This window comes from Maribellus maritimus, assembly GCF_022267315.1.
GTDB lineage: Bacteria > Bacteroidota > Bacteroidia > Bacteroidales > Prolixibacteraceae > Draconibacterium > Draconibacterium maritimum.
Genome location: NZ_JAIKLE010000020.1, coordinates 1 through 115,343, shown reverse-complemented (window position 1 = coordinate 115,343; position 115,343 = coordinate 1). Strand labels below are relative to the sequence as shown.

102 protein-coding genes (1 of these 102 running past the window's edge) are annotated in these 115,343 nt (G+C 37.0%); 81 read left to right on the top strand and 21 right to left on the bottom strand.

The features are described 5' to 3' along the window. Together K5G00_RS17790 and K5G00_RS17785 are read left to right on the top strand one after the other, a co-directional pair. A protein-coding gene (locus K5G00_RS17790; protein ID WP_238767535.1) for a hypothetical protein crosses the window boundary here: on the top strand, positions 1 to 242 show its 3' portion. It extends 925 nt beyond the left edge of the window; the window shows 242 of its 1,167 coding nt (coding positions 926–1,167); the start codon falls outside the window, past its left edge; the stop codon is at positions 240 to 242. A 153-nt stretch (positions 243 to 395) separates the two neighbouring features. Next, positions 396 to 1,802, top strand: a complete 1,407-nt coding sequence (locus tag K5G00_RS17785) for a type III PLP-dependent enzyme domain-containing protein (RefSeq protein ID WP_238767534.1) — start codon at positions 396 to 398, stop codon at positions 1,800 to 1,802. A gap of 96 nt (positions 1,803 to 1,898) precedes the next feature. Here the strand turns inward: K5G00_RS17785 and K5G00_RS17780 are convergent, their stop codons facing one another. Beyond that, a complete protein-coding gene (locus K5G00_RS17780; protein ID WP_238767533.1) occupies positions 1,899 to 2,240 on the bottom strand; it encodes a single-stranded DNA-binding protein in 342 nt (113 codons plus the stop codon). A 516-nt stretch (positions 2,241 to 2,756) separates the two neighbouring features. On the opposite strand from K5G00_RS17780, the gene K5G00_RS17775 reads away from it, so the two are divergent. From K5G00_RS17775 to K5G00_RS17730, 10 genes are all read left to right on the top strand, one after another. Further along, positions 2,757 to 3,512, top strand: a complete 756-nt coding sequence (locus K5G00_RS17775; protein WP_238767532.1) for a hypothetical protein — start codon at positions 2,757 to 2,759, stop codon at positions 3,510 to 3,512. Further along, positions 3,509 to 6,289, top strand: coding sequence for a TonB-dependent receptor domain-containing protein (locus K5G00_RS17770; RefSeq protein WP_238767531.1), 2,781 nt, complete (start codon positions 3,509 to 3,511; stop codon positions 6,287 to 6,289). The genes K5G00_RS17775 and K5G00_RS17770 overlap by 4 nt, the downstream gene beginning before the upstream one ends. Next, positions 6,276 to 7,466: a DUF4249 domain-containing protein gene (locus K5G00_RS17765; protein WP_238767530.1), complete on the top strand. Its 1,191-nt coding sequence runs from the start codon at positions 6,276 to 6,278 to the stop codon at positions 7,464 to 7,466. The genes K5G00_RS17770 and K5G00_RS17765 overlap by 14 nt, the downstream gene beginning before the upstream one ends. A gap of 10 nt (positions 7,467 to 7,476) precedes the next feature. Next, positions 7,477 to 9,792, top strand: coding sequence for a carboxypeptidase-like regulatory domain-containing protein (locus K5G00_RS17760; protein ID WP_238767529.1), 2,316 nt, complete (start codon positions 7,477 to 7,479; stop codon positions 9,790 to 9,792). Between the two features lie 354 nt (positions 9,793 to 10,146). Beyond that, positions 10,147 to 10,503, top strand: a complete 357-nt coding sequence (locus tag K5G00_RS17755) for a hypothetical protein (protein WP_238767528.1) — start codon at positions 10,147 to 10,149, stop codon at positions 10,501 to 10,503. Between the two features lie 95 nt (positions 10,504 to 10,598). Beyond that, positions 10,599 to 12,938, top strand: coding sequence for a GH92 family glycosyl hydrolase (locus K5G00_RS17750; protein ID WP_238767527.1), 2,340 nt, complete (start codon positions 10,599 to 10,601; stop codon positions 12,936 to 12,938). Between the two features lie 170 nt (positions 12,939 to 13,108). Continuing rightward, positions 13,109 to 14,554 carry a Na+/H+ antiporter NhaC gene (nhaC, locus tag K5G00_RS17745; protein ID WP_238767526.1) on the top strand — a complete coding sequence of 482 codons (1,446 nt, stop codon included), beginning with the start codon at positions 13,109 to 13,111 and terminating at the stop codon, positions 14,552 to 14,554. Then, complete coding sequence (locus tag K5G00_RS17740; protein ID WP_238767525.1) at positions 14,547 to 15,737, top strand: trans-sulfuration enzyme family protein; 1,191 nt, start codon at positions 14,547 to 14,549, stop codon at positions 15,735 to 15,737. Before nhaC ends, K5G00_RS17740 begins: the two co-directional genes overlap by 8 nt. A 5-nt stretch (positions 15,738 to 15,742) precedes the next feature. Next, positions 15,743 to 16,363 carry an NUDIX hydrolase gene (locus K5G00_RS17735; RefSeq protein WP_238767524.1) on the top strand — a complete coding sequence of 207 codons (621 nt, stop codon included), beginning with the start codon at positions 15,743 to 15,745 and terminating at the stop codon, positions 16,361 to 16,363. A gap of 120 nt (positions 16,364 to 16,483) precedes the next feature. Beyond that, positions 16,484 to 16,852, top strand: coding sequence for a hypothetical protein (locus K5G00_RS17730; protein ID WP_238767523.1), 369 nt, complete (start codon positions 16,484 to 16,486; stop codon positions 16,850 to 16,852). A gap of 41 nt (positions 16,853 to 16,893) precedes the next feature. Here the strand turns inward: K5G00_RS17730 and K5G00_RS17725 are convergent, their stop codons facing one another. Continuing rightward, positions 16,894 to 18,000: a glycoside hydrolase family 88/105 protein gene (locus tag K5G00_RS17725; RefSeq protein ID WP_238767522.1), complete on the bottom strand. Its 1,107-nt coding sequence runs from the start codon at positions 17,998 to 18,000 to the stop codon at positions 16,894 to 16,896. 442 nt (positions 18,001 to 18,442) lie between these two features. Between K5G00_RS17725 and hisG the strand changes: the two genes are divergently transcribed. From hisG to ccsA, 20 genes are all read left to right on the top strand, one after another. Beyond that, on the top strand, positions 18,443 to 19,303 hold the full coding sequence (gene hisG / locus K5G00_RS17720) for an ATP phosphoribosyltransferase (RefSeq protein ID WP_238767521.1): 861 nt from the start codon (positions 18,443 to 18,445) through the stop codon (positions 19,301 to 19,303). 75 nt (positions 19,304 to 19,378) lie between these two features. Further along, positions 19,379 to 20,665 carry a histidinol dehydrogenase gene (gene hisD / locus K5G00_RS17715; protein ID WP_238767520.1) on the top strand — a complete coding sequence of 429 codons (1,287 nt, stop codon included), beginning with the start codon at positions 19,379 to 19,381 and terminating at the stop codon, positions 20,663 to 20,665. A gap of 166 nt (positions 20,666 to 20,831) precedes the next feature. Next, a complete protein-coding gene (hisC, locus tag K5G00_RS17710; protein ID WP_238767519.1) occupies positions 20,832 to 21,863 on the top strand; it encodes a histidinol-phosphate transaminase in 1,032 nt (343 codons plus the stop codon). Between the two features lie 23 nt (positions 21,864 to 21,886). Next, complete coding sequence (hisB, locus tag K5G00_RS17705) at positions 21,887 to 23,008, top strand: bifunctional histidinol-phosphatase/imidazoleglycerol-phosphate dehydratase HisB (RefSeq protein ID WP_238767518.1); 1,122 nt, start codon at positions 21,887 to 21,889, stop codon at positions 23,006 to 23,008. Between the two features lie 62 nt (positions 23,009 to 23,070). Next, on the top strand, positions 23,071 to 23,460 hold the full coding sequence (locus K5G00_RS17700) for a hypothetical protein (RefSeq protein ID WP_238767517.1): 390 nt from the start codon (positions 23,071 to 23,073) through the stop codon (positions 23,458 to 23,460). 62 nt (positions 23,461 to 23,522) lie between these two features. Next, positions 23,523 to 24,407: a formyltetrahydrofolate deformylase gene (gene purU, locus K5G00_RS17695; RefSeq protein ID WP_238767516.1), complete on the top strand. Its 885-nt coding sequence runs from the start codon at positions 23,523 to 23,525 to the stop codon at positions 24,405 to 24,407. A gap of 18 nt (positions 24,408 to 24,425) precedes the next feature. Beyond that, positions 24,426 to 26,258 carry a hypothetical protein gene (locus K5G00_RS17690; protein WP_238767515.1) on the top strand — a complete coding sequence of 611 codons (1,833 nt, stop codon included), beginning with the start codon at positions 24,426 to 24,428 and terminating at the stop codon, positions 26,256 to 26,258. Between the two features lie 5 nt (positions 26,259 to 26,263). Beyond that, complete coding sequence (locus tag K5G00_RS17685) at positions 26,264 to 26,809, top strand: TlpA family protein disulfide reductase (protein ID WP_238767514.1); 546 nt, start codon at positions 26,264 to 26,266, stop codon at positions 26,807 to 26,809. Between the two features lie 20 nt (positions 26,810 to 26,829). After that, complete coding sequence (locus tag K5G00_RS17680; RefSeq protein WP_238767513.1) at positions 26,830 to 27,264, top strand: VOC family protein; 435 nt, start codon at positions 26,830 to 26,832, stop codon at positions 27,262 to 27,264. A 34-nt stretch (positions 27,265 to 27,298) separates the two neighbouring features. Beyond that, complete coding sequence (hisH, locus tag K5G00_RS17675; RefSeq protein WP_238767512.1) at positions 27,299 to 27,898, top strand: imidazole glycerol phosphate synthase subunit HisH; 600 nt, start codon at positions 27,299 to 27,301, stop codon at positions 27,896 to 27,898. 14 nt (positions 27,899 to 27,912) lie between these two features. Next, the gene (gene argB / locus K5G00_RS17670) at positions 27,913 to 28,680 is read left to right on the top strand and encodes an acetylglutamate kinase (RefSeq protein WP_238767511.1); all 768 of its coding nucleotides are present in this window, start codon (positions 27,913 to 27,915) and stop codon (positions 28,678 to 28,680) included. 218 nt (positions 28,681 to 28,898) lie between these two features. Next, on the top strand, positions 28,899 to 29,600 hold the full coding sequence (locus K5G00_RS17665; protein WP_238767510.1) for a Crp/Fnr family transcriptional regulator: 702 nt from the start codon (positions 28,899 to 28,901) through the stop codon (positions 29,598 to 29,600). Between the two features lie 148 nt (positions 29,601 to 29,748). Further along, positions 29,749 to 30,855 carry a collagen-like protein gene (locus K5G00_RS17660; RefSeq protein ID WP_238767509.1) on the top strand — a complete coding sequence of 369 codons (1,107 nt, stop codon included), beginning with the start codon at positions 29,749 to 29,751 and terminating at the stop codon, positions 30,853 to 30,855. Between the two features lie 65 nt (positions 30,856 to 30,920). Beyond that, on the top strand, positions 30,921 to 31,307 hold the full coding sequence (locus tag K5G00_RS17655; RefSeq protein WP_238767508.1) for a hypothetical protein: 387 nt from the start codon (positions 30,921 to 30,923) through the stop codon (positions 31,305 to 31,307). Between the two features lie 20 nt (positions 31,308 to 31,327). Next, positions 31,328 to 32,230, top strand: coding sequence for a DUF5777 family beta-barrel protein (locus K5G00_RS17650; RefSeq protein ID WP_238767507.1), 903 nt, complete (start codon positions 31,328 to 31,330; stop codon positions 32,228 to 32,230). A 180-nt stretch (positions 32,231 to 32,410) separates the two neighbouring features. Further along, positions 32,411 to 33,340, top strand: coding sequence for a cytochrome c3 family protein (locus K5G00_RS17645; RefSeq protein ID WP_238767506.1), 930 nt, complete (start codon positions 32,411 to 32,413; stop codon positions 33,338 to 33,340). Positions 33,341 to 33,345: 5 nt separating this feature from the next. Beyond that, the gene (locus K5G00_RS17640) at positions 33,346 to 33,963 is read left to right on the top strand and encodes a cytochrome b/b6 domain-containing protein (protein ID WP_238767505.1); all 618 of its coding nucleotides are present in this window, start codon (positions 33,346 to 33,348) and stop codon (positions 33,961 to 33,963) included. 306 nt (positions 33,964 to 34,269) lie between these two features. Beyond that, entirely contained in the window at positions 34,270 to 35,772 is a 1,503-nt protein-coding gene (locus tag K5G00_RS17635) for a NapC/NirT family cytochrome c (protein ID WP_238767504.1), read from the top strand. Between the two features lie 83 nt (positions 35,773 to 35,855). Further along, positions 35,856 to 36,347 carry a cytochrome c family protein gene (locus K5G00_RS17630; protein ID WP_238767503.1) on the top strand — a complete coding sequence of 164 codons (492 nt, stop codon included), beginning with the start codon at positions 35,856 to 35,858 and terminating at the stop codon, positions 36,345 to 36,347. Positions 36,348 to 36,553: 206 nt separating this feature from the next. After that, positions 36,554 to 39,634 carry a cytochrome c biogenesis protein gene (gene ccsA / locus K5G00_RS17625; protein ID WP_238767502.1) on the top strand — a complete coding sequence of 1,027 codons (3,081 nt, stop codon included), beginning with the start codon at positions 36,554 to 36,556 and terminating at the stop codon, positions 39,632 to 39,634. Positions 39,635 to 39,689: 55 nt separating this feature from the next. On the opposite strand, the gene K5G00_RS17620 is transcribed toward ccsA, so the two are convergent. Further along, a complete protein-coding gene (locus K5G00_RS17620) occupies positions 39,690 to 43,055 on the bottom strand; it encodes a PAS domain S-box protein (RefSeq protein WP_238767501.1) in 3,366 nt (1,121 codons plus the stop codon). A gap of 426 nt (positions 43,056 to 43,481) precedes the next feature. On the opposite strand from K5G00_RS17620, the gene K5G00_RS17615 reads away from it, so the two are divergent. Beyond that, positions 43,482 to 43,685 carry a hypothetical protein gene (locus K5G00_RS17615; protein ID WP_238767500.1) on the top strand — a complete coding sequence of 68 codons (204 nt, stop codon included), beginning with the start codon at positions 43,482 to 43,484 and terminating at the stop codon, positions 43,683 to 43,685. A 63-nt stretch (positions 43,686 to 43,748) separates the two neighbouring features. Here the strand turns inward: K5G00_RS17615 and K5G00_RS17610 are convergent, their stop codons facing one another. The 15 genes from K5G00_RS17610 to K5G00_RS17540 form a co-directional block, all read right to left on the bottom strand. Beyond that, on the bottom strand, positions 43,749 to 44,306 hold the full coding sequence (locus K5G00_RS17610) for an FMN-binding protein (protein WP_238767499.1): 558 nt from the start codon (positions 44,304 to 44,306) through the stop codon (positions 43,749 to 43,751). 8 nt (positions 44,307 to 44,314) lie between these two features. Then, complete coding sequence (locus K5G00_RS17605) at positions 44,315 to 45,505, bottom strand: hypothetical protein (protein ID WP_238767498.1); 1,191 nt, start codon at positions 45,503 to 45,505, stop codon at positions 44,315 to 44,317. 107 nt (positions 45,506 to 45,612) lie between these two features. Next, positions 45,613 to 46,209, bottom strand: coding sequence for a response regulator transcription factor (locus tag K5G00_RS17600; RefSeq protein WP_238767497.1), 597 nt, complete (start codon positions 46,207 to 46,209; stop codon positions 45,613 to 45,615). Next, positions 46,206 to 46,877 carry a hemerythrin domain-containing protein gene (locus K5G00_RS17595; RefSeq protein ID WP_238767496.1) on the bottom strand — a complete coding sequence of 224 codons (672 nt, stop codon included), beginning with the start codon at positions 46,875 to 46,877 and terminating at the stop codon, positions 46,206 to 46,208. The genes K5G00_RS17600 and K5G00_RS17595 overlap by 4 nt, the downstream gene beginning before the upstream one ends. 150 nt (positions 46,878 to 47,027) lie before the next feature. Then, positions 47,028 to 47,822: a cation transporter gene (locus K5G00_RS17590; RefSeq protein WP_238767495.1), complete on the bottom strand. Its 795-nt coding sequence runs from the start codon at positions 47,820 to 47,822 to the stop codon at positions 47,028 to 47,030. Positions 47,823 to 48,181: 359 nt separating this feature from the next. Then, on the bottom strand, positions 48,182 to 48,967 hold the full coding sequence (gene arsM, locus K5G00_RS17585) for an arsenite methyltransferase (RefSeq protein ID WP_238767494.1): 786 nt from the start codon (positions 48,965 to 48,967) through the stop codon (positions 48,182 to 48,184). A 67-nt stretch (positions 48,968 to 49,034) separates the two neighbouring features. Further along, entirely contained in the window at positions 49,035 to 49,460 is a 426-nt protein-coding gene (locus K5G00_RS17580) for an arsenate reductase ArsC (RefSeq protein WP_238767493.1), read from the bottom strand. Between the two features lie 2 nt (positions 49,461 to 49,462). After that, on the bottom strand, positions 49,463 to 49,795 hold the full coding sequence (locus K5G00_RS17575) for an ArsR/SmtB family transcription factor (protein WP_158872418.1): 333 nt from the start codon (positions 49,793 to 49,795) through the stop codon (positions 49,463 to 49,465). Positions 49,796 to 49,875: 80 nt separating this feature from the next. After that, a complete protein-coding gene (locus K5G00_RS17570) occupies positions 49,876 to 50,337 on the bottom strand; it encodes a thioredoxin family protein (protein ID WP_238767492.1) in 462 nt (153 codons plus the stop codon). Positions 50,338 to 50,385: 48 nt separating this feature from the next. Next, positions 50,386 to 50,760 carry a putative zinc-binding protein gene (locus tag K5G00_RS17565; protein WP_238767491.1) on the bottom strand — a complete coding sequence of 125 codons (375 nt, stop codon included), beginning with the start codon at positions 50,758 to 50,760 and terminating at the stop codon, positions 50,386 to 50,388. 15 nt (positions 50,761 to 50,775) lie between these two features. Further along, positions 50,776 to 51,786: a permease gene (locus tag K5G00_RS17560; RefSeq protein WP_238767490.1), complete on the bottom strand. Its 1,011-nt coding sequence runs from the start codon at positions 51,784 to 51,786 to the stop codon at positions 50,776 to 50,778. 19 nt (positions 51,787 to 51,805) lie between these two features. Next, the gene (locus tag K5G00_RS17555) at positions 51,806 to 52,516 is read right to left on the bottom strand and encodes an aromatic aminobenezylarsenical efflux permease ArsG family transporter (protein WP_238767489.1); all 711 of its coding nucleotides are present in this window, start codon (positions 52,514 to 52,516) and stop codon (positions 51,806 to 51,808) included. 9 nt (positions 52,517 to 52,525) lie between these two features. Continuing rightward, positions 52,526 to 52,933: a nitrophenyl compound nitroreductase subunit ArsF family protein gene (locus tag K5G00_RS17550; RefSeq protein WP_238767488.1), complete on the bottom strand. Its 408-nt coding sequence runs from the start codon at positions 52,931 to 52,933 to the stop codon at positions 52,526 to 52,528. Between the two features lie 11 nt (positions 52,934 to 52,944). Then, the gene (locus K5G00_RS17545; RefSeq protein ID WP_238767487.1) at positions 52,945 to 53,181 is read right to left on the bottom strand and encodes a thioredoxin family protein; all 237 of its coding nucleotides are present in this window, start codon (positions 53,179 to 53,181) and stop codon (positions 52,945 to 52,947) included. A 52-nt stretch (positions 53,182 to 53,233) separates the two neighbouring features. After that, entirely contained in the window at positions 53,234 to 53,530 is a 297-nt protein-coding gene (locus K5G00_RS17540; RefSeq protein WP_238767486.1) for an ArsR/SmtB family transcription factor, read from the bottom strand. Positions 53,531 to 53,624: 94 nt separating this feature from the next. On the opposite strand from K5G00_RS17540, the gene K5G00_RS17535 reads away from it, so the two are divergent. From K5G00_RS17535 to K5G00_RS17490, 10 genes are all read left to right on the top strand, one after another. Next, entirely contained in the window at positions 53,625 to 54,671 is a 1,047-nt protein-coding gene (locus K5G00_RS17535; RefSeq protein ID WP_238767485.1) for a M20 family metallo-hydrolase, read from the top strand. A 24-nt stretch (positions 54,672 to 54,695) separates the two neighbouring features. After that, positions 54,696 to 54,938, top strand: a complete 243-nt coding sequence (locus K5G00_RS17530) for a VF530 family protein (protein WP_238767484.1) — start codon at positions 54,696 to 54,698, stop codon at positions 54,936 to 54,938. A gap of 138 nt (positions 54,939 to 55,076) precedes the next feature. Then, complete coding sequence (locus K5G00_RS17525) at positions 55,077 to 55,805, top strand: hypothetical protein (protein ID WP_238767483.1); 729 nt, start codon at positions 55,077 to 55,079, stop codon at positions 55,803 to 55,805. Between the two features lie 180 nt (positions 55,806 to 55,985). Beyond that, positions 55,986 to 57,116, top strand: a complete 1,131-nt coding sequence (locus K5G00_RS17520; RefSeq protein ID WP_238767482.1) for a Re/Si-specific NAD(P)(+) transhydrogenase subunit alpha — start codon at positions 55,986 to 55,988, stop codon at positions 57,114 to 57,116. A gap of 8 nt (positions 57,117 to 57,124) precedes the next feature. Further along, positions 57,125 to 57,439 carry an NAD(P) transhydrogenase subunit alpha gene (locus K5G00_RS17515; RefSeq protein ID WP_158862495.1) on the top strand — a complete coding sequence of 105 codons (315 nt, stop codon included), beginning with the start codon at positions 57,125 to 57,127 and terminating at the stop codon, positions 57,437 to 57,439. 6 nt (positions 57,440 to 57,445) lie between these two features. Beyond that, complete coding sequence (locus tag K5G00_RS17510) at positions 57,446 to 58,885, top strand: NAD(P)(+) transhydrogenase (Re/Si-specific) subunit beta (RefSeq protein WP_238767481.1); 1,440 nt, start codon at positions 57,446 to 57,448, stop codon at positions 58,883 to 58,885. Between the two features lie 100 nt (positions 58,886 to 58,985). Then, a complete protein-coding gene (locus K5G00_RS17505; protein ID WP_238767480.1) occupies positions 58,986 to 59,978 on the top strand; it encodes a metallophosphoesterase family protein in 993 nt (330 codons plus the stop codon). A gap of 19 nt (positions 59,979 to 59,997) precedes the next feature. Beyond that, on the top strand, positions 59,998 to 60,444 hold the full coding sequence (locus tag K5G00_RS17500; protein WP_238767479.1) for a hypothetical protein: 447 nt from the start codon (positions 59,998 to 60,000) through the stop codon (positions 60,442 to 60,444). A 94-nt stretch (positions 60,445 to 60,538) separates the two neighbouring features. Then, positions 60,539 to 60,829 carry a VOC family protein gene (locus K5G00_RS17495; RefSeq protein ID WP_238767478.1) on the top strand — a complete coding sequence of 97 codons (291 nt, stop codon included), beginning with the start codon at positions 60,539 to 60,541 and terminating at the stop codon, positions 60,827 to 60,829. A 146-nt stretch (positions 60,830 to 60,975) separates the two neighbouring features. Next, positions 60,976 to 62,100: a PAS domain-containing sensor histidine kinase gene (locus tag K5G00_RS17490; protein WP_238767477.1), complete on the top strand. Its 1,125-nt coding sequence runs from the start codon at positions 60,976 to 60,978 to the stop codon at positions 62,098 to 62,100. 36 nt (positions 62,101 to 62,136) lie between these two features. Here the strand turns inward: K5G00_RS17490 and K5G00_RS17485 are convergent, their stop codons facing one another. Continuing rightward, a complete protein-coding gene (locus K5G00_RS17485) occupies positions 62,137 to 64,134 on the bottom strand; it encodes a DUF3078 domain-containing protein (protein ID WP_238767476.1) in 1,998 nt (665 codons plus the stop codon). Between the two features lie 145 nt (positions 64,135 to 64,279). On the opposite strand from K5G00_RS17485, the gene K5G00_RS17480 reads away from it, so the two are divergent. Next, positions 64,280 to 64,792, top strand: coding sequence for a DUF3124 domain-containing protein (locus K5G00_RS17480; protein WP_238767475.1), 513 nt, complete (start codon positions 64,280 to 64,282; stop codon positions 64,790 to 64,792). Here K5G00_RS17480 and K5G00_RS17475 read toward each other — a convergent pair. Next, on the bottom strand, positions 64,789 to 65,259 hold the full coding sequence (locus K5G00_RS17475) for a CYTH domain-containing protein (RefSeq protein ID WP_238767474.1): 471 nt from the start codon (positions 65,257 to 65,259) through the stop codon (positions 64,789 to 64,791). The genes K5G00_RS17480 and K5G00_RS17475 overlap by 4 nt on opposite strands. 174 nt (positions 65,260 to 65,433) lie before the next feature. On the opposite strand from K5G00_RS17475, the gene K5G00_RS17470 reads away from it, so the two are divergent. The 19 genes from K5G00_RS17470 to K5G00_RS17380 all read left to right on the top strand — a co-directional run bounded on the left by K5G00_RS17470 (position 65,434) and on the right by K5G00_RS17380 (position 90,761). Then, positions 65,434 to 65,988: an HD domain-containing protein gene (locus K5G00_RS17470; RefSeq protein ID WP_238767473.1), complete on the top strand. Its 555-nt coding sequence runs from the start codon at positions 65,434 to 65,436 to the stop codon at positions 65,986 to 65,988. Between the two features lie 129 nt (positions 65,989 to 66,117). Continuing rightward, positions 66,118 to 66,711: an RNA polymerase sigma-70 factor gene (locus K5G00_RS17465; protein ID WP_238767472.1), complete on the top strand. Its 594-nt coding sequence runs from the start codon at positions 66,118 to 66,120 to the stop codon at positions 66,709 to 66,711. Positions 66,712 to 66,985: 274 nt separating this feature from the next. Beyond that, entirely contained in the window at positions 66,986 to 67,765 is a 780-nt protein-coding gene (locus K5G00_RS17460) for a FecR family protein (RefSeq protein ID WP_238767471.1), read from the top strand. A 139-nt stretch (positions 67,766 to 67,904) separates the two neighbouring features. After that, positions 67,905 to 71,354: a TonB-dependent receptor gene (locus K5G00_RS17455; protein ID WP_238767470.1), complete on the top strand. Its 3,450-nt coding sequence runs from the start codon at positions 67,905 to 67,907 to the stop codon at positions 71,352 to 71,354. A 30-nt stretch (positions 71,355 to 71,384) separates the two neighbouring features. Continuing rightward, positions 71,385 to 73,247, top strand: coding sequence for a RagB/SusD family nutrient uptake outer membrane protein (locus tag K5G00_RS17450; RefSeq protein ID WP_238767469.1), 1,863 nt, complete (start codon positions 71,385 to 71,387; stop codon positions 73,245 to 73,247). 158 nt (positions 73,248 to 73,405) lie between these two features. Continuing rightward, a complete protein-coding gene (locus tag K5G00_RS17445; RefSeq protein ID WP_238767468.1) occupies positions 73,406 to 74,593 on the top strand; it encodes an MFS transporter in 1,188 nt (395 codons plus the stop codon). A 427-nt stretch (positions 74,594 to 75,020) separates the two neighbouring features. Continuing rightward, positions 75,021 to 76,658 (top strand): peptidylprolyl isomerase, encoded by a 1,638-nt coding sequence (locus tag K5G00_RS17440; protein WP_238767467.1) that lies wholly within the window; start codon positions 75,021 to 75,023, stop codon positions 76,656 to 76,658. Positions 76,659 to 76,712: 54 nt separating this feature from the next. After that, positions 76,713 to 77,078 carry a hypothetical protein gene (locus K5G00_RS17435; RefSeq protein WP_238767466.1) on the top strand — a complete coding sequence of 122 codons (366 nt, stop codon included), beginning with the start codon at positions 76,713 to 76,715 and terminating at the stop codon, positions 77,076 to 77,078. Positions 77,079 to 77,337: 259 nt separating this feature from the next. Next, on the top strand, positions 77,338 to 77,775 hold the full coding sequence (locus K5G00_RS17430) for an Hsp20/alpha crystallin family protein (RefSeq protein ID WP_238767465.1): 438 nt from the start codon (positions 77,338 to 77,340) through the stop codon (positions 77,773 to 77,775). 409 nt (positions 77,776 to 78,184) lie between these two features. Next, positions 78,185 to 79,180 (top strand): AAA family ATPase, encoded by a 996-nt coding sequence (locus K5G00_RS17425; protein WP_238767464.1) that lies wholly within the window; start codon positions 78,185 to 78,187, stop codon positions 79,178 to 79,180. Between the two features lie 133 nt (positions 79,181 to 79,313). Beyond that, complete coding sequence (locus K5G00_RS17420) at positions 79,314 to 80,195, top strand: DUF58 domain-containing protein (RefSeq protein ID WP_238767463.1); 882 nt, start codon at positions 79,314 to 79,316, stop codon at positions 80,193 to 80,195. 4 nt (positions 80,196 to 80,199) lie between these two features. Continuing rightward, positions 80,200 to 81,201 (top strand): BatD family protein, encoded by a 1,002-nt coding sequence (locus K5G00_RS17415; protein ID WP_238767462.1) that lies wholly within the window; start codon positions 80,200 to 80,202, stop codon positions 81,199 to 81,201. A gap of 6 nt (positions 81,202 to 81,207) precedes the next feature. Beyond that, entirely contained in the window at positions 81,208 to 82,203 is a 996-nt protein-coding gene (locus tag K5G00_RS17410; protein WP_238767461.1) for a vWA domain-containing protein, read from the top strand. 11 nt (positions 82,204 to 82,214) lie between these two features. Next, on the top strand, positions 82,215 to 83,252 hold the full coding sequence (locus K5G00_RS17405) for a vWA domain-containing protein (protein ID WP_238767460.1): 1,038 nt from the start codon (positions 82,215 to 82,217) through the stop codon (positions 83,250 to 83,252). Positions 83,253 to 83,259: 7 nt separating this feature from the next. After that, a complete protein-coding gene (locus tag K5G00_RS17400; protein ID WP_238767459.1) occupies positions 83,260 to 84,069 on the top strand; it encodes a tetratricopeptide repeat protein in 810 nt (269 codons plus the stop codon). A 72-nt stretch (positions 84,070 to 84,141) separates the two neighbouring features. Then, positions 84,142 to 85,968 (top strand): BatD family protein, encoded by a 1,827-nt coding sequence (locus tag K5G00_RS17395; RefSeq protein ID WP_238767458.1) that lies wholly within the window; start codon positions 84,142 to 84,144, stop codon positions 85,966 to 85,968. A gap of 5 nt (positions 85,969 to 85,973) precedes the next feature. Continuing rightward, positions 85,974 to 86,732: a tetratricopeptide repeat protein gene (locus tag K5G00_RS17390; protein ID WP_238767457.1), complete on the top strand. Its 759-nt coding sequence runs from the start codon at positions 85,974 to 85,976 to the stop codon at positions 86,730 to 86,732. Between the two features lie 90 nt (positions 86,733 to 86,822). Continuing rightward, on the top strand, positions 86,823 to 87,569 hold the full coding sequence (locus K5G00_RS17385) for an NYN domain-containing protein (RefSeq protein ID WP_238767456.1): 747 nt from the start codon (positions 86,823 to 86,825) through the stop codon (positions 87,567 to 87,569). Between the two features lie 51 nt (positions 87,570 to 87,620). After that, positions 87,621 to 90,761, top strand: a complete 3,141-nt coding sequence (locus tag K5G00_RS17380) for a WD40/YVTN/BNR-like repeat-containing protein (RefSeq protein ID WP_238767455.1) — start codon at positions 87,621 to 87,623, stop codon at positions 90,759 to 90,761. Between the two features lie 91 nt (positions 90,762 to 90,852). Here K5G00_RS17380 and K5G00_RS17375 read toward each other — a convergent pair whose 3' ends face one another. Then, on the bottom strand, positions 90,853 to 93,798 hold the full coding sequence (locus tag K5G00_RS17375) for a DEAD/DEAH box helicase (protein ID WP_238767454.1): 2,946 nt from the start codon (positions 93,796 to 93,798) through the stop codon (positions 90,853 to 90,855). A gap of 220 nt (positions 93,799 to 94,018) precedes the next feature. Between K5G00_RS17375 and K5G00_RS17370 the strand changes: the two genes are divergently transcribed. The 18 genes from K5G00_RS17370 to K5G00_RS17285 form a co-directional block, all read left to right on the top strand. Further along, complete coding sequence (locus K5G00_RS17370; RefSeq protein ID WP_238767453.1) at positions 94,019 to 94,669, top strand: carbohydrate-binding family 9-like protein; 651 nt, start codon at positions 94,019 to 94,021, stop codon at positions 94,667 to 94,669. 133 nt (positions 94,670 to 94,802) lie between these two features. Further along, positions 94,803 to 95,594: a DUF1295 domain-containing protein gene (locus tag K5G00_RS17365; protein WP_238767452.1), complete on the top strand. Its 792-nt coding sequence runs from the start codon at positions 94,803 to 94,805 to the stop codon at positions 95,592 to 95,594. Between the two features lie 94 nt (positions 95,595 to 95,688). After that, positions 95,689 to 96,534, top strand: coding sequence for a phytoene/squalene synthase family protein (locus K5G00_RS17360; protein WP_238767451.1), 846 nt, complete (start codon positions 95,689 to 95,691; stop codon positions 96,532 to 96,534). Further along, the gene (gene idi / locus K5G00_RS17355; RefSeq protein WP_238767450.1) at positions 96,531 to 97,076 is read left to right on the top strand and encodes an isopentenyl-diphosphate Delta-isomerase; all 546 of its coding nucleotides are present in this window, start codon (positions 96,531 to 96,533) and stop codon (positions 97,074 to 97,076) included. Before K5G00_RS17360 ends, idi begins: the two co-directional genes overlap by 4 nt. Then, positions 97,073 to 97,555, top strand: coding sequence for a sterol desaturase family protein (locus tag K5G00_RS17350; protein WP_238767449.1), 483 nt, complete (start codon positions 97,073 to 97,075; stop codon positions 97,553 to 97,555). The genes idi and K5G00_RS17350 overlap by 4 nt, the downstream gene beginning before the upstream one ends. Beyond that, on the top strand, positions 97,555 to 98,241 hold the full coding sequence (locus K5G00_RS17345; protein ID WP_238767448.1) for a lycopene cyclase domain-containing protein: 687 nt from the start codon (positions 97,555 to 97,557) through the stop codon (positions 98,239 to 98,241). The genes K5G00_RS17350 and K5G00_RS17345 overlap by 1 nt, the downstream gene beginning before the upstream one ends. Before the next feature lie 58 nt (positions 98,242 to 98,299). Next, complete coding sequence (locus K5G00_RS17340) at positions 98,300 to 98,908, top strand: carotenoid biosynthesis protein (RefSeq protein WP_238767447.1); 609 nt, start codon at positions 98,300 to 98,302, stop codon at positions 98,906 to 98,908. Between the two features lie 5 nt (positions 98,909 to 98,913). Further along, positions 98,914 to 99,531: a 1-acyl-sn-glycerol-3-phosphate acyltransferase gene (locus tag K5G00_RS17335; protein ID WP_238767446.1), complete on the top strand. Its 618-nt coding sequence runs from the start codon at positions 98,914 to 98,916 to the stop codon at positions 99,529 to 99,531. Continuing rightward, positions 99,531 to 100,625, top strand: coding sequence for a glycosyltransferase (locus tag K5G00_RS17330; RefSeq protein ID WP_238767445.1), 1,095 nt, complete (start codon positions 99,531 to 99,533; stop codon positions 100,623 to 100,625). The genes K5G00_RS17335 and K5G00_RS17330 overlap by 1 nt, the downstream gene beginning before the upstream one ends. After that, positions 100,598 to 101,338 carry a hypothetical protein gene (locus tag K5G00_RS17325; RefSeq protein WP_238767444.1) on the top strand — a complete coding sequence of 247 codons (741 nt, stop codon included), beginning with the start codon at positions 100,598 to 100,600 and terminating at the stop codon, positions 101,336 to 101,338. The genes K5G00_RS17330 and K5G00_RS17325 overlap by 28 nt, the downstream gene beginning before the upstream one ends. Beyond that, positions 101,331 to 102,812 (top strand): phytoene desaturase family protein, encoded by a 1,482-nt coding sequence (locus tag K5G00_RS17320; protein WP_238767443.1) that lies wholly within the window; start codon positions 101,331 to 101,333, stop codon positions 102,810 to 102,812. Before K5G00_RS17325 ends, K5G00_RS17320 begins: the two co-directional genes overlap by 8 nt. Before the next feature lie 62 nt (positions 102,813 to 102,874). Continuing rightward, positions 102,875 to 105,634: a phosphoenolpyruvate carboxylase gene (locus tag K5G00_RS17315; RefSeq protein ID WP_238767442.1), complete on the top strand. Its 2,760-nt coding sequence runs from the start codon at positions 102,875 to 102,877 to the stop codon at positions 105,632 to 105,634. Between the two features lie 113 nt (positions 105,635 to 105,747). Further along, positions 105,748 to 107,214 carry a Gfo/Idh/MocA family protein gene (locus K5G00_RS17310; RefSeq protein ID WP_238767441.1) on the top strand — a complete coding sequence of 489 codons (1,467 nt, stop codon included), beginning with the start codon at positions 105,748 to 105,750 and terminating at the stop codon, positions 107,212 to 107,214. A 152-nt stretch (positions 107,215 to 107,366) separates the two neighbouring features. After that, positions 107,367 to 107,957, top strand: a complete 591-nt coding sequence (locus tag K5G00_RS17305; RefSeq protein ID WP_238767440.1) for an RNA polymerase sigma-70 factor — start codon at positions 107,367 to 107,369, stop codon at positions 107,955 to 107,957. Between the two features lie 58 nt (positions 107,958 to 108,015). Further along, positions 108,016 to 109,140, top strand: coding sequence for a FecR family protein (locus K5G00_RS17300; RefSeq protein WP_238767439.1), 1,125 nt, complete (start codon positions 108,016 to 108,018; stop codon positions 109,138 to 109,140). 187 nt (positions 109,141 to 109,327) lie between these two features. Next, complete coding sequence (locus tag K5G00_RS17295) at positions 109,328 to 112,630, top strand: TonB-dependent receptor (RefSeq protein ID WP_238767438.1); 3,303 nt, start codon at positions 109,328 to 109,330, stop codon at positions 112,628 to 112,630. Between the two features lie 10 nt (positions 112,631 to 112,640). After that, positions 112,641 to 114,269: a RagB/SusD family nutrient uptake outer membrane protein gene (locus K5G00_RS17290; RefSeq protein WP_238767437.1), complete on the top strand. Its 1,629-nt coding sequence runs from the start codon at positions 112,641 to 112,643 to the stop codon at positions 114,267 to 114,269. A 111-nt stretch (positions 114,270 to 114,380) separates the two neighbouring features. After that, positions 114,381 to 115,343, top strand: a 963-nt coding sequence (locus tag K5G00_RS17285; RefSeq protein ID WP_238767436.1) for a sulfatase-like hydrolase/transferase, incomplete at its 3' end; no start/stop codon positions are given.

Below are 115,343 nucleotides of genomic sequence, written 5' to 3'. Positions count from 1 at the left end.
CACTGGCCAAATACAATATTTTTGCACAGATGTCCTATCCGATAACTCCGTTATTTTCTGCCAATTTATCGGGAATGCTAAATCCTTCTGACGGGTCTTCTTATATTAGTCCTTCGTTAACTTATTCCCTGGCAAACAATTGGGAGTTTATGCTAACAAGTCAGTTATTTACAGGCGATTCTGACACTGAATACGGCGATTACGGAAAATTTATTTTTGCCCGGTTAAAGTGGGCTTTTTAACTCAATTTCCTTTTTTGAAACTTCTGCCTGTGCAAAAAACAAAAAATATGTTCTTTCATTCAATTTCGGCATCCTATTGTTTTACTTTTTAAAAAAAAGATCATTAATTTGAACCCAACAAAATAAAAAATAATTTATGCGGGTTTTTGAATAATGAAGAATACGTACAATGATTTAATTGAGCAATCCTACTACTTCCCACAGGAAGGCTTTGACCTTCAGGATGGCTATCTGACTTTTTATGGTGTTTCGCTAAAGTATCTAATCCAGAAATATGGTACTCCGTTCAGGCTGATGTATCTGCCGCGTATCGGGGATCAGATAAAAAAGGCCAGGAACCTGTTCCGAAGGGCGATAAAGGCTGAAAACTACCAGGGAACATACAATTATTGTTACTGTACCAAAACCTGTCACTTCCACCATGTAATAAGTAAAGCGCTGCAATACGATGTCAATCTTGAAACCTCATCGTCGTTTGATATTGATTTAATTATTAATCTTTTTAAAAAAGGTGAGCTCGAAAATACGGTAAAACTGGTTCATAACGGTTATAAAACCGATGAATACATCCGCAAAATAATATCCCTGCAGGATATGGGTTTTTCCGATTCGACAATCATTCTCGACAATAAAAACGAGCTAAAGAAAATTCTTTCGATGGCAGGAAAGAAAAAAATCAAAATCGGAATCCGTAAAGCCATCGATGAAGAGCCACAAAGCGCTTATTATACATCGCGACTTGGAATAAGAGCATCCGATATTCTTGAATTTTACCGGAACCAGATAAAAGACAAGGAAAATGTAGAATTAACCATGCTCCATTTTTTTGTTGATTCAGGAATTAAAGACACACTATATTATTGGGGCGAATTCCAGAAGTCGATGAAAACCTATATTGAGTTAAAAAAAGAATGTCCCACATTGGTCAACATCAATTTAGGTGGTGGTTTCCCTATCCGTAATCACCTGGGGTTTGAATACGATTACGAATATATGATTCGTGAAATAGTTAAAAACATAAAGGAAATGTGTAATAATGAAGGCATCAAAGAGCCCGACATTTACACCGAATTTGGGAAATATACTGTTGGTGAAAGTGGTGCTACTATTTTTTCTGTATTGGAACAAAAGCAGCAGAACGACGCTGAACTTTGGTACATTATCGATAACAGTTTGATGAATACTATTCCGGATGCATGGTCAATTTTTGAAAAATTTATTTTACTCCCTGTTAACAAATGGGACAATGAATACACCCGCGTAAACATCGGCGGAATTAGTTGCGATCACTCTGATTATTATAACTCCGAAGATTTAAATCAGCAAATCATGCTGCCCCGGTATTCCGGGCGCGAAAAGGAACCGCTGTATCTTGGATTTTTTCACACGGGTGCTTACCAGGATTCCATAAGCGGTTACGGGGGAATAAAACACTGTTTAATTCCGTCGCCGCAACACGTGATTATCGATCGGGATGAAACCGGTAATTTTGTTGATTACGTATACCGAACAGAACAAACAGTGGATGACATGTTTAATATTTTGGGCTATAATCCATAGTTTTAAAGATAGACTTCTGAAAGAAATAACAAGGCCGGTTGGGAAGATCCAACCGGCCTTCTGTTTGAAGATAAAAAGTTTTAAGGGGGTAGAATACTAAGCTTTGTTTTTGTCGAGCAACAATATCGAGTTTACCAGCACTTCTGTAACATATTGCTTCTCTCCGTTTTTATTGTCATACGAACGGTTGGTAAGTTTCCCCTCAATCGCGATTTCCGAACCTTTTTTCACATAGTTTTCAACGATGTCGGCTTGTTTACCCCATGCGACCAACCTGTGCCAGGTAGTTTCCGATTGTTTGGTTCCGTTTTGGTCCCGATAAATTTCGTTGGTTGCTATAGAAAAATTAGCAACTGTTTTTCCGCTGTCCAACTTTCTTACTTTGGGATCGTCCCCCAGATTACCGATAAGCCTGACGCTGTTTCTTAAGACGTTCATGATTTTAAATTTTAAATGTTATTAAAAACGAAATTGTAGTTCAAAGCTAAAATGGCCTCGTAAGATTATCCGGAATTTAAATGTTTGTATTCGACAATAAACGTTTGCAAGCGGTTACAAACGAATATAACTCTACAAATAAGCTAATTAACTCAAAAAATAATCAAAAAAATATTGAGAATCTCGCGGCCAACCAAAAAAATACGACAGTCGTTTACCGCGTATATTGTGCGGCTTAAAAAAATTAAAGTCTGATTGATTATACCTTTCCCCTGAATGTAAAGAGAAACATGAATGAAATAATAGAGCACAAAAAAAATTATCAAATATCCGGTTCTTCATGCAACAAAAAGGAGTTACAAATAATTTATTACTAAATTAAAACAGAGGGAGTTCTATAAAAACATTAGCCTTTGGGGTTGTTGTTCTTTCAAAATATATTCACTATCTTGAATCTGGTAAACGATAATTATAAGCTCAAACTATTATTCGGTTAATCTTAAAACAATAATAAAATTGCTAAACATTAAGCATATTAACCCCGGAAGGCCCAATTTTATCCTTTTATTATTTTTAACGATACTTCCGTTTGGGTATCTGTCTTCTCAAAATGTGGGCTCTCCTGTTTCTTCTGACAACGTAAGATTGGAACTTGACAAACTTCTTGGAGCTGACCAAAGGCTTATCAGCGGTGATTTTTATGATGGAGCTCCGTTAGGTTCAGTTAACGGGCACCCCTACTTTTTTGATGAGATGTGGAACGAGGGAAGTGTAGTAATCGGAAGTATAAAATACGAAGACCTAATTCTAAAATTTGATATTGCTGCAAATAGTGTGGTTCTTAAAACATATGCATTGAAAGACAATGTAATTCAGCTCTGTTTAAAGAAAGAAAAAATCAGTGAATTCACTATGAACAAAGTAAAATTCACCAGATTTCCGGATAAGGGTATCAATAACAAAATCATTTTCGCACAGTTATGCGAAGAAGGAAGTGTTGATTTTCTGCTTGTAAGAAGTAAAGAGTTGGTTCTTTCCGAGGGAGGTACTACCGACTTCAAATACAAAGAGTACTATCACAACTACCTTAGATATAACGGACAGATATTAAAATTCAAAAGCAAAAAAACACTCTTTAATTTATTCCCTGAATATAAAACCGAGTTGAAAAGATACCTATCTCAACATAATCTTTCTACCAAAAGGAAAGAAACAACCAACAGGGCAAAACTGGTAAATTACTGTAACTCATTGTTAAGTAGCCCTAAATGAAAAAAATCTTTACAATATCATCGATTTTTATTATTCTGAATTTAAGCATTCATGCCCAGGAATTTCGTCCTGTTTATATAAATAAAAGTTTTAAGGACACAAAATTTGAAGAGTTTGTCAAAACGATTAAGCAACAATATGGGATAGAAATATTTTATAAACCCCAATGGATTGAAAACCTAAGAATAAATACTACCTCCGACTCATTAACCCTGTCAGCAATCCTTTCCTCAGCGTTAAAACCATCGGGTATTAATTTCATTCGGAGAGGAGAAAAACAATTTTTTCTAACAGGAACAAGTGATTTAACTGGCAGCAGCTTAAAAAAAAATAAAGAAAAAATACCTGCAGAGGATGATAACAATGACAAATCCGTTGCGGAGAAGTATTTTAAAAAATCGTCCTATGAAAAAACGATAAGTAAAGTAATAATCGGCAACCGTAAAAAAGGCCCGGGCTCAACGCTGAGTGTTCTCTCTGGGCGGATTTCGTCTCGAAAATCAGGAGAACCGGTAATAGGAGCCACAGTAATCGTTGATGGTACAACTACCGGAGCAATCACCGATGGCAGCGGTTCTTATTCCTTTTCTGTAGAAACTGGTTCAAACTTTAAACTCAACGTATCCTGTATGGGTATGGTTTCAGCATCCTTTTATATTGAAATGCTGAGCTCCGGAATATTTAATATTGAAATGACTGAAAAGCTCATAGACATTCAGGAAGTTGTAGTCAAATCCGACAAACACGATAACATACAGGGATTACAAATGGGATTCCAACGGGTTGATATGAAAGAAATTAAATCAATACCGGTAGTACTGGGAGAAAGAGACATCCTGAAAATTGCCAATATGATGCCCGGAGTTCAAACCGTCGGTGAAGGTTCAGTTGGTTTTAATGTAAGGGGTTCTTCCGCAGATCAAAACCTTTTTCTGATTAATGAAGTGCCAGTGCTCAACACAGGACATTTGTTTGGATTCTTTTCGGCTTTCAACCCCGATATGATTAGCGATTTCAATCTATATAAAAGTAATTTTCCTGTTGAATACGGTGGCAGGCTGGCTTCTGTTTTTGAGATATCAACAAGAAAAGGCAACAAAAAGGAATTTGGTGCGCGTGGAGGCATTGGCCCGGTAACAGGCACTTTACTTATTGAAACACCTATCGTAAAAGACAAGGCTTCGGTAATTGTGGGGGGCAGAACAACCTACTCTGACTGGATATTAAAAAAGATTGACGACCCTGATATCAGCAATAGTGATGCCAGCTTCTACGACCTTATGGCAGGAGTACATGTTCTGAACAATGAGCGCTCATCGTTGCAGCTTTTTTCCTACTACAGCAGAGACAAATTTACGCTGGCTCAAACCAATGATTACGAATATGAAAACCTTGGAGCATCTCTTATTTACGACAGAAATCTGAACAATAAATGGAAAGTAAAAATCGCTGCGGTATTTAGCGATTATACGAATTATCACACCAACAGGGAGCAGGCATCCACGGCATTTGAACGCCGATTTGATGTAAAGTCGCAGGAACTTAAGTTTAACTTTTCAGGTTACCACTGGTTAAAACACAGGTTTGATTTTGGGGCCAACGCAATTCTCCATAATCTGGACCAGGGCAGCTATGCTCCATTTGGAGAAGAATCACTTTTTGCAACAAACGATTTTGGGAAAGAGAATGGACTTGAATATGCTTTTTTTGCATCAGATGAGTATTCTGTCACCGATAAGTTTACTATTTATCTGGGATTAAGGTACAGTCTGTTTAACTACCTTGGCCCTAACACGATATACAGTTATGCAGAAAACCAACCCTTTGAAAAAGAAAATATTGTCGATACTTTAACCTACAGCAGTGGAAAAAGCATCGGTAAATATTCCGGTCCTGAATACCGAATCTCCTTTAATTATGAGCTGAACAGCGATATGTCGCTTAAATTCAGTTACAACAGGATGCGACAGTATCTTTTTATGCTGTCAAATACAGTTTCCATTGCACCTACCGACAGATGGAAATTAACTGATCCCTATATAAAACCACCAGTCTCTGATCAGGTAAGCCTCGGACTTTATAAAAACTTCAACAATGCTTCTCTTGAAACTTCTGCTGAAATCTATTCAAAAAAAGGATATAATATCGTTGAATATAAAGATGGAGCTGACCTGACAAGCAGTCCTGATTTTGAAACGCTTGTTCTGCAGGGAGAACAGGATTCGTACGGTGCTGAATTTATGATAAAAAGAAATTCCGGCCGGTTCACGGGATGGATAAGCTATACGTGGTCGCGCACGAAAATCAAAATAGACGGTAATGAAACCTGGCAAAAAATAAACAATGGTATTACCTATCCGGCGAACTATGACAAACCCCATTCATTCAATTTTGTCGGCAATATAAAAATCTCGCGAAGGCTAAACTTTGCATCTAATATCGTATTTAATTCAGGGAGGCCAGTTACCTACCCAACAGGAATTTTCTATGTTGGCGGGAACCAGGTTATCAGCTACTCCAACAGAAACGAGTACCGTATCCCTGACTATTTCAGAATAGATCTTTCAGTGAATGTGGAGGGAAACCTCCTGAAAAAAAAGTTTGCTCACAGTTCCTGGGCTTTCTCTGTCTATAATTTAACCGGGAGAAAAAATGCTTACTCTGTTTACTTTAAAAATGAAAACGGAAAGATTAAGGGCTATAAACAATCAATTTACGGAGTTCCCATTTTTACGGTTAGTTATAATTTTAAATTAGGTAATTATGCTGTTAAATAGAAAAATATTGGGGGCCATACTAGTATTACCCTTGCTTCAGTCTTGTATTGAACCTTTCACACCAAAAACGGTAAAATATGATTACAGCATTTTTGTTGAAGCTTTGGTTACTGATGAAGCCGGGATACTTCCGGAAGTAAGAATCTCAACAACAATTCCCCTGACAAACTCCGAAGAAAATTCGATTCCTGAAGAACCGGGGCCCGTAAATAATGCAGAGATACTTCTTCTGTGCGACGACGGATCGGAATATACTTATGATTCGCCGGAAAGCTTTGCCTCAAAATCCATATATACCTTATCAGATTCCAATTTTAGAGCAGAACCGGGAAAATCATATAAGATTGTTATCCACCTTGACGGAGAAGTACTCGAGTCTGACTATGAAATTCTTAGAGAATCATCTCCCATTGATAGCCTGGGTTATACAGTAAAAACTGAAAAACTTGAAGAAGACGGGGAAACTGCACAGGGATATCAGTTTCAGGTAAATAACCACAATGACACCCCCGGGCCTTCCTACTACAGATGGATTCCAGACGCAACTTATTCCTATACCGTTCCCTACATAAGCACTTACCGGTGGAACGCTGTCATACAAAGATTAATTCCATATACGTCTGACGGAGCAAGAGAGTGCTGGAAAAACAAAAATATTAATGGAATTTATGTTGCTTCTACGGAAGGGCTATCTGAGAATTCGATCATCGGGGCTCCTCTCAATTTTGAGTCACAATATGGAGATGAACTTGCCGCCCTTTACAGTCTTCATGTAAGACAATTTGTGATTTCCGGGGAAAATTACAAGTTCTGGAATGAAATAAACAAAATGGTTTACGAAACTGGTGGTTTATTTGAAAGACAACCCTATAAAATTACAGGTAATATAACGTGTACCAGTAATCCTGATCTTGGTGTGACAGGAATTTTCGAGGTAGCAGGAGTAAGTGAATACAGGGAATTCTTTGCAACCCCGGCTGAGTTCCCTGTAAGCGGTACCACATGTGATCTTATCGAGGTGGATGTTCTTGATTATCCACTGAGTAAATTGCCCGACGGGGTTTATATTATTTATTATGAAGATACGAACCAAAAAATGACCTCATTCTCCGGTTGTTTTGAATGTAATGAACGGGGTGGCTCAAGTGTAAAGCCGGCATTCTGGGAAGACAATTAATAAGCTATTAATGAAAAAAAATATATTCATAATCATATCTTCGTTTCTGCTTATTCTTTTTAACCAGGTTACAAATGCTCAAATCCTACTTAAGGAAACTGCCTGGCTACAAACCAATAGAGACATTTATCTTTCCGGGGAAGACCTGTATTTTAAAGTCAACCTGTTGGAAAATGATACCTACCATCCATCAGCATTAAGCAAAAACATCAGATTAGAACTTACAGACGTAACTGGAAATAGTATTATCAGAAAAAACTTTGAGCTTGAAAATTCAGAAATCTTTGATAAATTTTTATTACCGGGAAATATAAAAACAGGGAAATATTATTTGAGAGCCTATTCAAACTGGATGAGAAATTTTTCGGAGGATGGTTTCTCGGAACTGGAACTCAGGGTACTAAACGTTAAAGATGCTAATCAAGACTCACTTCTGTTAAAAAACAACAGTGTAAACATCAGAATTTTTCCATATTCTAATCCGGATGATATACAACAGCCAAAATGTAGTATTTTTTCATCGAATAAGTATGGTAAAGGAATGGAAAGTGAAGGTTTTATTTTAAGTGGACAGGGCGACACCGTGCTTACGTTCCACAGCAACAAAACCGGTTGGGCTTCCTCATATTACAAAGCGGCAGACAAATCCAAATATCAGGTTTTTGTAAAAGGGTTTCAAAAAGATAACGTCAGTTTTGAGGTAAATACAATTCATAACCCAGATGATCAAATCAGCTCCTCTGTCATTAAAGAAAATGAGAATCTGAGTGTTAACATCAAGGGAGTTCATACCGGCAATAATTATAAGCTACTTCTTCACAGAACATATTCCTGGTCGTGGTTCCATACCACTGTTGCTGAAAATAATTCCATCATTTTTCATATTCCTTTAAAAGACATCCCCGTGGGTCTGTCACAAATAACTGTTCTAGATGAAGAAAACAAAATTATCTTCAAACAGTTATGGTCTGACTATGGAGAAAACGTTTCAGACATAAAAATTGAAATGGACACTTCAAACATTACAACAGACTCTTACACTGATTTGAACTACTATTCAGAGAGGACTTCTTTTAATATGAACAATCCAGAAAGCCTGCAAATCTTAGCAGGTAGATTTTTCCCGGAAAGTAAAATGCAACTATATTTACCAGGACTACCCGGCTGGTTAGCAAATTATAAAATTCCTTCAGACAAAAACGGGTTTGACGGATGGATAAATGCCAACTTGTACCCGGATGAAATCGTAAATTCTTTTTTCATTTCCGACAAAAAATTTCCAACATTACCTAATTTAAAAAACACACCTCATTTTATTCGCCACTATCCTGAAACAAGAGGAGGTATCCTCAGCGGAAGGATATACAATAAAATAACTGGCCAAGCCGTGTCAAATGTAAACATTGCCTTAACGGTTTTGAATGATAATGGCTTTTATGCCACAAAAACAGATCCAGGCGGCAAGTTCGTGTTTACTTTTCCCAGCCAAAACTTTTCAAAAGACTATGTCCTGAATTATATAGACAAATACGATTCACTTTGGCAACTTGATATAATACCGGATTATGAAGCATCAAAACCCAAAAAGCTTAGCAAAGTTGCGTTTACAGCTAAAGAACTTGAATTCCTTAAATCACAAATCCTGACCGTTCAGCTGCGTAACCTTTATTTCACCAATACAGAAAACACGAGTGCTATTAAAAACGACACGACTAAAACAGAAGAAATGTTTTATGGTAAACCGGAAATTAAAGTTGAAGTTTCTGATTACATCCATCTTGCAAATGCCAGGGAATTAATTTTTGAAGTGGTTCCTTTTGTAGCCGTTCGCCGACAAAACGAAAAGGATGTTCTTGTTGTAGCCGGCGACAATCTGTTTTCCAGTAAGTATCCAACTCTTATTTTATTTGATGGTATTCCTATTTATGATTATCAGAAACTACTGGAACTTCCAACTGAAAGAATCAAAACTATTGAAGCCAAAACCAATTTTTATATTCATGAGAATGCTATTTTCGAGGGAATAATTAACATCCGTTCGGTAAAAAATGATTTAGGCGGATTGAATTTTCCGAAAACTGCCATCCTGTCGACAATCCATCTCCCGGACAAAGCAAATAATCAATCGGTAAAAGCTCAAAAATCAGAATTAGAGGGACTACCTAACCTTGATGATATTCTTGTATGGAAAGACCTGAAAAAAGCGCCGAAGGAAAAGGAGAATATTTACTTTAACAGCAACCCGGGAAAATATAGTCTTTTGATATATGGCTACAGTAAGGACGGCAAATGGAACTCAGGCAGCCTTATTCTAAATATACGATAAGCCAATAATATTTGTAATCAGTCAGAATTTAAACGGCTATGTTCTGTTTCAAACGATTACAAACGGATATATTTTTGTATATTAGAAACTTAATCAAGCGACTTTGAAATAAAATTGAGGTCTTCAGAAGCAAATCTGAGCCAAAATAAACAGAGTTTGGCAAATTTGATTTAGGAGAAAAACAAAGTACTACGGATGGAAAAGAATTTGGAATTAAACATTACCTGATTTTTGAAATGAAATTTGAATGAATTTCAAAAATTGCCATTCGGCATCAGCAATATAGCGGAATGTTGTATTTGAATTTGACACCGGGAGAAAAACGAAACCGATACCGAAACAAAAAAAAAAGTTATGGAAGAGCGAAAATGTTTTGAATGCGGTGAACCTTTACGAGGCCGCGCCGATCAGAAATTTTGTAACGACCTGTGCCGAAATGCATACAACAACAAAAAGTTAGGGAAATCTTCCAAATACATTCGAAAAATTAACCGCATTTTACGAACCAACCATTCCATTCTAAAAGATCTGAATACGGAAAACAAAACCACTATTCCGTCAAAAAAACTTGAAAAGGAAAACTTCAATTTCAACTACCACACACATTATTACAAAACGCGCAACGGAAAGGTCTATTTTTTTTGTTACGATCAGGGATACCTAAAACTGGACAGTAATCGATATCTTTTGGTAAAAAAAGAAGATATCTGAAAAAACTTAAACACTTTATAATAAATCCTTTGTTTCATAACCTTCCTCTATTATTTTTACGCTGAAATCGTAAAACATAAACCAACTTTTTTAAAATGTACAAGTCAATCTTTCTCAATTATAAAAAAAATGTATTTTTTCTCTTTTTTTCCATTTCAGTAATTTTTAGTCAGGCGCAGAAAAAACCCGTAGATCTGGTCTATCCGCATCTCGATGCTGCCAACTCACGTTGGTTCTTCTTTTCTTCGGCCTGTCGTCCTTTCGGATTGGTAAACTTAAGTCCCGACAACGAACTGGGCGGTGCCTGGGGAAGCGGATACCGTTATAATACAAATGAAATCAAGGGATTTAGTCACGTTCATGCCTGGCAGCTCTCGGCTGTTTCTGTATTGCCGGTAAACGGCACAGCGCAAGATTTAAAAAATGACTATTTTTCTGCTTTTTCTCATGAAAAAGAAGTGGTTGCACCAGGCTATCATAAAGTTGAACTCGACAGATATCGAATCAAAGCGGAGCTCACATCAACCACTCGGGTTGGATTTCATAAATACACTTTTGAAAATCACGATCAAAAAGGAATTATTATAAAACTTACCGGTCCGAACGGCCCGTGTGATTTAACCGAAGGAAAAATTGAAAAAGTAAACAATCGTGAATTTTCGGGTTATGTGGTGAATGACGCTACCCGCCGGAGACCCAACCCTACTCCTGTTTTCTTTTATATCGAGTTGGACACCAAGGTAAAAAACCTGATTACCTGGGATGGTACCAATATAAATGAAAACAGCAAAGGAGTTGAAGGAGCAGCAACAGGCGCTTTACTTACTTTTGAAAACAAAACAAACAGGCCTGTTTTAATGAAAGTTGGAATCTCGTATACCAGTGCCGAAGAAGCCAAAAAAAATATTCAGGCTGAGTTAAAACACTGGGATTTTGAGCAGGTTGTTGCAGAATCAAAAGAAGAATGGAATAGCCGGCTGAGTAAGATAGAAGTAAGCGGTGGAACCCAAAACGATAGAGTAAGATTTTACACCGATTTGTGGCATGGATTACAAGGCCGGCGTATTATCAGCGATGCCAGCGGCACTTACTCTGACTTTACTGGTCCGGAAAGAAAAATCAAGCAAATTCCACGTGATAAAAACGGAACACCAAAATTTAACCATCATAACTTTGATGGGTTTTGGGGAGCACAATGGACAATAAATACACTTTGGCCGTTGGTTTACCCCAAAGTTGCCGCCGATTTCTGCAACTCAATGTTGTTGTATTACAACGATGGTGGATTAATCCCACGTGGTCCATCCGGTGGAAACTATACCTATGTAATGGTTGGTGCATCTACAACGCCATTTGTTGTAAGTACATGGATGAAAGGAATTCACGATTTTGACATCAATCTGGCTTACGAAGGATTGAAAAAAAATCATATGCCAGGAGGAATTATGGGAAAAGCCGGTTATGAACATAATACATCGGAAGGCGGTGGAATCGAAGAATACATAGAGAAAGGTTATGTTCCCTTTCCACGCAAACCTCACATTGAGGGTTTTCATAAGGACGGAGCCGGCATGACAATGGAATATGCTTTTCAGGACTGGACCCTGGCACAACTGGCAAAAAAGTTGGGGAAAACAGAAGATTACAAAACTTTTTTAAAACGCTCAGGCAACTGGAAAAATTTATTTGATACAAGTTACGGTTTTATTCGCCCTAAAGGTATTGACGGAAGCTGGAAGACACCTTACGACCCTTATCAGTATCAAAACGACGGATTTGTAGAATCGAACGCTGCCCAGATGACCTGGTATGTACCACAGGATTATAATGGGCTGGCCGAACTGATGGGAGGAGAAGAAGCAATGGCAAATAAACTGAACAACGAATTTACAATCGCTCAGGCGCATGGGTTTACTTCGGGAAAAAAACACGCTGACGAAACGCAGGAACAGGCCCGGCGTATTCCGATAAATTATGGTAACCAGCCATCAATGCAAACTGCTTTTATTTTTAATACAATCGGCGCTCCCTGGCTTACTCAAAAATGGAGTCGTGCAGTAATCGATTCTGTTTACACTGGCGTTTCGCCATTTGTTGGCTACAACGGCGATGAAGACCAGGGATTAATGGGCACACTTGCCGTTTTGATGAAAATTGGATTGTTTCAACTTGATGGCGGTACAACTGAAGATCCGGTTTATTTAATTGGAAGCCCTGTTTTTGACGAAATAAATATTTCACTCGACAATCAGTATCACCAGGGAAAAAACTTCAAAATATCAACCGAAAACAATAGCAAGGAAAATATTTATGTGCAGTCAGTTACATTAAACGGAAAACAAATGAATCGTATGTATCTTCTCCACAGTGAAATTACCAAAGGAGGGGAACTTCATCTGCTAATGGGACCGGAGCCTAACAAAGAGTTGAAGTAACATATTTGCTCTTTATTACATCCCGTTGTACCTTTTTTAAAAAAAATCAGGAGTGTACTAAACCCATTATTAATTTATAGATTCCTTTTTGTAATTTTTTATCCTTTTCCAGAAGAATATCTTTTTGAGTCAGTTATTTTAGCACAACCATATAATTTTGAAACCAGCAAATGAATAAAATCAGGGAGCAAAAAATAACTTTTTTTCAATCGTTACTGCCTGTAGCCTTTCTTTTTCTGCTGATTATTTACGGACTTATTTTGCGACCTGTATTTTTAAAACAGGAAGCGCTCCCACTTGAAATTGTTTTTTTAAGTGCTTCAATTTTCGCAGTAACACAGCTCCGGTTTCTTGGCTTTGCATGGGAAGAAATTCAAACAAGTATTATTCAAAAACTAACCAAAGCCCTTCCCACCCTTTTTATTTTATTTGCAATCGGGCTGATTATTGGCAGTTGGATTGTTTGCGGCACCATTCCTATGCTTGTGTATTACGGAATCAAAATCATCAACATCCGTTACATTTACGTTTTGGCGTTTCTTGTGCCGGTAATTTTCTCAACCGTTACCGGAACATCGTGGGGTTCCATTGGCACCATTGGAGTGGTCGTAATGGGGATTGCCCTGACCGTAAATGCACATTTGGGAATTACCGCCGGAGCCATCATCGGCGGAGCATACTTTGGCGATAAAATGTCACCTCTTTCCGATACGACCAATATTGCAGCTTTAGCCGTTGAAGTAAAACTCTACGACCACATTCATTCCATGATGTTTACAACCTTCCCTTCAGCCATTATTGCAATCTCAAGCTTTTTTGTAATGGGATTTATTTTCCCGGCGGAGAATCTTTCGGGGACTACCGAACAAGTTGAAGTTACTTTAAATTCCATTGCGTCTATGTTCAGTTTTTCATGGCTCCTGCTAATTCCGCCAGTTATCATTTTATATGGGTCAGTCCGCAAAAAACCAACAATTCCGGTTTTGCTAACATCAACGGTAACAGCGGTGATCCTCGCATTTATCTTTCAAAATTTTCGTTTTTCAGACGTGATTCAGGTTATTTACAAAGGTTTTGATACAAAAATGGCTTTCTGGGTAATTAATGTTCCGGAAAACATCAATCAGCTTTTTAACCGCGGGGGTTTATATGAACTTAGTGAGCCGATAATTATTTCGATACTGGTTTTTCTATACATCGGAACCATCGATAAAATAAATGCTATGACAACCATAGTGGAACGGATTTTTCGTTTTGCAAAAAAAAGAAGTACAGTGATTGTCACTTCCCTCCTTTCATCAGCAATCACAAATGCAATGACCTCCAACCAGTATGCAACCAGTTTTGTTGTTGGCGATGCATTTATAAGCAAATACGACCGTTTAAAAATCCCACGGAAAGTTTTGTCAAGGTCGCTCGAAGATTATGGCACTATGATAGAAAGCCTTGTTCCGTGGACCACCACTTCTGTTTTTATTGTTGCCACACTTGGAATATCATACGCCGAATACTGGCACTGGCAAATACTTTCGCTGACAAATATTATTGTTGCGCCCGTTTTGGCATTGGCTGGTATTGGATGCTTTTACCATAAAAAGAAAACTAAAAATGAATAAAAATTGGAAGCCGGAGACCATGATCTCGCATTTTGCCGAAGACCGACAAAAATATGAAGGAGCTGTTGTTCCCCCCATTTTTCAAAATACCCTTTTTACATTCGAAAACTGGGAAGCTATAGATGCAGCTTTTGATGACCGCATCAATACCGCCATTTATTCACGGGGCAAAAATCCGGGAGTAGATATTGTAGAAAAAAAATTGGCCCAATTTGCCGGAGGCGAAAAAGCACGTCTTTTTGCTTCGGGGATGGCAGCAATTACCGCCGCGGTTATGCATTGTATTAGTGCCGGCGATCATATCATTGCCATTAAAAATATTTATGGGCCTGCCAACAATTTAATTTCAGTTTATTTAAAAAAGAAAATGGGGGTTGAAACCACTTTTGTTTCGGGTAATGATGTCGAAGAATTCAGAAATGCCATAAAACCGAATACAAAACTGATTTACCTGGAAAGTCCCTCTTCTGCAATTTTCAGCATTCAGGATATAAAAAGTATTTGTATTCTGGCTAAATCAAGGGATATTAAAACAATTATCGACAACACCTGGGCAAGCCCTGTCTTTCAGAAACCGCTCGAAATGGGTGTCGATTTGGAAATTCACTCCTGCTCAAAATATATTGGCGGACATTCCGATGTTGTTGCCGGGTTGATAGTTGGCAGCGCCAAAGAAATAGATAGTATTATTGTAAATGAATTTGAATTACTGGGTGGGAAAATTGCCCCGATAGAGGCGTGGCTGCTTATGCGCAGCTTGCGGACACTCCCCTTACGAATGAAAGCACACCAGGAAAATGCCATAAAAGTTGCTGAATTTCTGGAAACACACGCCAAAGTAGCTGTGGTAAATTATCCGGGATTACAAAGTTTTCCGCAACACCAATTAGCAAAAAAACAAATGTCAGGCTATAGCGGACTGATGTCTTTCAAACTAAAAACCTCTGATTTATTGCAGATAAAAACCTTTTTCAACAGCCTGCAGATTTTTAAAATTGGTGTTAGCTGGGGAGGCCACGAGAGTTTGATTTATGCCCCGGCCATCAGTTACCTCAAAGAACTAAGTCCTGAACAATTCGACAGGCTTGGAATTTCGCTGGGCGATATGCGCATATCTGTCGGATTGGAAAATGCAGATGATCTTATCGAGGATTTAAGTCTGGCACTAAACACTATAAAATAACAGGAATGAATTCTTTCTATTTTGAAAAAATAAAACGCGTACAAACACTGGCTGAGATTGGCCTTGAATTTTCAGAAAATACTTTTGACCGGGAACGCTATGAAGAACTCAGACTGATCAGTCTGGAAATGCTCGAAAAAATGACAGACACACCAATCGAAAAAATTATTCCGGTAATTGAAGAAAAAGACGGTTACAAAACTCCAAAGATTGATGTCAGAGCTGTTGTTTTTAATGAGACCGGTAAGATTTTACTGGTTCAGGAAAAAGCTGACAACTGCTGGGCCATGCCAGGTGGATGGTCTGATATAAGTTACAGCCCAAAAGAAGTAGCTGAAAAGGAGTGTATGGAAGAGGCCGGATTAGCTGTAAAAGCGACGAGGTTACTTGCCGTAATCGACAAACAAAAACAAGGAATGCCTCCCGCTTTTGAATATGTTTATAAAATATTTCTTCTGTGCGAAAAGCTTGGCGATAATATTTCAACGGGTTCCGAGACACAGGATGTGGGATGGTTTGCAGAAAACGAACTCCCTGAACTTTCAAATCCGCGAAATAATATCACCATTTTAAAAATGATGTTTGAATTCTACAAAGGAGAAAGAATCGAAGCATACTTCGACTAAGCATTTGAAACACAACGATTACATTTCAGCTAATTTTTTCAAATCGTTTTAAAATAAAAATACTTATTCCTATCTTCAAACCATTAAGTTAAATTTAATTTCAAACTAAACTATTAAAACATGAAAAAGTTACTCATTTTCACACTACTTGTTGCATTTGCTGCGACACTAAATGCGGCTACACAAACCAGGAAAAAAGACATTCTTGGAAAATGGAAATATGAAGTTGCCTCAGCACCATACGGATACGAAAAAGGAACACTTGTTTTCTCTGAAAAAGAAGGAGAGTTGGCCGGAGAAGTACAATTTATTGATGGTTCGAAAGCCCAAATGACAAAAATTTCTTTTGAAGACGAAACATTAAAATGCGGACTTTATGTAGAAGGTGGTTACATTGGAATCGAAGCCAAAATCGACGGTAAAAATATGGCTGGCTCTGTCGATACTCCCGATGGAAAAATTGATTTAAAGGCTGAAAAAACAGAATAGAAAAAAGGCTCCGAGTCGGAGCCTTTTTTTATAAAATTACTCTATGGTTTTAATTTGAGAACCTCGCTCCCTGCAAGTAAAAACGCCCCGGTTCCGTATACTTCCCAACTATCGGCAGTAAAATTTTTACGTGGGTCGGCACCAATAGGCTGCACCCAACCCACATGTCCGTCAGGTTGAATCAAAGAATTCATTCCAACCCATGCCTTTTCAACTGCCGGTAAATATTTTTCTTTGTCCAGAATACCATTATTAATTCCCCAGGCAAGTGCATAGGTATAAAAACCTGAGCCACTGGCTTCGCCTCCGGGATAAGCATCCGGATCCAATAAACTGGCTCTCCACAAACCATCTTCTTGTTGAATTGAAACAATTTTTGCCGCCATTTCTTGGTAATTCTGAATATAGAAATCACGGGTTGGATAATCTTTTGGCAATTCCTGAAGTACTCGAACCAAACCTCCCATTACCCATCCGTTTCCACGCGACCAGAATATTTTCTCTCCATTACTTTCTTTTATCACCTCAATTCCTGGTTCGTCCCACTTGTAACGAATATCGCGGGCATACAAATGCTCCTCTTTGTCGTACAACAAATCGTAACACTCCTTAAAAAGCTTATCATTAAGTTTCAAATATTTATCATCATTTAAAGTCTCTCCCAGTTTTACAAAAGCAGCAGGACCCATAAAAAGTGCATCGCACCACCACCATGTACATTTCCTGATATCTTTTGTTTCGTAGGGTGTAGCCATAAACTCATCCATGGTTTCAACAAAAGGCTGAATCATTTTTCTGTCTCCGGAAACCCGGTACATGTCAATGTAAGTTTGACAAATAGCGTGGTCGTCTGCATGATGAAGCCGTGGTCCCGGTTTCCATTCGTTTGCCTCTCCCATTTCTACCATGGCCTTCCATATCTTTTTGGAGCCGGTTGTTTCGTACGCAGCAAAAACACCCGCATAAAATGCTCCGTTAGTCCAGTCATACAATTCATGTTTTGGATTTTTTAATTGCCAACTGAGTGCTTTTTTCATCGTTTTCTTTATGTACGAATCCTTAAAAAGCTTCTCATTACCTTCCTTTTGAGCAAATGCGGTTCCTGTTAAAATACAGAAAAAAAGTAGAGTTGTAATCAGTTTATTCATGTGAGTAATAATTAGTTTTAAATGTTGATTTATAATTTATTTTAATATTCTATACTGATTATAAACATTTTACAGGTGGTCAAAATGCACCTTAATTAACATTCTGACAAATGTATGCAATCGATTGCATTTTTCAAAATAAAAAAGAACGTAAACTTTATCTTATGAAATAAAATAAAAATCGGTGTGCTTTGGCGAAATTCAAATTAATCCTTATACTTGCAGCAAACAAAAATGATTATGTACACAAGATTCGGACATCACCGCCATCATGGGATTAACCAATCATCGGGTAGGCTGTAATTGTATTGTCCAATCTTAATTAAAGATATTTTACGGAAAGGCTTGCCAGGAAAGGCAAGCCTTTTTTATTTTCGGAGCCTCTGCAACCTCCTCAAAAGGAGAAACTTTTTGAAAAAACAAATTATTAGAAAATATAAAAATGGAAAACAGACTTAAAATTGCGATTCAAACAAAAGGAAGGTTAAACGAAGACTCGATGCAACTCATCAAAGAAACCGGGGTTTCGCTATCGATGGGAAGACGGACTTTGGTTGCTTCAGCCAAAAATTTCCCAATGGATGCCTTGTTTCTTCGCGACGATGACATTCCGCAAACCGTTGCCGATGGCGTTGCCGACATTGGTGTTGTGGGCGAAAACGAAATGCTCGAAAAAGAAGAAGACGTAGTTATTGTAAAACGCTTAGGTTTTAGCAAATGCCGCCTTTCTCTGGCCATTCCTAAATCGTTGGAATATACTGGACCTGAATTTTTCAACGGAAAAAAAATTGCTACCTCCTACCCCGTTATTTTGAAAAAATGGTTAACAGAAAACAATATCCAGGCTGACATTCACGTAATTACAGGTTCTGTTGAAATCGCCCCGGGAATTGGGCTAGCCGATGCAATTTTTGATATTGTAAGCTCAGGGTCAACACTTATCAGCAACCGTTTAAAAGAAGTGGAAGTAGTTATTCACTCGGAAGCTGTTCTGATTGCAACTCCAAATCTGGCAAAAGAAAAACAGGAAATTCTGGATGAATTTATCTTTCGCATGGAATCAGTTCAGCGTGCTGTTGGAAAAAAATATATTTTACTAAACTCGCCAAACAATAAAATTCAGGAAATTGCTGCACTTTTACCCGGCATGAAAAGCCCAACTGTTGTACCTTTGGCACAAGAAGGTTGGAGTTCGATGCATTCGGTAATTGCCGAAGATGATTTTTGGGAAATTATTGGAAAACTAAAAAAAGCCGGTGCAGAAGGAATTTTAGTGGTCCCGATTGAAAAAATGATTTTTTAAGAAGTTGAAAGACTCGAATCAGTCAATGTTACAAAGTATGGCTGTTTTTCATTTACATCAACAAAGACAAAACTTATGAAAACATTCATAAATCCGGATAAAAAAGACTGGCCCGAGATTTTGAAACGTCCGCTTATCGATGTTTCAGAACTTTACTCCAGGGTTCAGTCGGTTTTAAACGAAATAAAAAGCCGCGGTGATGAAGCACTTCGTGAATTCACCCAAAAATTTGACGGGGTGCAATTGGAATCATTTTCGGTTTCAGACGAAGAGATAAATGAAGCAGAACAACTGGTTGATATGGAACTAAAATCAGCCATCCAACTTGCTTCTGAAAATATATCGGGATTTCATGCGGCACAAAAAACCGAGTTAAAAAAACACGAAATAACTCCGGGTGTTACCTGCTGGCAAAAAGCAGTTGCCATCGAAAAAGTTGGATTGTACATTCCCGGTGGTACAGCGCCACTTTTTTCAACGGTTTTAATGTTAGCACTTCCGGCGCAGATTGCAGGGTGCCAAGAAATTGTTTTATGCTCTCCACCCAACAAAGAAGGAAAAATCCACCCGGCAATTTTGTATGCCGCCAAAGTTTCGGGTGTAACAAAAATTTTTAAATTGGGAGGTGTTCAGGCAATTGGGGCCATGGCTTACGGTTCTGAAAACGTTCCGAAAACCTACAAAATTTTTGGTCCTGGAAATCAATACGTAATGGCAGCCAAACAATTGGTTAGCATGAACAATGTTTCCATCGATATGCCAGCCGGCCCCTCGGAAGTTTTGGTTGTTGCCGATGAAACTGCAAATCCGGCTTTTGTTGCTTCCGATTTGTTATCGCAAGCAGAGCACGGTGTTGACAGCCAGGTGATTCTGGTTGCAAATTCAGAAGATTTAGTAACAAAAATTCAGGCAGAAATTCAAAAACAACTGGATAAATTACCACGAAAACAGTTTGCAGCAAAAGCGCTGGATAACAGCATGGCAATTGTAATAACCGACAAAAACGCGCAAGTCGATTTAATCAACGAATATGCACCGGAACACTTAATTATTTGCACAGCCGATTATATTGAAATGGCTGAAAAAATAAGTAATGCAGGTTCTGTTTTTCTGGGAAATCTTACACCTGAGAGTGCCGGAGATTATGCTTCGGGAACAAACCACACCTTGCCAACAAATGGCTGGGCGCGCTCCCACAGTGGTGTAAATCTCGACAGTTTTTTAAAAAAAATAACGTTTCAGGAAATTTCCGAAGAAGGGTTAAAAAATATTGGTCCGGCGATTCAAAAAATGGCGGCAGAAGAAGAACTTGAAGCGCACAAAAATGCGGTAACTTTACGATTAAAAAACTTAAACGGCTAAGGTTTCTTAGAACAAAAAATTGATAGTCAAAATAAGATGCTGAAATAAATTAGCACAACGACAGTTAATAAAGAACGTCATTCTGAACTGTTTCAAAAACTTTAAAAAACATAAACCAAAAATGCCAAAACAATGACTTAGTGGAGGCAAAACCAATAAATGAAAGATGGATTTAAGTAAATTACTTCGAAAAAATATAGCCGAATTAAAACCTTATTCGTCAGCAAGAGACGAATATGCCGGCGAAGCCATGGTTTTTCTCGACGCAAACGAAAACCCTTTTAACGAGCCATACAATCGTTATCCGGATCCCTTGCAAAGAGAGCTTAAACAAAAAATTTCAAAAATTAAGGACATAACTCCTGAAAATATTTTTTTAGGAAACGGAAGCGACGAACCTATCGATTTATTAATTCGCGCTTTTTGCGAGCCGGGAACCGATAATATTATAACTTTCAATCCAACTTACGGAATGTACGAGGTAGCAGCCGGCGTAAACAATGTAGAAGTAAAAAAAGTGTCGCTGACGGAGGATTTTGAAATCGATGTTGACGCGCTTCTCGAAACTGTAAATCCGAATACAAAACTGATTTTCCTTTGCTCCCCCAATAACCCGACAGGAAACAGTCTTGACGCAGAAAAAATTCAAAAGGTTATCGACGAATTTGACGGAATTGTGGTTCTGGATGAAGCGTACATTGATTTCGCTCCGGGAAAATCCTTTTTTCCAAAACTCAACGAAAATGCCAACCTCGTCATTTTGCAGACTTTTTCAAAAGCATGGGGAATGGCAGGAATTCGTTTGGGAATGGCCTTTGCGTCTGTTGAAATAGTGAGTATTCTGAATAAAATAAAATATCCGTACAACCTCAATATTCTAACGCAAACAAAAGCCTTGGAGCTGGTTGAAAAAAAGGAAGAAGTAAAAAAATGGGTAAAACTATTAATTGCCGAACGTGCTAAAATGGCTGATTTACTAAAGGGCTTCCCATTTGTAGTTCAGGTACATCCATCCGATGCAAATTTTCTGTTAATTAAAATGCACGATGCCAAAGGAATATATCACTATCTTGTTGAACGAGGGATAATCGTTAGAAACCGGTCGAATGTGCATCTATGTGATGATAGTTTACGAATTACAATTGGTTCCTCTTCAGAAAATGAAACTTTGTTAACAGCGTTTAAAGAATTAGTATAATTTGAAAAAGAGATAAAATCAGCATGAAAAAAGTACTTTTTATAGATCGTGACGGAACACTAAATTTTGAAACAGAAGACGAACAAATTGATTCGTTTTCGAAATTGGGATTTTTGCCCGGAGTTTTTCGGAATATGCATTTTATTCGTGAAAATCTCGACTACGATTTGGTGATGGTGACCAATCAGGATGGCTTGGGAACCGACTCTTTTCCTGAAGATACATTCTGGCCGGTGCATAATTTTATTCTGAAGGCTTTTGAAGGAGAAGGTGTTGTTTTTGATGATATTTGCATCGACAGAAGTTTTCCGCACGAGAATTTAAGTACACGAAAACCCGGCACCGGGATGCTGACAAAATACATGGAAGGCAATTATGATTTAGCCAACAGTTTTGTAATTGGCGACCGCTTGACCGACATCCAACTGGCAAAAAACCTGGGTGCCAAAGGAATTCTCATCAACGACGGTTCATTATCTGAAGAATTGGAAAAACAAGAATTGACCAATACTTGTGTATTAATCTCTGACGACTGGGATGATATTTACGCTTGTGTTGCCGCTCCTCAAAGAACAGCAACAGTAAAACGTACAACCAAAGAAACCGACGTTTTTGTTGAATTAAATCTTGATGGTTCGGGTGTTTCTAATATTTCAACAGGACTAAACTTTTTTGATCACATGCTGAATCAAATCGGACGGCACTCAGGCGCAGACCTGACGATTCAGGTAAAAGGCGATTTGGAAGTAGATGAACACCACACAATTGAAGACACAGGTTTGGCTTTGGGAGAAGCTTTTAAAAAAGCAATCGGCAACAAATTAGGCATGGAACGTTACGGTTTCTGTTTGCCAATGGATGATTGTCTGGCAATGGCAGCAATTGATTTTGGCGGCCGCCCCTGGTTAATTTGGGACACGGAATTCAAACGTGAAAAAGTAGGCGATATGCCCACTGAAATGTTTATGCACTTTTTCAAATCATTTTCCGATGCATCGCTTGCAAATTTGAATATAAAAGCGGAGGGAACAAATGAGCATCACAAAATTGAAGCTATTTTTAAGGCAGTGGCAAAAGCCATAAAAATGGCCATAAAACGAGATATTTTTAATTTTGAACTTCCTTCTACAAAAGGTGCATTATAATTTATTCCAACTGGAAAAAATTTGAAGAAAATGAATATGAATGCTATTTTAAATAAATAAAAATGGAAATACTTATTGGATTAGTAGCACTTATTGTCGCCATTTTAACATTCAAATTCAGTTTCTTCAGAAAACCGAAAGATGAACTGGAGCATTTAAAAATACAATTTAAAGCAACTCAGAATTTATCAAATAAGATACAGAATGAATTAACAATTTATATTAGCAAAAATAATGCGTCAAATGAAATTATATTTGGCGACATTACTTGTAGTAGATATTTATCGAAGATGAAAGAATCATCTGAAAAAAACTTGTCTGATAAATTATTTGACAACTTTGATGAACTAAAACTGACAAAACCAACCATCTTATCTATGACCAAAAGCCTCGAAGAACAATTTAATGCATTGCTGCAAGTTCAAACATTTATAGAATTAAAAAAAGATTAGAAATAATAAGACCGCGCTTCCACGGCCAAAAGCCCCTTATTGGGGTTTGGGGGCTTTCAGTTATGAAAACCATAAAACCACTTCGCGAGAAAAAAAACACAGCCATTCTGCTGATTCACTGTCCGGATAAACAGGGTATTCTGGCCACCGTTACCGAATTCCTGAATAAAAACCACGGGAATATTCTTTACCTCGACCAGCACGTTGATCGACAGGAAAAAATATTTTACATGCGGGTGGAATGGGAACTTGAAAATTTTGCCATCCCAAAAGAAAAAATCGGCGAATATTTCGACACTCTGATTGGAAAGCCACTTGAAATGTACTGGCGTTTGTATTTTGCTGATGAGATTCCACGAATGGCACTGTTTGTTTCAAAAATGCCCCATTGCCTTTTTGATATTCTGGCACGTTACACGGCAGGAGAATGGGATGTTGAAATTCCAATCATAATCAGCAATCATGAAACATTAAAACCTGTTGCTGAACGCTTTGGGATAGATTTTTACCATTTTCCTATTACAAAAGAAAACAAAGACGAACAGGAAAAAACAGAGCTTGAATTGCTAAAAAAACACAATATCGATTTTGTTGTTCTGGCGCGTTATATGCAAATTCTTTCTCCCGCGTTTGTTAAAAAATATCCGAATAAAATAATCAATATCCATCATTCCTTTTTACCTGCTTTTGCAGGAGCTAAACCTTATCATGCAGCACACCAGAGAGGGGTGAAAATTATTGGTGCGACCAGTCATTATGTTACTTCCGATTTGGATGCCGGCCCGATTATCGAACAGGATGTCACTCGCTGCAGCCATGTTGATACCATTCAAAAATTAATCCGGAAAGGTCGCGATTTAGAAAAAATTGTACTTTCGCAAGCAGTATATAAACATTTGCAACGAAAAATTCTTGTGTATAAAAACCGTACCGTTGTATTTAATTGATATGATATTTTTGTTTCGATGGAAAATATAATGAGTTTATACAGTTTTTTAGAAGATCACTCTTTAAAGGAGACATTCTTTCTTCTATTATTGACTGTTTTATCTCAAATTATAATTTTTAGTCTAAAGCGAAAAATAAGCAAAATCAGATTTTTAAAAAGCCTTTTTCTCACTTTAGTTCTTGTTTTTATTTATACCCAAATATTCACAAACATTAATCTTTTAACTCACATTATCTATTGGATATTTGTACTAAACATTAGTATTTCATTCTATTTTCCATTAATACATGAATTAGTTCTAACTAATATTATTGCAACACAGATAAAAGGAAAAAGGGGCAAGGAAATTTTTATACTCTATTATGTTTTTTATTTACCTGAGTCTTTCAAATACATTGATTGGGTATTCAGAACTCTTTTTTTATCCACTTCTGGAAAAATAATCTTCATAAAAAGGCTGGAAAGGAGTCTAGAACAATATGATTATAGACTATTAAGATTAAACAAATTAGCACTAAAATTAAATTTAACTGAAACAGAAAAAGACTATATTCTTCAAAACATCAGTCGGCATAATCTGAGTTTGGGAAACATAAAAAATGCTGAAAAATATGCTAACAAGATTCTAAGTAACTCCACAAAGAGTCATCTCCTTTCATTTGTTTATTATCAACAAGGAAAATTCAAAAAAGCAAGAGAAATTAATCATGAAATTATTTACAATTCAGAAGGAGAAAAAAATGAACTTTTTTTTACTGCATTAAATAATCATGCAGTCTTTGAAAGAAATTTCAACAATCCTATAACGGCAAAAAACTTTTATGAAAAAAATATTCAAAATGTCAAAAAATTAAAAAAGGAAATAACACACGTTGCTTTCCAGAATTTGATCGACATCTACCTCTTGGAAAATAACAAAAATGCATATAGTCTCTTTTCTGAATACAAGGAATCTTTCAAAAATGAATCTACAACCGATAAAATTAAAATCTTTGACTATGAAATAACTTATTATAGGCAATCCAATCAAATTGAAAAAATCCCTTCAATTCTAAAAGATTTCGAACTACATCATTTAACGAAAACGGATGATTTAGAATACTTTATAGGCATATCCCATCTATTAAAAATTGCAATAATCAACAATATTGATTATCTAGATTACTTCATTAAAATCATAGATAACATTTTTGAAATAATAAGAAATAATTCCAGAATTGAGGCTCTCTTTTTTTTCATGGACTTTTTTGATTTATTGAAAAGTATTAGAAATCAAATTCCCAAAATTTATCTTCAAAGTTTATCCATTATTTCTTCCTTCATTAACTCTGAAAAAATAACTCTTATCAATTATTTTGAAAAAATCCCAGTTGAATGTATTAATCATCGATGTTTTAATCTTCGAAAATTAGGAGAAGTTGAAAGAATTGATTACTCCTTAAGACAATTAGATCTTCAAGGGGTAGAGAATAAAATACAAAGGCTCGAAGAGGCATTACAAATATATGAAGAATATAAAAATGAATTGGAGGCAATTTTTACTCTTTTTGAATCATTAAATAATTTAATTGAATTTCAGACTCATTTTTCACAAAAAAACTTTTCATCGCTAATTCAAATACAGAAAAGAAACTACGATGCAGCCAAAATTATCATTGCCAAATTAGAAAATTCGCCCCACAAATTTCGATTTGAATTAGAATTATCATATTATGCGTTTATCTTTAAAGAGATAGATTTTTCACATCAACTATATGAAAACTTTATTAAAAGTAAAATTAGTATCAACCACTTTGAGAAGCCATTGCAAGATTATTACTATTTTTTAAAAAGAAATTTTAATCATTAAGTCTCATGAAGAAATATTTATTATTTGTCTACATCATTTTAGGTCTATCAGCAAATGCACAAATTACCAGTATTCCTCAAAAAGAAATTCCTGAAGATTACGGGTATATTGTAAAAATCGGGCAACAAATGCCTGAAATTGAATTTCAGCTAACCGATGGCAGTAGTGTAAAAACATCCGATTTAAAAGGCAAAGTTATTATGCTTCAGTTTACGGCCAGTTGGTGTGTTGTTTGCCGAAGAGAAATGCCGCATATCGAAAGTAAAATCTGGCAAAAACATAAAAACAACGAAAATTTTGCACTCTATGGAATTGACATGGACGAGCCATTGGAGAAAGTTAAACAATTTGAGAAAGACATTAAAATTACCTATCCGCTTGCCTTAGATCCGGGCGCTGAAATTTTTTACAAATTTGCCGCTCAGGGTGCCGGAGTCACACGAAATGTAATCATCGATAAAACTGGTAAAATTGTTTACATGACACGGCTTTACAAAGAAGATGAATTTAACGAGATGGTGGAAGTAATTGATTTATTATTAAAGAGCTAAGTCATAATAAAAAACACCTCGTGGAACCAATAATCGACCACATCACTGTAACTGTAAAAGATTTAAAAGTAGCAGAACCTTTTTATGACAAGTTTCTGCCTGTTTTAGGATTTAACCTGAGGCACAAACACAAAGGAACAGTTGCTGCACACGAATTTGATGTTGTTGAATACGGGCATTCCCGATTGCTGTTTGCAATTGTCTCGCCGAGAAATATTTTTAAAAACGAAACCATTCACCGAAGGAAACCAGGTTCGTTGCATCATTTGGCTTTTAAAGCCAAATCACGCGAAGAAGTGGACAACCTTTATTTGAAAATAAAAGAAACCGGAGCAAATATAGTTGATGAACCCAAATTTTACCCTCAGCATGGTAAAAGTTACTATGCACTTTTCTTTAAAGACTTGGAGGGGATAAAATACGAAATCGTATACGAAGAAGGGCGAGTTATATAACTTGTAGGAAAAACAACGCAGAAATTAAGGAACAATGAACATCGTAATAATAAAATACAACGCAGGAAACATTGAATCGGTAAATAACGCGCTGAATCGCTTGAATGTAAATGCTGAAATCACTGCTGAGCCGGAAAAAATCAGAAATGCCGACAAAGTTATTTTCCCAGGAGTTGGCGAGGCCAGTACAACCATGAATTATCTAAAAAAGCGGGGGCTTGACAAACTGATTGTTTCGCTAAAACAACCCGTTTTGGGAATCTGTTTAGGCTTGCAACTGATGTGCTCACATTCCGAAGAAAACGATGTAGAATGCCTGGGAATTTTTGAAGAAAAAGTAAAACGTTTTATTCCCAATCCCGGTGAAGAATTTATTACAAAAGTTCCGCACATGGGATGGAATTCAATTTCAAACCTTAAGAGTTCACTTTTTACGAATGATACTGAAAACCAATATGTGTATTTTGTCCACTCGTATTATGCGAGCATTGGCGAACACACTGCAGCAACATGTAACTACATTGTTCCTTTTAGCGCTGCACTTCAAAAAAATAATTTTTATGCCACCCAGTTTCACCCGGAAAAAAGTGGAACAATTGGAGCAAAAATTCTGGAAAACTTTTTAAAAATTTAATCGTAAATTTCGGCATGGATAGACTCACAATCATAAAAGTTGGTGGAAAGGTTGTAGAAGAACCCGAAACGTTAAGTGCATTACTCGACCAATTTTGTAGCATCTCGGGAAACAAAATCTTGGTTCACGGAGGAGGACGCTCGGCTACACAAATAGCGGCCAAACTAGGTATTGAAACTAAAATGGTGGACGGTAGGAGAATTACCGACAAAGAAACGCTGGAAGTTGTAACAATGGTATACGGCGGACTGGTAAACAAAAAAATCGTGGCCGGGTTACAGGCTCGTGGTTGTAACGCTATCGGATTAACCGGTGCCGATTTAGACTTAATCCATGCTCACAAAAGGCCGGTAAAAGACATCGACTATGGCTTTGTCGGCGATGTAGATGACGTAAATTCAGACGAACTCCGGCTTCTGATAAACGAGAATGTTACACCTGTTGTTGCCCCGTTAACTCACGACGGGAAAGGAAATTTGCTTAACACAAATGCAGATACAATCGCTTCGGAGATTGCTATGGAGTTTGCCCGTTATTATTCGGTTTATCTCTTTTATTGTTTTGAAAAAAAAGGAGTTTTACTCGATGCAAAAAATGAAAACAGCATTATTTACGATTTAGATTATAACCTCTTCAAAAAATGCCAATCAGAGGGGATAATAAAAGAAGGAATGATACCTAAACTTGACAACGGATTTAGAGCAAAAAAAAGTGGAGTAAAGGAAGTTTTAATCACAAATCACGAAAATATTTCAAGCGGAAGAGGAACAAGGCTTATTTAAACTAACAAACTTCTCATTTGTTAATTTCATAAAATAATCTCACAAAATATAAAAACATATGTTCATTTTTATTGAAAAAATGAACTAATATTGAAAATATTAGTTTAAATTGTTAGTTTAGGGCAAGAAAAATTCAATTTAGCTTGAATTTTCAAAAATACTAGACCGTTTATATTGAGGAGGTTATTGTGGCGAAAATTTTAGAAGAAAAATGTGAAATGTGCTCAAAACTAAAATCCGGATGTTGCAAGGGATGTTTTGAGGAAGATGATAAGAGTATTTTTGTCGGTTTGACAGACAAAGAATTGGACTTTTTAACTGATGGCAAACAACAAATAAGATACAACCCAGGAGAAACAATTGTAAAACAAAATACAACATCAACTTTTGTAGTTTGTGTCCGCGAAGGTTTAGCAAAGTTGTATGTGGAAGGAATCAAAGGGAAAAACTCGATTGTTCGTTTAATTTCAAAACATGATTTTGTCACAGGAGGAGGATTATTTAACGGAAACATTCAAAAATTTACCATCTCAGCAGTTACGCCAGTTGTTTGTTGTCTTATAGATTCTTCAAAGCTTGTAAAGCTATTTGGAGAGAACAACCAATTTGCAGTGGAAATGCTGCGATTCCATATCAAACAAAATAATTACCTGCTAAATAAATTGGTAAACCAAACTCAAAAATATATGCCCGGTCGTGTGGCAGATACCTTGTTATATTTAAAAAACGAAGTATTTGGAGATAGTACGTTCTCCATACCTTTAACACGACAGGAATTAGCAGAAATGTCGAATATGACCAAGGAAAGCTTTGTTCGTATTTTACAGGAATTTAAGAGCTCCGAATTTATAAAAACAAACGGGAATGAATTCCAAATATTAAACGAAAGTGCGTTATTATCTGTAAGCAAAAACGGATAGTTGATATTTATCAATCTGCATTTCATTTTATATCAACAACCTCAATTTGATATATCACCACCAAGCGTGTAAAACAGATTCAATTCTAAAGTATTTTTACTACCAAAATATTGTGAAAATTGAATTTTAATATCAAATCTATCTAATTATGAAATGCTCATCAACTTTAAAACTTATTCTGTTTGGCTTTATTTGTGCTTTTTTAGCTTCCTCGTGTGTTAAAGAAGGCCCAATGGGACCTGCTGGTGCAGACGGACAGGACGGAGCCGACGGCAGTGATGGCCGTGACGGAGTTGACGGAAATGTTACTTGTTTGGTCTGCCACGCAAGTGAAAACATGGAATTAAAAAAAGGAGAATTTGCAATGTCGGCACATAGTGTTGGTGCAATTGCAGTTGATTATGCCGGCGGTCGGGCAAGTTGTGCGCCTTGTCATTCACACGAACAATTTGTACAAACCATGACTGTTGGTTTTGTTGCTGGTGATATCACAAACCCAAGTGCCTGGCAATGCAGCACATGTCACGGCTTACATAAAACATTCGAAGGCATCGACTATGCTTTAAGATCATCTGATCCGATTGTCGCAAACTTTGATAATGAGGTAACAATGGATTTGAATGGTAACAGCAATTTGTGCGCCGTTTGCCACCAATCAAGAACAGCACCACCGGTTGATGAAGATCAGTATGACCGAAATGGAGCTCTGGTAGATGCAGCTGATAATGGATTATATGCCATAACCAGCACCCATTACGGACCTCATCACGGAGCACAATCAAATGTAGTTTATGGAACAGGCTTTGCTGAAATAGAAGGTGATGTCGCATATCCGGATGCAGGAACAGCTAAACACCTGGCACAGGCTTCTTGTACAGGATGCCACATGGCGGAATTCGATATGGCTGAAGCCCAAGGAGGCCACAGTTTCATTCCAAGTCTGACAGCTTGTAATGATTGCCATGGCACCAACCTTGATGATTTCAATTATGGTGGAGTAAGAACTGAAATTGAAAATCTGTTGGAAGAAATAAGAGACCAGCTTATTGCCCTTGACGTTGTAGAATATGTAGAAGCAGATGAAGCTTATGAACCCAAAACAGGTGCATATCCGATAATCCAGGTGGAAGCTTTTTTTAATTGGATTGGTTTGGAAGAAGACCGCAGCATGGGTGCGCACAATCCACAATATGTAAAAGCATTGCTGCTAAATACCAAACAAGCACTTGAAGAAGAATTACTGGCTCATGAATAAAAACCTGATAATATACAAAAAAAGACTTCTTTTTTTCAGAAGTCTTTTTTTTAAAAATTGACAAAATGAAATCATTAAAATATTTATTCACAATTGTTTTAATTGCTTTATTCTTTGTTGGATGTAAATATGATTTTATTGTTCCAGAAGAAGTTCCGGTAATAGATCCGGATGATCCGGATGCTGAGGAAATTTCATTTTCAGCAGATATAATCCCAATTTTTGAAAGCAAATGCGTTGCCTGTCACACAACAGGGAAGCAACTTCCCGATTTATCAGCAGCAAACGCTTTTTCTTCGCTGAACAGCACAAGGTATATCAACTCTACACCGGAAGAAAGTCTGATTTATACAAGACCAAATCCTGACAACACTGATTCTCATCCAAAATACTCAGAAACCGAGGCTGTTTATGTCTTAGGTTGGATTCAGCAGGGAGCAAAGAATAACTAATAAATTATAGAACAAGAATTATGAAAAAACATATATTGCTTCTTTTTATTTTAGGAATTGTTATTAGCAATTCTTTTGCACAGGAGGAAGAAAAAGATCAGCCGGTAACCAATCCTTTTGAAAGCGGAGTTCTAATTGACGCACAAACAACAGTAATTCCTGATGCCAGAACACTGGAATTTATCATCCAACACAAATTTGGCAGCATGGACAACGGAACCTCCGATTTATGGGGAATTTATGCACCCGGAGCAAATGTAAGATTAGCTTTAAATTATATTCCTGTTAAGAATTTGCAAATTGGAATCGGGCAAACAAAGAAAAACATGTATACCGATTTTAATGCCAAATGGACCATTTTCAAACAAACAGAAAAAAATACAATACCCGTGTCCGTTGCATTATATGGATCGGCAGCAATCGACGGCAGGGACGTAAATACTTTGGAAACAGGACAAGTTGTTTCCTCTAAAGGAGAAACACAACCAAAGTCAATCAAATTTGATGACCGGCTTTCGTATTATTCACAGCTTATAATTGGTCGCAAATTTAACGATTGGCTGTCAATCCAGGCAGGAGCAAGTTTCACTCATTATAATATGTCAGGATGGGATTATAACCACGATATAATCGGAGCTCACTTGAACGGAAGAATAAAATTCTCACCACAGGGGTCATTGATTTTCACCTATGATCATCCTTTAAAAATTAAGGATATCTCAGAACAATGGACGTGGGATACACATCCTAAGCCAAACCTTGCATTTGGTGTTGAAATCTTCACATTTACACATGCCTTTCAGATATATGTAGGAACTGCGGATGGAATTATCCCTCAAGATATCATGATGTATAATCAAAAGGACTGGAAAGATAAAGGGCTTGCCATTGGTTTTACCATTACGCGGTTATGGATGTTCTAAAAAAATAATTATAGCAAAATAATTTTGTTGAAGGATGGTAATATCAAATAAATGATATTACCATTTTTTAAAAAGCACGAAAAAGAAATTTTTATTAAATCTAACGAAATAAGACATATAGAACGATTACACAAAACCGTTATCAAAAACGAAAAAAACAATCAATTTAAATATATACCGATGAATAATCGTCTTTTTTTATTTATTATTTTGTATTGTGCATCATTATCTTTAAAGGCACAATATTATGATGATCCTGAAAATCATCAGTGTTTGAAATGTCATTCTAATCAAACCTACAGTTTTCACAACGACCTAATGGATACTGAGGAAAAAAGGTTAATGAACCCCTATTACATATTAGACACGATTGCTCTAAAAAACGGAGTTCACAGTGTTTTTGATTGTACTGACTGTCACTCCTATGAGTACACCAGCTATCCTCATCCTGCGAATGTAAAACTTGAACCCTTAGCTACCTGCCTCGACTGCCACGGAGGAGATGAATCATTTGCCACTTACCAATTTGAAAGAATACAGGAAGAGTTTCAAAAAAGTGTACATTATCAGGTATACGGCGACAATTTCACCTGCTCAAAATGTCACAGCCAGCATACTTACGCAACAACGGCACGTACCAGCAGCAGCGTGTTGGAAATAGTGGAATACAGCAATAACATGTGTTTATCGTGCCACAACGACATGAAAAAATACTCACTGGTAGCAGGACACGAAAATCCCGAGATTGTGGATATCCACAATTGGTTACCTAATCAGGAGCTACATTTTCAACATGTCAGGTGTATAGAATGTCATACTCAGGTAGCCGACAGTTTAATGGTTTCCCATAATATTCTTGAAAAAGAACTCGCGGTTCGCAAGTGTGCTGAATGTCATTCTGCTAATTCAAAACTAAAGGCATCTCTTTACAAATATCAGAATCTTCAGCAAAGAGCAGAAGACGGTGGGGTGTTAGGTGTTTTATCTAACGATTCATATGTAATTGGTACCCATCAGCTTCCGCTACTTAAAGTTTTAAGTATTATTATCTTTCTTGCAGCAATGGCGGGAATTATCACTCACTTAATTTTCAGGATATTAAAAAAATAATTGATATGGAATCAGACAAAAAAATATATTTCTATCCAAAATGGTTAAGAATCTGGCATGGTATTAATGCAATTGGAATAATTCTTCTGATTTTTTCAGGGATCTCAATGAATTCAGGAGTTGAGAATAATTTTATCGGCTTTAACGCAATTGTAAATATCCACAACTATGCCGGTGTAATCGTTTCAATAAACTACTTGTTGTTTTTATTGGGAAATTTGTTTACCAACAACAAAAAGTCTTACATTGTAAAACCCAAAGGTTTTCTTAAAAGGCCTATGAAACAGGCATATTATTATGCATGGGGAATGTTCCATGGAATGAAAGCTCCCTACCCTCTTTCAGAAAAAAGAAAATTTAATCCGCTTCAAAAATATTCATATATTATTGTAATGTACATGGCTGTTCCTTTGGTAATCGTCAGTGGTTTTGCACTGTTATATCCGGAAACGATTATCGACAGAGTATACAATATCAGTGGTGTATTTTTAACGGCCATCCTGCATTCTGCCATGGGATTTTTTATTTCTATCTTTCTTATCATCCATTTATATGTTGCGTCAATTGGCAAAAATCCAATAGAAAATTTCAAAAGTATTGTTAGTGGATGGCACCATGTATAAAATAGAAAAATAGCGTTCTTTCAGATAAGGATTTAAAATAGTAACACCATTTGTTACTCTGGACACTTTTTTCAGGGAAAAACAGAAATGTAAAAAAGAAAAACAAATACAAAACAGATCAAGTTCAGAAGTCTTGATAAATAAGAAAAACACAAATAATTGCGAACAAAAGAAATAAAACATAATCTCATAATAATCAACCATATATAGAAATTATATAAATAAAGGACAACTGTTGAAATATTAGGTATTTTTCACCAAATTGCATTTCGCAAACCAATTGTAAACGACTAAAAAACAGATACTATGAAACTACCATCGTCTGTAAAAAACTGGCTCTCGATAACAGGTGCACTTTTAGCACTATTTAACCTCGCCTCCATACTGTCGTTAACAATTCTCAATTATTTTTTTGGGTTTGGAGGATCTTATATAGGGCTATTTATATTTATCGTCCTGCCCGGATTTATGGTAATTGGACTGATTTTGATCCCGGTTGGAATGAGAATCAACCGCAACAAGGCAAAAAGAGCAAAACGCCAGGGAAAAGTTCTGAGTTGGCCAATAATTGATTTTAATAATACTGCAACCAGAAATGCATCAATAATTTTTGTAATCGGCAGTGTATTCTTATTAATAATTTCTTCTATAGGAAGTTATGAAGCATTTCATTACACGGAATCGGTTGAATTTTGTGGAAAACTTTGCCATCAGGTTATGGAACCAGAGTATACAACCTACCATGGTTCCTCACACGAACGGGTTGCATGCGTTGAGTGCCACGTTGGTTCAGGTGCCAGTTGGTATGTAAAAAGTAAATTATCAGGTTTATACCAGGTTTATTCTGTTTTGGCAAAAAAATATCCACAACCTATTCCTACTCCAATTGCGAATTTAAGACCTGCCCAAGAAACATGTGAGCAGTGCCATTGGCCAGATAAATTTTACGACAGAAAATTAAGAATCAAGCATTCTTTCCTTTCCGATGAAGAGAACACAGAAAGAATAATAAAACTGCAAATCAAAACCAGCAATAAAATAGTTGGCGGAATTATTGAAAAAGGTATTCACCAACACATCAGTCCTGATGTAAAAATTGAATATAAAACATCAACCGACAATCGACAGATCATTCCCTGGGTAAGGTACACAAATCTGAAAACAGGAGAAACAGAGATTTATACAGATGCTGAAAATATGCTCTCCAAGGCACAATTAGACTCACTTGAAACACGGTCAATGGATTGTTTGGACTGCCACAACCGTCCATCACATAATTATAATGCGCCGCAAAATTTTATTGATGAATCTTTGGCCGAAGGAAAGATATCGAAAACTTTACCCAGTATCAAATTGGTTGCAATGCTGGCACTAAACCAGGAATATCCTGATAAAGACAGTGCCTTTGAAGCCATTGAAGCGCAGGTTACCGAATGGTACGAATCGAGTTACCCTGAGGTTTTTGAAAACAGAAAGGCTGATATTAATAATGCGGTTGCTGAAATTCAAAACGGATATGCAAATAACATCTTCCCTTTTATGAAGGTCAATTGGAAAGAATATCCAAACAACATCGGGCACATGGAATCAGACGGATGTTACCGTTGTCATAACGACAGACATGCGAATGAATCGGGAAAAGTAATTTCAAAAGACTGTAACCTGTGTCATAATATTTTAGCGCAAGGAACAAAAGACAGTATGCAATACGCAAATTCTTTTACACCTCTGGTCTTTGAGCACCCGGCTGACATTGGAGATGCCTGGGAGACAGAGCTGTGTACAATGTGTCACACAGCACTCTACTAGATAAAATTGAAAAATTATTTATATTTAAAACAAACTTGGAACGCAATTTGAAAAAGTAATATTAATCTTTAAAGAATATCATTATGAAGTACAAAAAATTGATGTTTTTACTGGGACTGGCGATTTTCTTTAGCTCAGCGGCAATGGCTCAGAACTATAAGTACATTGGTGCTGCAAAATGTAAGATGTGTCACAACAAACCAGATAAAGGAGAGCAATTCAACAAATGGGAAGCCGGACCTCATGCTAAAGCCATGGAAACTTTAAAAGGTGACGAAAAAAATGATCCGAAATGTTTAAAATGCCATTCAACTGCTGCAAGCGTGGATAAAAGCCTGGTTGCGACAATTAAAGTTGATGAAGGCGTATCATGCGAATCGTGTCACGGACCGGGCAGTATATATAAATCGGCTGCTATCATGAAAAATCAAAAGCTCGCTTTATCAAAAGGAATGATTATGCCAACTGAAGAAGTTTGCATTCAATGCCACAATGACGAAAGCCCAACTTTTAAAGGCTTTAATTACGATGAGTATGTAGCCAAGATTGCTCATGACGATCCTACAACAAATTAATTCCTATTTCCAATAAATCAGAGAATAAAAAATTCCTTTGTTGGTTCAACAAAGGAATTTTTTTGGACTGTACATTCGTCACAAGCATATTCTTTTCTCATTTCATATTACTAAAATGTTTAAATAAGTTCCATCAAATAATTTTTGAAAAAGACCAAAAAATCTGATATTCGCTAAATCTTAATTACAAAATACGTCAGGAAATTATGAAGAAATTTGTTTCATTCCTTTTTTCAATGCTATTTACAGGCATTCTAATTGTAATTTTTGCTGTTGCAATTGCTTACGCCACTTTTGTGGAAAATGACTTTGGTACAATTACAGCCAAAATTTTAATATACAATTCCAAATGGTTCGAGGTGTTGCTTATTATACTCTGCATAAATATTATAGGTAGCGCTTTTAAATACAAACTTTTTAGCAAAAAGAAGTGGACCATTTTATTATTTCATATCGCTTTTGTTGTCATCATCATTGGCGCAGCAATAACGCGTTATCATGGCTTTGAAGGCATGATGCATATAAGGGAAGCAAGCTCATCCAATACAATAATTTCAGACTTTGCAGTAATTAAAATCCTGGCTACCAATGGCAATCAAGTTGCTGAGACAGAAAAAGAAGTTAAGTTTTCGCCTTACACGGCAAACCGGTTTTCTGAAACAATAGAAATCGGTGGAAAAAAAATAAACGTTAAAAATTTGCTTTATGTGACATCGGCGATGGAAACAGTGGTAATCGATCCCAGCGGAGGACCTGTTGTATCCGTTATGGCAGTTGGAGAAGGAATGCAACGAACCGATTTTAATTTACAAGAAGGAAATACTAAAGTACTAAATGGAAATAAGATAGGTTTTAACACCCCGGGGCCTGATGTTAATGTCAACTTCAAAATAAAAGACGGCAAGCTGTTTCTCTTGTCAACTGACTCTGTTTCAGTCTCTCAAATGATGCAAACGGATTCAGAAAATCACGCCGCAGGAGAAGAAATAGAGATCAGCACTCAAAATGCCTACTCTGCCGGAAATCTGACATTTGCTGTCAAACAATTTCTAATGAACGGTAAAACTCAATTGGTTTATTCTCAACCTCAGCAAGGGATTCCGGTTACAGATGCGTTGCAAATACAAGTTACTGCAGGAGGTGTTTCCAAAGACCTGATAGTGTATGGTAAAAAAGGAGAAGTTGGCGAGCTGTATTCAACAAACATCAACGGAATTGATATTTCAGTTTCGTATGGCTCCAAAATAATTGAAATACCATTCTCAATTTATCTTGAAGACTTTCAATTGGAGAGATATCCTGGCTCAAACAGCCCGTCTTCCTATGCAAGTGAGGTGGTTTTAAAAGACGGAAGTTTCGAAATGCCTTTCCGTATTTATATGAATAATATTCTAAAATACAATGGATACCGATTTTTCCAGTCATCATACGATACGGATGAAAAAGGAACAGTACTTTCCGTTAACCACGATGCTTTAGGCACGGGAGTAACCTACTTGGGATATCTGATAATGGCATTGGGTATGGTTTTAACATTACTTAATAAAAACAGCCGGTTTAAGACGCTGGTCCAAACATCTGCAAAATTGAGAGAAGAAAGAAAAAAATTGTTTGCCATTCTTATTTTGGGATTTGTTTTTGCATTTAACACAAATGCACAGTCAGTCGCAAACAGAGAGCTAAACGATGAACACGTATCAGCATTTGCCGAACTTGTTGTTCAAAGCCGTCAGGGGCGTGTGGAGCCCGTTTCTACACTGGCTTCTGAAATCTTGCGTAAAGTAGCTAAAAAGAACAGCTGGGAAGGAATGTCGCCAACTGAAGTTTTTCTGGATATGCAGGCAAATCCGGAAAAATGGAAATCAGAACCTGTTATAAAAGTTGCAAACCCTGAATTAAGAAGAATGTTAGGTGCAACAGGTAAATATGTTTCGTTTAATATGATTGTTGCTCCACGCGAAATGGGCGGCTATAAACTCAGTTCGATGGTTTCTGCTGCTTATGCCAAAAGCAGCAACCAACGCAACAAACTTGATAAAGAAGTTATGAATGTTGACGAACGGGTAAATATATTAATGGGAGTTTTCAGCGGTGATTTCCTTAACATTTTCCCGGTTCCCGGTCATGACAACCACAAATGGGTTTCGCTCAACCATTTAGATGAGATGACAGAAAAAGATGCTTCATTTGCTCAAAATACCATTTCTGCCTATTTGGGTGCAGTAAAACGTTCCGACTGGGCTACCGCAAATCAACTGTTAGAAAATCTAAAAAATAACCAGCAGCAATTTGGCTCGCACATATTACCGGCAAAAACAAAAATAAACCTGGAAATCTTATACAACAACCTTAATATTTTTGGGAAACTATCCAAGATATTTATGTTTACCGGACTGATACTGCTTATTCTCCAGTTGATAACCTTGTTTAACCCAAAAATTAAGTTCAAAAGCCTGAGACGAATAGCCGTTGTTTTTATTCTCCTCTTATTTCTGGCAGAAACTGCCGGTTTGGGAATTCGCTGGTATATTTCGGGCCATGCACCATGGAGCAACGGTTATGAATCAATGATTTTTATTAGCTGGGCCACGTGTCTTGGCGGATTGATTTTTGCAAATCGTTCTGAAATTACACTATCGCTGACAACAGTCCTTTCAGGTTTGGCGCTGATGGTTGCCGGGATGAGCTGGATGAGCCCGGAAATCACAAATCTTGTTCCGGTTCTTAAATCTTATTGGCTGATTGTTCATGTAGCAATAATTACATCCAGTTATGGTTTTCTCGGAATAGGAGCTTTGCTCGGATTATTAAACCTCATCCTTATGATTTTTAGAAACAAAAACAATCTGGCAAGGATAAATTTCACCATTAGAGAATTAGTAAATATTATACAAATTACTTTAATGATAGGCCTTTTATTACTTACAGTCGGTTCTTTTTTAGGTGGTGTTTGGGCAAACGAATCCTGGGGAAGATACTGGGGATGGGATCCTAAAGAAACGTGGGCTTTGGTCACAGTTTTGGTTTATACTTTTATTGGCCACATGCACAGAATACCCGGATTTAAAGGAAATTTTACGATGAGCGCCGCAGCCTTACTCGGGATTAGTTCGGTACTGATGACCTATTTTGGTGTCAATTATTATCTATCAGGACTACATTCTTACGCACAAGGTGAAGCCGCTCCGATTCCGGCAGGTGTTTACGTTGCTGTTGCCATTGTATTTGTAATTATTGTAGCTGCTTATTTTTCCGAAAAAACATCAGAACAACAGACTAAAAATTAACAAAGTATAGAATAACCAACAGAAACCGGAGACGCAGAAAACGCTTCCGGTTTTTTTAGCCAAAAAATTTACTAATAACTTTAAAAAGATTTTCCTTTTTTATAGGTTTGGTAACATAAGCATCACAACCGGCATCCAGGGCTTTTTCTTCATCGCCAGCCAATGCAAACGCGGTTTGCGCCACAATTATAATATTACTGTTAATTGATTTGATTCTTTTTGTGGCTTCGTAGCCATCCATTAAAGGCATCTTAATATCCATTAAAATCAAATCAATATCCTTGTTACTTTTGCAAATCTCAACCGCTTCAATCCCGTTTGACGCAAAAAGAAGATTTTTACATCGGGCTCTGAATAAAGTTTCCATGTACATTTTTCCTATCCTGTCGTCTTCAACAACAAGTATATTTATATCCTTCATTCCATCCATTACATCCTTATTTTTGAAATCTGGCTTCTGCTTTTCTACCGTTACTTTCTCAGATCTTTGAAGAGGAAAAGATACATAAAACTTACTTCCTTTTCCTAGATTTGACGTTAATTTTATTCTTCCCTTTAACATTTCGACATAGGCTTTCGTTATCGATAGTCCAAGTCCGGCACCTTCATATGGTTTTGTTGTGCTTAAATCTGCCTGTACAAAACGATCAAAAATAGTTTTTTGGTACTCTTTTCCAATACCAATACCTGTGTCCTCAACCAAAAATCCGATGATTCCATCCTTAACCTCAAAGCCATATTCCACCCTTCCTTTGTCGGTGTATTTAATAGCATTCTTTATGAGATTGGTTAAAACGGCTATCAGTTTCTCCCTGTCTGTCTTATAGTTGAAACCTGTCAGGCTGTTGTCTTTTTTATAAATAAGTTCAAGCCCCTTTCTCTCTGTTTCCGGCTTAAAGAAATAGTATAAGTATTCCAGTTGTTCGTTGACATTTATTTTGGATAACTTTACATCAATCATCCCCGCTTCAATCTTCGAAATATCTATCAAATCATTGATGGTACTCAACATTCGGTGTCCGCTGCTTTCAATTATCTGCACAAATTGTTGCCTTTCATGAAAGGGCAGTGTGGGCGTCTTTAATAAATCAGCAAATCCAAGAATACCATTCATAGGAGTTCTTATTTCATGACTCATGTTGGCAAGGAATGCTGACTTTAAACGATCGCTTTCTTCAGCTTTTTCCTTAGCCAAAACCAGTGCTCCAACCATTTTCTTTCGTTCTGTTATATCGGTATGTATTCCAATCATTCTTAAGGCGGCTCCACTATGCTCTCTGGAGATTACTTTCCCCCGATCTAGAATCCACTTATAACTGCCGTCCTTACATCGTAACCGGTGTTCATTGACATATTCCCTGGCGCCTCCATCCAAATGACTTTTTAAATCTTCAAGTGCTTTTTCCAGGTCTTCGGGGTGGACTCTTTTTTCCCATTCCTCAAAATTATTCTCAATCTCCGAGGGTTTGTATCCAAGCATCACTTTCCATTGGTCGGAAAAAATCACCTTATTATTTATAATATCCCAGTCCCACACTCCGTCACCGGCACCTTCCAGAGCAAATTTCCATCTTTCATTGCTAATATTTAACTCTCGCTCTCTTTCTCGGAGTTTCTTTTCCGTATTTTTTATTTCAGATATATCCAACAATGAGGCTACGCTTTTATTGGTTCCCTGAATAACATCAATAAAAAGGTGAATGTTCTTTTCCTTTTTATTTGCATCTAAAAACCTAAATTCGTATTCATTTAAAGCTTTCCCCTCACTTGTTCTTCTTGACTTATGTTGCTGAACCATTGATTCCAGATCTTCCTGAACTACAAAATCCATCCATTTCTTTCTGTTTTGGATTTGAGTTAAAGGTAATGCTGCCAACTCGGCAAATTTTGAATTGCAAAGTGAAATAGTCCCGTCATTTTCAAGGATACAAGTTGCTGATCCTGTATTCTCAAAAACAGTACGATACTTTTCTTCACTTTCCTTTAATCGCTTGTTGATTTTCATCTTTTCCGTCACATCGGTTACGAGCCCGATAGCGCCCGTAATTTTGCCAGCAGTATTTTTTACAGGAGATACTTTGACCGAAAAATAGTTATTATCATGTTGTGTTTCCAGTGCTAAATGCTTACCACCCAAAACCCGGATATGTTTATCAATCATCGGATGTTCCGGATCATCGGTTTTATAATATTCATACAAGGTTTGTCCTACAACCTCATCGGGCTTTAATCCAAATTTATCAAGTCCAAGCCCCTTTGACAATGTAAATATCAAATTTTCATCAATTACATAAATAATTCCATCCAGGTTATTTGTGGCTGCCCTTAAACGCTCCTCATTTTCTTCCAGTCTTTTTCTTATTTCATATTCCTTCGTAACATCTCGGAAAACCAAAACAACCCCCTTGATTTCCCCCCCTGAATCGGTAATCGGTGCAGCAGAGTCTGATATCTGATATTCCGCTCCGTTTTTCGAAATCAGTTTGGTATGATTAGCCATACCCACAATTTGACCGGAACTTATAACTCTCTCTACCGGATTTTCTATCGTTTCTTTTGTTTTTGCATTGACAATATGAAAAATTTCACTTAAAGGCCTACCCTTTACCTGTTCCAATTTCCATCCTGTTATCGATTCTGCAACAGGATTCATTCGTATAATATGTCCTTCTAAATTGGTAGAAATAACAGCATCTCCAATCGAATCGAGTGTGATTCTCAGATTTTCTAAATTTTCCCGAAGAGCTGATTCAGCCATCTTTCGATCCGTTATATCTCTTACCATAACGTGCCTCGCCTTCCGACCATTAAAAATTAATGCATGCGATATTATTTCGACATGTAATAATTGTCCGTTTTTCGTCAAATGTCTCCACTCTCCTGCTTTATTGTAGACTTTATAAGTTCTTTCGACGTCATCTAATAAAGCTTCGATATCTTCCCGAGGTCTTATATCCTTTATAGTCATGGAAAGAAATTCATCTTTACTGTATCCGTAGTGCTCAATGGCTGCCCGGTTCACCATTAAAAATTTCAATGTTTCGAGATCGTAGATCAACATGGGCTGAGGATTATTCTCGAACATATAACGATAACGTTTCTCACTTTCCTGAGATATCTCTATTGTTCTTTCTACAGCGTTCTGTTTTCCACTTCTGCTTTTAAAAAGGATATTAACCAAAGCAACACACTCTACTCCGGTAAAAGATTTTGACAGAAAAGCATCAACTCCTGCACCCAATAAGCTTTTTAAGGCTTTCTCATCGCTATCGTAATTTAAAACTACAACCGGTGTATCTTTAAAGGCGACAGCATTTTTTAGCCGAATACACTCTTCTACAGAATTTGCACTTTTAAATTGGCTTGCTAAAAAAATTAAATCAGGAGCTTCAATGTTTTCCGAATCAAACAGCTCTGTCATCTTTCTGTATGAAAAAAAGCTTAAATCAGGAAATGCCTTTTTCAAAATACTTTCTAAGTATAAAGCGTCTGATTCCTTTAAACCAACTGAAGAAAAGTTTCTCATAATCCCCTGTAAAAAGAAAATAAAACCCCGTTAAATCAACTTTCAATTTAAAAAAAATTATACGATAAAAGAATGGCTTTTATACAGTATGTTCTTGAGGAAAAGAATATTCCATAAATTCTAATTTTTATTAGAACCATGCAAAACCCTAAAAATAAAGGACCACAGAAGACCAATGGACAAATATCGGTATAACTTCTACTTTTATTTTAGAATAAATTCAGCAATATTAACCCTAACAATCAGAAACTTAAACCCAATCCAAACAGTTATTTGCTTATCTTTTTATTATCTTCGACTCGCCTCTTTATATTGCACATAATGAAATTAACAGACAGCAAAATTTGGCTTTGGGGTCTATTTCTTTCTTGTCCGTTGGGCGAAGAAGTCTCCGATTGCCCGATTAAAAGTATTCGAAACAAATCAGTAAAAGGTAAATTTGATTTTATTGAAAACTTACCCCATGAAGAGATTGACAAACTGCTCCAGATTCACAGCAGATGTTTGCAGCGTCGGGAAAACTGACATAACAATTATTATAAAAAAAGGAAAACAATCTTCCTCCCTTTTTACTATTTTCAACTCATTCTATTCTAATTCATGATGAATTTTTATCAATAAACCTGTTTTATATTCTACATCGGCTGTTAATGAATGAGCAGATACCGTTGCTCCGGAAATCCCATCAATATGTTTGCCAACCAAGAGTTCTGATTCGCCTTTGTATCCTATAAATTGTTTGAGCCAACTTCTGGCTGTAATTTCATGTCCCTTGGTTGCCTGATAATTAAACACTTTTATTTGACTAATAGAGAGATTTCTGTCGAATAGAATAAAATAGTCAAAGAATTCAAATCCATCAGACGCTTGTTCTCCGTCAACAGAACAACCTCCTGAGCGACAACTATTGACCCTACCGACATAAACAAAATTTATCTCACTATTTTCTTTGTTCAACTTAAAAAATTTTCCGTTCGGCACACCAAAATCTGAAATGTCGGCAACTTGCAGTTCACTAAAATTTATATTTTCTGTTTTTAAAGCCCGCATGAGCATTTTTGGCGCATAGTCAATTTCTTCCTGAGCATAAGATAAACCGGAAAAAAGTACAAAAAACAGTATAAATATATTTTTAAAAGATAACATACCGTTGTTTAAAACATTACACCAAATCCTGCGCTAAAAACCTTCGACCAGTTGTCGTCTGCTTCTGATTTCCTAAATTGAATATCGGTCTTAACCACTGCCCCCTGTGCCAGTTTAAGTGTTAAACCGGTTGTTACAACAGATTGGTTATACGATGTATTTTTTATCAAATCGCCGGCAACTTTATGATGTGTATTATATTTTTCTGTGCGAATAAAAGGGATCAACTCCATCTCGGTTTTGGACATTCTCAGGACATTGTAACCAGCTTCCATATAATATCCAACTATTGAGCTCCCTAAATCGGTAGAAATAAATTTGTTGTATTGTTCTGTATTTGAAACCCCAGTCAAATACAATTGCCCTTTTAACTGCAAACCACCTTTTACAAAACGGGCATCAAGTCCCATCATAGAAATTCCAACAACAGAAGAATCGGCAACAGCCATTTCATTTGAATCGTTTTTGTCGATACCATCATACAGCGTACTTTGTGTGTTCCCAAAATAACCTGACAAACCAATATTTAAACCGCGTACACCATAATACTCAACCTTACCCGTAAAGTTTGGTGAAGAAATATAAGATTCTGCGCCTTTTTGCCGGCCTTTTCTAAATCCGTTTTGACCGTTTAACACTCCGGCTCCGTTGTAACCATTAAAACCATTGACCAAATAGAGTTGGTACCGAAGTGTTACAGGAAAAATATTTCCACTCACGCCAAAACCAACCTCACGCCAGGTTGTAGGAGCAATTACATTATCTACCAGCGGCCGTTCAACTCCGTTGAATGTGGTGGGTTCATGGTATTCATTTATAATTCCCATAGGAATCAGAAGCAATCCTCCTTTTAAATTGATATAATTATTGAGCTTATGCTGCAGAAAAGCCTGCTCAATATATACTTCTTTTACATGTTCGAATTCGATTTCTGTTATAAACTGGGTTCGTTCACTAAAATTGTATCCCAAAAGCATCACCATCCGGTGCACATCAAGCTTCCCGTTGCTTCTGACATCGCTGTTCAAAGCCTGGTTAAAGTGTACTTCGCCATACCCACCAATCGTTAACCTGCCATCGGTTGATAACAATCTATCCGCACTATTTTCGTAACTACTTTGTTCTTTTTCAAAAGTTTGAGCATGTAATTCAAGCCCCAAAAAACATAGTCCGAGCACTATAAAAAAATACCTCTTCATAAATCTGATCTTTTAATAAATATCTACCGCTACAAAACTAAGCAGCTGAAAAAAATCTGGAAATCCCTAAAAGTTGGGATTTTAACGGGGTGTAAATGAATACAAAATCAGATGAGATCCTCTGGATTAATTTTTTCTGTATCAATAACTTGATTAATAATTGCATAGACGGTCAGTCCTGAAATGGATTTTATACCCAGTTTTTCAGTTATATTTTTGCGGTGGGAAATAACCGTGTGAACACTGATAAAAAGTTTGTCTGCTATAATTTTATTTGAGTTGCCCAATGCTACAAGTTTTAAAACTTCCTTTTCTCTAGTACTTAACTCCTCTCCTTCATGTTCAATAACGGCTTCATTTTCGTTTTCAAAAAAATCGGCCACTTTTCTTATCATCCGGGAGCCACTGGTGTAAACCGGACACACATCATCGTAAATACCGATTTTTTGAAGACTATTATCTGAAGACAAACCAATTATTCTAACAATGTTTGTTTTTCTTATTTTATGAAATACATTTACATCCTTCAAACCATCTGTTTCCAGAAAGAATAAAATTTTAAAGCCAGAAAGAACTTCCAGTCCGGACAAATCAACGATTTTTTTCAACTGAATAATTTCAAAATTAAACCTCTTCTTTAAAATTGAAAACATTCCCATTCGAATAACTTCAGCCCGGTGTACTATGTATATTTTATGTTTCATCCCCTGTATTTATCTTCAATAGCAATAGCCAGGGGTACCAAAATTGCGTCTTCAATTCGGGCGTGATCTTTTATATCTGCTTCAAACCGGAACAATGTGATTAAAAATTCATTACAAATATTTTCATCATAAACAGGTTCAATATATTTTATGATCAAATTTTTCAGATCCTCAAGTTGAATTTCAACGTTTGAATGTTCCTTCTCAAACTCCGTAATTGTAAAATTGGGATCCATTGAACGTGGATTATTTATCAATTCAACTACGTAAGGGAATACACGTGTTTCTTCGTCGTTAATATGATTCAGCAATTCATTTTTATATCTTTTGTAAAAAGCATCGATTATTTTTAGCTCTTTGCAGTTTGGAGAACAATCGCTATTCAGTTGCTCCAGCAAACTCTCCATTTTAGGCAATATATAATTGATGTAATACTGGTGTGTTCTTTTTAGATACTGGACAATTAAATGGGGTGAAAAAGACAATAGTTCTTCTTCTGGAAAATAATCTTCATTGTGAAATGTATTTACAATAGCCAAAAAAAAATCGCTGCTGATTTTATGCAGCTCACAAACCTCTTCAATCGTTTTATCCTTAAATCCCAGACGAATACCAAAACGGTTTATTACAGGTAACAAATGATAATTTGTCCGAATTAAAGTAACCATTTTGTCTTTTTTGTCAAATATTCTCATAGTAATTATGGTAACAAATTTAACCACAGTTTGTTAAAACCGGTTACTGTTTATTATTTATTGGAACAACTTGTGGAGAATTTCCTGGTTATAACAATTACTTTTAGGTTTTCCCTCAAAAACTTACGTCCCCAACTTCAAAATTCGCAACGCACCACGTACCACAATTATAAATACAATAGCTCCAATAATTAAATCGGGATATTTAGACCGAGTAAGCATAACCAAAAGCCCGGCTAAAATTACGCCTGCATTTATAATAATATCGTTTGAGGTAAATATCATACTTGCTTTCATGTGTGCCTCTTTACTTTTTGATTTCTGAAGAAGATAAAGACATACATAATTTGCCAGCAAAGCAAATGCTGAAACCACAATCATTACTCTGAAATCAGGCAGAGCCTCAAATCCCACAAATCTTCGAATAACCTCAACAATACCGGTTAATGCGAGCAACAGTTGAAAATAACCGCTCCATTTTGCTACGTTCTTTTTGCGTGAAACGACACCGCCTACTGCCCACAAACTCAGGCCATAAACAATTGAATCGGCCAGCATATCCAACGAATCGGCGACGAGCCCCATCGATTTTGAAACAAGTCCAAATCCTATTTCAATTAAAAAGAAGGAAAAATTAATACGTAAAACGATCCAAAGAAGACGGGACTGTGTTTGTCTTTCTACATCAGAAAAACGCTCTTCAGTTTTTATAGTTTCAATAAATTGTGAACCTAAGTTAAGACTCGCCAAAATCGTCTCTATTTCTGAATTTTTAGCCGAATGAAAAATACCAAGATTTCGTTGTTCCAAATCAAAGTCCAGTCGCTTTATTTCTTTTATGCCCTCCAGTTTCATCCGGATTAAATTTTCTTCTGAAGGGCAATCCATCTTGCTGATATGGAAAACAGTTTTGTACATTGCCAATGGTTATTAACAAAGTAATACAAATAACTGTATGTTTTGTTTCAAATTTCGGTAACAGCCTAAAATTATTTGATGTATGGTGTTTGAAAGGAAAAAGCGGATAAAAGAAAAGGGCGGCTCAACAGCCACCCCTTAAATGTTAACCCCCAAACACACAATAGGTCTGAACGACCTATGCGCTACAAAGGTAATAAAATATTTGGATTCCAAAATATTCTTAGAAAAATTTTGTGAAAATCAACACCTTTTTTTACTATTTTATCGCAGTTGCCGATTTATACCCATAAAATCGATAAAAAGATAAGATACAAAAGGCTCTAACTTTTCATAAACGCAACCAAATTCGAAAAAACTTACTTAAGCGCTGCAACTGTCATACTAATCAATCCAAATTCCTGCGTTTTGAACTGTATGATCTCATCTTCTGATAAATAATTCTTTAAAAGAGAATCCGGAATTAATGAACGGTTTTCGCTTTTGATCTGAATATTTGAAAAACCTTGCTGCTTAACCATCTCCAGGTACTCTTCCTTTTGAATTGCTCCCGAAACGCATCCGGCATACATTTCAGCTTCCTCTTTTAATTTAGGAGGAAGATTGCCAACCAAAACAATATCTGAGATATTAAAATGTCCACCGGGTTTAAGTACACGGTAAATTTCAGAAAACGCTTTTTTCTTATCGGGAACAAGGTTAAGTACACAATTACTAATTACCACATCAAACTTTCCATTTTCAAAAGGCATTTCTTCAATATCTCCATGTATAAATTCAATATTGGTAAAACCAGTTTTCGCTGCATTCTTTTTAGCTTTCAAAACCATTTCCAACGTAAAATCAAGCCCGGTTACTTTCCCGGTTTTACCAACTAAAGAACGGGCTACAAAACAGTCGTTCCCCGCCCCGCTGCCCAGGTCAAGAACATTATCACCTTCTTTTATATCAGCTTTATCCGACGGGATTCCACAACCAAGCCCCAGATCTGCATCCGCATTATAACCGGGTAATTTTGAATAGTCGTTGCTAAAAGTCGTATAATCTACTTCTCCGCAACAAGATTCTGATTTCAATAAATGTGACTGGGCGGCAATCCTTCCGTATTTTTCCTTTACTACCTCTTTTAATTCATTTGTTTTCATGGTATTTCAAATGTTTAAATATTTGTATTCAATAAAATTCCTGATGTGTTAAAATATTCCTTCTTTATCAGAATTTCAGCTTTATCTCTTCGTTGTAGAGTTTGAAAAATGCTTCTTTGATTTCATCCCGAACACGATAAAACTCGCTCTGAATAAATTCTTCAGTTCCGACAGCATGTGAAGGATCATCAAAACCAATATGTAAGCGGTGTTTTACTTTACCAAGAAAAGTAGGGCAATTTTCATTTGCACCTCCACAAACGGTAATAACATAATCCCACTCTTCATTAATGTATTTATCAACAGAGTCAGACGTATGATGACTTATGTCGATACCTGTTTCGCTCATTACTTTTACTGCGGCGGAATTTAATTTCCCTGAAGCTTCTGTTCCCGCTGACTCAACCCGGAGCCTGTTGTCGAATGATTGTAAAAAACCATGTGCCATTTGACTACGGCAGGAGTTACCCGTACACAATATTAAAACCTTCATAATTAAATACATTTGTAGTTTTCAAAATTTATACTTTCTAAAAACGATGCAATTGATTTTTCAAGCTCTTTTACTTTTGCAGGATCCAAACAGTAATTTGTTTTTACCCCCAGAATATGTCCTTGTATCAACCCGACTTTCTTTAACTCTTTCAGATGCTGATTTACTGTTGTCCGCCCCAAAGGAAGTTCATCCGAAATATCACCGGTAATACACGCAGGAGTTTCAGCAAGAAACTGCAAAATTCGCAATCTTGCCGGATGAGCCAAAGCTTTAAACAGTTCAGCGTCTTTTACCAGTTTTTTATCAAATAATTCTGTTTTTGATTGTACCATCACAATTTAATTTGATGTAAATATACGTCAAATACTTAAACTAACGTATAAATACGACATATTCTTTCAAAAATTTTTAACTACTGTTGTCTGAATTTTTTAAGAAGATCCTCTGCTGAAATAAAACCATAATGCCTGAAAAATTCATTTCCCCCGCTGTCGAGCAGAATTTGCATAGGAACAGCTGAAATGCCATAATACTTCATCAAGTCCAAATTATCAGGTTTCATAATATGAAGAAAAGCCACATTTACTTTTGGTTTTTCTGAATTTTCGATTTCTCGCAAAACGGGCTCCATTTGTTTACAAATTGTACAGCCGGTAGAACTAAATTCAAGAAGCGTAAAATCAAAATTTTTATTATTGTTCTGATAATTATACTCCTTCTGAATCCGTTCACGCGCAGAGAATGCATTTTCAGTTTGAGCCTGTTGTTGTATTTTACCCGAAATAAAACGATTCAGATTGTCTTTCCGGAGATATCCAAAAACGAACAAAAACAACAAACCCACAAGAAGTATGGCCGGCCAAAACTTTTTCATTTTCTTCGCAACATTTATTGCAAAGATAAATGTTTTGTTGTGAAAAAATTACACCATAAAAATTGCCTCTTCATACATTTTCTCTATAACATATTCAGTTGGAGGTGTTTTTCCTTTTTCAAAACCTAAATCGGTTAAACGAAGATGAATAAAATCATTCAGCCCGTTTTTTTCAAAAGTTTTTTTACCGCAATCCAAATTACATCCGTCGATAACCAGCATATTCGAATCTTTTACAGAATCAATCATTTCAGTAATTCCTGCACTTACAAAAGCCAGACACTTCATTTGGCGAACCTCGTTTTTGTGCAGTTTACGGGCAAGTAAATCACTGGCCTGTCCCAAATCGGCTGCGCCGGAGCAGGCAAAAACAGTACAATTCTCAGCAGAACCACAACTGCAACTTAACTTTTTTTCCATCATATTAAATTTTTTGAGTTATATGTTTAGAAAATTAAAAATGAATCCTACAGCAGTTATACCAACGGCAACCACAGCGACAAAAATGAAAATGAGCTGCCATTTCAAAACCTTTTTTAAGATAATTACTTCAGGTAACGATAATCCGATTACCGACATCATAAAAGCAAGTGCGGTACCTAGTGTTACTCCTTTTTCCATTAATACACTAACGATAGGAATAATTCCGGCCGCATTGGAATACATTGGGATTCCGAGTAAAATAGCCAAAGGGACAGCATACCATTTTCCCGCACCAATTATCTCTCCCAAAAAATCGTCAGGAACAAAACCGTGTGCCCCCGCTCCCACCGCAATTCCAATCAAAATATAAATCCAAATTTTCCCGACTATTTCTTTTACCGCATTTGCTCCGGCCTGAAGACGATCTTTTAAATCCAGTTTTTGTTCTTCAATTCCGTTTTGATTTGCTTTTACCTGAAACACCCACTCTGCAACATATTTCTGAAGTTTTAATTTTTCCAAAACAAATCCGGCGACAACAGCAATTATTAGTCCGGTAAAAACATAGATTAAAGCAACTTTCCAGCCAAACAAACCGGCAAGCAAAATGAGAGCGACTTCATTAATTAGCGGTGCAGCAATAAGAAACGAAAAAGTTACACCAATTGGAATTCCGGCCTCAACAAATCCTAAAAAAAGAGGGATTGCAGAGCAACTGCAAAACGGAGTGACAATTCCCAGCCCCGACGCCATAACATTCCCAACAAACAGTGACTTTCCCTCCAAAGCTTTCCTTGTCTTTTCCGGTGAAAACCAACTTCGAATAATTCCAACCACAAACACAATTAGAATTAGCAGCAACATTACTTTCGGAACTTCAAAAAGAAAAAACCAAACCGAATCAGTGATATGTTTTCCTTCCGGCATCCGAAAAATATCATAAACCAAAAAATCTGAGATATTTGACAAATTCAAATAGAGTAAGAGCCAAACCGGAAGTAACAATATATAAATGTACTTTTTCATTCAAAAATAATTTCAGATATTACTTAAATGATAAATAAATTGTAAAAACATAATAAACTCCAACACCGATAAACAGGAAAGCGATTACACGCCGCATCCAAAGTTCCACCTTCTTTAGGGCGTTGTAAAATTTGCCTATTTCGCCAACGGCAAAAGCAAGTAACCAGGCAATAATAATCACGGGAATTCCGGTGGCCAGTGCAAAAACCAGAGGCAACACCAAACCTTTAGCCGATGCAATCGACATTGGAATTAACATTCCAAAATAAAGCACTCCGCTGTATGGACAAAAAGCCAGTGCAAATACAATTCCGAGCAACAATACATTCCAAAAGTTCCATTTATTTTTTTCCTCCAGCCTTTTTGAAAATTTGTTAAACCCGGGAAAAGAAATTTTAATAATCCCAAGCATAAACAATCCAACCACAATTAACAGCGGCCCCAATATTTTTTCACCATAACTTTGAAAGAACGTCGCAATCTTAAACTGATCGGCGCCAATAAAAAAAACAACGGCCAACAACCAGTATGAAAGCCCTCTGCCAAGCGTATAGATAAGTCCGTTATAAAAAACACGGCTTTTTATTTCGAGTTCTTTCCCGATATAACCTACAGCTGTAATGTTGGTTGCCATTGGGCAGGGACTGATTGCAGTTAACAATCCAAGCAAAAATGCTGATAACACCGGAATATTTGAGTTCTCGTAAAGTCCGGTAATAATTTCCTCCATTTCAAAAAATTAATCAACCAGAATTTCCCACAACGCCTTTCTTAATTTTTCAGGCTGTTTAAGCGCATACATAAAACCTTTGCTGGTCAAATCATACTTTTCGCCATCTTTTACTATAATTAGAGCTGAGCCAGTTACGTTCATCTTCTTTACAAGTTCCCTATTTTCTGCCTCTTCCGCATTGTATGCTTTAAAAACAATGTCCCCTTTTCCAACTGATTCAGCAAAAGAGTCCTCCAAAACTTTCTTTGTCTCTTTCTCTATAGCCATACACGTTGGGCAACGACGGGTATTATGAAAATAATATACAACAGTTTTTTCTTTTTCAACTTTCTCAATCGCGCCGGAATTAGCATTTCCGACCAAACATATAAAAAAAGCAATCAGAAAAAAGGCAAATGACTTTATGGTTTTCATTATGGTATATTTTAAGAAGTTAATAAGTTTCTTAATTCATCCGATTTTGGAAGACGACCTGTTAATACCACTTTCCCGTTTACAACTAAACCGGGAGTTTGCATTACACCAAATTGCATAATCTTATAAATGTCTTCTACTTTCTCAATGGTTGCATCGAGCCCCATTTCTTTTACAACATTTTCGGTTATTTGCTCCAGTTTCTTGCATTTCGCACAACCTGTTCCCAAAACTTTAATTTCCATCATAATTTAATATTGTTCGTTGTTCGCAAAAATACGAACAATAATTGAAAAAAATTTATTCCGGAAACATATTTTTAAATAAAATTCTTGCTCTTTCCCAATTTGCACGGTTAATACAATATTTAATTTTGGGAGCTTCAATTTCACCCTGAATCAATCCGGCATCTTTCAATTCCTTTAGATGTTGAGAAAGTGTTGATTTGGCAATTGGAAGCTGTTCGGAAAGGTCTCCGCTGTAGCAACAGGCCTGCGTTGAAAGTAGTTCAAGAATATAAATCCGGACAGGATGCCCCAATGCTTTTGAAAATCGGGCCAACTGTATTTGTTTATCCGTAAAACTTTTTTCCGTCATAATTCTTTAATTGAATACAAAGATAGTAGAAAATGATTTTGATTTAAATGATTTTTTTTTCCGACTTTTGCAGCCGGGAAAGTAATCCAAAAATATGGAAAAATATATTCATCTTTTAAAATCGCTGATTTCAACTCCATCTTTTAGCAAGGAAGAGGAAAAGGCAGCTGAAATTATGCGAAATTTTTTAACTAAAGAGCAGATTTCGTTTAAGACCAAACAAAATAACACCTGGGCTTTTAATAAATATTTTGATAAGGCAAAGCCGACTGTTTTGCTCGATTCTCACATTGATACTGTTCGCCCGGCAAAGGGATACACCCTTGATCCGTTTAAACCAATAGAAAACGGCGATAAACTTTTTGGCTTGGGCAGTAATGATGCCGGAGGTCCACTGGTTTCCCTGCTTGCTACTTTTGTATATTTTTACAATAGAAAAGATTTACCATTCAATTTGATTTTTGCAGCTACCGCTGAAGAAGAAATTTCGGGACGCAGGGGATTAGAAATTGTTTTGCCGGAAATTGCACCGGTTGATTTTGCAATTATTGGTGAACCTACAAAAATGGAATTAGCCATTGCTGAAAAAGGATTGCTGGTGCTTGACTGTTATGCACATGGAAAATCAGGACACGCAGCTCGTGACGAAGGAGAAAATGCGCTTTACAAAGCCCTTGATGATATTGAAAAGCTGAGAAGGTTTAAATTTGAGAAGGTTTCCGAGGTTTTGGGAGAAGTAAAAATCAGCGTTACACAAATTGAAGCTGGCACTCAACATAACGTAGTTCCGGATGTTTGCCATTTTGTGGCCGATGTGCGAACAAACGAACATTATCTGAACAAGGATGCTTACAGAATAATCAATGATATATTGGAATCGGAAGTTAAGCCAAGATCGCTGCGTTTAAATTCTTCGGGAATAAATGAACTACATCCCTTTGCTCAACTGGCAAAAAATATGGGAATAAATATTTATGGTTCCCCCACTACCTCCGATCAGGCTATTATTCCTTTCCTGTCGGTAAAAATGGGACCGGGAGATTCTGCACGCTCACATACAGCTGATGAATACATCCACAAAAGCGAAATTTTTATGGGGATTGAACAATACATCAAGATTCTTAAAGAGCTTAAACTATAGTTTCCAATCCAGTTATAAAAATGTTTGAATAAAAATAATAAATACGATATGGAACAACCCAATAATCCACTTCATGGAAAAACACTGGAAGCTATTGTTGTGTACCTTGTCAGTTACTACGGGTGGGAAGAATTGGGAGTCCGAATCAAAATTAATTCATTCAGAAAAGATCCCAGCATTAAATCAAGCCTGAAATTTCTCAGACGTACACCATGGGCCAGGGAAAAAGTTGAAAAGCTTTATATTGCTACTATCGGAAAAAAATAAGTTTTACCATTTGTAAAGCTTTTCCTTTCGTTCACATACAAATTTGTAAAGTTTGTCGAAACATCGCGTTTTTTTCCTCTTTTTTTATTCTCTGGCATATTGTTTGCTTTTCGTCCGTTAAACAGAAAACAAATTGTCATGAAAACAAAATTTACCTTACCCGCAATTTTAATATTGAGTATTGTTTTACTAAATTCCTGCTACGGACCGAAAAATATTTTAAAACTTCAACCCCATGATAAAAACGAAGGAAAATGGTTATACGGACAACAATTTGTTGCCGACACGCTCAACGGAATTATTTACGAAGTTGGTTATGAACGCTGCCAGGGCGAACAGTATTGGTTTAATTTTACAGTTACCAACCTATCCAATTTACCAATTTTAATTGATCCTTCTGATTTTTTGCTGAAAGGATATAATGGTTATCGCGAACCGATAGTGGAAACGACCGCTTTAAATCCGGAAAATGAAATTCTGGATATCGAAAAATCATTGGCAAAAGCCGGGGTCAGAGAAGCCAACCATGTAGGATTGAGTTTACTGGCTGCAAGTGTTGATGTAGCCACAGGAGTTGCAACAGCTACAGACGATAATCCGAATAATGATTACCTGAGTACCAATCTCTATGAAGGCGTTCAGGTAGGCAGAGAAGTTAATGCGCTGAGAGCAGAAAGTCTTGAAACCATGAGAGATTCATGGGAAAATTCAACCGTTAGAAAAACAACAGTTGAACCCAACCACAATATAAAGGGTAAAGTTTTTTTTCCGGCAATTCGAGAGGCGTCTTATATAAAATTATTCTTACCTGTTGACTCTAATTTTGTTGAAATGAGCTATGAACAAATACAAATCCCGGTGAATTGACACTGAAGAAACGCCTTCTACTTCTCTGTTTGCCAGATCCCCGATAGATATCCATTGATTTTGATTGGCAGTTGTTAATAAAACTGCTAAATATCATAACAAAAAAATTCAACCGTTAACGTTAACGGTTGAATTAATTTATTAGCTTTGCACAAAAATTTACATCAAAATCAAATATTTATGATTCTTGGACTACTAAAAGAGCATGGAAAAGAAAACCGTGTAGCTTTACTTCCTGAAATTGTAAAAACCTTTACCGACATGAAAGTGGAGGTTTTGGTTGAAAAAGGTGCCGGAGAAAATGCTTTTACACCTGACGGCGACTACGAAGCTGCCGGGGCCAAAATTGGTTCACGCGCGGATGTATTTAAAAAGTCTGATGTCTTGCTGCAGATTCAGCCCCCCGCTGACGAGGATATTCAGAAAATTCAAAAAAGTCAGGTATGGATTAGTGCATTTAATCCGCTTTGGAATACCGATCTGGTTAAAACTTTTCTGAAAGATGGCGTTACTACTTTTAGCCTTGACCTGATTCCACGAACAACTCGTGCTCAGGCAATGGATATTTTATCGTCAATGGCTACCGTCTCAGGGTATCTTGCTGTTTTGGAAGCTGCATCAAAACTTCCAACATTTTTTCCGATGTTTATGACGGCTGCTGGGACAATCCGTCCTGCAAATGTTTTGATACTTGGAGCTGGTGTAGCAGGCTTACAAGCTATTGCGACTTCGCGAAAACTAGGAGCACAAGTGCAGGTTTTTGATGTTCGCTCTGCTGTAAAAGAAGAGGTAAAAAGTTTAGGTGGCAAATTTGTTGAAGTGGAAGGTGCTACCGAGGACAAAGCCGCCGGAGGATATGCTGTTGAACAAACTGAAGAGTATAAACAAAAACAGCAACAGGCAATTAACGATATTGCGGCAAAATCAAATGTCGTAATTTGTACTGCCCAAATTCCGGGCAAGAAAGCACCGCTCTTACTGCCGGCAGAAGCAGTAGAACGTATGAAGCCCGGTTCGGTAATTATTGATTTAGCTGCATCAACAGGTGGAAATTGCGAACTAACAGAAAATGACGAAACAGTTATCCATAAAGGAGTTTCAATAATTGGCCAATCCAATTACCCCTCACAAATGCCCATGGATGCAAGTAAAATGTTTGGTAAAAACGTACTGAATTTCATGAAACTCATGATTACAGAAGAAGGTGCATTGAACCTTAATTTTGAAGATGACATTGTAAAAGGAACATGTATTACACATTCCGGAGAAATTTACAATGAACGTGTAAAATCATTATTCGAAAATAAATAGAACCAGATATGGAACAAGTATTACAGTTTTTCTTTGAATATAAAGAATCCATTTTTATCATTGCTTTATCCATTTTTCTGGGTATTGAAGTGATTTCCAATGTACCTGCAGTGTTACACACCCCTTTGATGTCGGGTGCCAACGCAATTAGCGGTGTAATTATTATTGGGGGAATTATTCTTGTTGGTCATGCCAATCTTTCCTCATTCTCTCTCGAACTGGTACTGGGTATTTTAGCTCTCATTTTTGGGACATTAAACGTAGTTGGTGGTTTTGCCGTTACCGACAGAATGCTTGAAATGTTTAAAAAGAAAAAAAAGTAGGAAATCATGGATAAAGTTTTAGGAACACTTAACGGAATGAGTTATACCGTTGGCGATACATTACTTGAATTAAGTTACCTGATTGCCGCGCTTTTATTTGTTGTAGGTTTAAAACTACTCTCCCACCCCGAAACTGCCAGAAGGGGAAACCTTTGGGCAGCAGGAGGAATGGGATTAGCGATGATAACAACTTTGTTGTTACATAAAAATTCAAACGGAGAAGGAATTTCTCTTTCAAACGTCTGGATTATACTTGCTGCCATTGGTGTAGGTGCAGCAATTGGCTGGATGGTTGCCCGTAAAGTTAAAATGACAGCAATGCCGCAGCTTGTATCATTGTATAATGCTACTGGTGGAGGTGCATCCATGTTGGTAGCTTTATTGGAATACCCGGCAGCAATGGCAGGAGATGTACAATCTATCATAGTAACCGTATTGGGATTAATCATTGGTGCCGTTGCTTTTAGCGGTAGTTTAATTGCATTTGGGAAACTCGATGGTCGTGTAGGAGATATTATGAAACCTTTCATGACATACCTGAACCTTGTGCTTTTGGTAGCTACTTTAGGAATGGGGGCTTTTATCGTTGCTTCACCAAATCCACCGGCTGAAATGCTTTGGGCAATTTATACGCTCACCGCTCTGTCTCTTGTTTACGGAGTTATGTTTGTTATGCCAATTGGTGGTGCCGACATGCCGGTAGTTATTTCATTATTGAACTCGTTTACAGGTATTGCCGCTGCAATGGCAGGTTTTATTTATAACAATGAAGCCATGATTTTGGGCGGTATCCTGGTTGGAGCAGCCGGTATGATTTTAACGGTTTTGATGTGCAAAGCAATGAACCGGTCACTTATTAATGTTGTTATCGGTGCATTTGGTGGCGGAGGCGCAGCTTTAGACCGCGAACAGGGAACAATTAAAGAAATTACACTAAGCGATGCTGCTGTGCTTCTAAGCTACTCACAAAAGGTAGTTGTTATTCCAGGATACGGTTTAGCAGTTGCCCAGGCTCAACATATTGCTCACGAATTAGACAATTTACTTGAAGGAAAAGGTGTTGAAGTAAAATATGCTATCCACCCGGTTGCCGGACGTATGCCAGGGCACATGAATGTGCTGCTTGCTGAAGCGGATGTTCCGTATGAAAAACTGGTTGAAATGGATGATATTAACCCGGATATGCCAAACGTTGATGTTGCCATTGTAGTAGGAGCAAACGACGTGGTTAACCCGGCGGCATACGATGATCCGAGCAGCCCGATTTACGGAATGCCGATTATCGATGCACACCTGGCAAAAAATATCATCATCATGAAACGTGGAATGGGTAAAGGTTATGCAGGGATTGAAAACTTCCTGTTCTTTAACGACAAAACCCGCATGTTGTTTGGTGATGCAAAAAGTTCAATCCAAAAATTAGTGACTGAAATAAAAAGCATGTAACAACTTTTAAAATAAAGTCAAAAGAAAAGGTTTCAATTAAATTGAAACCTTTTCTTTTTTTAAACTAAATTTACCTTCAAACAGACAAGCCACAAAAAAAATGAAAAGAAGAAATTTCTTAAAAGCAACAACTCTTGCAGGTTTTGGATTTACATTTCCTCAAGCGCTGTCAGCAAACAATCAAAAAGCAACAAAAGAAATACGAGATACTTTTTCGCTAACAGGGAATAAAGCTTCGATTTATACAAACTCAAACATTAAAACCACCCGGATTTTTCATATTACCGATACGCATCTTTCGTTAGATGACGAGCGAGGAGACGCTTTTAAAGAATTCAGTAAAAGAATGGCCGGTGCTTATAAAAGCAACGAACAGTTTGAAACAGGAGAACAGGTAACAACAATTCAAAGTTTTGAACAGACTTTACAAAGAGCAAAAGACGAAGAAGCAGATTTCCTGGCTTTAACCGGCGATATATTTAGTTTTCCTTCGGAAGCTGCAATTGATTGGGTTGGTAAAAAATTGGAAGAAACAGGAATTCCATATGGTTACATTGCAGGAAATCACGATTGGCACTATGAAGGGATGAAAGGCAGTTCGAATAATTTGCGTAAAACCTGGACTGAAAAGCGCTTAAATTCGCTTTATAAAAAAAATAATCCGCTGTTTGCAAGCTACGAATTCAACGGTCTTCAATTGGTTTTTATTGACGATTCTACTTATGAAATAGAACCTGAGCAGCTCGTTTTTTTAAAAGAACAAATAAAAACAGACAAGCCATTTTTGTTGTTCTTGCATATTCCGCTGTACATCCCTGGCAGATCGATGGGATATGGCTGCGCAAATCCTGAATGGGGTGCAGAATCAGATAAAAACTATGAGTTGGAAAGGCGGGAACAATGGGGAAAAGGAGGCCATACAGAAACAACATTCCATTTTTACGATGAAGTTTTTAATGCTCAAAACCTGTTGGGCATTTTTGCCGGCCACACACACCAACCGGCAATCGACCTAAAAAATAATATTCCTCAAGTAGTCTCAGGACACAATGCAACCGGGTATTTTACGCATATTGAAATAAATCCGGCGTAAATTGGAAACACCTTCCGAAATGAAAAAAGAAGAAATTATAAACGAAATTATTCGTCAGTTAGACGACCGAATTTCTTTTCTGAAACAATCCATTCAGGCAGCAAAAGAATCGCGCGACAACGAAACAAAAAGCAGCGTTGGCGATAAATATGAAACCGGACGAGCTATGGTACAAATGGAGTTGGAAAAAAACTTGGCGCAGTTAGCAAAAACTGAAAATTTAAAGACAATCCTCAATAAAATCGATCTTCTCAAAAATTTAAAAAAAGTAGAATTTGGAAGTTTAGTTGAAACCAATTTTGAAAAATATTTCATTTCTGTTGCTTTTGGAAAAGTTGAAATAAATAACGTCCCTGTACTTTGTATTTCTCCTATTTCTCCGGTAGGAAAACTTATGGAAGCAAAAACAGCTGGTAAAAAAATTAATTTCCAGGGAAGACAAATTGAAATAAAATCGATTTCCTAAAATGAAAAATAATCGACTAGACCACGAACTACCGTAAGCAACAGAAAAATGGGGATGGAAATTTCATCACCTTGGAATTCCGACAGTAGAAAAAATGCAGGGAGAAAGATATTTGCCGCAATTCAAATTTTATGTTTCCGGTTTTCCTGAAAGTTCTTTTGGCATTGAATGGATGCGATTTGAAAAAGACTGCCCGGTTCATCCGCTCATTCAAAAAGTACCGCATCTGGCATTTGAAGTTGAAAATTTAGATCAAGAATTAAAAACACACAATTTTAAAATAATTACACCTCCGAATCCTCCTTCCGAAGGAATTAGAGTTGCAATGATCGAACACAATGGAGCTCCAATTGAACTAATCGAATTCGATAAAAAAACAGACTGAGATTTGTAACGATATTCTATAATTCTGCCTCCCCTGCACCTAAATTCTATGTAAAAAAATCAAAAAACCATCAGTTAAAGAAAAAATAAAATTTGAATTTGATAAAAATCAGTCATAACTTACCTATTCAAATAATTTGAAGGAGAATGATAAACCAGAGGAAGGAGTTTCGACAATTGGCGCCGGAACGTGTGAGTTATGAGGTATTAGAAGAACAATCAAAAATCTTTAGCGAAAATGAAATCTTAAATACCCTCGCAGATTCACTTTCTCAAATGCTGGTGGTATTGAACCCGGAAAGACAAATTGTTTTTGCCAATAAGCTTTTTTTACAATTTCTCAGAAAAAAAGAATTAAAATCCGTTCTTGGTCAAAGGCCTGGTGAAGCCACAGACTGCATTTATTCCGATCTTGTAAAAGGAGGCTGTGGACATAGTGAATTCTGCAGAACCTGTGGGGCGGTGAATTCAATTCTTGAATCACAGATTGGAGAGCAGTCTGTAAAGGAGTGTAATATTTTAAATAAAAAAAATGAAGCTCTTGATTTGAGGATAACCTCAACTCCATATAAATATGCAGGTAATGCATTTACCATTTTTTCCATTAATGATGTTAGCGATGAAAAAAGACGCCAAAACCTGGAACGTTTGTTTTTTCATGATGTTTTAAACAGCGCGGGAGGAATTTTAGATCTGACAAATCTTTTGAATGAAGTGCAATCTCAGGATGAAATGACAGAAATTACAGAGATTCTTAAACGTGCGGCAGATAATATGGTTTACGAAATTTCATCGCAACGCCAGTTGCTTGCTGCCGAGCGCGGCGAACTCAAGGTCACCGTTTCTGAAGCAGATATCCTTTCTGTTTTTAGTGGGCTTAAAAATACCTATGAAAGACAGGAGATCGCTTCCGGTAAAAAAATCAGGATCAAAAAATCACAGAAAAATTATATTTTAAAAACAGATTCAGCACTTTTACGAAGAATTTTGGGAAATATGTTAAAAAATGCATTAGAGGCTTCATTACCGGACTCCGAAATTGTGCTCTCCTGCGAAAAAAAGAACAACAAAATTCAATTTTCAGTTCATAACAACAATTTTATTGCCCCGGATATTCAACTTCAAATTTTTAAACGTTCATTTTCAACCAAAGGCAAAGGAAGAGGGTTAGGAACATACAGCATGAAACTTTTAGGTGAAAAATACCTTGGCGGTAAAGTAAGTTTTAAAAGTTCGCAAAAAGACGGTACTACATTTTATTTAGAAGTTTAATTTAATCACTCATAATATTTGGACATGTCCCGACAATTATTTCAATCGTTTTGTCCGCAAAACTTTATGATTTATTGCATACGAAAACCCTATTGAAATAAACTGTTTCAACTGCAGTCTGGGTTCTTCTCCTATTTTTACATCATTGTCGTCAAAGATTGGAAACAGAACATCATCGTCGTATATCATATGTAACATCACACGCATATTAATATAGTCGTTCAATTTCATCACAACCAGATTTTCCCAATTCACATCAAACTTCTGAAAAGGCTGTTGGTAATTGATAAACATTTTATACTTGGTTTCGTATGTAATGTCTTTTGTTATTTCCTTTTTAAATGTAACATCGGCATTTAAACCCGGCTCCCAAAAGCTTTTCCGGTCTTCGTCAATACTGTATTTTGTCTGATCAATCAGTGAAGTATCTCTCACATAAACATTTTTTACAGTTAAAGGGGAAAGAAAAAGTGAAAACTCCTTATTTGGCTTGTAATCCAAACCTAATTTCAGGAAAGTTTTTGCGGGTGCCATAAAAGCAGAAATTGGATCCGGATAATCAGAGGTTGGATATTTATACCCCTTGAAAAATTGCGTTTCGTAGTTAAACTCCGCACTGTAGTACCATTTTTTAAAAGCACTTACTCCGAACCGTGAAGTTAATTCAAACTTATCATCGTTTTTTTGCAATTCGGACTCATCTCCTCCCGGGCGTAACCAACCATTTCTGATTTCAGCAGAATTTTCCCATTTTACTTTGCCATCAGCCCGGGAATAATTTGCAGCACCTTTTAAAACAATAAGCAACGAAAGTGCACTCTGCCCCCCTTTCTTCCAATTATCGAGATATGTTTGTGAAAAACCGACTGTTCCGTCTCCGGTAATTGTCCATGGAGTCTGAACTTCATATTGTTTTCCTACGCCGGTTAATCCCATTGAATGTCTGTTCAGTGACGAAAAATCGAAATCTTTGGTTTCTTTTGGTTTAAATCTGGAAAAAGTGACTCCATCGTCAATTGTCAACTGCAAAGTTCTCTTATCCAAATTCTTTACCAATAACCTTAACGAATCATTTTGTTCATTTTTGAGCCAGATACGTTGATAATAGTTATCAAGATTACTTAAACTAATCTGAAAGGGTTCGTTATATAAATTTTGAATCTCAATCCTCGATGTGTCAATATAGTCGGCGTATTGGGAGAGAACTTTAATAACCGTAAAAATAGAATCATTTACGGCCTGCATCACTGAGTTATTATAATCTTTAAGTACGGCATAATTATTTAACTCAATCGAATCAATAAACTTTTCTTTTCCTTTGTTATACTCAACTTCAAAAAGTTCTTGCCGGTACTGGTTTAATACAGAGTCACGATATTGTATAAGGACTGAATCATTATATTCGAGTCGTTTTTGTTCAACATATGCGGCCCTGATGCTGTCTAATTCCATTAGTCGGTTAAAGTTCACCTCATTTTCAAGCATCGAATCCGGAATCACTTCAGGAATAATTAAATTGTCGGGCATTTTATAAACAGAGTCGTTAAACAACTTCATTCCTTCGCCTGGCGGAACAAGCTTTACTTCTTGATTTATCCTTGCTGTTCTTTCGGCGGGTAGTTTTAATTCCCTGTTTTGAAATTCACTTTGCAGTTTGACTCCAAACATTTCGAGATGTTGCTTTACTTTCGTGTAAGGATAGTAACCAGGCACAGACAAGCTGTCATGAACATATTCCGGCAAACGAAAAACAAATTTTACTGAAGAATCGTAAGTCATTGTATCAATCGAAAACAAAATGGAATCAATTGGCTCATCTTCTACAAAATGAATCAATCCTTTTACATCTTTTTCCAGTTTAGGATCTGACGTTTGCCAATATCCTTTTTCCACAAAATACTTTTTAAGAATATTGATTCCGTCGTTAAGCAACTCAGCATCTCTATCACTCAATGATTTTTGTGCAAATGAAACAGGTATAAAATATAGAAGGAAGAAAACCAAAGAAATAACTTTTATCTTTTCCGAACGCATATAAAATTGTTTAAAAGCTTTTTTTCAAAACGCAAAAATAATATTTATGTTATTTTAAATTCAAATAAATTATGATGTTTATTGTAAATTTGAATAATTTCGATTTATAATTGGCTTAAATAAGAACAATTAATACAGAATTTTAATGCGACATACTATCTTTCTTTTGATTTTGGTGTTTTTATTTTCCTGTAGCAAAGAAAAAGAAAACAAAATTGGCGAATCGTTAGGCTGGTCAAAAAGAGAAATTTCGCTTCCTACAAATAATAGTTTGTCAACAGGCCGTTCATATTTATCTGTTTATTCAGACATCTACGACCTTACCGACGAGACCAAACACCTGCTTACATCTACGGTAAGTATAAGAAACACCAGCGTTAACGATTCGATTTTTGTAACAAAGGCCGATTACTTTAACACCCACGGAAAACTAATCCGTTCATATGTGGATTCGCCTGTATATCTGACCCCCATGGAAACAGTTGAAATTGTTATTCACAGAAGAGATAACCTGGGAGGGAGCGGTGCAAACTTTATTTTTGAATGGGCTGTAAAAAATCCAAAATACGAACCGTTATTTGAAGCTGTTATGATATGGACTACTGGCAATCAGGGAATCTCTTTTACAACAAGTGGAAAAAATTACCCCGACGATTAGCTCTTATTTTTCCATGTTGAAAATGGGTTGGATGATAAATAAGAGTTGTAAAAACGTATATCTCCCGACACTTCTTTTTCTACCCAAGCAGGAATATCAATTTTTTGCCGTTCACTCAATAATTCAACTTCAGCAAGAATCAGTCCTTTATTTGCTCCTTCAAAAACATCAATTTCCCATAAAAGGCCACCAATCGTTTCTTTAAAACGGCTCTTTTCCACCGGAAAATTTAAACACATTTCAAGCAATATTACCCCTTCCTTTAAAGGAATTTCATATTCTAACTCTGTTCGCGTTATCCCGGTTGTCTTTCCTTTTACTGTTAAAAACGACTTTTCCCCAACAATACGCACCCTTACTGTCCTTTCCGGATCAATTGAAAGATATCCCTGCACAAGTTTCTGACCTTCCCCCCCTGGCTGCCATCCTTCTGCAGTCACTAGGAATTTTCGTTCTATCTCAACCATACTTACTAATTTGGCTGTAAAAATAGTAGGGTTTTAAAGAATAAAAAGTATTTTCTTTTGTTAAAATTATTTAACTATTTTTAACCCGATTCATTTATTTGAATAAATTGGCGAAACAAACAAAGCAGATAAAAAACAAAAACGAGCGCCAAAACCAAAACAGGAGATTTTAAAATGATATCAAGAGCAGAAGCTATTCAATTACTGGAGAAAAACATATCTGCGGAAAATATGCGGAAACATTGTTTGGCGTCGGAAGTAGTTTTAAGGGCGATGGCAAAAAAACTAAATCGAAACGTTGATGAATGGGGCATTGCTGGCTTATTGCATGATATTGATGTTGAAATTACAAAAGCGAATCCGTACACACACGGACCATATGCTGAAAAAATCTTAAAAGGAAAAATAAGCGATGAAATGTTGGATGCCATTGTTATGCACAACGAGATAGCTACCGGCAAAGAAAGAACAACGGAATTCCAACATGCTTTGGCCGCCGGCGAAACGATTACTGGGTTGATTACGGCAACAACACTGGTTTATCCTGACAAAAAAATAGCAGGAGTTAAAACTAAATCAGTTACCAAAAGAATGAAACAGAAAGCTTTTGCCGCTTCCGTAAAACGTGAAAATATTTTGGAATGCGAAAAAATTGGCATCCCGCTAAACGACTTTGCAGAACTTGCTGTAAGCGCGATGAAAGATATCAGCAATGAACTGGGATTATAAAAGGGATATTAGTTGCTCATTGAATTTTTTGATATTTTTTTTAAAATTTTCAATAAGTTTACTACTTTTACAAACGAGTATTTTTTACTTTTATACACGTAAGTAATACTGGACTTAAACTAAAGCTTGATGATAAACGATCTGAAAAATAAATCGTTAATAGCTTCCGGAGATCAAAAAAAATTCAGACAACTAATGGAGCTGACTTCAGACGATCTTTTAATTTTTGCAATAGGTTTTATTAGAGATAAAGAAACGGCTGAAGAAATAGTCAGCGATGTTTTTGTAAAAATCTGGAACAACAGAAAAGCTCTGTTAAAAGTAAAAAATATCAAATCATATCTCTTTATCAGTGTAAAAAACGGTTGTTTATCCCACCTCCGAAAATCATCAAAAAATAAAAATATTATTTCTATTGATGAATTTGAAGATTTCAAATTTTTGCCGGTCGAAGGGCCTTTGGAAGATGATTTAATAGAAGAAGAAACGGTAAATTTAATTTACAATGCCATTGATAAACTCCCTCCTAAATGTAAACTTGCTTTTACCCTTGCAAAAATAAACGGACTGAAATACAAAGAAATTGCAGAGATTATGGACGTTTCTGAGAAAACAGTAAATAACCATCTGGTAAATGCTGTCAACAAAATTTCAGAAATACTTTCTATTTCCAAAAAAACAAGTGAAAAACCGGCTTCCATGAACAGAGCAAGCCTTTTTTAAAAAATCAAAAAATTATAATTTATTCTTTAGGTACATTTTTAAATCACGACGTCTTTAAGTTTAGATGAGAAAAATGACGAACAGAGATAAACTATATGAATTAATTGTAAAAGATTTGACCTCTGAGATTTCAGAGGAGGAAAAAAAGTTTTTCGAAAAAAGTCTCATTTTAAACGAAGAACAAAAAAACAATTACAATTTAATTAAACGTTTCTGGTCTTCCTATTTCCCATCGGTCGAGAAGAACAATATAATAGAAAAGACTGAAAAAAAGTTGGGTTTCACATATCATCAAGATCATAAATCCCCTAAAGGGTTTAATTTTAAAATTGCTGCAACCTTTCTTTTAATTTTGTCGTTAGGCGTAATAGGACTTTATTACTTTATTTCAAATCAAAATAATTTGAAAATTGTTGAATATAAAACCGGTCCTGATGAAGTAAAAGAAATTGTTTTATCTGATGGAACAAAAGTATGGCTTAACTCGTCATCGGCACTTTTAACAGTTGAGCCTTTTAAAGGAGATTATAGAGAAGCAAGACTAATTGGAGAAGGATACTTTGAAGTAGCACATAACCCACATAAGCCATTTCTTGTTAAAACTCAGGGGCTAACAACTAAGGTTTTGGGAACACACTTTAATCTTATTTCGTTTCCCAAAGAGGCAGAACAAGAGCTCTCCCTATATGAAGGAAAAGTAGAACTAATAGATGATAATAATACTAAAAATAATGTTGTTTTAAACCCGGGAGAACAAGCCTATTTTAATAAGCAAAGAAGTCAATTTTTAATCAAAAGAACAGAATTGGGACAACCTGCTGCCTGGCGAGAAGGCATTCTTAGTTTTTATGACGAACAATTGAAACATATCATATTGACTTTGGAAAGAAGATACAAAACAAGGATAATAATTAAAGATGAAAAAATTGGCAACCTTCGTTTTACAGCAAATTTCGAGGAAGAGTCATTGTTTAAGATACTTCAACTGCTTAACGAAGCACACGAATTTGTATTTTATGAAACAGATAACGGGATAATTATAGAATCATTATAAATATGTTCGTAATAATAAAAAAAGACCATTTGGGTAACTTAAACCAATTATATCAAAAAGGGAGGAAATCTGGTCAGTTTCCTTCCTTTTGAAAGTGTGAAATTATTTTTTTTGTTTAACAAACTAAACCATTAATTTTATGGAACATAGCGTTAAAAAAACGCCTTCCGTGTTCTTCGGATGGCTAAAAACACTTCGCCATGGAGCTGCATTACTAATAATGCTCATGGTGATTGCATCTAACGTTCAGGCAAGTGCTTATTCTGAATCAGTAAAGTTCGACTTAAACTTGAAGAAAGTGAGCCTGAAAGAAGTTTTTCAAACTATCACAGATCAAAGTGAGTTTAAGTTTATTTACAACAACGATGTTGTAAATGACAATCAAAAGGTATCAGTTACTTCCAGCGACGCCCGCGTTGAAGAAATTCTGGATGAAATACTTCCGGAACACAACCTGGAATACAAAGTAATTGATCGCCAGGTTATTGTTTTTCCGGCTGAAGGAAAAACAAACACAGAATCAAACTCAGTAACTCCTGCCAATGCACAACAAAAATCCATCTCAGGTAGGGTTGTGGATGAAAACGGAGCTCCGCTTCCGGGAGTTACAGTTGTGGTTAAGGGGACAACCGTTGGTGTAGTGACGGACATCAACGGAAACTACAATTTAACTGTACCTGCTGACGCCAATGTACTTTCTTTCTCATTTGTAGGAATGAAAACGCAGGAAATGACTATTGGCAACCAAACAACCATTAACATTACTTTGGTAGCCGAAACAATCGGATTGGACGAAGTAATTGCTGTAGGTTATGCCACACAAAAGAAAGCCAATGTCATCGGTTCTGTTACTTCTGTAAGCGGCGAAAAAATCGCCTCTATTCCATCTGCCGATGTTTCTAATGCCATGTCAGGACGTATGCCTGGTACCACTTTCATCCAGGGAAGTGGAGAGCCTGGACAAAATGACGCAAGAATACTAGTTCGTGGTAGATCAACTTTAGGTGACCCAGACGATGACGCCAGGGATGAAGCATTATCTGCTCCATTAGTCGTTGTAGACGGTATTCCTGGAAGATCGTTATCCGATATTGACCCAGTGGATATAGAAAGTATATCCATATTGAAGGATGCTTCTGCGGCCATTTATGGAGCTCAGGCTGCAAATGGTGTTATTTTGGTTACAACCAAAAGAGGAGAAGCTGGTAAACCAAGATTAAACTACCAGTTTTATCAAGGATTTATGACACCTACTATCCTTCCTAAAGTAACCAATGCTGGCGATTACGCTACGATGTTAACTGAATATCAGGATTATCAGGCAAAACCCAGAACTTTTACCGACGAAGACATCGCTTTATTTTATAGTGGAAGGGATCCCTGGGAACATCCTAACAGCGACTGGGTTGGCGACTTGGTTTCAAAATGGAACACAACCAGTAAACATAATGTTACTCTTGATGGAGGAAACAATGGAATGTATTATTACGTATCATTTGGGTTTAAAAACGAAGAGGCTATCTATAAACAGGAATCAACCAATTACAAACAATACAATTTACGCGCCAAACTGGAAGTTCCAATTACAGATTGGTTAAAAACGTCAGTTGACTATGCAGGATACTTAAACAATAAAAAGTATCCAACTAAAGGAGCTGATGCGATCTACGGTCAAACCACACGTTTACTACCAACCCAATGGTCATTCTGGCCCAATGGAAAACCAGGACCAGACATTGAATATGGTGACAACCCTGTGGTAACTTCTACTTTCGAAGGGGGATATAACGACCAAAAATGGTATGTTAACCAGTTAACGTTTTCTGGAACAATAACTCCTCCAATGATTAAGGGATTAACTTTAGGAGCTTCTTACACGTATGATGTTACCAATTTCTACAATAAAATGTTCCGTAAACCGTGGACATTATACTTTGCCTTCGACGAAAATTGGGCTAACGCGACCCGTGACTCAGAAGGTTATGTTACCGATATGGAACTTGTTCCTCGAGCACGTGGATATTCAAGTCCGGAGTTAGAAGAATATTACCGAAGGGATATTCGAAAACTGACTAATTTTAATTTCAACTATACCCGCGAATTCGGTGACCATTCTGTTACCCTGTTTGGGGCTTATGAGCAAGTTGACGAATCATGGAACAATTTCCACGGATTCCGTAAATATTATATTTCTGATGTTGTTCAAACATTGGATGCAGGTGGCAATGCAGATAAAGATGCATGGGGAACAATGTACATATATGCCCGCAAATCGTGGATAGGACGTTTCAATTACAGCTATAAGGGGAAATACCTGGCTGAAGTAGTGTTCCGTCGTGACGGCTCCTTAAAATTCCCTCCGGACAGCCGCTGGGGTAATTTCCCTGGATTCCTGTTGGGATGGAGAGCTTCTGAAGAAAATTTCTGGAAACAAAACCTTAGTTTTATCAACTACTTTAAACTAAGAGGTTCCTTCGGAAAAATGGGTATGGATCCGGGAGATCCCTTCCAGTACATAAATAAATATGAATTGTCACCGGGATTAACTATGGGAACCGGAAAAGCAGTAGAAACAACAGTAAGACAAGCAGTTGTGGCAAACCCAAATATTACCTGGGAAAAACAAACCACATACAATATTGGTTTTGATTCCCAGATTTTAAACAACATATTTTATTTAAATACTAATTTTTTCTACAGTAAACGTTCTGATATTCTTGCAACCAGAGATGCTTCGGTACCTGAATTTACAGGATTGGCTCTGCCAGACGAAAATATAGCAGAAGTGGACAACCGTGGTTTTGAAATTGAAGCCGGATACCACAAGAATCTTACCAATGACTTAAGATTTGATCTTGGAGGTAATATCTCTTATAACCATAATGAAGTGGTATTTATGGATGAGCCGGAAAGAGCAGTTCCATGGCAACAACGTACCGGGCACCCCTATGGAGCAACCCTTCTTTATAACGCCATTGGTATTTTTGCAGATGAAGCCGCCTTAGAGTATCCTCACTGGGCGAATGCAAAACCAGGTGATGTTATTTTTGAAGATGTGAGTGGAGACGGAAAAATTACCTCCGATGATAAAGTATTACTTGACAAAACCGACGCTCCGGAAATCTTTTACGGAATCAACCTCGATATTACTTATAAAAACTGGAATTTGTCGTTATTGGCACAAGGCCAGGGAACTTATTACCGCATGAATATTCAGGATGGACGACGTGGTGAAGCCGGTAACTATTTCCAGTGGAGTTTTGATAACAGATGGACTCCGGAAAATACACACACTGATGTTGCAAGAGCATACAACCGTGATGACCTCTACTGGGCTTTTGATGTAAACAACAGTACATATCATTATGATAACATGGCCTATTGCCGTTTGAAAAATGCAATTCTTACTTATACAATTCCCAATAGTGTATTTGGAAATGTTGGAATTTCAAGAGCTCAGGTATATTTTTCAGGAAACAACCTGTTCCTGATTTATGCTGCCCAAAAGAATTTTGACCCGGAAATTGGTGCTCCTATGGCATACCCTGCTCTAAAAACACTAGCACTGGGAGTAAAAGTTACATTTTAATGATTTAATCAATTTTGAAAAATGAAGAATATGAAAAAGATATTAGGATATTCAATATTGATGTTGACGCTTATTTTAGCAACAACATCATGCGACGATATTCTCGACCAAAAAGCGGTAGATGCTTTTAATGAGGAATCTGTATTTCAAGATATAAATCTAACAAAAGCTTTTCTTGGAAAATGTTATGACTACATTGGAGGAGATGACAATGATGGCAGCAACAATGCCACACTGGGATTAAGAGAAGACATCCTTGCCGGGGCAACCGATGAGTGTTTGTGTATTCACAGACCCGGAAGTTATCCGTCGATAAAAGGAATTATGACCCCGGATGAATTGGGACATTTTGGGGGCTGGCGTTTTAGCTGGGTGACCTGGCGCCTGTACAACAACATTAAGAACGTTAACCTTTTCCTTGCTAATGTTGACGAGGTCCCAACTGAGACCAATGATGAAGCAGACCAACTTGCGATAATGAAAGGAGAAGCTTATTTTATCCGTGCCTTTGATTTTGCTAATCTGATGCGTTCATACGGTGGCGTAGTTTTAACTACAGACGCCTTTGAACTGGAGCAGGATTTTCTTTCGATCCAAAGATCTTCCATTGATGAAACTCTTGCACAAATCCTTGATGATTGTGACAAAGCTATTGCCGCGTTACCTGAAAGTGGAATGGAACAGGGACGTGCGACAAAAGGGGCTGCAGCTGCATTAAAATCAAGAATATTGAGCTGGAGCACCGGTGAATTAATGAATGGTGGTTATGAGCCTTCCAATCCACTTGTCTCTTTCCAGTCTGGCACACGTACACAAAGACTTGAGGCGGCTAAGACAGCGGCTAAAGCAATTATAGACGGAACTTATGGCTTTTATTCCTTAACAGGGACGACAGATGATCCTCCGGCAAATATGACAAAGGAAGACATCATGGCCTATGCTGAAAATTTTGAAAGTATTTTTACGCAAAGGGGAACGTGGAATAATGAATCTATCTGGGGCATTCAGTACTTACAAGCTCAGGGTAACAGAACCACTCAGAATAGATGGTGGGGACCTAATGGATACCACAACTGGGGGAACAATGGCCCGGTTGAGCCTCTTGTAAGAAAATTTGAAATGGCTGACGGAACCCCGTTTGTTTGGGACAAATACAATCCGGGAGATGAATTTGTACGCGAAGCAACAGCAGCGGAACTGGAAGCTGATCCTGAAATCAATCCTTATGTTGGAAGGGAACCACGGTTTTATGCCACGGTTTTATACGATGGTGCAGAATGGCAGGCACGTTCGGAAACCAATGGTCTTGTACAGGTAAGTTATTATATTTCAGGTAGTGATACTACTTCAGGAATTGATACCCGTCAAAGCTACATTGAATCATGGAATGGTACAAAAACAGGATACTATCTCAAAAAATATCAGGATCCGGCAACCGAAGGGCAATATTATAATAATGAAAATGCCTGGATTGAAATGAGATATGCAGAAGTCCTTATGGATTATGCCGAAGCCTGTATCGAATTAGGCGAAGTTGAAGAAGGTATGAACGTGGTAAATATGATTCGTAATCGTGCCGGATTACCAGACCGTGATGTTTCAACTAATCAGGAGCAGGCACGTGAATGGTACAGACATGAACGCCAAATTGAATTCTACGGAGAGGGTGATCGTTGGTATATGATGCGTAAATGGATGATTGCAGATGAAGTGATCAAAAATGTTTATCCAATGTACATATACCATTATGACGATGGTAGTTCAAAATGGGTTTACAGCACTGACGAAAGTGTTGATGACAGAGCATGGATAGACACCAATTATTGGTTACCACTTTCACGTACTGAAACGAACAAGGCGCCACAACTACAACAAAATCCTGGATATGAATAGATAATGATAGTTAAGTTTGGTTAGTTTAAAAAAGACCGATTCTTAAAAGAATCGGTCTTTTTTAAACCTTCTTGAATAAAAAACCTGCTAAAATAACCTGAACGACGAACTTTAAAAAACTATAAATACCTAAATCCAACATTTTAAATACCTGATATATGACACGAATAAAACTTTCGTCGATGATGTTTTTACAGTATATGATGTATGCTGTCTGGTGGGTTCCGCTAGCCGCCTATTTAACCAACCTTGGGGTAGGAAGCACCGAAAAAGCACTCATCTTAAGTTCAATGGCGCTCGGCTGTATTCTTTCTCCTGTAATCGGCATGATTGCCGACCGATTTTTTGCCGGGCAAAAGGTCTTGGCCGGCCTTAACATCATCAATGCAATAATGCTATTCCTTGCCGGAACTACTAATAATTCCGACCTGCTGTTTGTTTATCTTCTGATTGCCATGTTTGGTTACATGCCTACATGGGGACTAACCAGCTCAATATCAATGGCTCATTTGTCGTCAGAAGAATTTCCAAAAGTTCGCGTATTTGGTTCTATCGGATGGGTAGCGTCAGGTATATTTAGTATTATTTTTATCAAATTCTTTAACATCGATTTTGACGGAACAAATATTCCGTTTTATTGTGGTGCCGGAGTTAGTTTACTGGCTGCCGCTACTAATTTCACTTTACCTAACACACCTCCTCAGGCAAAAAAAGAAAAAATATCATTTATCGAGATCTTTGGGTTGGGAACATTAAAAATGATGAGGGATCGAAACTTTGCTATTTTTATTATTTTCTCATTCATTTCCATGATCCCTTTCGCCATGTATTATTCCTTCTTCTCTGAATTTCTGTTACACATCAATACAAAATATATTTCAGTAACCATGAATTGGGGAATTCTGGCTGAAATGGGATTTCTTTTATTGGTCTCACCGGCAATCAAAAAACTGGGACTACGAAAAGTGATGATTTTGGGATTGGTTGCCCTCACCATTCGTTACCTGGCATTTTATGCCGGGGGTGTAATCAGCCAAAGCTGGATGTATTATATTGGAATACTGATTCACGGACTAATTTTTGGTTTTTTCTATGTTGGCGGACAAATTTACATCGACAAAAAAGCACCGGCGGAGTTAAAATCTCAGGCTCAGGGATTTATATTCCTTGTTACCTTTGGAGTCGGATTGCTGGCGGGTAATTTTATTTGTGCGCATATTATTGATTTTTTCAGAGTTGAAGGCGCAACAAACTGGAATGGCATTTGGGGAGTTACCACTTTACTTTCGGTAAGTACATTACTTCTTTTTGTATTATTATTCAAAAACAACATCAGCAAAAAGTAAAATGAATGCTGCCAGCTCCTTTAATCCCTTTTATACATGTATTAAAAAGGATTGATTGATACCTGCGCATAAAATAAAAAATTGTTGTGGATACACAATCTAATGATTTGAGTAAGCGAAAATATTGCAAATATTTTTGTAATAAATTTCTCATTACAAACTAAAAATTTATTACACAAAATAATTGATAAACAACAGAATACCGGATATAAAAATAACATAGATTATCTATTGTAAATTACATTCGTTTTCTTATCTTTATAGAAGTAAAACCGTAAATAAACCTAAACCATTATGATCACCGAACTGTAACATAAAAATTATTCAGACTCTTTTATATTTCATTTAAGAATTTTTAATCGCCCATTTTTATTTAGTATTCTAAACTCACATGTATTACCGAAATTTAGTCCAAACAAATATTTTGTTGTTCCAATTATTTTACACCTCATTGTGTATTGTTTTAATAGGATTTTCATGTAAACTCAACGTTCAAAATGATGTCATTAATGATGAAATCGTACTTCAAATAGACTCATTTAAAATAACAAAATACGAATTTGAAAAAAATAAAAAACGTGCAATCGAAAGTAAAACGTTTGGAAACACTAATGTCTGGAGTGAACAATATATTAATAATGCCTATCTCCTGACTGATGCCTATAATGAAAAGTATGATACAATTTCTGCAATCAACAAAAAAGTAAACTATGCCGCACGAACAATGCTGGGGCAATATAAAGGATATTTATGGAATAAAATCGAGGAACCTAAACTTATCTTTACAAAAAAGGAAATTAAAAACATTCATAAAAAACAAAACAAAACATTTGAACTTGAGTATTTTATTTTCCCTGATTCTGATTCCTTTTACTCAATCTTCGAAAATGATATCGCCATCAAGACAAAAGCTGACTTTCTCAAAGTAGTAGAAATGTGCAAAACAAGTACAATCAAACATAAACACATTCAACTGCTTTATCCTTTTAACGAACTCGAACCTGTTAAAGACTTTATATATTCTTTAGACAATGAAGATGCAGCCAAAATTTCACTTGATGATAATAAAATTCTGGTTGTTTATTTGAAAAAGAAATCAGAAAGAAAACAAAAGGATTTTAAAAGAGAGGAAGAAGCGATAAAACTTAGGTATACACATTTAAAAGAAAGACAAATTGTTAACAACAAAAGAGATTTTATTTACGGCAAAGCTGATATCAACATCAACAAAAAAGTTAAGGACAAAATATTTAGGAAAATTAAAGAGTCATCGCGCGCTGAAGAAAATACATCTTTTTCTACTGATACAATTTTGACATACAACCAAAACAATGAAACAAAAGCTCTTTTAGCTTCTGATTTTTTCGATTATTATTACAACAACCCTCTTACTCCAATTATTACAAATAATGCTACCCTGGAAGAAACGCTTAAACAGATAGTACTGGAACAATACCTTTATTTCGAGTGTGTCAATTTGGGCATCACAAATTCAAAAGAGTTCCTTTTGGACAAAAAAAATTATAAAAATAGTCTTGTTCTGGAAAAATATATAGAAGACAATTTTCTCTCAGAAGAAATTCATCACAAAGAATTATCTGAATACTACAATAACAACAAAAATAGTTTCACAACATGCCGAAAATGCTCGGTCTGCATTTTAACTTTTAAAAACACAAATTCTGCTATATCACACGTATTTCAACTCGATAAAATCGCTACCCAGGGAGGGATTAAAAACCAATCTGATACAATATTGATGAATTTGGATTCGTATCAAAAGGAAGTTGCTATCGACATATCAGACAAAAAATATTCACCAGAAATTATAGAAAAACTATTTACAGCAGATTTAAACAAACGAATTGGACCAATAGAATTCAATAATAAAGCTATTGTGCTTGTCAAAACAAACGAGTTTGGTAAAGAAATTTTGCCTTTTGAAATCGCAAGAAAAAAAATAAAAAAGCAATTAGTGACAGCCAAAATGGAAAAATTAAAAACAAACAGACTAAGAATACTAAAAAATAAATATCCTATAGCAATTAATACTATCAAACAATAATGGAAGAGAGCTATTCTTATTTTTATTTTAAACAACAAATTAAAACAACTACTTATGAAAAAAATAATTTTTATTATTTCAGTTTTTACCATTTTTTTAATGGTTTCTAAGCAAAGTTCAGCATATAGCGGATGGGTTGAATGCGATGAAGCCGCAGGCGATCCTTATCAAATTACTGTAAGTTATCATGCTGGAGGAAATGTACACTATACTCTATTTGTCGACCATGGGGCTGCATATGTAGGTGTACCAAATCAGTATGATTCAATTTATGATGAAGATGGTTCAACTACAAAACTTGGAGTTTTCCATGACGTTGCATGGCCAGGCGGTTCTCTTGAACCAGATAATTTATTTCTTACTGCTTGTCATTTGGGGAATAATGAGAATGGTTATGCCAAAGTAACCGCAACCTGGTAATTATATTCACACGAAGCTCTCTTCTATTTTACTCCTGCTAACATAACTGTTTTTTTCTCTGAAAATCTGTCAGTGTAAAAAATCCTGATAGATTATATTTTACTTACACCATACACAGCACAACCTGACAACCAGACACTTGAAATAAAAAAAATGACAGTTTTTTTGCTCTGGTATTTTTTTTGTTTAAAAAAACGTGAAACAAAAAAATAACGTTCATTAAATTGTTTAACCATTAAAAGAACAGGAGGAATAAGTCATGTTAGCAAAAAGATCAGAAGATTATTTTCCATCTATCTTTGACCGTTTTTTTAACAACGATTTGATGGATTGGAATCTTACAAATTACTCAAGCACCAATACATCGTTGCCGGCTGTAAATGTTAAAGAAACCGAAGATGAATTTAGTATCGAAGTAGCGGCACCGGGAATGACAAAAAAAGATTTTAACATTAGTTTTCATAACAATGTGTTAACAATCTCTTCGGAAAAAAAAGATGAGAAAAAAGAAAAAAAGGAAAATTATTCTCGCAGGGAATTTTCGTACCAGTCATTCCAGCGCTCTTTCACTGTTGCTGATAACGCGGTTGACAGCGATAAGATTTCGGCAAAATATGCCGAAGGTATTTTAACCATCACTCTTCCAAAACGTGAAGAAGTGAAGCCAAAACCACTCAAAGAAATTAAAATATCATAAGGAGTCATCGAATCACCCGGTTTATCACCGGGTGATTTTTTATGTCCAAGCACAGCTTAAATATTTTAAAACAAGTTGCGCTTCAATCCTTTGATAAAAAAATGTTAAAGGCTGTGTTTGAAAAGAACAGAAAAGTATATTTGACGGTTTTAATGATTAAATTTCCATTGAAATGAGTAGAATTTTTGGTGAATTTTCAGGAAAGATTTACTTAATATATTTTAACAAAATATAAGGCTTTTTATCTTTGCAAACATTTAAATTCGTGCTTCGAATTTTGGAACACAAAATTTTAAAAGAAAAGAGAGGCAATTAATCTGCTGATTATTTTTCTTTTTTTCATTCCGTAATTCAGAACTCAAGTTTGAGAAAACGAATAAAATAGTAAAAACATAACACTACAAATAATATGGATCAGGCAGTTGATATTAAGGAATTAAACGAAAGAATTCAAAACGAGAGTTCATTTGTCGACATGGTGACGATGGAAATGAACAAAGTTATTATTGGTCAGAAACATTTGGTAGAAAGTCTTTTAATCGGATTGTTATCCAACGGGCACATTCTTTTGGAAGGTGTTCCGGGCCTTGCAAAAACACTCGCGATAAAATCACTGGCTCAAACCATCAGCGCAAAATATTCGCGTATTCAGTTTACACCCGATTTACTTCCGGCCGACTTGCTTGGTACGATGATTTACAGCCAGAAAAAGGAAGAATTCACCATAAAAAAAGGACCGATTTTCGCCAACTTTATTTTAGCTGACGAGATAAACCGTGCACCCGCAAAAGTTCAGTCTGCTTTACTGGAAGCAATGCAGGAACGTCAGGTAACCATCGGTGAAAATACATTTAAACTGGATGAACCATTTTTGGTTATGGCAACGCAAAACCCTATAGAACAAGAAGGTACTTATCCCCTTCCCGAGGCGCAGGTTGACCGCTTCATGCTGAAAGTAGTTATCAACTACCCAAAAAAAGAAGAGGAAAAACAAATTATCAATCAAAACCTTTTAAAACAATTTCCTGAGACCTCAACAATATTAAAACCCGAAGATATTATCAAAGCCCGTGGGGTAGTGAAAGATGTTTATATGGATGAAAAGATTCAGAAATATATTGTTGACATCGTTTTTGCAACTCGTGAGCCCGTTGAGTACAAACTGGAAAAATATGCAGATATGATTTCTTACGGCGCTTCGCCAAGGGCCGGAATCAGCCTGGCGCAAGCGGCAAAAGCATTTGCTTTCATCAAGCGCCGTGGCTATGTAATTCCTGAAGATGTGCGTGCCGTGTGTCCTGATGTATTGCGTCACAGAATAGGGCTTAGTTACGAAGCAGAGGCAAACAACATCACATCAGAAGAAATTATTACGGATATTTTGAATGTAATAGAGGTACCATAAAAAAAGCCCCCTCTGACTCCCTGCATCAGGGAGCACAAGAGAAAAAACAATTCAAAAATGAATTACTTGAATAAAATATTTGTTTTTAACTTTTCCCTTTTAAGGGAAATTCCGAAGAGAAAGGGGGCCTCTTATGGAAGCAACTGAATTATTAAAAAAGGTAAGGCAGATTGAAATTAAAACACGGGGTTTATCGCGAAATATTTTTGCAGGTGAATACCACAGTGCTTTTAAAGGGCGGGGAATGGCATTTTCGGAAGTACGTGAATACCAGTTTGGCGACGATATCCGTAACATCGACTGGAATGTTACGGCTCGTTACAACCATCCGTATGTAAAAATCTTTGAAGAAGAAAGAGAGTTAACCGTAATGCTGCTTATCGACGTAAGCGGTTCGCGTGAATTTGGTTCAGCTGAAAAGCTGAAAAAAAACATCATCACCGAAATATCTGCGATACTTTCTTTCTCTGCAATTCAGAACAATGATAAAATAGGAGTAATTTTCTTTTCAAATACAATCGAAAAATTTATTCCTCCTAAAAAAGGGAAAAGTCACATTTTGCGTATCATACGAGAGTTAATTGATTTTCAACCACAGGAGAAAGGAACTGATATAACAGGTGCAATCCGTTATTTAACCAACGCCATAAAAAAACGTTGTACTGCATTTGTTATTTCTGATTTTATGGATGAAAATCCGGACTTGGACATGGCGCTTTCAATTGCTAACAACAAACATGATGTTGTGGCATTAAAAGTTTACGATGAAAGGGAAAAAGAATTGCCGTCTATCGGAATGATTAAATTAAAGGATGCAGAAACCGGGCAATATGTTTGGGTCGACAGCAGCTCCAAAAGAATCAGAAAAACCTACTCCGATTGGTGGAATAAACATGTTGCACGACTTGATGCGCTATTTAAAAAATGCGGTATCGATTATGCCCGGATAGACACCAACGAAGATTATGTAAAATCTTTAATGACCCTTTTTAAAAAGAGGGCTTTAAAACAATAACTAAATGAAGTTGAGAATAAACATATTATTCTTTTTTACGCTCCTTATTTTTATTTCGGGGCTTACAAACGCACAACAAATAAAGGCAACCGCCAGCCTCGATTCTGCTAACATTCTGATCGGTGACCAGGTAAAACTTTTTCTCGAAATCGATCATCCCAAAAATGTAAAAGTCGAATTTCCGCAGCTACCCGATACGATTCAAAGTTTGATTGAAGTACTGGAGCGATCAAAAGTGGACACTTTTGAAATGGACAGCGAGGAATTGATGAAGCAGATTCAATCTTATACCATAACAAGTTTTGATAGTGGAAGTTACCGTATCCCCCCCTACTGGTTTACTTTTGAAATGGATGGCCTGGTTGACTCTGTTCCAAGCAATGGTGTAACACTGAATGTATATAGCATGACTGTAGACACCACTAAAGGGCCGACTGACATAAAAATGCCATACAGCGCGCCTTTATCTTTAAAGGAAGTTATTCCCTATATTTTAGGAGTAATTTTAATTGGGGCAATTATTTTTCTGGTTTTATATTCCATCAAAAGAAAAAAGAAAAACAAACCCATTTTTACACGGCCTCAAAAACCCCAAGAGCCAGCGCACATAGTCGCTCTTCGGGAACTTGACCGGATAAAAAATGAAAAGCTCTGGCAAAAAGATAAAACCAAACAGTATTACAGCGAAGTAACTGATACATTGCGCGAATACATTGAAGACCGGTTTGAAATTTCTGCAATGGAACAAACCACCGATGAAATACTTACCAGCTTCAGAAACCGAAAAGGTTTGTTGGGAGAAAAATCGTTTAATAATCTTAGCCAAATATTATCACTGGCCGATTTGGTAAAATTTGCAAAATACAAGCCGCTTCCCGATGATGATAATCTAACATTGGTAAACTCCTACTTTTTTATAAACGACACAAAAAAGGAGGAACCTAAAAAAGAAGTAAAAGAGGATAAGGAAGACGATGAAAATGTTGAAGAAGTTGATATAAAATAAGAGAGGATGTTTGAAGGACTAACATTTAAAAACCCGGAATTTTTTTATTTGGCATTGGTAATATTGCCAATGGCCGCCTGGTACATTTTCAGACAGAAAAGAAATACGGCGAGTATTCAGATTTCGTCGACAGCCTCCGTTTTTAAGGCGCCTAGAACCATAAGACATTACCTGCGGCATCTTGTTTTTCTGTTACAGATTATTGCCATAGCTTTTTTAACGGTAGTTTTGGCACGTCCGCAATCGTCAAGCAACTGGGAAAATGTAACAACTGAAGGTATCGATATTGTTATTGCGCTCGATATATCAAGTAGTATGCTCGCCCGCGACTTTACTCCCGACCGTTTGGAGGCAGCCAAAAATGTGGCAATGGAGTTTATATCCGGAAGAGAGTATGATCGCATGGGTCTGGTCGTTTTTGCAGGAGAAGCATTTACTCAGTGTCCGTTAACCACTGATCGGGCAGTCTTGTTAAATCTGTTTAAAGATCTTCAAAGTGGAATGATAGAAGATGGAACTGCAATTGGAAACGGACTGGCAACTTCTGTGGCCCGGTTAAAAGACAGCGAAGCCATTAGCCGGGTTGTGATTCTTCTTACCGATGGAGAAAACAACAGTGGCGAAATTGCTCCGGTAACAGCAGCGGAAATTGCAAAAACCTATGGAATCCGAGTTTACACGGTGGGAGTCGGCTCCATCGGAACAGCCCCCTACCCTGTTCAAACACCCTACGGAATACAACTTCGCGATATGGAAGTAAAAATTGACGAAGAAACGTTACAGGAAATTTCGACCATTACCGACGGTAAATATTTTAGGGCAACCAGCAATAATAAACTGGAAGAGATTTACAAAGAAATCGACGCACTTGAGAAATCAAAAATTGAAGTACGCGAATTCAGCCGGAAGTCAGAGGAGTTTCTGCCGTTTGCTGCGGCGGGACTACTTTCTTTGATTTTAAGTCTTATTTTGCGAACAACTGTATTTAGAAGTATCCCATAAAAATGGAAAGCATGGAAATGTTCAGATTTGGAAATATGGAGTATTTGTGGGGATTGTTAATCATTCCTTTATTGGCCGTTATTTTTATCTGGTCGAGAATTGCCCGGAAAAAAGCCCTGAAACGTTTTGGCGAACAACAAATATTAAAACAATTGATGCCTTTTTCTTCAAAAGGAAGACCCGTTTTTAAATTTTTTGTACTGATGCTGGCTTTGGCATTTATTATTACTGGAATGGCGCGCCCCCAGTTTGGTTCAAAGCTCAAAAAAGTTAAACGTGAGGGAATTGAACTCATTATCGCTTTGGATGTTTCAAACAGCATGATGGCAGAAGATATTCAACCCAATCGTCTGGAACGGGCAAAAAGAGCCATTTCCAGGTTAATAGACCGTTTAAACGATGACAAAATTGGTTTAATAGTTTTTGCCGGTGATGCTTACACACAACTCCCCATTACCAGTGACTATAATTCAGCCAAGCTGTTTTTGAACTCTGTCAGCACAGAAATTGTACCCAAACAGGGAACTGCAATTGGTGCCGCTATTAACCTGGCTGCAAACTCGTTTACTCCCAGCTCGGAAGCAAACAAAGCAATTGTAATTATTACCGATGGTGAAAACCACGAAGATGACGCTGTTTCCGCAGCAAAAGATGCCGTTGACAAGGGAATAATTGTACATACTATTGGGATGGGACTTCCGCAAGGTTCGCCAATTCCGGTAATACAAAACGGCCAGAAAGATTATATGAAAGACAGGGATGGCAAAGTTGTTGTAACAAAATTGAACGAGCAGATGCTGGAACAAATCTCTGCTTCCGGCAACGGAATATACGTGAGGGCCAACAACGCGCAGGTAGGATTAAATGCTCTGTTCGACGAAATAAATAAAATGGAAAAAGAAGAAATGGAATCCAGGGTTTATTCGGAATACAACGACCAATTCCAGTATTTCTTTGCCGTTGCGCTATTTTTGATATTGTTTGAATTTATTATTCTGGAAAGAAAAAATAAATATTTGAAAAACATACGATTGTTTTCAATAAAGTGAGGAAAAGATGAAACAAATAATTTTAACAGCAATGATGTTGACTTCTATTAGTATTCTGGTTTCGGCGCAGAATGAAAGGAAGTTTGTGAGGAATGGAAATAAATTATTTATGGAAGCTGTGAAAGATACCTCGCGGCTTGATACCACAAAATTCAGCAATGCAGAAACAGAGTATCGAAAAGCATTGAATAAAAAACCGGCAGATACAAAATGGAATTTCAATCTTGCGGATGCTTTATACAAACAAATGCGTTTTGATGAAGCGTCGTCAAAGTTTAATGAACTGGCTGACAAAATGGAGACACCCGAAGAAAAAGCACGGGCGTTGCACAATGTAGGAAACAGCCAGTTGATGCAACAAAAGTTAGATGAAAGTATTGAGGCATATAAAGAAGCCCTGAGAAATAATCCAAACGATTTGGATACAAAATACAATCTCGCTTATGCCCAAATGTTAAAGCAACAGCAGCAAAACCAGCAGAATCAGGATCAGAATAAAGATCAAAACAAAGATCAGCAGAATCAGGATCAGCAAAACAAAGATCAAAATCAGGATCAGAATCAGGATCAAAATAAAAACGATCAGAATAAACAGGATCAACAAGATCAGCAAAATCAACAGAACCAACAGAACCAACAAAATCAGAATAAAGACCAGCAACAGCAGCAACAACAGCAGCAACAAAATAAAATTTCAAAAGAGAATGCGGAACAGTTACTGCAGGCTCTGCAAAACGACGAAAAAGACATTCAGGAAAAAGTAAAAAAAGCAAAAGCTGCCAAAGCAAAACGGACAAGAGTTGAAAAAGAATGGTGATTGGAAGGATAAAAGATATCGAATTAAAAAACTTAGAATAATTAGAATACTTTTGCAGAATTCAATAAAAAAATGAGTAAAAAATTAGCAACATATCTTCTTTTCTTTTTTGTGATTTTTGCTGCACGTGCAGAAGACACCCGTTTTATTATGTCGGCACCCAATGCTGTGGAAATGGGAAAACAATTCCGGCTTTCCTTCACGCTTAATGAAAGGGGAACCAACCTTAAACTTCCGGCGGGCCTTACCGATAATTTTGAGGTTTTAATGGGACCAAGTACCGGACAGTCGACCAGTATCAGAACGATAAACGGAAGAACGACTTCAGAGGTAACTTTTTCTTACACATACATTCTCAGGGCAAAAAAAGAGGGGAAATTTGAAATTCGCCCGGCCTCTATCGAAGTAGGAGGTAAAGTATTTGAGTCAAACAATCTGGAAATTCAAGTCGTAAAAGCACAAAGCCAGCCGGCGCAACCGCAAAGCGGAAACAGCGGAAGTTCAAATCAGCAGTCAGAGTCGGTTGATTTGGGAAAAGACAATTTGTTTGTAAAAGTTGAAATGAGCAAAACCAGTGTTTACCGGGGAGAACAAATAATTGCAACTGTAAAATTATACGTTAATCCTAATATTCCCATTTCAGGTTTTGAGGAAGTAAATTTACCTACCTACGAAGGTTTTTATACACAAGACATTGAAATTCCGCAGCAAATCAATTTTACCCGCGAAGTATACGACAATAAAATTTACCAGGTAGGAATATTAAAGAAAACGATATTGTTCCCGCAGCAGAACGGAAGATTGACGGTTGAACCTTTCAACATGTCACTACTGGTTCAGCAAAGAGTAAAACAACGCAGCTTTTTCGACGATTTTTTTAGCGGGCTTCGAACCGTGCGAGCTACAGTTACCAGTTCTCCTGTTTCAGTAAACGTTAAAGACCTGCCGCCTGCTCCCGCCAATTTCATGGGTGGTGTTGGAAGTTTTAATGTTTCTTCGAGTATAAGCGGCCAAGATGTAACCACCAACGACGCTGTAACTTTAACCTTAAAAGTTAGCGGGACAGGTAACATACGACTCATCCAAAGTCCTGAATTACAACTTCCAACGGATTTTGAGGTTTATGACCCTCAATCAACAGATAATGTAAATGCTACCAATAATGGTGTTACGGGTACAAAAACCATTGAATATTTATTTCAACCGCGTTTTGAAGGTGATTACACTATCCCGTCGATAAAATTTGCATATTTTAATCCTGCCTCCGGTTCCTATGTTACCAAATCAACCGATGAATATGATCTTCATGTTGTAAAAGGTTCTGACGAGCAATCGGCAACTGTAGTAAGTTCGCTTAGAAAAGAGGATGTTCAGCTCATTGGTCAGGATATCCGCTTTATCAAACAAGGTGATGCATCGCTAAATAGTAAAGGATTTACATTTTTTGGAACAATTGGCTTTTACTCGATGTATGCCGGCAGCGGTATTTTGTTTTTAATTCTGTTCTTGGTATACAGGAAAAAAGCCCGGGAGAATGCGAATATAGCGCTTATGCGGAACAAAAAAGCAAACCGTGTAGCTACAAAACGGTTAAAAGCAGCTGCAGGTTATATGAAACAAAATAACAACGAGGCTTTCCACGATTCGATATTAAAAGCATTCTGGGGATATTTAAGCGATAAACTTGGAATTCCTGTAGCCGACTTAAATCGTGACTCAGCTGTAGCAAGTTTAACAAACAAAAATGTTGAACAGCAAATTATTAACGATTTTGTTGAAGTAGTAGACCAATGCGAATTTGCCCGCTATGCACCTGCCGGTGGTGCCGAAGCAAGAAGCGAATTGTATAACAAAGCGGAATCGACAATGAGTCGTTTGGAAAAACAAATTAAACGCTAGAAAAGATGAAAAAATACATTTTTCTGATACTATTCATATTTCCTGCATCACTGTTTGCACAGGAAGATAATAATGCACAATTGTGGGAAAAAGCAAACGCGTTTTACACCACAGAAGAATACCAACAGGCCATTTCGTTGTATGAACAAATTTTAGACTCAGGTGAAGAGTCGGCCAAATTGTATTTTAATTTAGGAAATGCCTATTACAAGGCTGGTGATGTAAATAATGCTATTTTGAATTATGAAAGAGCAAAATTACTGGCTCCAAACGATGAAGATATTGATTTCAACCTGCAAATTGCCAACCAGTTTGTGGTTACCAGCATTGATGAGTTACCCAAACCTTTTTTTGTTCGATGGAAACAGTCGGTTGTCAATTTGTATCCCGCCGATACGTGGTCATTGATTAGTGTTTCGGCATTTGTGTTATTTCTTGTTTTACTTGGACTTTATCTTTTTGGGCGTTCCATCTCGGTTCGCAGATTATCGTTTTGGATTGGTATTCTGGCTGTAATATTTTCAGGTTTTACATTTTCTTTTGCATCGATTCAAAAAAATAAAATAAAAACCCGGAATCATGCAGTTGTTTTTTGCCCGCGGGTAACTGTAAAAAGCTCACCCGCACAAAACGGTACTGATTTGTTCCTGATTTACGAAGGTTTGAAGGTGGAAATAACGGACAGTCTCAGCACCTGGAAAGAAATCAGGCTTTCCGACGGAAATGAAGGATGGTTGCCGGATTCCTGCATCGTTAAAATTTAATTTCTTAAAATTTAATTTACCCAAACTTGTTTACCTGCATTTATACAGGTAACTTTAATCCTATTGCACAAAGCAAAAATAAATCAAATTATGGAAAGTGATTTTAAACTGGCTGTCCTTATTGATGGTGACAATATACCTTCAGCATATGTAAAAGAAATGATGGAAGAAATTGCCAAGTACGGAAACCCGACCATCAAAAGAATTTATGGCGACTGGACCATTCCTACTGTAGCAAAATGGAAAAACGTTTTGCTTGAAAATGCCATCAATCCGGTGCAGCAATATGCCTACACAACAGGAAAGAACTCAACTGATTCAGCCATGATTATCGATGCAATGGATATTTTGTACAGTGGTAAGGTTGATGGGTTCTGTCTTGTCTCAAGCGACAGTGACTTCACGCGGCTGGCAACACGGCTGCGCGAAGCAGGTATGAAAGTAATTGGAATTGGAGAAAAGAAAACACCGGAACCCTTTATTGTTGCCTGCGATAAGTTTATTTACATCGAGATTCTAAAAAACAGGGCAAAAGAAAACGAAACCAATTCCACTTCTAATAAAACAAGTAGAAAGAACGATTATGACAAAATAACTCCGAAAGTTGTAAAACTCATTTCTTCAACAATCTCAGACCTGGCTGAAGACGATGGCTGGGCTTTTTTGGGTGATGTAGGCAGTTTACTTCAGAAAAAACAACCCAACTTCGACTCGCGAAATTACGGTTTTGAAAAACTCACCCCCCTCATCAATTCGATTGGAAAGTTCGAAATTGAACAACGTGACAGTTATAAAGGAAAATTTAAACTGATTTACGTCCGAAACAGGAAAAAGTAGAAATTACAAGCTATTTTATTACATTAGCCCTACAAACATTCAAAATATCTTATGCATCGCCTAAAATCTTTATTGGTAATTTCAGTTCTGCTCCTGGGAATTTCCGACCTCAGCTTTGGTAAAAAAAATGAAAAGAAAGTTGAAGCACTTCCTGACACTTCGGCCTACAGTAATTTAAAATACAGGAATATTGGCCCATTTCGTGGTGGCCGTTCTGCTGCTGTTTGCGGCGTAACCAATAATCCTGACGTATACTATTTCGGGGCCACTGGTGGTGGCGTCTGGAAAACTGAAGATGCAGGCCAAAACTGGAAAAATGTAAGTGACGGATATTTTGGAGGAACAATTGGGGCAGTTACGGTCGCTCCGTCAAACGACAATATTATTTATGCAGGCGGAGGTGAAGTAACCGTGAGAGGAAATGTATCGCACGGTTATGGCATCTGGAAATCAATGGATGCCGGAGAAACCTGGAAATACACGGGGTTAAAAGAAGGACAGTATATTCCTCGGATCCGCGTTCATCCGGAAAATCCGGACCTTGTTTATGCTGCTGTTTTAGGGCACGTATTCGGGCCAAACGAAGAACGTGGAATCTATCGCTCAAAAGATGGAGGAAAAAACTGGGAAAAAATACTTTTTGTAAGTGAAGATGCCGGCGCGGTAGACCTGGTTCTCGACCCATTTAATCCGCTTGTAATTTATGCATCAACCTGGAAAGTAAGACGAAAACCTTACACCCTGGAAAGCGGCGGGGAAGGTTCGGCACTTTGGAAAAGTACAGATGGCGGAGATTCCTGGCAAAATATCAGCGACAGCAAGGGACTCCCGCAAGGAACACTCGGTATAATCGGCGTTACTGCATCGCCTGCAAAACGAAACCGGATTTGGGCTATTATTGAAGCGGAAAATGGCGGAGTATTTCGTTCCGACGATGCAGGAAAAACATGGACAAAAACAAACGAAGACCGAAATCTGCGTCAGCGTGCATGGTACTACACCCGGATCAATGCCGACACACAAAATGAAGACATAGTTTATGTTTTGAATGTGGGTTTCTGGAAATCGAAAGATGGAGGAAAAACATTTGAATCAATAAGAACACCTCACAGCGATCATCACGATTTGTGGATTAACCCGGAAAACAACAGCCAAATGATAATTGGCGACGATGGAGGTGGCCAAATCAGTCTCGACGGAGCTCATAACTGGTCGACAATGGACAACCAGCCTACCGCACAATTTTACAGGGTCATCACCGATAATCATTTCCCATACCGGATTTACGCTGCGCAACAAGATAATTCAACTGTTCGAATCCAACACCGTAGCTTATCAGGTGGAATTTCAGAAGACAACTGGGAATCTACTGCTGGTGGAGAAAGTGGTTTTATTGCACCCGATCCCAAAAATTCTGATATTGTTTACGGAGGGTCATACGGTGGATATTTGGTTCGTCACAATCATAAAACCGGAGAAACGAGAATGATTGATGTTTGGCCTGACAATCCGATGGGTTGGGCTGCAAAAGATATTAAATATCGTTTCCAATGGAATTACCCGATTTTCTTTTCCGTTCACGACCAAAATGCGCTCTATTGTGCAGCCAACGTTCTTTTCAAAACAACCAATGAAGGGCAAAGCTGGCAACAAATCAGCCCTGATTTAACGCGGAATGATACAACAAAAATGGAGTCGTCGGGGGGGTCTATTACCAAAGACAACACCAGTGTTGAATATTACGGAACTATTTTCGCAGCCTGCGAATCTGTACTGGAACCTGGAGTTATTTGGACCGGAAGCGATGATGGGTTGATTCATGTTACTCAAAATAGTGGCGAAAGCTGGGAAAATGTAACACCACCTGCCTCCATGATGCCCGAATGGACGATGATAAATAGTATTGAACCTCATCCCTATGAAAAAGGAGGTTTGTATGTTGCCGCCACTTCATACAAAAACGATGATTTTACTCCATACCTTTACAAGACGCTGGACTATGGAAAAACCTGGAAGAAAATAACAGACGGTATCCGGAAAGACCATTTCACCCGTGTTATTCGCGCAGATAAAACAAGACCCGGATTACTTTTTGCAGGCACAGAAAGCGGAATGTACATTTCGTTTAACGACGGAGAATTATGGCAACCTTTTCAATTGAATTTGCCTGTTGTTCCCATTACCGACCTGACAATAAAAGACAACGATTTAATTGTTGCAACACAAGGAAGAAGTTTGTGGATTTTGGATGACATTACCACTTTGCAACAACTTACAAAAGAGGTAACTGAGCAAGCTCTTGTACTTTTCAACCAACGTCAATCCTACAAAATATTAACGGGAAGAGGAGGAAATAACAGTGGAGAAAATCCACCTTCGGGTGCTGTTATCGATTTCTGGCTAAAAGACAGAAACGATTCTACTTCAGTGCAAATGGAAATTCTGGACAAAAACAAAAACCTGATATATACTTTTAAAAACAATGTTTCGGAAAAAGAATTAAAAGATAATCTGGCACTTGGAAAAATAGAAGTTGAGAAAGGATTGAACCGTTTTGTTTGGAATCTGCGCTATCCAAATGCCAAAGGATTTCCGGGGCTCATTATGTGGGGCGGAAGTCTGCGGGGGCCGGTGGCTATTCCCGGAGTATATTATGCAAAACTTACTGTTGACGGAATTTCTGAAGAAAAATCGTTTGGCATTTTACCTGTTCCAAACTATAGTGCCACACAGGAAGATTACCAGGCTCAGTTTGATTTTCTGCTTGATGTGCGTGATAAACTAACAGAAACACACCAGTGTATTCTGGATATTCGTGAAGCACAGAAACAATTAACCCACATAAAGGAAAAGGTTGATAAAGAAGAAAATGCAGCAATTCTGGAACAGATAAAAACAATATCGGCAAAGATGGACAGTATCGAAAAAGCACTTTACCAAACCCAAAACAAAAGTCCGCAGGACCCGTTGAATTTTCCAATTCGACTAAATAACAAACTCGCGGCTGTTGCGGGTATTGTCGCCTCAAGCGATGCACGACCAACCGACCAATCGATTGCTGTAAAAACCGAATTAACAGCCAAAATTGATAAGGAACTGGCTGCATTCAAAAAAATTAAGGATGAAGAAATTCCTAAATTGAATGATCAGGTTTGGGATGCTAAAATTCCGGCAGTGCAAATTAAAGAGTAACATCTGGAACGGAAAGCACTTTACCAAAGAAAAAATATTGGCTTAACTATTCTGAAAATCAAAGCATAATTTAGAAATTCAGCAACAAAATTTATTTAAACAAGACAACAATTTCCTCTTTGCTAATTTTCTGAAACGGATTATTGGAGTTAATAAACTTATCGGCCAGCGAACTTTTATGTTCCTGTAGCTGCTGAATTTTTTCTTCGATCGAATCTTCAGTAATAAAACGATAGACAAAAACGTGTTTACCCTGCCCGATGCGGTGCGCCCGATTTATCGCCTGATTTTCCGCTGCCGGATTCCACCACGGATCAATGATAAAAACATAGTCGGCTTCAGTTAGATTCAGGCCTACCCCGCCGGCTTTTAGCGAAATCAGAAAAATACGATTATCCGGATCGTTTTGAAAACTCTGGATTACCTCTTCACGTTTTGAAGTTTGCCCTGTTAGCAAACTGTATTTCCATTTCTGTTTTTCAATTTTCTCCTGAAGCAATTCGAGGTGTTTAACAAAAGAGGAAAAAATCAGCACTTTGTGATTTTCAGCTACAAGGTTTTCCAGCATTCTAAAAATCTCATCAAACTTCCCGGAGCTTTCTTCGTTCTCTTTTTCCATCAGCGATGGATGATTAGCCAACTGCCGTAATTTGGTAAGCCCCTGTAAAATCACAAATCCCGATTTCTCCATCCCTTCTTTCTCAATATTCTCCAGAATGGTATTCCGAATTACCGACTTCTCATGTTCATACAGTTTACTTTGCTCTTTCGACATTTCACAAACACGCACCTGTTCAACCAGCGGTGGCAAATCTTTAGCAACTTCTTCTTTTTTACGTCGCAAAATAAACGGGCGAATCAGAAGCTGCAATTTCTCTTGCTGCTCCTGACTTTTGTGCTTCTCGATGGGTGTAATAAAGCTGTTTCTAAAAAAAGCGAGATTCCCCAAAACTCCCTTGTTTAAAAAATTCATTTGCGACCACAAATCTGACAATGAGTTTTCAATCGGCGTTCCGGTAAGAACCAAACGATGCTGCGAACGCAGTTTCATTACTGCTTTGTAGGTTTTGGATGTTGGATTCTTTATAAACTGGCTTTCATCTAAAATGATGTAAAAAAATTCTGTTTTCGACAGCATATCAATATCATTGCGAACTGTTCCGTAAGTCGTTAAAATAATGTCGTAGAATTCCGTGATTTTTTCCAAATCAACTGCCTTCTTACGCTGGACTCCAATATGTTTGTATGCTTTTAAGGCCGGAGTAAATTTCCTGATTTCATTGTCCCAGTTATGTACAAGCGACGTTGGCAAAACAATTAAACTCGCCGACTGATTATTTTCTTCCTCTCCTGATGTTTCAAATAAATCGAGCTGCCCGTCTTTTTCTGTCGGGTCGACAACCTTTATCTGCTTTGTTCTATTCCGTTTTAATTTTAATAAAAGAGAGAGTGTTTGTAAGGTTTTACCCAGCCCCATATCATCGGCCAGGCACCCCCCAAATCCGTTCTTATACAAATGAAACATCCACTGAAAACCTTCTTCCTGGTATGCTCTGAGTTTTGCCTTTAAATTGGCTGGTAAGCTTAATCCTTTTGTCGCTGTCGTTTCCATTTTCTGAAAACGTTCCATCACCGATTTATCAAATTGTTGCAACCCGTTTTTCAAAAGCATAAAATGATGTTTCTCAAACTGCAGCTTTTCGCCCTGCCCTTTCGAAAAAGGAACCAGCCCTTTGTAGCGGGCAAACCATTCATCGGGCAACACAGCAATTTCACCGTTTGGCAGTTCAAACTCCCGAATATCATTCAGAATATACTTTTTTAGTTTGATAAACGGAATTTGGAATTCACCAAAACGAACCGTTGCATAAACATCAAACCAGTCTCCTGAAGTTTTTGCCTTCATTTCAAGCTGCTGATCTCCGGTAAAATATTTTTTTTCCAAATTGCTCTGCGTGAAATAAATATTGTTTGCTTCCAGTTTATTCTTATGCTGGTTTATCCAGTTGACCAAAAAGTAAACCAAGTCGCTATGTTCAAACAACTCATATCCTTTGGGCAAAAAACTTCCGTTATTTTCCTTTAATCCGGCCTCATTTAAATGGTTCTGAATTGTGTTTTCCCATGCAAAATTTCGTTTTACTTTTTCAAAAACATAACTGTCATTCCTTTTGTGAAGATTTACAGCTACTTTTCGGTTTGAATTCGGGAGAAACTTCTCATCACCATAATAAAAATGAAGCACAAAACACGGCTCCTGTTTTAAATTTTTCTCCAAACTCAGCACCGCTCTTTTTTTCAAATCCTCTTCAAGAATTTTAAACCCCTTGGCAAGAACATCATTATCGCGGATGGTATTTAACACGAAACCGGAATAATATTTTTCTTCAATTGAATGGGGAACCGTCACTTTTTCCTTTTCAAAAAAAGGAACCATTTTTTTTGCATTAAATTCTTCAAAAACAATCAAACGGCTGCGGTGAATCATTAAACATGGTTCGTTACAAATAATTTGGAGTTTTGAATTCTTCAGGGTAATTTCATTTTTATCAAGATATACTTTTAACCGGTAATGTGTTTCTTTTTCAGTACGTTCAAAATAAAAAACCGGATTTGCAAAAACCGGCTGTACCAAAATCTCATCCTCATCATACAAATTGGCATATTTTGTTTCCTTCTTTAATAAACGTACGGGGCACAACATTAAAATTGCAGCCACCTTAAACATCTGTTTTTCGATATACGGAGTGATATTTTTTTCAAAATACCCTGGTTTAAGCGAAGAAAAAAATTCGGAAACACTTCCCGCACGGGAAAACTTCTTTGTTAAATTTTCGTCACTGTATTTTTCTATAATTCCAACCAGTTCTCTTTCGTATGGTTTAAAACTGTAGTCTGAATTATTCTCCAGATCGCGTGGTTTAATATGCCTCTTTACAATATAAAACTGCTCTTCCTTTTCAATCAGATAAGGTACAAAAACACTTCCAAAATACCGGTGTTCGGTAAGGGCAATTATAAATTCGGTTTCAGCCATTTTTGCTTCCCGTTAACTTCTGTTTATTTTAAAAGTTTATACTGAACAAAATATTTCAATCAAAAAGAACCTCAAATATAACAAGGAAAATAAAAAACGGGAAGGACAAAATCAAACGGGGAAGATAACTTAACAATTTAGTTTTTCTTTGAGAGATTAATTTCTGATTGAGAAAAAGCACAAAAAAGATCTATTTTTACCTTTACAAAAAACAAATGTTATGAAGGAATTATTTATCAAACAATTAAAAATAAATCGGCCTGTTTCTTTAAGTGAAGCAGAAAACCTGTTGGAAAAACAAACTGTTTCAAACTTTATCAATACTGTAAACTGGGAGGAGTTTAGTTATCAACCTAAGGTTTCTTTTCGCATCGGCCACATTCAAAACGAAATATGGCTTAAATATTATGTAGTTGAAAAATACATTTTGGCAAAAGAAACCAGAACCAACGGCGACGTTTATAAAGACAGTTGTGTTGAATTTTTTATTTCGGCCGACGGTGAAAACTATTACAATTTTGAATTTAATTGTATTGGAACAATTCACCTTGCATTTGGTGCAGGGAGAGGCAACCGCAAATTTGTAGATCCGGAAATTATAAAAAAAATAGAAATTACATCTTCGTTGGGAAGTCAACCTTTTGAAGAAAAAATAGGCAAATTTGAGTGGGAAATGATGATTCGGATTCCAAAAGAATGTCTTGCATACAGTAATTTAAATTCTCTGAATGGATTAAAAGCAAGCGCTAATTTTTACAAATGCGGCGACGATACCTCCGAACCTCATTTTGTTACGTGGAATCCCATTAAAACTAAAAATCCGGATTATCACAGACCTGAATATTTTGGAGAAGTGTTTTTTGAAAGCTAAAAACTAAATTTTAAAACCTGAGATTGAGACCTCAAAAACTTGCTGTAAATAAATATTTTAACATTTTTTTTAAAATTCCATTAATCAAAACAAAGATTTTTTTGTTTAAGTAAAACAAACAATACTTAAACAAATGCTTTTTTTTGAAATTTACATTGAAGGTTTAATTTGGATTGTCGCGCTCTTTACTCTGGCGTGGATTTTTAGCGTACGTTTGAAAGACGCGGGCATTGTCGATATTTTCTGGGGGCTTGGATTTGTTCTCGTCAATTTTATATATTTTCAGAAAACAAATGAGTTTACTTCCCGAAGCTTGTTGCTTCTTGCGTTGGTTGGTGTATGGGGTTTGCGTCTTTCCATCCACATCTTTATACGAAATTTGGGAAAACCAGAAGACTATCGTTATCAGAATTTCAGAAAACATTATGGCCCCAAACGCTACTGGTGGGTAAGTTTTTTTCAGGTATTTTTATTGCAGGGAGTATTGGTTTGGTTGATTTCATCTCCGCTTCTTGCTGTACAATATTTCTCAAAAGAAAATTCGTTAAACGTATTCGATTTTGCGGCGGTTTTTACATGGCTGGTGGGATTTACTTTTGAAGCCGGCGCCGACTATCAACTGAGAAACTTTAAAGCAAATCCGGAAAACAAGGGAAAAGTCTTACAAACCGGTTTCTGGAAATTTACGCGGCACCCAAATTATTTCGGCGACGCATCTGTTTGGTGGAGTTATGCTATTTTTTCTGTAGCAGCGGGGAGCTATTTTCCAATTTTAAGTTCGGTTTTGATGACATGGTTGATTATCAGAGTCTCCGGGGTTACCATGTTGGAAAAATCTTTAAAACAAAAAAAATCGGGTTATGAAAAATACGCTTTAAAAACCAGTGCATTCTTCCCATGGTTCCAAAAAACAGCGCATGTATAGAGGTAAAAAAATAAAAACAACATAACTTGATAAAAATATAAAAGGAGAATGTAAAACCAATGCTAACAACTTTCTGAAGACAATAAGGAAATATATGACTGAAACAAAACTATATGATGAAACTGCATTCAAAACATCGAAAATTGTAACTATTAGCTATAGTACATCTTTCTCGATTGCCGCAAGTTTGCTGGAAAAAAAACAGCGAAATGCGATTTACGCAATTTATGGTTTTGTTCGGATTGCCGATGAAATTGTTGACACTTTCCATAAACACAACAAAAAACAACTGCTTGAACGTTTTGAAAAAGATTTAAATGAAGCAATTGAACAGGGAATCAGTTTAAATCCTGTTTTACATGCATTTCAAAAAACAGTGACAGAATACAATATTTCGAGGGAATACATCGATGCTTTTTTAACCAGCATGAAATTTGATCTGGAAAAGAAAATATATTCGTGTAAGACAGAAACTGATGAATATATTTATGGCTCAGCTGATGTTGTAGGATTGATGTGCCTTCGTATTTTTTGTAACGGTAGTGATACAAAATTTAAAGCGTTAAAAAGGCCAGCCATGAAGCTGGGGTCAGCTTTTCAGAAGGTGAATTTTTTACGCGATTTAGGAAACGACTATCAGGAACTTGGCCGGTGTTACTTCCCGAATATCGACCTTTCCTCTTTCGATGAAACATCGAAAAATCAGATAATCAAAGAAATAAAACAAGACTTTAAAGATGCTTACTCCGGGATAAAAAAACTACCTGGAAAATCGCGGACTGCTGTTCTGCTGGCATACCTTTACTACCGGGTGTTGCTGAAGAAACTGGAACGAACATCCGCTAAAAAGCTTCTCCACAAAAGAATTCGAATTTCAAATATCAAAAAGATAATGCTTTTGGTAAAAGCAAAAACTCTTAGTAACTTAAACATGGTATGACACATAAAAAAGAAGATTTTGTAATACTGGTTGATGAAGCTGACAACGAAGTTGGGTTACTCGAAAAGCTGGAAGCCCACAAAAATCCTGTTTTACATCGGGCTATTTCAGTTTTCATCTGCAATTCGAAAGGAGAATGGTTATTACAGCGTCGTTCATTTGATAAATATCACTCCAATGGCTTATGGACAAATACTTGTTGCAGCCATCCACATCCTGGAGAAACAAATTTGGATGCTGCAAATCGCCGATTACAACAGGAAATGGGTCTGCAGGCCGAATTAAAAGAAATCTTCTGGTTTACATACAAAGAACCTCTCGACAACCAATTAACCGAACATGAACTCGACCATGTTTTTGTTGGCTTTACTGATAAGCATCCGCAAATAAATACCAACGAAGTAAACGAATGGAAATATTTAAACTTTGAAGATTTAAAAACAGATATTAAATTTTACCCGGAGAAATATACAGTTTGGTTTAAAATAATTTTTGAACGTGTGTACGATGAATTACAAAAGTTAAAAAATCACGCTATATGATTAATATTTTGCTTGGTGTGGGGGCATTTGCGTTTATGGAGTTTGTAGCATGGTCGAACCACAAATATGTCATGCATGGTTTTCTATGGAAATGGCACAAAGACCACCATATAAACGACCACAAAAAAGCTGACGAAGCGCAAACTTATGAACCAGGAATGGAAAAAAACGATTATTTCTTTTTAGTATACGCTATTCCGGCCATTGTTTTGTTAATACTTGGCTTCTGGTTTAAAGTGAGTGAAATGATTGCAGTTGGAATTGGTATTTCTTTTTACGGACTTAGTTATTTTACCATCCATGATGTAATTATTCACGAAAGATTAAAAATCCCGTTTTTATTTAGACTCAAAAACAACAAATTTATGAGTGCTGTGGCTCGCGCGCACATGGCGCATCATCGTGGAAAAAATATTCGTGATTTTGAGAATTATGGCCTGTTGATTTTTCAGTTTCGTTTTTATAAAAACAAAAATTAATGTCGCTGTACTTTGTGCTACTTTTGGCATCTGTCGGAATACCGCTATTATTGAGTTTTGACAAACGTTTACGGTTCTACAAACAATGGAAAACTGTTTTTCCATCCCTAACCATTGTTGCCATCATTTATATCATTTTCGACATTATTTTTACTGACAAAGGAATTTGGGGATTTAATCCCAGATATCTATCCGGTATTACAATAGTTAACCTACCGATGGAAGAAATCCTGTTTTTCTTTGCTATTCCTTATGCAAGCCTTTTTCTGCATTATTCTTTTGTTGAATATTTTCCGAATGTGAAGCTAAATCGTAAACTCACCCAGTTGACTACCCTTGGGTTTTTATTTTTCAGTTTTGTATTGGCATTTACAAATATTGAGCGGGCCTATACTTTTTACATCTTTCTGAAAATGCTTTTGGCACTTCTCTTTTCGCTGATTTTAAAAACAAAAGTTACACAAAACTTTTTTGTTACTTTTTTGCTCATTTTAGTTCCGTTTGTAGTAGTAAATGGAGTTTTAACCGGAACATGGATCAACCAGCCAATTGTTTGGTACAACGATGTGGAAAACCTGGGAATCCGCATTTTAACGATTCCGATAGAAGATTTTGCTTATGCGTTTAGTATGTTACTCTTTAACCTGCTGCTGATTGAGCTATTTCGAAAAAAACAAATACTTTAAAATGGTCTTATTTCAACAAATAAAAAACAAACTACAGTTGCATTTTAAATTTGTGACCGTGTTTTTTATTGTTTTTTACACTGTTGGAATTGCAGGAATGCTTCTTCCCGAAACGTTTTTCATTTTCAAAAAATTAATTCCATTTGCCATCCTGCTCAGTGTTTTGGCGCTATTTTTTTTTCACTCTCATTTTCAAAAAAATGATTTAATTGCATTTGTTTCTATTTATATTCTGGGATTTGCTGCCGAGGTAATTGGCGTCAATACCGGTATAATTTTCGGAAATTACAATTATGGCGAAAGTTTGGGGATTGAACTGTTTAACACCCCGTTAATGATTGGAATTAACTGGTTACTGCTTATTTACATTTCTTCGTCAGTTGCAAGAAAACTAAAAATAAATGCGACGCTGCAAATCCTTGTTGCATCACTTATAATGCTGGGGTACGATTTAATTATAGAACAAGTTTCCCCGGTTTTAGATATGTGGAGTTGGCTCGAAGGGAATGTGCCTGTAAAAAATTATATAGCTTGGTTTTTACTGGCACTTCTTTTTCATTCCATTCTGAAAATATTAAACGTTGAAACAAAAAACAAACTGGCGCCGGTTATCCTCTTTTGTCAGTTGTCGTTTTTTATTGTTTTACTTTTATTCTTTAAACTATAAATGCGATGATAAAAGCAAAACATCATTTTCTGCTCGACCCTTTTTTCCGGTTTTATGTAATCCGAAAAATGAATCACATGTTTCAATCGGTAAAACTTTTCGGCGACGTTGCCAACAATAAACAACCTGTTTTGCTTATCGGCAATCACGTAAGTTGGTGGGACGGTATTTGGGCACTGAATCTGAACCATTTTTTTTTTCATCGTAAGTACTATTTTATGATGCTGGAAGAACAATTGCGAAAAAACTGGTTTTTCCAATACACCGGCGGTTTCTCCATTCAAAAAAAATCAAAATCGATTTTAGAAACATTTGACTACACGGCAGAACTACTTGAAAACCCAGAGAACCTTGTATTGCTTTTTCCAACCGGAAAGATTCAGAGTATTCACAAAAACGAATTCGTTTTTGAAAAGGGCATGGAAAAGATACTTCAAAAATTAAAGAACAAAATTCAGGTAATTTTTATGGTAAACCTCGTGGATTATTTTTCAAATACCAAACCTTCAGTTTATACTTTTTTTGAGGAATATTCTGGCAAATTCAACACTCTGGAAATGCAGAAAGGATTTAATGATTTTCACAAAAATTGTGTTAATATTCAAAAACAAAAAGAATCGTAATGATCTATATAGCTGGTTCCATAATTGTTTTTACCGGGATACAGTTGCTCATTGCAGCTGCAAATTTGATATTCAGACAACTTCTGCCTAAAAATCCAGAACATTCGAATCCGTTGGTTTCGGTTTTAATTCCCGCACGAAACGAAGAAAAAAATATAGGAAATATTATATCTGATCTTAAAAAACAAAATTATCAAAACATTGAAATTCTAATTTTCGACGACCAGTCGACCGACAGAACTGCTATTATTGTTTCCGAATTTCTGGTAAAAGACTCCCGGATTCAACTATTCAATTCTACATATTTGCCTAATGGGTGGCTTGGAAAAAATTTCTCCTGTTATTCTCTTTCAAAACATGCACGCGGAGATTATTTTCTTTTTCTTGATGCAGATGTAAGAATAAATAGAAATATAATTTCACAAACTTTATCTTATTCTCAAAAACATAATTTGGGCTTACTGTCCATTTTCCCGATGCAAACAATGAAAAGTTGGGGTGAATATATTACTATACCAAACATGAATTATATTTTGCTTTCGCTTCTTCCCCTCATCCTGGTAAGAAAAATAAAATTTCCATCACTTTCGGCTGCCAATGGTCAATTTATGCTTTTTTGTGCTGAAACTTATAAAAGAATAAATCCGCACGAAAGAGTAAAAATAGAAAAAGTTGAAGACATCAAAATCGCGCAGTTGCTTAAAAGAGATAGCATAAAAGTTGCCTGTCTCTCCGGCACAGAAAACATCAGCTGCCGTATGTACAAAAATTATAAGGAAGCTGTAAATGGATTTTCAAAAAATGTGATTACCTTTTTCGGAGGCTCGCCATTTCTAGCCATCTTATTCTGGATGATTACAACCTTCGGCTTTTTATTTGTACTTTTTGTTTTCCCAAAGGCTATTGTCATAATTTACTTTGTCTCTATCATTTTAATCAGAATATTTGTTTCAGTTGCCAGTAAACAAAACAGCTTTACAAATACTATTTTAATTATTCCTCAGCAAATTACACTTGGAGTTTTTATTGGAAAGGCCATTATAAAAAACATAAAAAAACAATTTAAATGGAAAGACAGAAATATATCTTCATAAGTTTGAGTGTACTGTTAACTATGAACAGTTGGGCTTCGAACAAGGAAAAAATTTACGAAGCCTACATTTCAGGAAACATGAAAGAATGGAAAACCGTAATTGACCAAATGCAGCGCCAAAGTGAAAAGCCCCCTGAATTTTTAATTGAACTGGTAAATTACCAATATGGCTATATAGGCTGGTGTATTGGTGAAGACAAAAACGGAGAAGCAAAACAAACCATAAAATTGGCGGAAGAAAACCTTGAAAAGCTAAAAAATCGAAACTATTCAATTTCTGAAATAAATGCTTATAAATCGGCTTTATATGGCTTTAAGATTGGCCTCTCGCCCATAAAAGCAACAATTTTAGGACCGAAAAGTCTAAACCACTCAAAACTTGCCATTGAACAAGACAAGACAAACCCAATGGGATGCATTCAATACGGAAACAGCCAGTTTTATATGCCGCCGGTTTTTGGAGGCTCAAAAAAAGAAGCGGTGGAATATTTTCTAAAAGCTTTACGGCTAATGGAAACAGAAAAAGCGAAAACAGAAGACAACTGGAACTATTTAAGCTTGCTGACTCAAATAGCTCAATCGTACGAAGATATAGACGAAACAGAAAAAGCGGATTCTATATATAATAAGATACTTGAAACCGAACCCAGGTTTGAATATGTTAAAAAAGAATTATATCCGGATTTTTTAAAGAAAAAAAACAAAAATGAATAACAAAGTTCTCGTAGTTGGAACCGGACTTGGCGGACTGGCTACCGCACTCCGGCTGGCAAAACAAGGATTTGAGGTGGAAATGGTGGAGAAAAACCATCAGGCAGGCGGACGTTTAAACCAGATAAAAAAAGACGGTTTTACCTTTGATACGGGTCCCAGTTTTTTTAGTATGTCGTACGAATTTGAAGAATTTGCCAAGGATTGTAATATTCGTTTACCGTTTGACTATGTGGAGCTGGATCCGCTGTATTCGGTTAATTTTATTGATAATCCCAAAACCTTTCACCTCTACAAGGACATTGACAAACTATCGGATCAATTTTCAGAAATTGAGCCTGACTTTCAGGAGAAATTTGACCGGTATATAAAAAAATCGGCCGCTCTGTTTCACGATACAGTTGATCTGGTAATCAAGAATAATTTTAATTCACTGGCAGCATATATCTTTACACTAATGCGGGTAAATCCGGTTCATATTCCGGTTCTTTTTCAAAGCTTCTGGCAACATGTGAAAAAATACTTTTCTTCAAAAGAAGCCAGGCAAATTGTTTCACTGGTTGCATTCTTCCTCGGAAGGACTCCTTTCGATACAATGGGAATTTACAGTTTGTTGTCGTATACAGAATTTAAACACGATGGCTATTACAATGTAAAAGGAGGGATGTATAAAATTGTAGAAGGTCTGGTTCAGGAACTGAAGAAAGAAAAGGTAACCATTCACTATAACACCGAAATTAAAGACTTTAATAAAGAGAACGGGACGCTGGTTTCGTTAACAGACCAAAATAAACAAATTTGGAAAGCTGATATTTTTGTGATCAATGCCGATGCAGCCTGGTTTAGGGGGAAAATATTCAGACAAAAAAAATATTCTGAACCCAAACTTGACAAAATGAACTGGACCATGGGCTATCTTACTTTCTATTTAGGTATAAAATGTAAGCTTCCTCAGGTTGATCATCACAACTACTATCTGGGTTCGAATTTCGAGGAATATGCACACAATGTCTTGAAAAACCCGGATACCTTGCAAAAACCCTATTATTATGTAAATGTACTTTCAAAACATAATAAGGAATGTGCGCCCGAAGGCTGCGAAAGCCTCTTTTTTGTTTGTCCTGTCCCTAATTTGAAAATAAAATCAGACTGGTCGGACAAAGATGAAATTGTAAACAGTATCATCGCCGATTTTTCGAAACGTATAAAAATGAATATACAACCCGAAATTATTTCAAAAACCATTTATACGCCTGAAGTCTGGCAAAATAAATTCAATCTGTATCGGGGAAGCGGATTAGGTTTATCTCACAATATGAAACAGATAGGAGCTTTACGACCAGCCAATTTCGACGAGAATCTTAAAAACACATTTTATGTAGGAGCATCAACCATTCCGGGTGCAGGGCTACCCATGGCTATAATCAGTTCAAAACTTACTTTCGAAAGAATTGTTAAACTTCAAAACAAAAGGTAAAGGAATATTTTTGAATCCATTCTTTAGTAATGTATCTTTAAATGGGGCTTTAATTTTAGTTTATGACTCAACTCGAAATTCTAAAAACACAACTGGGGAAACCCTATCACGATCTTGAATTCTTACTACATTGTTTTAAAGAAGTTTTAATTGAAAACGAAGAAAAACAATTGGCAAATATAATTCCATGGATTTGCGATACCTGCTCATACGAAAATATGGAATTCACTCAAAAACACTTCCAGCTGTTTTCGGTATGTTTTCAGTTGCTTAATTTGGCTGAAACCAATGGTGCTGTTCAAAACAGAAGAAAAACAGAAGAAGATAATAACCTGAATTCCATTAACGGACTTTGGAGCAACAGTTTGGAAATTCTGAAAGAAAGTGGTTTTTCTGAAAATGAAATTACAGATACTTTTAATGAGATTGAAGTTCAACCTGTGTTAACCGCTCACCCAACGGAAGCCAAACGGCCGGTGGTCATAAAAAAATACAGAGAGCTCTATTTGCTTCTTGTAAAACGCGAAAACTCGATGTATAACTCTTATGAAAAAGAGGAAAACCGAAATGAAATAAAAAAAATCATTCATTCAATTTGGCATATCGATGAATATTATCGCGAAAAACCGAATATAGAAACCGAATTGGACAATGTTATACATTACTTTGTTAACGTTTTCCCTGAAACGGTTGGCCTTTTAAACCGACGACTTTTACGGGGATGGAAATTTGCAGGATTTGACACGAACAAATTGGTTCAAAAAAACGAATTTCCCCGGCTTAAATTTGGCAACTGGATCGGAGGAGACCGGGATGGTCACCCACTGGTAACAGCAAATGTTACAAAATCAACCCTGCTAAAACTTAGGCTAAATTCTTTTTTGGTACTTAAAAATGAATTATTAAAGCTGGCAGAAAATCTTAGTTTTTATATAGAATTGGAGAATCTTCCAGAAAAGATTTCCGACAGAACAAAGGAAATAATTTCAGAATTGGGCGGAGAAACCAAATCAAATGTTACCGCCAACCGGCATGAAGCATATAAACTTTTTGTACTTCTGCTTATTCAAAAACTTCCCATAAATATTGGCAGAGCCCAACTTTTTGAATTATCTGATAACAAGGGTAGCTATCGCCACTCGCATCAATTGATAAATGATTTGGAGATTTTGCGAAATGCTCTTATTGATTCTGCTCACTCAAGTCTGGCTTACAACAATGTTAACGATACAATTCAGATGATCCGTGTTTTTGGATTTCATTTGGCTGAACTTGACATCAGGCAAAACAGCAGCTACTACGAAAAGTCATTGGTGCAAATTTATAATGCTTCAAAATCGGGAAAAGTAATGCCATCTGAAATGGCTCAGGATGAAAAAATGAAGTTAATAGCTTCAGAATTAAAAATTAACCGTCCTTTTTTACGCGATTGGCAAAACCTCCCCGATGAAGCAAAAAATACACTTGAATGTTTTAAAGTGTTGCAGGATCATATCTCGGAGTATTCTTCATTTGCATTGGGAAGTCTGATAGTGAGTATGACTCGCGATGTTTCTGATTTACTGATGGTTTACATTCTTTCGCGTGAGGCCGGTCTTACCATTTACGAAAATAACCTAACGCTGAAACTTCCGGTTGTTCCGCTTTTCGAAACCATCGACGATTTAATAGCCAGTCCCAAAATAATGGAAGAATATTTCAGTTTCCCGGAAGTTCAGGACAGTTTGGAGTACCAGAAAAAAATAAATAACCGCCAGCAAAAAGTGCAGGAAATTATGATTGGGTACAGCGACAGTAACAAAGACGGAGGAATTCTGGCCAGTTCCTGGTACCTCTACAAAGCTCAAAAAGAGCTCACTGAAGTTGGCAATAAATATGGAATAAAATTAAAGTTTTTTCACGGCAAAGGCGGCTCCATCAGCCGTGGTGCAGGACCTGTACATTGGTTTTTACGGTCATTACCACATGGGACACTTTCCGGCAAGTTTAAAATTACAGAACAGGGTGAAACCATCGAAAAAAAATTTGCGAACAAAATAAATGCTGTTTATAATCTTGAATTGATGCTGGCCGGCGATACCCTTAATACCCTGCTTCATAAACTCGACAGAGAGATTGACAGCGAAGTAGTAGAAATCCTGGAGTTTATGGGAAAAGAAAGCTACATTGTGTACAATGAACTGCTTAACAACCCGCATTTTCTTGAATTTTATCAGCAAGCTACACCTATTGATGTCATTGAACAAAGTAAAATTGGTTCCCGGCCGGCAAGAAGAACCGGCAAACGAACCTTTTCCGATTTAAGAGCCATTCCATGGGTTTTTAGCTGGGGACAAGCTCGATTTCATATTACCAGTTGGTATGGAGTTGGCTCAACACTGGAAAAGATGCAAAATAATTTTCCGGAGAAATACAACAGTTTAAAAAAACTAATCAAAACAAATCATTTTGTCAGATACGTTCTTACAAATATCGACACCAGCCTGGCAAGTACCGATGAAAGAATAATGAAAATGTATGCCGAACTGGTTGAAAATAAAAAAACAAAAGAAACCATTCTGAATCTTCTTTTAGCCGAGTTGGAAAAAACACGAACCCTGATGCAGGAATTACTCGGACGACCAATGGAGGAACGCAGAAAAAATCATTATTTTTCTACTGCTTTACGTGCTGAAGCTTTAGATGTTTTGCATGAATATCAGATACGAAAAATGAAAAAATGGAGAAAAGATGATAATCATTCTTCTAAAGAAGACTTACTCCTTCAGCAGCTGCTAATTTCAGTAAATGCTATTGCAAATGCCATGGGTACAACCGGGTAGAATAGTTATTATTTGAACATTAAGTTTTTAATCTTAAAAATATTTCGTAGTTTCATTAGCCAATATTAAATCCATTTTTAATACTAAACGAATTAAAAAACCTAACTTCAAAAATGACACAACGTAGAGATTTTATTAAAAAGAGTATTCTTGGAACAGCAGGAATCACAATTGGAGGAATGGGATTTAGTGCAAAATCTTATGCTTCAATTATGGGTGCCAACGATCGTTTTAGGATAGCAGTTTGCGGAGTAAATGGCAGGGGCAAAAGCCATATCAACGGATTTGGCAAACTCGACAATGTAGAAATTGCCTATTTGGTTGATCCGGATAAAAAAATACTCGATGAAAGGGTAAATCTGGTTAAAGACGAGATAGCTTCAAGTTCTGCGGTAAAAGGAGTTACCGATGTAAGAACGGTGCTTGATGACAAAAACATTGATGCGATTTCCTGCGCAACACCGAATCACTGGCACTCACTAATGGTCATTTGGGCTGCCCAGGCACAAAAACATTGTTATGTCGAAAAACCTGCCAGTCATGACATCTATGAAGGTCGTGTTGCGCTTGCAGCAGCCGAGAAATATGGAATTGTGGTTCAGCACGGAACCCAAAGAAGAAGCAGCGACGACTGGGCTAAACAGGTTTCCGATATCCGGTCGGGGAAATATGGCAAAATGTTAGTATCTCATGGGTTTGCTTGTAAACCCCGGGAAGGAATTGGCTTTGAACCGCCGTCAACACCACCGCCCAGTTTAGACTGGAATTTATGGAAAGGGCCTGCCGTTGTAAATAACTTTCATAAAAATCTGGTTCATTATAATTGGCATTGGTTCTGGCCGGTTGGAAACGGAGAACTAAATAATCAGGGAACGCACCAACTCGATGTTGCATACTGGGCACTCGATTCGGAAGTTGAAAACACGCATCCAGTGCGGGTAATGGCAATCGGGGGGCGCTTCAAATGGGGCGACCAGGGTGAAACACCCAATACCATGTTTGCTTTGGCTGAGTTTTCCAATGGGCAGTATGTATTTTTTAATGTAAGAAATGTGAACCACGAAGGCTACCAGCGGGAAGTAACCAACCGCTTCTATTTTGAAGATGGCGGAAAATTGTGGGACGGAGAATACATTTCAAGCAACGGAAGTCAAGCTCGCAATGTTCCGATTAAAGAAGTAAAAATTACTCCGGGAGGGAACTGGCAAAGCTTTATCACAGCTTGCAAAGCGAACGATCCATATATGGCAAACGGAACAATGTACGATGCACATTACAGTTGTACGCTTGGGCACTTAATGAATATCTCCTACCGCCTGGGTGAAAAAGTTCCTTTCAACGCACGCGCCGGAAGATTTGGTGATAACGAACTTGCTTTCCAGGAATTTATGAAAATCCATGACATTGCTTCCGATGGAATGGGTGTTCCGCAAGACCAGGCTGAATATATTGTTGGACCGTGGCTCAGATTTGATGGAGAAGCAGAACACTTTGTCGGCGATTATTCAACTGAAGCAAACCGCTTGCTTCGAGATCCACGAAATGCAGGATTTGATATTCCCTCGCCCGAGTCAGTATAGCCATTTCCAGAAAAGATTTGCGTTTATAGCAAACGCTTTTAAATAAGAACCGGTCTGCCGAATGAATAATCGGCAGACCGGTTCTTTATGTATTCATTATTTTGTTTCTGAAAATTTTTCACCTATTTTTCGCACTCTTTTGCTAACAAACAATGACCGGGATTGAAAAAGAATTAGTCGAATCATTAAAAAAAGGAAACCAAAAGTCTTTTGAACTTGTTTTTAAAACATATTACGCGCGTTTGTGTACCTATGCATTTGACTATACGCGGCAGCTTGAAACCGCCGAAGATTTGGTAAAAGACTTTTTTCTTACTCTCTGGCAAAATCGCGAAAAAATTGAAATCAAAACTTCGCTTTCCGGATATCTTTTTCGTTCAGTCCATAATCTTTGTTTGAACTATCTGGAAAGACAAAAAAAGAAAAATCCGGAAATACCTTCCGACAATCTTTATCTAATCGAGTTAAAACAAAAACAGCCTTTTACTCCGGATTATCCCATTGGAAATTTACTTGCCAGCGAAATGGAAGGACAGATTCTTGAAATTGTGGACAAACTGCCTGAGCAATGTCGCGAAATTTTCAAATTAAGTCGTTTTGAAGAGCTTCCTCATAAAAAAATTGCAGAAAAATTAAACATCTCGGAAAGAACAGTTAAAACACAAATATACAGAGCATTAAAAAAAATAAAAGAAGCAATACCATTCCTAATTACAACTATTTTTTTTTATTTTTTAAAATAATTTGACATCGTCTGTAATACCAAACCCAAAAAAATGTGTCATTATAACAGAGACCTATATGGAAGATAAACTATTTATATCAAACCGCGAGAAAGAAGCTCTGATCAATTATTTATCAGGCAACTTTAATGAGTCTGATTCATCGACTTTAAAAAACTGGTTAGAGAAAAGTCAGGAACATAAATTTTTTCTTGATCAGCTTTCTGATATATGGCAAGCCAGCCGTCTTCCTGTAATCGATGATAAGATAGACGTTCAGTCAGTTTGGGATGAACTGGAAATACAGCTTCATTATAAAAATAAAAATCCGTTTCAATGGAAACGTTGGATTCAAATTGCCGCAGTTGTAATTGTTTCGATGTTGGCAGGGGGCACAGGATTTTATTTCCTGAACTTAAAAACAAGCTCATCTGATGTTGCATCCCAAATTGTGGAGTATGTTGCCCCTTTGGGTTCACGCTCATATGTAAAACTACACGATGGCAGTAAAGTTTGGTTAAACTCAGGAACTTCAATTAAATATGCAAACAATTTTGGAACGCACAACAGAGACATTCAGCTTTCGGGCGAAGCTTTTTTTGAAGTTGCTAAAAACAAAAATCTTCCGTTTATAGTAAATACGGGCGAAATTAGTGTTACTGCCCTCGGAACAAAATTTAATGTAAAAGCATATAAAGAAGAAAAAACCATTGAAACCACACTTTTGGAGGGTTCGGTAAAACTGGAAAGTAGCGTTGTAAAACTTCAGGAAAACCTTGTTCTTAAAACAAACGAAAAAGCTGTATTTACAAAAAAAGAACAATTTCTGAACATAGTGGAAAATACTACTGGTGAAAAAGAAGGAGAAAAAACAGCCACCAACAAACCATCGATGCAAATTATTCAGAAAATTGATCCGGTTCCCATCGTATCCTGGAAAGAAAAAAGATGGATAATAAGTAACGAGAAACTTGGATCATTATCTGTAAAACTCGAACGGCGCTACGATGTTAATGTTATTTTCGATAACGAAATCCTGAAAGAATACTCATTCGGTGGTACTTTGGAAGATGAAACCCTGGAACAGATTTTAACAGCAATAAGTTTTGCGGCCCCGATAAAATACGTTGTGGACAGCAAAACAGTATACATTATGGCAGACGGCAAAAAAATGGAAAAATTCAAAAATTTACTTATGGAATAAATCTAAACCAATTAAAAACATTGGGAGATCTTTAGCGAGATCTCCCAATTGCAATGTGTTAATTAACGTTGTTTCATATTCGCATTATGGAACAACCTATTTTAAAACTTAACGATTCAAATTTATGAAAAAATTTTGTACTGGCTTGTTCCGTCCGCTCAATCGGAACTTTATAAAACTTATGCTTATGACAAAGCTAACTATGTTTCTGACCTTGTTTTGTGTTTTGCAACTATCGGCAACGGTTTACTCACAAACACGTTTAACGGTAGAATCGAAAAACAACACCGTAAAAGAGGTTCTTTCAAAAATTGAAAACCAAAGTGAATTTCGCTTTTTCTACAACGAAAAATTTATGGATCTGAACCGCCGTGTTGGATTCAACATCAATGATCAATCTATTCATGAAATAATGAATGAATTATTTGATGCGTCGGAAGTAACGTATAAAATAATGGAAAACAATCTCATTGTTATTACGCCCGACGGAAGCCAGCAGGAAAAAGTTGAAGGGAAGGTACTTGACGACACCAGTCAACCATTACCCGGTGTAACCGTTATGGTCAAAGGTACGTCCCAAGGTACCGTAACTGATGTTAACGGCAGTTTCTCGTTTTCTGACTTACCGGAGAATACAACATTAATTTTTTCGTTTGTTGGGATGATTTCACAGGAAATCGAAGTAGGTAACCAAACAACTATAAGTGTAACTATGAAACCGGATGCAATTGGCATTGAAGAAGTGGTTGCCATTGGTTATGGAACACAGCGAAAAGAAAATGTAACAGGTTCTATGGAAACGGCCAGCAGCGAACAACTGGAAAATAAACCAATTATTTCTGTTGGACAGGCGTTACAAGGCGAAATGAGCGGAATTTCTATCCGGCAGTCAGACGGACAGCCCGGCAGTTCAACATCAATTAACATAAGGGGATTCGGAACATTTAGCGATGCCGGAAATAATCCGCTGGTTTTAGTTGATGGTATTCCTGGTTCACTCGATGCTGTAAATCCAAACGATATTAAAAATATTTCTGTTTTAAAAGATGCCGCCTCTGCGGCTATCTATGGTTCAAGAGCAGCAAATGGAGTAATTTTAATCCAAACAAAGAGAGGTACGAAGGGGAAAACAGAAGTGACGTATAACGGTTCAGTTGGCTTTAGTGAACTTGCTGACCTGCCTAAATTTGTAGACTCGTGGAATTATGCTCTCGCGTATAACGAAGCATTGACCAATGCAGGACAAGGTGCTATTTATACTGAAGAGGACATCCAAAAATTCAGAGACGGAACAGATCATGATAATTATCCCAATGATAAACATTATGAAATGGCCTTTGATAATATAGCTTATCAAACAAAACACGATATTTCTCTTATGGGAGGAAATTCAACAACAACTTATCGCTTTTCAGTAGGATACCTCAGAAACGATGGTCTTTTGCAAAATAACCTTTACGACAACTACGGAGATAACCTTCTAAACTATTATAACAAATATAACATCAGGTTAAACATAGACAGTGAAATAACCCAAAAACTAAAATTAATTGCAAATATTGCCGGTACAGCTGACGACGAAAAAGGTCCGGCAGCAGCAACAGGCGATCGCACAACGATGCGTGTTGTAACCAGAATTGCAAGAATGCCGGCATCTATTGCAGGTCGTACCTCAGAAGGATATTACGGACGTGTAGATAAGGGTTCTCCATGGGCAGACATTGACGCAACATCAAATGAACTGGAGCGTAATTACTATTTTATCGCCAATACTGACCTGGAATATAAATTACTAGATCCTTTAACAATAATTGTCCGTGGCGGATATGTGTTTGACCATACCAACTATAAGCTTTATGCCGCTGATGAGCAAATTGATGCAACAACTTATGCAGGGCCTGCAAAACTGGATGTGGAATGGAATACGAGAAGAGAATTAACACTGGAAGGCCTAGTAAAATATGAACAGACCTTTGGAAATCATTCGATAAGTGCTTTGGCCGGTTATTCTCAGATTGAAAGTAAATATGAGTACTTAACTGCCTACCGCGATCAATTCCCTACCAATGAACTGTTCGAGTTGGATGCGGGAAGTTCTGAAAATCAAAAAAATACAGGAGGTGCCTCAGAGTGGGGACTTGTTTCATATTTTGGAAGAATTCAATATGACTACCTTGGCAAATATCTGTTTGAGGCAAATGTTCGCTACGATGGCTCGTCGCGATTCGACAAAGGCAACAAATACGGTATGTTTCCTTCATTCTCATTTGGATGGAGAATATCTGAAGAAAATTTCATAAAAGAGAGTCTTCCTTGGATATACAACATGAAACTACGTGGGTCGTGGGGAGAACTGGGGAATCAGCAAATTGGAAATTATCCTTATCAGGCCATTTTGTCTTCGGGCAATAACGCTATTTGGGGCAATAACGTAAATGCCGGAATTGTTCTCAATACAGTAGCAAATCAGAGTATAACCTGGGAAACTACAGCAATTTCTGATATTGGATTAGATTTCGCTGTGTTGGATGGAAAAGTCAGCATATCTGCAGATTATTATGATAAAACGACACGTGACATTCTCTATTCAATTACAACAGCAGGTACTCTCGGACTAAATGCATCTCCTTCAAATGCGGGCAAAGTAAAAAATTCAGGTTGGGATTTTAATCTGAGTTATAAAGAAAAATTTGGAGATTTTTCATTTGACATTGCGCCCCATTTCTCTTTTGTTCATACAGAAGTACTTGAGTTAAGCGATGTGGAAAAAGACATTTCAAAAGGACTTTTTATTGGTGAACCGCTAAATGCAATATATGGTTATACCGCCGATGGTTTGTTTGTTGACGAAGCAGACATTCAGAATTCTGCAACTCAGCCATACGATCCTGTTCCGGGTGATATTAAATATAAAGATATCAGTGGCCCGGATGGAGTTCCTGACGGAAAAGTTGACCCGGAATATGACAGAAGTGTTATCGGACAAACTGCTCCAAAATACAATTACGGAGCAAGGATTAGCGCTAATTATAAGTCGTTTGATTTTTCAGTTACGTTTGATGGCGCCGGAGGAATGAGAAGATACCTCAACAACATGGCCGGACGTGCATTTGCAAACAAATCGAATGTGCAGCAATGGATGTGGGATAACCGGTGGACAAAAGAAGACCCGGATCCCAATGCCATTTATCCACGTTTTTACCTTCATGGTGGTGGCAACAACGAACCATACTCCTACATATCTACATATTGGGCGTGGGATGCATCCTACTTAAAAGTCAGGTCGGCACAAATTGGATATAACATGCCGGAAGCAGTAACCAACGCTTTAAAAGTGGATAAAATGAGAATATATCTTGCCGGTAGAAACCTGTTCACATTTGACAACTTCTTTGATGGCTGGGATCCTGAGCTAAATGTTCAAAACGGTGAAGGTGTTCACTATCCAATGTCGAGAACATACATTTTAGGTGTAAATGTTAATTTTTAAATAGATAATTATGAAAACATATATAAAATTAATAACAGCTTCTTTGTTTATTTCTTTTATTTTTCTCACCTCGTGTGAGGAAGGTATTCTGGATAAGCAACCACTTTCACAACTCTCAACAGAAAACTTCTGGACCACTCCCGAAGATGCAGAACTTGCATTGGCAGGAGTTTATAATAAGGCGAACACCTGGAGCAATGCTGACCACATCTGTGAATTTGATGACAATACGGACAACGGGATTGACAGAAAACCGAACCAATCATTTCTAATTTACGGAAACCTAAATCCATCTTCCTCTGAAGTAAAAAATCTGTGGAATAACTCCTACGAAGAAATAGCAGGATGTAACTATTTTCTCGAGAACATTGAAACAATCGAGGACATGGATTCCGGAACAAAAGCGGAAATGATAGCTGAGGTACGTTTTTTGAGAGCTTTTGCTTATTTTAATATGTCGCAATATTGGGGGGGAGTTCCGTTGGTAACAAAACTTCTTACAATGGAAGAATCAATTACCATTAATAGTTCCTCAAAGTCAGATATTGTGGATTTTGTGTTGAGCGAACTGGAAGCAATAACAAACGATCTTCCTGTAACAAGATCTTCCGATCAGCATGGCCGGATTGTCAGGGCTGCTGCTTTAGGTGTAAAAGGACGTTTACTCATGGCTGAAGAAAGATGGGGAGAAGCAGCTACTGCATTTAAAGCTGTAATTGACCTTGGTGTTCATGAAATAGATCCGCTTTATTCAGAACTTTTTAACGGGAAAAACGAAGAGAGCAGCGAAATCATCTTTTCAAGAAAATATTTGGCGGGAGAGATCGCCAATTCCACTCAATTGTATTATCGTCCGAGTGTTGACGGAGGCTGGCATCATATGAATCCTTTCCAAAGTTTGGTTGACGCGTATTTATGTACCGACGGAAAAACAATAGAAGAAAGTGAACTTTATGATCCTCAATCACCTGTGGTAAAAGATGGAGTAAACTACAGAGACCCCCGCCTTCTATATACAATTTTCTATCCGGGAATATCAACAATCAACGGAAGAGTTTATCATGGTCATCCCGATTCAACTTCTGTTATTGGAGATGTTTTTACCTACGATGCGGGAATGACAGGTTATTGTCTTCAAAAATATGTGGATAACGGATATACCGGCGACGTATATAGTTCGGGTGTAGATATTCCAATTATTCGTTACGCGGAAATATTGTTGAGTTATCTTGAATGCAAAATAAATGAGGGCACAACCATTGATCAGAGTCTGCTTGATTTAACCATTAATGCTGTTAGGGGCAGAGAAGCTGTTCAGATGCCTTCGGTAACTGAAACTGACGCAACAAAATTGATGGAGATTTTAAAACGTGAAAGAAGAGTTGAATTAGCATGGGAAGGACTCCGATACTGGGATCTCAACCGTTGGGGTGAAGCAACTGATAAATTAAGTGACAAACCGATGTACGGAATAAAATTAACCGATGATCCGGATAACTACGACAGATTTCCTGTCGGCTCAAATGGCCACTATTTTGTATTTAACTTGCAATATAGTTCAACAGACTTACCATGGCCGTTTCCTCAAGATGAGTTAGACATCAACACTACTTTAACTCAAAAAGACAATTGGAAATAAAATAAATAAAAGCTAAGTACTAATTCATTCACAATTCTGAGAATTTTATACTTAGCTTTTTTATCTTCCTTTATTTCAATATTTTTCAAAAATTACATTCATCAATACACCATGATCAAACAAACAAGGTTTGTAATTCTAATTTTATCCGGAATATTTCTTTTAAATTCATGCAATAAGCAGTCAAAAACCGGCGAGGAAACAACAAGTTCCCAACCCAATATCGTCTACATTCTGGCCGATGATTTGGGCTACGGCGATTTGGGTTGTTACGGTCAAAGCCGTTTTCAAACGCCCAATCTCGATAAAATGGCACGCGAAGGAATGTTGTTTACCCAGCATTATGCAGGCACAACTGTCTGTGCCCCTTCACGTTCATCGCTGATGACCGGGCAGCATACCGGGCACACGCCCATCCGCGGGAACAAAGAAGTTCAGCCCGAAGGACAGTGGCCCATTCCTGATGGCACGTTTACCATTGCCGAGATGCTTAAACAGGCCGGTTATGTAACCGGTGGTTTTGGAAAATGGGGACTGGGTTATCCCGGCTCTGAAGGAGAACCAAACAACCAGGGGTTCGACGAGTTTTTTGGCTACAATTGCCAGAGATTGGCACACAACTATTATCCTTCATATTTATGGGACAACCAAACCAAAATTATATTGGAAGGAAACCAGGGAGATAAATTTGGAGATTATGCCGCTGAACTGATTCACGAAAAAGCTTTGCAGTTTATTGAAAAAAATAAGGACAAGCCATTTTTTCTTTATTATCCGAATGTAATTCCACATGCCGAGTTATTGTTACCCGAAGAAAACCTTGCTGAGTTTCGGGGGCAGTTTCTTTCTGAAAAAGAGTTTAAAGGTGCAGAGCCCGGGGATGAGGATTTTAGAAACGGCGCTTACGGTACACAAGCAGAAAGCCATGCCGCATTTGCCGCGATGGTAACACTTTTAGACCAGCAGGTAGGCGAAGTATTGGCCAAACTAAAAGAACTGGGATTGGAAAATAATACCATCGTGATGTTTAGTTCCGACAACGGGCCACACCAGGAAGGTGGAGCTGACCCGGAT

Excerpts from the sequence above, each read along its gene's own strand:
- K5G00_RS17510 (WP_238767481.1), top strand. The coding sequence starts at position 57,446 with ATGGATAAAGTTTTAGGAACACTTAACGGAATGAGTTATACCGTTGGC.
- K5G00_RS17570 (WP_238767492.1), bottom strand. The coding sequence starts at position 50,337 with ATGAAAAAGTTTTGGCCGGCCATACTTCTTGTGGGTTTGTTGTTTTTG.
- K5G00_RS17610 (WP_238767499.1), bottom strand. The coding sequence starts at position 44,306 with ATGTTATCTTTTAAAAATATATTTATACTGTTTTTTGTACTTTTTTCC.
- K5G00_RS17290 (WP_238767437.1), top strand. The coding sequence starts at position 112,641 with ATGAAAACATATATAAAATTAATAACAGCTTCTTTGTTTATTTCTTTT.
- idi (WP_238767450.1), top strand. The coding sequence starts at position 96,531 with ATGACACATAAAAAAGAAGATTTTGTAATACTGGTTGATGAAGCTGAC.
- K5G00_RS17520 (WP_238767482.1), top strand. The coding sequence starts at position 55,986 with ATGATTCTTGGACTACTAAAAGAGCATGGAAAAGAAAACCGTGTAGCT.
- K5G00_RS17785 (WP_238767534.1), top strand. The coding sequence starts at position 396 with ATGAAGAATACGTACAATGATTTAATTGAGCAATCCTACTACTTCCCA.
- K5G00_RS17405 (WP_238767460.1), top strand. The coding sequence starts at position 82,215 with ATGGAAATGTTCAGATTTGGAAATATGGAGTATTTGTGGGGATTGTTA.
- K5G00_RS17770 (WP_238767531.1), top strand. The coding sequence starts at position 3,509 with ATGAAAAAAATCTTTACAATATCATCGATTTTTATTATTCTGAATTTA.
- K5G00_RS17735 (WP_238767524.1), top strand. The coding sequence starts at position 15,743 with ATGAATTCTTTCTATTTTGAAAAAATAAAACGCGTACAAACACTGGCT.
- K5G00_RS17750 (WP_238767527.1), top strand. The coding sequence starts at position 10,599 with ATGTACAAGTCAATCTTTCTCAATTATAAAAAAAATGTATTTTTTCTC.
- K5G00_RS17305 (WP_238767440.1), top strand. The coding sequence starts at position 107,367 with ATGACCGGGATTGAAAAAGAATTAGTCGAATCATTAAAAAAAGGAAAC.
- K5G00_RS17375 (WP_238767454.1), bottom strand. The coding sequence starts at position 93,798 with ATGGCTGAAACCGAATTTATAATTGCCCTTACCGAACACCGGTATTTT.
- K5G00_RS17400 (WP_238767459.1), top strand. The coding sequence starts at position 83,260 with ATGAAACAAATAATTTTAACAGCAATGATGTTGACTTCTATTAGTATT.
- K5G00_RS17485 (WP_238767476.1), bottom strand. The coding sequence starts at position 64,134 with ATGCGTTCGGAAAAGATAAAAGTTATTTCTTTGGTTTTCTTCCTTCTA.
- K5G00_RS17310 (WP_238767441.1), top strand. The coding sequence starts at position 105,748 with ATGACACAACGTAGAGATTTTATTAAAAAGAGTATTCTTGGAACAGCA.
- K5G00_RS17490 (WP_238767477.1), top strand. The coding sequence starts at position 60,976 with ATGATAAACCAGAGGAAGGAGTTTCGACAATTGGCGCCGGAACGTGTG.
- K5G00_RS17435 (WP_238767466.1), top strand. The coding sequence starts at position 76,713 with ATGAAAAAAATAATTTTTATTATTTCAGTTTTTACCATTTTTTTAATG.
- K5G00_RS17600 (WP_238767497.1), bottom strand. The coding sequence starts at position 46,209 with ATGAAACATAAAATATACATAGTACACCGGGCTGAAGTTATTCGAATG.
- K5G00_RS17525 (WP_238767483.1), top strand. The coding sequence starts at position 55,077 with ATGAAAACAAAATTTACCTTACCCGCAATTTTAATATTGAGTATTGTT.
- hisC (WP_238767519.1), top strand. The coding sequence starts at position 20,832 with ATGGATTTAAGTAAATTACTTCGAAAAAATATAGCCGAATTAAAACCT.
- K5G00_RS17350 (WP_238767449.1), top strand. The coding sequence starts at position 97,073 with ATGATTAATATTTTGCTTGGTGTGGGGGCATTTGCGTTTATGGAGTTT.
- K5G00_RS17730 (WP_238767523.1), top strand. The coding sequence starts at position 16,484 with ATGAAAAAGTTACTCATTTTCACACTACTTGTTGCATTTGCTGCGACA.
- K5G00_RS17740 (WP_238767525.1), top strand. The coding sequence starts at position 14,547 with ATGAATAAAAATTGGAAGCCGGAGACCATGATCTCGCATTTTGCCGAA.
- ccsA (WP_238767502.1), top strand. The coding sequence starts at position 36,554 with ATGAAGAAATTTGTTTCATTCCTTTTTTCAATGCTATTTACAGGCATT.
- K5G00_RS17595 (WP_238767496.1), bottom strand. The coding sequence starts at position 46,877 with ATGGTTACTTTAATTCGGACAAATTATCATTTGTTACCTGTAATAAAC.
- K5G00_RS17615 (WP_238767500.1), top strand. The coding sequence starts at position 43,482 with ATGAAATTAACAGACAGCAAAATTTGGCTTTGGGGTCTATTTCTTTCT.
- K5G00_RS17465 (WP_238767472.1), top strand. The coding sequence starts at position 66,118 with ATGATAAACGATCTGAAAAATAAATCGTTAATAGCTTCCGGAGATCAA.
- K5G00_RS17655 (WP_238767508.1), top strand. The coding sequence starts at position 30,921 with ATGAAATCATTAAAATATTTATTCACAATTGTTTTAATTGCTTTATTC.
- K5G00_RS17445 (WP_238767468.1), top strand. The coding sequence starts at position 73,406 with ATGACACGAATAAAACTTTCGTCGATGATGTTTTTACAGTATATGATG.
- K5G00_RS17515 (WP_158862495.1), top strand. The coding sequence starts at position 57,125 with ATGGAACAAGTATTACAGTTTTTCTTTGAATATAAAGAATCCATTTTT.
- K5G00_RS17475 (WP_238767474.1), bottom strand. The coding sequence starts at position 65,259 with ATGGTTGAGATAGAACGAAAATTCCTAGTGACTGCAGAAGGATGGCAG.
- K5G00_RS17660 (WP_238767509.1), top strand. The coding sequence starts at position 29,749 with ATGAAATGCTCATCAACTTTAAAACTTATTCTGTTTGGCTTTATTTGT.
- K5G00_RS17390 (WP_238767457.1), top strand. The coding sequence starts at position 85,974 with ATGAAAAAATACATTTTTCTGATACTATTCATATTTCCTGCATCACTG.
- K5G00_RS17425 (WP_238767464.1), top strand. The coding sequence starts at position 78,185 with ATGGATCAGGCAGTTGATATTAAGGAATTAAACGAAAGAATTCAAAAC.
- K5G00_RS17395 (WP_238767458.1), top strand. The coding sequence starts at position 84,142 with ATGAGTAAAAAATTAGCAACATATCTTCTTTTCTTTTTTGTGATTTTT.
- K5G00_RS17430 (WP_238767465.1), top strand. The coding sequence starts at position 77,338 with ATGTTAGCAAAAAGATCAGAAGATTATTTTCCATCTATCTTTGACCGT.
- K5G00_RS17420 (WP_238767463.1), top strand. The coding sequence starts at position 79,314 with ATGGAAGCAACTGAATTATTAAAAAAGGTAAGGCAGATTGAAATTAAA.
- argB (WP_238767511.1), top strand. The coding sequence starts at position 27,913 with ATGGATAGACTCACAATCATAAAAGTTGGTGGAAAGGTTGTAGAAGAA.
- K5G00_RS17550 (WP_238767488.1), bottom strand. The coding sequence starts at position 52,933 with ATGAAAACCATAAAGTCATTTGCCTTTTTTCTGATTGCTTTTTTTATA.
- K5G00_RS17385 (WP_238767456.1), top strand. The coding sequence starts at position 86,823 with ATGGAAAGTGATTTTAAACTGGCTGTCCTTATTGATGGTGACAATATA.
- K5G00_RS17345 (WP_238767448.1), top strand. The coding sequence starts at position 97,555 with ATGTCGCTGTACTTTGTGCTACTTTTGGCATCTGTCGGAATACCGCTA.
- K5G00_RS17410 (WP_238767461.1), top strand. The coding sequence starts at position 81,208 with ATGTTTGAAGGACTAACATTTAAAAACCCGGAATTTTTTTATTTGGCA.
- K5G00_RS17380 (WP_238767455.1), top strand. The coding sequence starts at position 87,621 with ATGCATCGCCTAAAATCTTTATTGGTAATTTCAGTTCTGCTCCTGGGA.
- K5G00_RS17535 (WP_238767485.1), top strand. The coding sequence starts at position 53,625 with ATGGAAAAATATATTCATCTTTTAAAATCGCTGATTTCAACTCCATCT.
- K5G00_RS17635 (WP_238767504.1), top strand. The coding sequence starts at position 34,270 with ATGAAACTACCATCGTCTGTAAAAAACTGGCTCTCGATAACAGGTGCA.
- K5G00_RS17555 (WP_238767489.1), bottom strand. The coding sequence starts at position 52,516 with ATGGAGGAAATTATTACCGGACTTTACGAGAACTCAAATATTCCGGTG.
- K5G00_RS17700 (WP_238767517.1), top strand. The coding sequence starts at position 23,071 with ATGGAAATACTTATTGGATTAGTAGCACTTATTGTCGCCATTTTAACA.
- K5G00_RS17765 (WP_238767530.1), top strand. The coding sequence starts at position 6,276 with ATGCTGTTAAATAGAAAAATATTGGGGGCCATACTAGTATTACCCTTG.
- purU (WP_238767516.1), top strand. The coding sequence starts at position 23,523 with ATGAAAACCATAAAACCACTTCGCGAGAAAAAAAACACAGCCATTCTG.
- K5G00_RS17690 (WP_238767515.1), top strand. The coding sequence starts at position 24,426 with ATGGAAAATATAATGAGTTTATACAGTTTTTTAGAAGATCACTCTTTA.
- K5G00_RS17480 (WP_238767475.1), top strand. The coding sequence starts at position 64,280 with ATGCGACATACTATCTTTCTTTTGATTTTGGTGTTTTTATTTTCCTGT.
- K5G00_RS17335 (WP_238767446.1), top strand. The coding sequence starts at position 98,914 with ATGATAAAAGCAAAACATCATTTTCTGCTCGACCCTTTTTTCCGGTTT.
- K5G00_RS17360 (WP_238767451.1), top strand. The coding sequence starts at position 95,689 with ATGACTGAAACAAAACTATATGATGAAACTGCATTCAAAACATCGAAA.
- K5G00_RS17590 (WP_238767495.1), bottom strand. The coding sequence starts at position 47,822 with ATGTACAAAACTGTTTTCCATATCAGCAAGATGGATTGCCCTTCAGAA.
- K5G00_RS17370 (WP_238767453.1), top strand. The coding sequence starts at position 94,019 with ATGAAGGAATTATTTATCAAACAATTAAAAATAAATCGGCCTGTTTCT.
- K5G00_RS17315 (WP_238767442.1), top strand. The coding sequence starts at position 102,875 with ATGACTCAACTCGAAATTCTAAAAACACAACTGGGGAAACCCTATCAC.
- K5G00_RS17640 (WP_238767505.1), top strand. The coding sequence starts at position 33,346 with ATGGAATCAGACAAAAAAATATATTTCTATCCAAAATGGTTAAGAATC.
- K5G00_RS17300 (WP_238767439.1), top strand. The coding sequence starts at position 108,016 with ATGGAAGATAAACTATTTATATCAAACCGCGAGAAAGAAGCTCTGATC.
- K5G00_RS17330 (WP_238767445.1), top strand. The coding sequence starts at position 99,531 with ATGATCTATATAGCTGGTTCCATAATTGTTTTTACCGGGATACAGTTG.
- K5G00_RS17415 (WP_238767462.1), top strand. The coding sequence starts at position 80,200 with ATGAAGTTGAGAATAAACATATTATTCTTTTTTACGCTCCTTATTTTT.
- K5G00_RS17575 (WP_158872418.1), bottom strand. The coding sequence starts at position 49,795 with ATGGTACAATCAAAAACAGAATTATTTGATAAAAAACTGGTAAAAGAC.
- K5G00_RS17450 (WP_238767469.1), top strand. The coding sequence starts at position 71,385 with ATGAAAAAGATATTAGGATATTCAATATTGATGTTGACGCTTATTTTA.
- K5G00_RS17755 (WP_238767528.1), top strand. The coding sequence starts at position 10,147 with ATGGAAGAGCGAAAATGTTTTGAATGCGGTGAACCTTTACGAGGCCGC.
- K5G00_RS17565 (WP_238767491.1), bottom strand. The coding sequence starts at position 50,760 with ATGATGGAAAAAAAGTTAAGTTGCAGTTGTGGTTCTGCTGAGAATTGT.
- K5G00_RS17365 (WP_238767452.1), top strand. The coding sequence starts at position 94,803 with ATGCTTTTTTTTGAAATTTACATTGAAGGTTTAATTTGGATTGTCGCG.
- K5G00_RS17325 (WP_238767444.1), top strand. The coding sequence starts at position 100,598 with ATGGAAAGACAGAAATATATCTTCATAAGTTTGAGTGTACTGTTAACT.
- K5G00_RS17725 (WP_238767522.1), bottom strand. The coding sequence starts at position 18,000 with ATGAATAAACTGATTACAACTCTACTTTTTTTCTGTATTTTAACAGGA.
- K5G00_RS17560 (WP_238767490.1), bottom strand. The coding sequence starts at position 51,786 with ATGAAAAAGTACATTTATATATTGTTACTTCCGGTTTGGCTCTTACTC.
- K5G00_RS17295 (WP_238767438.1), top strand. The coding sequence starts at position 109,328 with ATGACAAAGCTAACTATGTTTCTGACCTTGTTTTGTGTTTTGCAACTA.
- K5G00_RS17650 (WP_238767507.1), top strand. The coding sequence starts at position 31,328 with ATGAAAAAACATATATTGCTTCTTTTTATTTTAGGAATTGTTATTAGC.
- K5G00_RS17540 (WP_238767486.1), bottom strand. The coding sequence starts at position 53,530 with ATGACGGAAAAAAGTTTTACGGATAAACAAATACAGTTGGCCCGATTT.
- K5G00_RS17495 (WP_238767478.1), top strand. The coding sequence starts at position 60,539 with ATGCAGGGAGAAAGATATTTGCCGCAATTCAAATTTTATGTTTCCGGT.
- K5G00_RS17620 (WP_238767501.1), bottom strand. The coding sequence starts at position 43,055 with ATGACAGAGCTGTTTGATTCGGAAAACATTGAAGCTCCTGATTTAATT.
- hisG (WP_238767521.1), top strand. The coding sequence starts at position 18,443 with ATGGAAAACAGACTTAAAATTGCGATTCAAACAAAAGGAAGGTTAAAC.
- arsM (WP_238767494.1), bottom strand. The coding sequence starts at position 48,967 with ATGAAAACAAATGAATTAAAAGAGGTAGTAAAGGAAAAATACGGAAGG.
- K5G00_RS17500 (WP_238767479.1), top strand. The coding sequence starts at position 59,998 with ATGAAAAAAGAAGAAATTATAAACGAAATTATTCGTCAGTTAGACGAC.
- K5G00_RS17455 (WP_238767470.1), top strand. The coding sequence starts at position 67,905 with ATGGAACATAGCGTTAAAAAAACGCCTTCCGTGTTCTTCGGATGGCTA.
- K5G00_RS17665 (WP_238767510.1), top strand. The coding sequence starts at position 28,899 with ATGTGCTCAAAACTAAAATCCGGATGTTGCAAGGGATGTTTTGAGGAA.
- hisD (WP_238767520.1), top strand. The coding sequence starts at position 19,379 with ATGAAAACATTCATAAATCCGGATAAAAAAGACTGGCCCGAGATTTTG.
- K5G00_RS17760 (WP_238767529.1), top strand. The coding sequence starts at position 7,477 with ATGAAAAAAAATATATTCATAATCATATCTTCGTTTCTGCTTATTCTT.
- K5G00_RS17630 (WP_238767503.1), top strand. The coding sequence starts at position 35,856 with ATGAAGTACAAAAAATTGATGTTTTTACTGGGACTGGCGATTTTCTTT.
- K5G00_RS17645 (WP_238767506.1), top strand. The coding sequence starts at position 32,411 with ATGAATAATCGTCTTTTTTTATTTATTATTTTGTATTGTGCATCATTA.
- K5G00_RS17685 (WP_238767514.1), top strand. The coding sequence starts at position 26,264 with ATGAAGAAATATTTATTATTTGTCTACATCATTTTAGGTCTATCAGCA.
- nhaC (WP_238767526.1), top strand. The coding sequence starts at position 13,109 with ATGAATAAAATCAGGGAGCAAAAAATAACTTTTTTTCAATCGTTACTG.
- K5G00_RS17780 (WP_238767533.1), bottom strand. The coding sequence starts at position 2,240 with ATGAACGTCTTAAGAAACAGCGTCAGGCTTATCGGTAATCTGGGGGAC.
- hisB (WP_238767518.1), top strand. The coding sequence starts at position 21,887 with ATGAAAAAAGTACTTTTTATAGATCGTGACGGAACACTAAATTTTGAA.
- K5G00_RS17505 (WP_238767480.1), top strand. The coding sequence starts at position 58,986 with ATGAAAAGAAGAAATTTCTTAAAAGCAACAACTCTTGCAGGTTTTGGA.
- K5G00_RS17470 (WP_238767473.1), top strand. The coding sequence starts at position 65,434 with ATGATATCAAGAGCAGAAGCTATTCAATTACTGGAGAAAAACATATCT.
- K5G00_RS17545 (WP_238767487.1), bottom strand. The coding sequence starts at position 53,181 with ATGATGGAAATTAAAGTTTTGGGAACAGGTTGTGCGAAATGCAAGAAA.
- K5G00_RS17580 (WP_238767493.1), bottom strand. The coding sequence starts at position 49,460 with ATGAAGGTTTTAATATTGTGTACGGGTAACTCCTGCCGTAGTCAAATG.
- K5G00_RS17605 (WP_238767498.1), bottom strand. The coding sequence starts at position 45,505 with ATGAAGAGGTATTTTTTTATAGTGCTCGGACTATGTTTTTTGGGGCTT.
- hisH (WP_238767512.1), top strand. The coding sequence starts at position 27,299 with ATGAACATCGTAATAATAAAATACAACGCAGGAAACATTGAATCGGTA.
- K5G00_RS17320 (WP_238767443.1), top strand. The coding sequence starts at position 101,331 with ATGAATAACAAAGTTCTCGTAGTTGGAACCGGACTTGGCGGACTGGCT.